This is a genomic window from Weizmannia sp. WK01 (genome assembly GCF_025905465.1).
Lineage (GTDB): Bacteria > Bacillota > Bacilli > Bacillales > Bacillaceae_C > Weizmannia > Weizmannia faecalis.
In genome coordinates, this window is the sequence record NZ_CP109616.1 from 3511878 (window position 1) to 3627220 (window position 115343).

95 protein-coding genes, 2 pseudogenes and 1 riboswitch (2 of these 98 cut by a window edge) are annotated in these 115343 nt (G+C 45.2%); of the genes and pseudogenes, 35 read left to right on the forward strand and 62 right to left on the reverse strand.

All coding sequences use genetic code 11. The annotated features are described in order from the left end of the window. The 10 genes from OF158_RS16725 to rpoE all read right to left on the reverse strand — a co-directional run. Positions 1-712, reverse strand: the 5' portion of a protein-coding gene (locus OF158_RS16725) for a UDP-N-acetylglucosamine 1-carboxyvinyltransferase (RefSeq protein WP_035183230.1). Its footprint begins 575 nt before the window's first position; 712 of the gene's 1287 nt are visible here — the first part of the coding sequence; its start codon is at positions 710-712; the stop codon falls past the left edge of the window. A gap of 179 nt (positions 713-891) precedes the next feature. Then, entirely contained in the window at positions 892-1539 is a 648-nt protein-coding gene (gene fsa, locus OF158_RS16730) for a fructose-6-phosphate aldolase (protein WP_014096742.1), read from the reverse strand. Positions 1540-1840: 301 nt separating this feature from the next. Beyond that, positions 1841-2698: a class II fructose-bisphosphate aldolase gene (locus OF158_RS16735; RefSeq protein WP_014096741.1), complete on the reverse strand. Its 858-nt coding sequence runs from the start codon at positions 2696-2698 to the stop codon at positions 1841-1843. Positions 2699-2909: 211 nt separating this feature from the next. Further along, a complete protein-coding gene (locus OF158_RS16740; protein ID WP_013860752.1) occupies positions 2910-3275 on the reverse strand; it encodes a response regulator in 366 nt (121 codons plus the stop codon). Positions 3276-3466: 191 nt separating this feature from the next. Beyond that, positions 3467-4615 carry a hypothetical protein gene (locus tag OF158_RS16745; RefSeq protein WP_035183228.1) on the reverse strand — a complete coding sequence of 383 codons (1149 nt, stop codon included), beginning with the start codon at positions 4613-4615 and terminating at the stop codon, positions 3467-3469. A 12-nt stretch (positions 4616-4627) separates the two neighbouring features. Next, positions 4628-5461, reverse strand: a complete 834-nt coding sequence (locus tag OF158_RS16750; protein ID WP_035183226.1) for a hypothetical protein — start codon at positions 5459-5461, stop codon at positions 4628-4630. Continuing rightward, on the reverse strand, positions 5458-6147 hold the full coding sequence (locus tag OF158_RS16755) for an ABC transporter ATP-binding protein (RefSeq protein WP_035183224.1): 690 nt from the start codon (positions 6145-6147) through the stop codon (positions 5458-5460). Before OF158_RS16755 ends, OF158_RS16750 begins: the two co-directional genes overlap by 4 nt. Beyond that, positions 6144-6545 (reverse strand): GntR family transcriptional regulator, encoded by a 402-nt coding sequence (locus OF158_RS16760; protein WP_035183223.1) that lies wholly within the window; start codon positions 6543-6545, stop codon positions 6144-6146. Before OF158_RS16760 ends, OF158_RS16755 begins: the two co-directional genes overlap by 4 nt. A 271-nt stretch (positions 6546-6816) precedes the next feature. Further along, positions 6817-8418, reverse strand: a complete 1602-nt coding sequence (locus OF158_RS16765; protein ID WP_026683935.1) for a CTP synthase — start codon at positions 8416-8418, stop codon at positions 6817-6819. Between the two features lie 233 nt (positions 8419-8651). Continuing rightward, a complete protein-coding gene (rpoE, locus tag OF158_RS16770; RefSeq protein WP_043052462.1) occupies positions 8652-9236 on the reverse strand; it encodes a DNA-directed RNA polymerase subunit delta in 585 nt (194 codons plus the stop codon). A gap of 1011 nt (positions 9237-10247) precedes the next feature. Here rpoE and OF158_RS16775 point away from each other — a divergent pair. Then, complete coding sequence (locus OF158_RS16775) at positions 10248-10928, forward strand: ABC transporter ATP-binding protein (RefSeq protein ID WP_035183217.1); 681 nt, start codon at positions 10248-10250, stop codon at positions 10926-10928. Beyond that, a complete protein-coding gene (locus OF158_RS16780) occupies positions 10921-13386 on the forward strand; it encodes an FtsX-like permease family protein (RefSeq protein WP_035183215.1) in 2466 nt (821 codons plus the stop codon). The genes OF158_RS16775 and OF158_RS16780 overlap by 8 nt, the downstream gene beginning before the upstream one ends. Before the next feature lie 258 nt (positions 13387-13644). On the opposite strand, the gene icmF is transcribed toward OF158_RS16780, so the two are convergent. The 6 genes from icmF to OF158_RS16810 all read right to left on the reverse strand — a co-directional run bounded on the left by icmF (position 13645) and on the right by OF158_RS16810 (position 23845). Beyond that, entirely contained in the window at positions 13645-16899 is a 3255-nt protein-coding gene (icmF, locus tag OF158_RS16785) for a fused isobutyryl-CoA mutase/GTPase IcmF (RefSeq protein WP_035183212.1), read from the reverse strand. Between the two features lie 83 nt (positions 16900-16982). Next, a complete protein-coding gene (locus OF158_RS16790; RefSeq protein ID WP_017550324.1) occupies positions 16983-17618 on the reverse strand; it encodes a TetR/AcrR family transcriptional regulator in 636 nt (211 codons plus the stop codon). Between the two features lie 19 nt (positions 17619-17637). Then, positions 17638-18780, reverse strand: coding sequence for an acyl-CoA dehydrogenase (locus OF158_RS16795; RefSeq protein ID WP_035183210.1), 1143 nt, complete (start codon positions 18778-18780; stop codon positions 17638-17640). Positions 18781-18813: 33 nt separating this feature from the next. Next, the gene (locus OF158_RS16800) at positions 18814-19950 is read right to left on the reverse strand and encodes an acyl-CoA dehydrogenase (RefSeq protein ID WP_013860764.1); all 1137 of its coding nucleotides are present in this window, start codon (positions 19948-19950) and stop codon (positions 18814-18816) included. Between the two features lie 41 nt (positions 19951-19991). Next, positions 19992-21170 carry an acetyl-CoA C-acetyltransferase gene (locus OF158_RS16805; RefSeq protein WP_035183208.1) on the reverse strand — a complete coding sequence of 393 codons (1179 nt, stop codon included), beginning with the start codon at positions 21168-21170 and terminating at the stop codon, positions 19992-19994. A gap of 557 nt (positions 21171-21727) precedes the next feature. Continuing rightward, the gene (locus OF158_RS16810) at positions 21728-23845 is read right to left on the reverse strand and encodes a (Fe-S)-binding protein (protein ID WP_172653404.1); all 2118 of its coding nucleotides are present in this window, start codon (positions 23843-23845) and stop codon (positions 21728-21730) included. 238 nt (positions 23846-24083) lie between these two features. On the opposite strand from OF158_RS16810, the gene cls reads away from it, so the two are divergent. Continuing rightward, a complete protein-coding gene (gene cls, locus OF158_RS16815) occupies positions 24084-25283 on the forward strand; it encodes a cardiolipin synthase (RefSeq protein WP_035183204.1) in 1200 nt (399 codons plus the stop codon). 278 nt (positions 25284-25561) lie between these two features. On the opposite strand, the gene argS is transcribed toward cls, so the two are convergent. The 3 genes from argS to speB all read right to left on the reverse strand — a co-directional run bounded on the left by argS (position 25562) and on the right by speB (position 28697). Beyond that, positions 25562-27232 (reverse strand): arginine--tRNA ligase, encoded by a 1671-nt coding sequence (argS, locus tag OF158_RS16820; RefSeq protein WP_035183201.1) that lies wholly within the window; start codon positions 27230-27232, stop codon positions 25562-25564. After that, on the reverse strand, positions 27229-27669 hold the full coding sequence (locus tag OF158_RS16825) for a YwiB family protein (protein ID WP_035183198.1): 441 nt from the start codon (positions 27667-27669) through the stop codon (positions 27229-27231). Before OF158_RS16825 ends, argS begins: the two co-directional genes overlap by 4 nt. A 155-nt stretch (positions 27670-27824) precedes the next feature. Continuing rightward, positions 27825-28697, reverse strand: coding sequence for an agmatinase (speB, locus tag OF158_RS16830; RefSeq protein WP_035183196.1), 873 nt, complete (start codon positions 28695-28697; stop codon positions 27825-27827). A 179-nt stretch (positions 28698-28876) separates the two neighbouring features. Here speB and OF158_RS16835 point away from each other — a divergent pair, with 179 nt between their 5' ends. Further along, on the forward strand, positions 28877-30928 hold the full coding sequence (locus OF158_RS16835; protein WP_035183221.1) for a transglycosylase domain-containing protein: 2052 nt from the start codon (positions 28877-28879) through the stop codon (positions 30926-30928). A gap of 106 nt (positions 30929-31034) precedes the next feature. On the opposite strand, the gene OF158_RS16840 is transcribed toward OF158_RS16835, so the two are convergent. Both OF158_RS16840 and OF158_RS16845 read right to left on the reverse strand, forming a co-directional pair. Further along, on the reverse strand, positions 31035-31547 hold the full coding sequence (locus OF158_RS16840; protein WP_035183194.1) for a YwhD family protein: 513 nt from the start codon (positions 31545-31547) through the stop codon (positions 31035-31037). A gap of 30 nt (positions 31548-31577) precedes the next feature. Then, positions 31578-32240: a site-2 protease family protein gene (locus tag OF158_RS16845; protein WP_026685123.1), complete on the reverse strand. Its 663-nt coding sequence runs from the start codon at positions 32238-32240 to the stop codon at positions 31578-31580. A gap of 145 nt (positions 32241-32385) precedes the next feature. On the opposite strand from OF158_RS16845, the gene OF158_RS16850 reads away from it, so the two are divergent. Further along, on the forward strand, positions 32386-32571 hold the full coding sequence (locus tag OF158_RS16850) for a 2-hydroxymuconate tautomerase (RefSeq protein ID WP_014096719.1): 186 nt from the start codon (positions 32386-32388) through the stop codon (positions 32569-32571). Positions 32572-32585: 14 nt separating this feature from the next. Here OF158_RS16850 and OF158_RS16855 read toward each other — a convergent pair whose 3' ends face one another. Then, positions 32586-33104 carry a YwgA family protein gene (locus OF158_RS16855; RefSeq protein ID WP_014096718.1) on the reverse strand — a complete coding sequence of 173 codons (519 nt, stop codon included), beginning with the start codon at positions 33102-33104 and terminating at the stop codon, positions 32586-32588. Positions 33105-33121: 17 nt separating this feature from the next. Then, positions 33122-34438: an HD domain-containing protein gene (locus OF158_RS16860; RefSeq protein ID WP_014096717.1), complete on the reverse strand. Its 1317-nt coding sequence runs from the start codon at positions 34436-34438 to the stop codon at positions 33122-33124. Between the two features lie 492 nt (positions 34439-34930). Here OF158_RS16860 and OF158_RS16865 point away from each other — a divergent pair, with 492 nt between their 5' ends. Further along, positions 34931-35641, forward strand: a complete 711-nt coding sequence (locus OF158_RS16865; RefSeq protein ID WP_014096716.1) for an RsfA family transcriptional regulator — start codon at positions 34931-34933, stop codon at positions 35639-35641. A 374-nt stretch (positions 35642-36015) separates the two neighbouring features. On the opposite strand, the pseudogene OF158_RS16870 reads toward OF158_RS16865, so the two are convergent. The 3 genes and pseudogenes from OF158_RS16870 to pta form a co-directional block, all read right to left on the reverse strand. Continuing rightward, positions 36016-37491: pseudogene (locus OF158_RS16870) on the reverse strand (IS1182 family transposase); the annotation flags it as partial. Positions 37492-38510: 1019 nt separating this feature from the next. Next, positions 38511-39344, reverse strand: coding sequence for an octanoyl-[GcvH]:protein N-octanoyltransferase (locus tag OF158_RS16875; RefSeq protein ID WP_035183189.1), 834 nt, complete (start codon positions 39342-39344; stop codon positions 38511-38513). A 790-nt stretch (positions 39345-40134) separates the two neighbouring features. Then, positions 40135-41106, reverse strand: coding sequence for a phosphate acetyltransferase (gene pta, locus OF158_RS16880; RefSeq protein ID WP_035183186.1), 972 nt, complete (start codon positions 41104-41106; stop codon positions 40135-40137). A 169-nt stretch (positions 41107-41275) separates the two neighbouring features. On the opposite strand from pta, the gene hemQ reads away from it, so the two are divergent. Beyond that, positions 41276-42031 carry a hydrogen peroxide-dependent heme synthase gene (hemQ, locus tag OF158_RS16885; protein WP_014096713.1) on the forward strand — a complete coding sequence of 252 codons (756 nt, stop codon included), beginning with the start codon at positions 41276-41278 and terminating at the stop codon, positions 42029-42031. A gap of 160 nt (positions 42032-42191) precedes the next feature. Further along, on the forward strand, positions 42192-42638 hold the full coding sequence (gene gerQ, locus OF158_RS16890) for a spore coat protein GerQ (protein ID WP_014096712.1): 447 nt from the start codon (positions 42192-42194) through the stop codon (positions 42636-42638). A 42-nt stretch (positions 42639-42680) separates the two neighbouring features. Here the strand turns inward: gerQ and OF158_RS16895 are convergent, their stop codons facing one another. From OF158_RS16895 to OF158_RS16905, 3 genes are all read right to left on the reverse strand, one after another. Further along, entirely contained in the window at positions 42681-43052 is a 372-nt protein-coding gene (locus OF158_RS16895) for a DUF423 domain-containing protein (RefSeq protein WP_014096711.1), read from the reverse strand. Between the two features lie 171 nt (positions 43053-43223). Beyond that, positions 43224-43481: a YwdI family protein gene (locus tag OF158_RS16900; protein ID WP_014096710.1), complete on the reverse strand. Its 258-nt coding sequence runs from the start codon at positions 43479-43481 to the stop codon at positions 43224-43226. A 449-nt stretch (positions 43482-43930) separates the two neighbouring features. Further along, on the reverse strand, positions 43931-44617 hold the full coding sequence (locus tag OF158_RS16905; protein ID WP_026684560.1) for a uracil-DNA glycosylase: 687 nt from the start codon (positions 44615-44617) through the stop codon (positions 43931-43933). Positions 44618-44766: 149 nt separating this feature from the next. Here OF158_RS16905 and OF158_RS16910 point away from each other — a divergent pair, with 149 nt between their 5' ends. After that, positions 44767-45114: a YflT domain-containing protein gene (locus OF158_RS16910; protein WP_026684561.1), complete on the forward strand. Its 348-nt coding sequence runs from the start codon at positions 44767-44769 to the stop codon at positions 45112-45114. Between the two features lie 124 nt (positions 45115-45238). Here OF158_RS16910 and OF158_RS16915 read toward each other — a convergent pair whose 3' ends face one another. Next, positions 45239-45511 carry a helix-turn-helix domain-containing protein gene (locus tag OF158_RS16915; RefSeq protein WP_017550349.1) on the reverse strand — a complete coding sequence of 91 codons (273 nt, stop codon included), beginning with the start codon at positions 45509-45511 and terminating at the stop codon, positions 45239-45241. 479 nt (positions 45512-45990) lie between these two features. On the opposite strand from OF158_RS16915, the gene OF158_RS16920 reads away from it, so the two are divergent. The 4 genes from OF158_RS16920 to OF158_RS16935 all read left to right on the forward strand — a co-directional run bounded on the left by OF158_RS16920 (position 45991) and on the right by OF158_RS16935 (position 49165). Then, positions 45991-46218 (forward strand): uberolysin/carnocyclin family circular bacteriocin, encoded by a 228-nt coding sequence (locus tag OF158_RS16920; protein WP_017550351.1) that lies wholly within the window; start codon positions 45991-45993, stop codon positions 46216-46218. 74 nt (positions 46219-46292) lie between these two features. After that, positions 46293-47918, forward strand: coding sequence for a hypothetical protein (locus OF158_RS16925; protein WP_013860791.1), 1626 nt, complete (start codon positions 46293-46295; stop codon positions 47916-47918). A gap of 45 nt (positions 47919-47963) precedes the next feature. After that, positions 47964-48395, forward strand: coding sequence for a stage II sporulation protein M (locus OF158_RS16930; RefSeq protein WP_225620929.1), 432 nt, complete (start codon positions 47964-47966; stop codon positions 48393-48395). A gap of 104 nt (positions 48396-48499) precedes the next feature. After that, positions 48500-49165 (forward strand): ATP-binding cassette domain-containing protein, encoded by a 666-nt coding sequence (locus OF158_RS16935; RefSeq protein ID WP_013860792.1) that lies wholly within the window; start codon positions 48500-48502, stop codon positions 49163-49165. Between the two features lie 555 nt (positions 49166-49720). Here the strand turns inward: OF158_RS16935 and OF158_RS16940 are convergent. The 3 genes from OF158_RS16940 to OF158_RS16950 form a co-directional block, all read right to left on the reverse strand. Continuing rightward, the gene (locus tag OF158_RS16940) at positions 49721-50365 is read right to left on the reverse strand and encodes an ABC-2 transporter permease (protein WP_035183181.1); all 645 of its coding nucleotides are present in this window, start codon (positions 50363-50365) and stop codon (positions 49721-49723) included. Positions 50366-50370: 5 nt separating this feature from the next. Next, on the reverse strand, positions 50371-51051 hold the full coding sequence (locus OF158_RS16945; RefSeq protein ID WP_052042136.1) for an ATP-binding cassette domain-containing protein: 681 nt from the start codon (positions 51049-51051) through the stop codon (positions 50371-50373). 345 nt (positions 51052-51396) lie between these two features. Further along, complete coding sequence (locus OF158_RS16950) at positions 51397-52590, reverse strand: MFS transporter (RefSeq protein WP_014096701.1); 1194 nt, start codon at positions 52588-52590, stop codon at positions 51397-51399. Between the two features lie 365 nt (positions 52591-52955). Here OF158_RS16950 and pdxK point away from each other — a divergent pair, with 365 nt between their 5' ends. From pdxK to bshB2, 3 genes are all read left to right on the forward strand, one after another. Further along, the gene (gene pdxK, locus OF158_RS16955) at positions 52956-53774 is read left to right on the forward strand and encodes a pyridoxine/pyridoxal/pyridoxamine kinase (RefSeq protein WP_014096700.1); all 819 of its coding nucleotides are present in this window, start codon (positions 52956-52958) and stop codon (positions 53772-53774) included. A gap of 119 nt (positions 53775-53893) precedes the next feature. Then, positions 53894-54241, forward strand: coding sequence for a YojF family protein (locus tag OF158_RS16960; protein WP_013860797.1), 348 nt, complete (start codon positions 53894-53896; stop codon positions 54239-54241). Positions 54242-54254: 13 nt separating this feature from the next. Continuing rightward, positions 54255-54938 carry a bacillithiol biosynthesis deacetylase BshB2 gene (gene bshB2, locus OF158_RS16965; RefSeq protein WP_014096699.1) on the forward strand — a complete coding sequence of 228 codons (684 nt, stop codon included), beginning with the start codon at positions 54255-54257 and terminating at the stop codon, positions 54936-54938. Between the two features lie 110 nt (positions 54939-55048). Here the strand turns inward: bshB2 and OF158_RS16970 are convergent, their stop codons facing one another. The 4 genes from OF158_RS16970 to OF158_RS16985 all read right to left on the reverse strand — a co-directional run bounded on the left by OF158_RS16970 (position 55049) and on the right by OF158_RS16985 (position 60443). Next, complete coding sequence (locus tag OF158_RS16970; RefSeq protein WP_035183175.1) at positions 55049-55915, reverse strand: Cof-type HAD-IIB family hydrolase; 867 nt, start codon at positions 55913-55915, stop codon at positions 55049-55051. Positions 55916-55919: 4 nt separating this feature from the next. Next, positions 55920-58094 carry a DNA helicase RecQ gene (recQ, locus tag OF158_RS16975; protein ID WP_035183173.1) on the reverse strand — a complete coding sequence of 725 codons (2175 nt, stop codon included), beginning with the start codon at positions 58092-58094 and terminating at the stop codon, positions 55920-55922. Between the two features lie 102 nt (positions 58095-58196). Further along, positions 58197-59468 carry an alkaline phosphatase gene (locus OF158_RS16980; RefSeq protein ID WP_035183171.1) on the reverse strand — a complete coding sequence of 424 codons (1272 nt, stop codon included), beginning with the start codon at positions 59466-59468 and terminating at the stop codon, positions 58197-58199. Between the two features lie 126 nt (positions 59469-59594). After that, positions 59595-60443, reverse strand: coding sequence for a MurR/RpiR family transcriptional regulator (locus OF158_RS16985; RefSeq protein ID WP_035183170.1), 849 nt, complete (start codon positions 60441-60443; stop codon positions 59595-59597). 255 nt (positions 60444-60698) lie between these two features. Here OF158_RS16985 and OF158_RS16990 point away from each other — a divergent pair, with 255 nt between their 5' ends. Then, positions 60699-61565 carry an alpha/beta hydrolase gene (locus tag OF158_RS16990; protein WP_035183167.1) on the forward strand — a complete coding sequence of 289 codons (867 nt, stop codon included), beginning with the start codon at positions 60699-60701 and terminating at the stop codon, positions 61563-61565. 871 nt (positions 61566-62436) lie between these two features. Here OF158_RS16990 and OF158_RS16995 read toward each other — a convergent pair. From OF158_RS16995 to OF158_RS17015, 5 genes are all read right to left on the reverse strand, one after another. Then, positions 62437-62613 (reverse strand): SE1832 family protein, encoded by a 177-nt coding sequence (locus OF158_RS16995; protein ID WP_164931355.1) that lies wholly within the window; start codon positions 62611-62613, stop codon positions 62437-62439. Positions 62614-62689: 76 nt separating this feature from the next. Further along, complete coding sequence (gene ybaK / locus OF158_RS17000; RefSeq protein ID WP_035183165.1) at positions 62690-63169, reverse strand: Cys-tRNA(Pro) deacylase; 480 nt, start codon at positions 63167-63169, stop codon at positions 62690-62692. 107 nt (positions 63170-63276) lie between these two features. Then, positions 63277-63423, reverse strand: a complete 147-nt coding sequence (locus OF158_RS17005; RefSeq protein ID WP_164931356.1) for a hypothetical protein — start codon at positions 63421-63423, stop codon at positions 63277-63279. A gap of 69 nt (positions 63424-63492) precedes the next feature. Then, positions 63493-64176 carry an LrgB family protein gene (locus OF158_RS17010; protein ID WP_026684575.1) on the reverse strand — a complete coding sequence of 228 codons (684 nt, stop codon included), beginning with the start codon at positions 64174-64176 and terminating at the stop codon, positions 63493-63495. Then, complete coding sequence (locus tag OF158_RS17015; protein ID WP_035183163.1) at positions 64166-64543, reverse strand: CidA/LrgA family protein; 378 nt, start codon at positions 64541-64543, stop codon at positions 64166-64168. Before OF158_RS17015 ends, OF158_RS17010 begins: the two co-directional genes overlap by 11 nt. 102 nt (positions 64544-64645) lie before the next feature. Between OF158_RS17015 and OF158_RS17020 the strand changes: the two genes are divergently transcribed. Continuing rightward, positions 64646-65587 carry a LysR family transcriptional regulator gene (locus OF158_RS17020; RefSeq protein WP_014096689.1) on the forward strand — a complete coding sequence of 314 codons (942 nt, stop codon included), beginning with the start codon at positions 64646-64648 and terminating at the stop codon, positions 65585-65587. 148 nt (positions 65588-65735) lie between these two features. Here OF158_RS17020 and asnB read toward each other — a convergent pair whose 3' ends face one another. After that, the gene (gene asnB / locus OF158_RS17025) at positions 65736-67583 is read right to left on the reverse strand and encodes an asparagine synthase (glutamine-hydrolyzing) (RefSeq protein ID WP_035183161.1); all 1848 of its coding nucleotides are present in this window, start codon (positions 67581-67583) and stop codon (positions 65736-65738) included. Between the two features lie 353 nt (positions 67584-67936). Between asnB and OF158_RS17030 the strand changes: the two genes are divergently transcribed. Beyond that, positions 67937-68950: a DUF1646 family protein gene (locus OF158_RS17030; protein WP_035183159.1), complete on the forward strand. Its 1014-nt coding sequence runs from the start codon at positions 67937-67939 to the stop codon at positions 68948-68950. An 850-nt stretch (positions 68951-69800) separates the two neighbouring features. Here OF158_RS17030 and OF158_RS17035 read toward each other — a convergent pair. The 13 genes and pseudogenes from OF158_RS17035 to OF158_RS17095 all read right to left on the reverse strand — a co-directional run bounded on the left by OF158_RS17035 (position 69801) and on the right by OF158_RS17095 (position 85176). Beyond that, positions 69801-71162, reverse strand: a pseudogene (locus OF158_RS17035) (transposase). 772 nt (positions 71163-71934) lie between these two features. Beyond that, positions 71935-72381: a threonine/serine exporter family protein gene (locus OF158_RS17040; RefSeq protein ID WP_014096684.1), complete on the reverse strand. Its 447-nt coding sequence runs from the start codon at positions 72379-72381 to the stop codon at positions 71935-71937. Between the two features lie 75 nt (positions 72382-72456). Continuing rightward, positions 72457-73206 (reverse strand): threonine/serine exporter family protein, encoded by a 750-nt coding sequence (locus OF158_RS17045; RefSeq protein WP_014096683.1) that lies wholly within the window; start codon positions 73204-73206, stop codon positions 72457-72459. Between the two features lie 453 nt (positions 73207-73659). Beyond that, a complete protein-coding gene (locus OF158_RS17050; RefSeq protein WP_014096682.1) occupies positions 73660-74733 on the reverse strand; it encodes a branched-chain amino acid aminotransferase in 1074 nt (357 codons plus the stop codon). A 339-nt stretch (positions 74734-75072) separates the two neighbouring features. Beyond that, complete coding sequence (cstA, locus tag OF158_RS17055) at positions 75073-76875, reverse strand: carbon starvation protein CstA (RefSeq protein WP_035183153.1); 1803 nt, start codon at positions 76873-76875, stop codon at positions 75073-75075. 130 nt (positions 76876-77005) lie between these two features. Then, complete coding sequence (locus tag OF158_RS17060) at positions 77006-77722, reverse strand: LytR/AlgR family response regulator transcription factor (protein WP_035183151.1); 717 nt, start codon at positions 77720-77722, stop codon at positions 77006-77008. After that, positions 77697-79478 (reverse strand): sensor histidine kinase, encoded by a 1782-nt coding sequence (locus OF158_RS17065; protein WP_035183149.1) that lies wholly within the window; start codon positions 79476-79478, stop codon positions 77697-77699. The genes OF158_RS17060 and OF158_RS17065 overlap by 26 nt, the downstream gene beginning before the upstream one ends. Before the next feature lie 235 nt (positions 79479-79713). Then, positions 79714-80556: a MetQ/NlpA family ABC transporter substrate-binding protein gene (locus OF158_RS17070; protein ID WP_014096678.1), complete on the reverse strand. Its 843-nt coding sequence runs from the start codon at positions 80554-80556 to the stop codon at positions 79714-79716. A 61-nt stretch (positions 80557-80617) separates the two neighbouring features. Then, positions 80618-81280: a methionine ABC transporter permease gene (locus OF158_RS17075; RefSeq protein ID WP_014096677.1), complete on the reverse strand. Its 663-nt coding sequence runs from the start codon at positions 81278-81280 to the stop codon at positions 80618-80620. Next, positions 81270-82310 (reverse strand): methionine ABC transporter ATP-binding protein, encoded by a 1041-nt coding sequence (locus OF158_RS17080; RefSeq protein WP_014096676.1) that lies wholly within the window; start codon positions 82308-82310, stop codon positions 81270-81272. The genes OF158_RS17075 and OF158_RS17080 overlap by 11 nt, the downstream gene beginning before the upstream one ends. A 72-nt stretch (positions 82311-82382) precedes the next feature. Further along, positions 82383-82491, reverse strand: a riboswitch (SAM riboswitch). Between the two features lie 81 nt (positions 82492-82572). After that, complete coding sequence (locus OF158_RS17085; RefSeq protein WP_035183148.1) at positions 82573-83352, reverse strand: ABC transporter ATP-binding protein; 780 nt, start codon at positions 83350-83352, stop codon at positions 82573-82575. A 61-nt stretch (positions 83353-83413) separates the two neighbouring features. Then, positions 83414-83986, reverse strand: a complete 573-nt coding sequence (locus OF158_RS17090) for a hypothetical protein (RefSeq protein WP_014096674.1) — start codon at positions 83984-83986, stop codon at positions 83414-83416. Positions 83987-83997: 11 nt separating this feature from the next. Beyond that, positions 83998-85176: a ParM/StbA family protein gene (locus OF158_RS17095; protein WP_035183146.1), complete on the reverse strand. Its 1179-nt coding sequence runs from the start codon at positions 85174-85176 to the stop codon at positions 83998-84000. A gap of 416 nt (positions 85177-85592) precedes the next feature. Between OF158_RS17095 and OF158_RS17100 the strand changes: the two genes are divergently transcribed. The 3 genes from OF158_RS17100 to pepT all read left to right on the forward strand — a co-directional run bounded on the left by OF158_RS17100 (position 85593) and on the right by pepT (position 89225). Then, entirely contained in the window at positions 85593-86942 is a 1350-nt protein-coding gene (locus tag OF158_RS17100; protein WP_035183145.1) for an MATE family efflux transporter, read from the forward strand. 193 nt (positions 86943-87135) lie between these two features. After that, positions 87136-87930, forward strand: a complete 795-nt coding sequence (locus OF158_RS17105) for a glycosyltransferase family 8 protein (RefSeq protein ID WP_035183143.1) — start codon at positions 87136-87138, stop codon at positions 87928-87930. A gap of 62 nt (positions 87931-87992) precedes the next feature. Next, on the forward strand, positions 87993-89225 hold the full coding sequence (gene pepT, locus OF158_RS17110) for a peptidase T (RefSeq protein ID WP_035183142.1): 1233 nt from the start codon (positions 87993-87995) through the stop codon (positions 89223-89225). A 520-nt stretch (positions 89226-89745) separates the two neighbouring features. Here the strand turns inward: pepT and OF158_RS17115 are convergent. Beyond that, positions 89746-91248 carry a DHA2 family efflux MFS transporter permease subunit gene (locus OF158_RS17115; RefSeq protein WP_014096667.1) on the reverse strand — a complete coding sequence of 501 codons (1503 nt, stop codon included), beginning with the start codon at positions 91246-91248 and terminating at the stop codon, positions 89746-89748. A gap of 1121 nt (positions 91249-92369) precedes the next feature. Between OF158_RS17115 and uraA the strand changes: the two genes are divergently transcribed. After that, positions 92370-93650 (forward strand): uracil permease, encoded by a 1281-nt coding sequence (gene uraA / locus OF158_RS17120; protein WP_014096666.1) that lies wholly within the window; start codon positions 92370-92372, stop codon positions 93648-93650. Positions 93651-93857: 207 nt separating this feature from the next. Here the strand turns inward: uraA and poxB are convergent, their stop codons facing one another. Then, complete coding sequence (gene poxB, locus OF158_RS17125) at positions 93858-95582, reverse strand: ubiquinone-dependent pyruvate dehydrogenase (protein WP_017552045.1); 1725 nt, start codon at positions 95580-95582, stop codon at positions 93858-93860. 426 nt (positions 95583-96008) lie between these two features. Between poxB and deoC the strand changes: the two genes are divergently transcribed. From deoC to OF158_RS17140, 3 genes are all read left to right on the forward strand, one after another. Next, on the forward strand, positions 96009-96713 hold the full coding sequence (gene deoC / locus OF158_RS17130; protein WP_172653422.1) for a deoxyribose-phosphate aldolase: 705 nt from the start codon (positions 96009-96011) through the stop codon (positions 96711-96713). Between the two features lie 144 nt (positions 96714-96857). Beyond that, the gene (locus OF158_RS17135; protein ID WP_043052461.1) at positions 96858-98378 is read left to right on the forward strand and encodes an IS5-like element ISBco3 family transposase; all 1521 of its coding nucleotides are present in this window, start codon (positions 96858-96860) and stop codon (positions 98376-98378) included. A 151-nt stretch (positions 98379-98529) separates the two neighbouring features. After that, complete coding sequence (locus tag OF158_RS17140; RefSeq protein WP_035183138.1) at positions 98530-100275, forward strand: ABC transporter ATP-binding protein; 1746 nt, start codon at positions 98530-98532, stop codon at positions 100273-100275. Positions 100276-100794: 519 nt separating this feature from the next. Here OF158_RS17140 and OF158_RS17145 read toward each other — a convergent pair. From OF158_RS17145 to OF158_RS17155, 3 genes are all read right to left on the reverse strand, one after another. Next, the gene (locus OF158_RS17145; protein ID WP_014096662.1) at positions 100795-101451 is read right to left on the reverse strand and encodes a queuosine precursor transporter; all 657 of its coding nucleotides are present in this window, start codon (positions 101449-101451) and stop codon (positions 100795-100797) included. Between the two features lie 11 nt (positions 101452-101462). Continuing rightward, positions 101463-101963, reverse strand: coding sequence for a preQ(1) synthase (gene queF, locus OF158_RS17150; protein ID WP_014096661.1), 501 nt, complete (start codon positions 101961-101963; stop codon positions 101463-101465). Between the two features lie 278 nt (positions 101964-102241). Next, on the reverse strand, positions 102242-104446 hold the full coding sequence (locus tag OF158_RS17155; RefSeq protein WP_035183137.1) for an MMPL family transporter: 2205 nt from the start codon (positions 104444-104446) through the stop codon (positions 102242-102244). Between the two features lie 288 nt (positions 104447-104734). On the opposite strand from OF158_RS17155, the gene OF158_RS17160 reads away from it, so the two are divergent. Next, positions 104735-106198: an alpha-amylase gene (locus OF158_RS17160; RefSeq protein ID WP_035183135.1), complete on the forward strand. Its 1464-nt coding sequence runs from the start codon at positions 104735-104737 to the stop codon at positions 106196-106198. A gap of 38 nt (positions 106199-106236) precedes the next feature. Here the strand turns inward: OF158_RS17160 and OF158_RS17165 are convergent, their stop codons facing one another. Continuing rightward, positions 106237-106497, reverse strand: a complete 261-nt coding sequence (locus OF158_RS17165) for a diguanylate cyclase domain-containing protein (RefSeq protein WP_014096658.1) — start codon at positions 106495-106497, stop codon at positions 106237-106239. Between the two features lie 26 nt (positions 106498-106523). Between OF158_RS17165 and OF158_RS17170 the strand changes: the two genes are divergently transcribed. From OF158_RS17170 to nspC, 8 genes are all read left to right on the forward strand, one after another. Continuing rightward, positions 106524-107249: a GntR family transcriptional regulator gene (locus tag OF158_RS17170; protein ID WP_035183131.1), complete on the forward strand. Its 726-nt coding sequence runs from the start codon at positions 106524-106526 to the stop codon at positions 107247-107249. A gap of 139 nt (positions 107250-107388) precedes the next feature. Next, on the forward strand, positions 107389-109773 hold the full coding sequence (locus OF158_RS17175; protein ID WP_088775931.1) for a phosphoketolase family protein: 2385 nt from the start codon (positions 107389-107391) through the stop codon (positions 109771-109773). A gap of 244 nt (positions 109774-110017) precedes the next feature. After that, positions 110018-110842: an STAS domain-containing protein gene (locus OF158_RS17180; protein ID WP_035183129.1), complete on the forward strand. Its 825-nt coding sequence runs from the start codon at positions 110018-110020 to the stop codon at positions 110840-110842. Between the two features lie 159 nt (positions 110843-111001). After that, positions 111002-111790 carry a transporter substrate-binding domain-containing protein gene (locus tag OF158_RS17185; RefSeq protein ID WP_035183127.1) on the forward strand — a complete coding sequence of 263 codons (789 nt, stop codon included), beginning with the start codon at positions 111002-111004 and terminating at the stop codon, positions 111788-111790. 24 nt (positions 111791-111814) lie between these two features. Further along, positions 111815-112477 (forward strand): amino acid ABC transporter permease, encoded by a 663-nt coding sequence (locus tag OF158_RS17190; RefSeq protein WP_035183125.1) that lies wholly within the window; start codon positions 111815-111817, stop codon positions 112475-112477. 16 nt (positions 112478-112493) lie between these two features. Continuing rightward, complete coding sequence (locus OF158_RS17195) at positions 112494-113231, forward strand: amino acid ABC transporter ATP-binding protein (protein ID WP_035183123.1); 738 nt, start codon at positions 112494-112496, stop codon at positions 113229-113231. Between the two features lie 500 nt (positions 113232-113731). Next, positions 113732-114931: a saccharopine dehydrogenase family protein gene (locus OF158_RS17200; protein WP_014096654.1), complete on the forward strand. Its 1200-nt coding sequence runs from the start codon at positions 113732-113734 to the stop codon at positions 114929-114931. Continuing rightward, positions 114931-115343, forward strand: the 5' end (the start) of a protein-coding gene (gene nspC / locus OF158_RS17205) for a carboxynorspermidine decarboxylase (protein ID WP_014096653.1). It continues 715 nt past the right edge of the window; only the first 413 of its 1128 coding nucleotides appear in the window; it begins with the start codon at positions 114931-114933; its stop codon lies beyond the right edge, outside the window. The genes OF158_RS17200 and nspC overlap by 1 nt, the downstream gene beginning before the upstream one ends.

A 115343-nucleotide genomic window follows, 5' to 3' on the forward strand; every position in this document is an offset into this window, starting at 1 on the left:
ACGTACCGGCTTCGATCCTGTCCGGAATAATCGTATGCCGGCAGCCGCTCAAATGGTCTACGCCTTCAATCCGGATGACATCTGTTCCGGCGCCTTTAATTTTTGCGCCCATATTTGTCAAAAGTGTGGCTACGTCAATGATTTCCGGCTCTTTTGCAGCGTTTTCAATGATTGTCCTTCCCTTTGCTTTAACGGCAGCCAGCATAATATTGATCGTTGCCCCGACACTGACAACGTCCAGATAAATACGGGCACCTTTCAATTCATCCGCCCTTAAATAGATGGCACCCTGCTCATTTGTCACTTTTGCGCCCAATGCTTCAAAGCCTTTAATATGCTGGTCGATCGGCCGCGGTCCGAGATGGCACCCGCCCGGCAGCCCGATGACAGCTTTTTTGAACCTGCCGAGCATCGCGCCCATTAAATAGTATGAGGCACGCAGTTTCTTCACCCTGCCATTGGGCAGCGGCATCGAGATCATATGGCGGGGATCGACCGTAATTTCCCCGTCCTCTGACGTAACCGTGGCCCCGATCTCTTCCAGCAGGCCGGTCAATGTCCGGACATCGGAAATTTCAGGCAAGCCTTCTATTGTTACAGGAGATTCCGAGAGGATGGTCGCAGGTATTAAAGCGACAGCGCTATTTTTTGCGCCGCTCACTTTAATGGTGCCTTTCAAAGGATATCCCCCGGCAATTTTTAGCTTTTCCATATTAAGCTCCCTTCTTTAGCGGGTATGGATGTACATTCCGGCTGTAAATGGCCGTTCGCAAACTGAGTCCGAAAGCTCCGAAAAACAATATGAATCCCAGCAACAGGATTGCCGAACAGGCGGAAAATCAAACTGTCCCGGAGAAAGCAAGAAATAAAGAGCAATTTTAAATATTTCCGTTATTTTGCTGTACGGCTGTTCCAGTCGCGTGTAAATTGTTCAATCCCTTTGTCTGTTAACGGATGCTTGAACAGCTGTGTGAGCACTTTAAACGGGACGGTTGCGATATGCGCCCCTGCGAGCGCCGCTTGTGTAATATGTTGCGGGTGGCGGATCGAAGCTGCGATAATTTCCGTATCAATTTGATGGATGGAAAAAATTTCGGCAATCTCGGAAATCAGGTGGATGCCGTCATGACCGATATCATCCAGCCTGCCAAGGAACGGCGAAACATACGTTGCACCCGCTCTTGCCGCCAAAAGCGCCTGATTGCTGCTGAAAACCAAGGTAACATTTGTGCGGATGCCTGCCTGTGCCAATTGATGAACGGCTTTCATTCCTTCCGGCGTCATCGGCACTTTGACTGTAATATTCGGAGCAATAGCCGCCAGTTCCTTTCCTTCTTTCACCATACCTTCCGCATCTTCGGAAACGACTTCAGCACTGACAGAACCAGGCACGAGCGCCGTAATTTCTTTTAACCGGTCATGGAATGAAACATTTTCCTTTGCCACAAGCGACGGATTTGTCGTTACACCGGACAAAATCCCCCATTCATTTGCGGTTTTGATTTCCTCGAAATTGGCAGTATCAATAAAAAATTTCATTCTGCTTCCATCTCCTTTTATGGTTCCTATGTATCCATTTCCACTATACCACGGAACGAAAAGAAAGTTCAGAAAAACAACCGTTTTTTTCACTGGCGCCTATCCAAAAAAACTATAAATCCTCTTGTTTCGCACCTTTGAACCTTGTTTCCCTAAAAAAGCCCAAATCTAAACGCCTGAAGCCATTCGCATTTTAAAACGCCATACCAAAAAAGCCCGGCACGCACGGGGCAGCGCCAGACCTTTTTTATCTTGAACACTCATCCTTAAGGCATGCGTGTTCTCGGCTAATCTAAAACGATCATGCTTTTTGGTTAGAACCGAACTCGCGGATTTTGCCGATAACGGTTTGTTTAATCGTTTCGCGTGCAGGCCCGAGGTATTTGCGCGGATCGTATACATCCGGATCAGCTGCCAATACTTCACGAACCGTTTTCGCGGAAGCAATTTGGTTTTCCGTATTCACGTTGATTTTCGCAGTACCTAAAGAAATAGCTTTTTTAATATCAGCTTCAGGGATGCCTGTCCCGCCGTGAAGTACAAGCGGCATGCCGGTAATTTTGCTGATTTCTTCCATTTCTTTGAAGCCAAGGTTTGGTTCGCCGTGGTAAGGGCCGTGAACCGAACCAAGAGCCGGTGCTAAAGCGTCGATTTTGGTCGCGTCAACCAGCTTTTTACATTCTTCAGGATCCGCATAAATGATGCCTTTTCCGACAACATCGTCTTCCTGGCCGCCGACAGTGCCGAGTTCTGCTTCCACAGATACGCCGTGGGCATGCGCATATTCCACCACTTTAGAAGTAATTTCCACGTTTTCATCAAACGGATGGTGGGAAGCGTCGATCATTACAGAAGTAAAGCCTGCATCAATGGCTTTCTTTGCATTTTCAAAGCTTGAACCGTGGTCAAGATGGATCGCGACCGGAACCGTAACATTCAAGTCTTCCATTAAACCTTCAACCATTTTTACAACGGTTTTAAAACCGCTCATGTAACGGCCTGCTCCTTCGGAAACACCGAGGATGACCGGGGATTTTTCTTCTTCTGCAGCCATCAGAATGGCCTGGGCGTATTCAAGGTTATTGACGTTGAATTGCCCTACCGCATATTTCCCTTCTTTTGCTTTATTCAGCATTTCAGTCATGGAAACTAAAGGCATGAATTTTCCTCCTTATCATTTGCGTTAAAAAGATTGCCCGAGGTTATCATTTTTATGATATACAATCTTCATAACATCATACTAGCCTATTGATCATTCCTTAACAATCATAACAAACAAAACCGGCATTTACCAATGAACTTTATTTGTCGGTAAAAAGAAATAAAATTATCAAAATTTTACGGTTTAGCACTTTTTTCACTTCATGCGCTTACATTGCCAAATATTTTTTCACTGCCTTGCGGATGTCGTCAATATCAAACGGCTTTGCAAAATGGGTCAGTGCCCCGAGCTCCTTCGCTTTCTCAATCAAGTCCAGTTCGCCGTAAGCGGTCATAATGATGGCCCGGATATCCGGTTTCATTTCTTTCAGCTTTTTTAAAATTTCAATGCCGTCCATGCCGGGGATTTTCATATCCAGCAAGACAAGGTCGATTTCATGGTTTGCAGCCAGCGAAAGTGCCTGGGGGCCGTTTGCCGCCTGAAAGGTTTCGTAGCCCTCTTTCTGCAGCACTTCCGTAAGCAAAACCCGGATGCCAAATTGGTCGTCAACAATTAAAATATTCGGCTCTCTCATTTTTCTCCTCCATCAGCTGATCAGTTTTAACAAAATTTGTATGTATTTTTGCCTAGCAATGCCCACTTGCTTTATGTATGTTAAACTATTTCTACTTCTCGTTCCTTTTTTCCTGCTTATACAAGTGGCAAATTAAATGATCATAGACGGAGGCGGAAAAGCAGCAAAAAAATAAAAGGGGAAGGCCCCTTTTATTCTATCGTCAACTCAACCCCTTCCACATACCGGGGGTTAATTCGTTTTCCTTTTTGAACCACTTTTCCACTGTACAGCTGCTTGCCGCTTGAAATGTCAAACACATACAGGAGACACGCTTTTTCCCGGGAATCGTTCGGGATAAGGAAGTACAACCTGCCGTTTTTGATTTCAGGGATGGGGTTGCCCGTACTCTGGTACTTGATAGCAAATGTCTTATCTGCTTTCAGCTTTCCATTCCCGTCAAAGGTTAAAAGGCGCGCGCCTCCGTTCTTTTTTTCGGTTGCCATATAAACTGCCTTTCCGTTGTAAACAGATTTCCAATCATCGCGGTTTCGTAGCGGAATGTTTATCGGTGGCTTGAGTTTTTTCGTTTCATTTGTGCAATATTTGTAAATAAAGGTATTCACTTCCTTTACTGAACCGTCACCGTCCACTTTCTCTTCTTGATATGCCAGTATATGGTTGGGCTTGTTCACGTCGGTTTCTGCGAGCTGGGTATATTGAGCCATTCTCCCCGTCTGTCCTCTTTGTGTAATCCATTTGCCTCCGGTTATTTTCTTGTCCGGCAGGCTGACACGATATACGCGGATATCTCCATCTGTGGCTGCCGCTACTTTCAGCTCATTTCCAGTTTTTTGCACATCCCAAACCGATGGAAAAGATTGTTTTGAAAAACCTTGCACCTTCCTCTTCATTGTTTCTGTTTTTCTTGTTTTCTTATCCAGCACCTCGACATACAGTTCTTTATCGAACCGGTGAAGCGGCTGCGGAATGATGTCCGCATAAGCAATCATTTGTCTATCCTCATAAAAGCCGCCATGATTGGTCTTTCCCCTCATAAATCGGGGATACTGCTTGACATACTGCTTGTACCAATCCGGGTCTTCATCTAGTAGCGAAAAAGAAGATTCCCTTCCTAAATAGCGGCTTCCAGATGAAGTAATCGAAAACATGCGATTCAAAAGGTTATCTTCCTGGTTATCCAGAGCAGTAATTTTAACATTCCGGATTTCTTTTTCATTTCCGCTTATCTTTTTCAGCACAAGCCCCGGATCCTTGTCAGCAGCCAATGCGGTATAAAAAAGGGGGATCGCTGCCACAACCGCAACCAAAATCACCAATAAATTTATATAACGTCTCATCGTATCTCTCCCTTACACCGTTACTTTGTATTTGATCAAGTATCCCCCCAGCAGGATAGAATACCCCGCAATGATGGCCGTCATGGCCACTTCCATCCATAATACTTCCGTTTCGTATAAAACACCGGGCAGCAATATATCAAAGAGCAATTCCGGCGTCCAAAATAAAACGAACGAGAGAAAACCGAAAAGCAGGCCGAGCAAGACCCCCTTCATGCGGAAACTTCTTTCCAATAAGATGGCCGTAAAGATCACAAGGACCACTGTAAACCCTAACCCGTAATGTAAGAGAAAGTCTATCACTGTACTAGGAAGCAACAGGTTAAACAAGGGAAAACTTAAGACAGCATCTATGACCGTCATATCCATCCTGTAAATGCCCGGTGTAATGGCATTAAAAAAGAAATGTTCAACCGGCAGCAAAACAATCTGAACAGCAACAAATCCAAACACCATCAGCAAAATGCTCGCCGCTTTCGCCAAATAGAGATTCCATCTTTCAACAGGAAGCATCAAAAGCCGGTATATAAACGTATGCTTACCGTACCAGTCCCTGTACCAAATCAGGAATATATAAAACATCATGGCCGCCGCACAAAGCGCAATCGGCCCCATGAACCAAACCGAACCAAAGCAGTCGATAAAGCCGATCGAACCATAATGCTTTACGTATGCCAGTTTTGGCAGTGACTGATGATACATGATCTCATTTGCTTGCGTGATGTAACGATGCACCGTCAAAAAAACGGACGTAAATTGTGAAAGGATGGTGATTGCAACCAAAGACCAGTAGATTTTCGCAAAACGGTTAATTTCGAAGTTGACGAGTTTTACAAAACTTTTCATTGCCGGTATACCTCCCTCATTATATCGACAACGGATTTCCCTTCGCTTTGGCGAATGTCTTCCGTGTAAAATTCCTTTAAAACCTTCCCGTCCCCGAGCAGCACCACTTTGTCCAATAGATGCTCAATATCATTGATTTCATGTGTGGTAATCAACACCCCGCGGTTTTCAACCAGGTCGCTCGCGAACACATTTGCAATTTGTTCCCGGCTGAAAATATCAATGCCCGAAAAAGGTTCATCCATCAGCACATAATCTACATCGAGCGATAGCCCGAGCAGCAAATTCACTTTTGCCATGTTTCCTTTTGAAAGGTCACCGATCCGGTCATTTTCATTCAGTTTGAAAAAATAAAGCAAGTCTTTTGCGCGCAATGTATTCCAGTCTGGATAATAATCCCGCATAAAAAGAATGGCATCTTTGATTTTCATCCGCGGCAGCATGATGGGCGCATCCGGAATGAATGCCAGCTTCTCGTAAATATGTTTGTTGTACGGTTCCCCATCGATCAGAATCTTTCCTTTGCTGACCGGGACAAGCCCTGCAATCGCTTTTAAAGTGGTTGTTTTGCCTGTCCCGTTCACCCCGATCAAACAGGTAATTTCCCCTTTTTCTGCTGTAAAAGAAAGCGAATCAAGCACTTTTTTTCGCCCGTATTTTTTCGTAACTTCCATAACTTCAATCATGCCCGGCCCCCCTTTTGCCCGCGGTATTGCCTTTTTACCAGCTCCAACAGCTCCTCCAGCGGAATGTCCATCGGGCGGATCGCATCCAGAAAATCAGCCAATGCTGACTGGATCAGTTCTTCCCGTACCCCGGCAAGCACTTCCCGGTCTGTTGTAATCCGGCTCGGAAGATTGCGTTCTGTGTGGATCAAACCTTGCTCCTCCATTTCTTTATACGCTCTTTGCGCGGTATTCGGATTTATTTTTAACATGGCTGCAAGTTCGCGCCGCGATGGAATTTCCTGTCCCGCCTCAAGGCTCCCTGACGCAATCCGGGTTTTAAAATAGTGGATAACCTGGATGTAGACAGGATCGCGGTTATTCCATTTAATCTCTGCGATGATCTGAATCGCCCCCATCCTTTTTCATCTCTCCATGTGTATGAAGGGCTTCATACACGAACGCCAAAATGATCGTATTAATACATTCATACATCTGATATGTGTATCATATCGTTCATACACTTCTCCGTCAATGGTTTTTTATAAAAAACCCGAAAAAATTTCCGGGCTTTTGTATGAAAAAAAACGAAATGCAAAAAAGCGGTGAGAAACCAAGCATAATGGTCTCTCACCGCTTTTTTCATTTAGGTGCCTTTGGAAAAATGGGGCACTATCCGAAGGGCCAGGTTTATTGTTTACCCTTGATCGACGCTTCGATAAACCCTTTAAACAAAGGCTGCGGGCGTGTCGGGCGCGAGGTAAATTCCGGGTGGAACTGGGAAGCAACGAACCACGGATGGTCCTTCAGCTCGACAATTTCAATGAGCCGGCCGTCCGGGCTTGTCCCTGAGAACGTGAATCCGGCATTTTCCATCTGTTCACGGAATTGATTGTTAAATTCATAACGGTGGCGGTGGCGCTCATAAATGACTTCATCCTGATAAGCATCATACGCTTTCGTACCTTTCACAAGCCGGCAAGGATAAAGCCCAAGGCGAAGCGTACCGCCGAGGTCTTCAATTTCTTTTTGCTCCGGCAAAAGGTCAATCACCGGATAAGGCGTATCCGGGTTGATCTCCGAGGAGTGTGCATCTTTCAATCCGAGGACATGACGGGCAAATTCGACCGATGCAAGCTGCATACCAAGGCAGATGCCGAGAAACGGAATCTTGTGTTCACGGGCATACTGGATGGCAAGAATTTTCCCTTCGATGCCGCGATCGCCGAAACCGCCCGGCACTAAAATGCCGTCTGCATCTTTCAGCAGATCTGCCACATTTTCCCCGTCCACCTCTTCGGCATTGATCATGTCAATATCAATATCTGCATCAAACTGATAGCCGGCATGTTTGAGCGCTTCTGCAACGGAAAGATAGGCATCCTGGAGTGCCACATATTTGCCGACAAGCGCAATTTTTACCGTCTTTTTCAGATTGCGCACCCGGTCAACAAGCCCTCTCCATTCGGCCATATCTGCTTCCGGGCACTGCAGTTTTAAATGGTCGCAAACAAGCTGGTCCAGTTTTTGCTCCTGCAGCATGAGCGGGATGGCATATAACGTATCGGCATCGATGCATTCGACTACTTCACGCGGCTGGATATCGCAGAACAATGCAATCTTGTCCTTCATATCCTGCGAGATTGGCATTTCCGTCCGGACGACAATGACATTTGGCTGGATTCCGAGGCCGCGCAATTCTTTTACGCTATGCTGCGTCGGCTTCGTCTTCATTTCGCCCGATGCTTTTAAATAAGGAATTAATGTACAATGGATGTACATGACATTGTCAATCCCCACGTCCGTTTTGATTTGCCGGATTGCTTCCAGGAACGGAAGCGATTCAATATCACCGACCGTCCCGCCGATTTCGGTGATGACGACATCTGCATTGGTTACTTTTCCGGCACGAAAGACGCGTTCTTTGATTTCATTGGTAATATGCGGGATGACCTGTACGGTGCCGCCGAGATATTCGCCGCGTCGTTCTTTCCGGATGACTTCGGAATAAACTTTACCGGTCGTGACGCTGCTGTATTTTGTTAAGTTAATATCAATAAAACGTTCATAATGGCCGAGGTCAAGGTCGGTTTCTGCGCCGTCGTCCGTTACAAACACTTCCCCGTGCTGGTACGGGCTCATCGTCCCCGGATCAACATTAATATACGGGTCAAATTTCTGGATCGTAATATTCAACCCGCGGTTTTTTAACAACCGCCCGAGCGATGCCGCAGTAATCCCTTTTCCCAGCGAGGAAACGACCCCGCCTGTTACAAAGATATATTTTGTCACGTGTTGTCCCCTCCTGTAATGTAACATTATTGTTCTTGCCCCAATACACGGCTTCATCCATTTTTAAGGGCTTGGGTCTGGTATAAATCGTTTTTTAAATCAGTCCTGTAAAAAACAAAAAGCCCCTCTTGCAATACGGGTTGCAAGGGGGAGCTTGATTTATTTTGCGATATTCCGTCCTTTTCAAAGGAGCCCAAAAATAATACTACCGTTGTCCTGGAAAGAAGTCAAGACTAATCTTTGTCGTTAGCGTCTTCCTCTTCTTCGTCTTCAGTAATGTCGAAATCATCCGTGAGCAGTTCATCGTCTTCGAAAGTTTCATCATCATCATCATCTTCATCGATATCAGAAAACTCATCGTCAGCCAAATCTTCGTCTTCGGCCAAATCTTCATCTTCCTCTTCTTCGTCGGCAAAATCCTCATCATCATCTTCGACGACATCATCGATATCCTCAAGATCGAGGTCCTCATCATCAATAATGTCCTCTTCTTCCTCGACAACTTTCGCTTTTTTCCGCTTCGTTTTTGTTTTCACGGTGTGGGTCACTTCTTCGTCAATCTGGTCAACCGGGTACCAGGCGCGGAGACCCCAAGTGTTGTCCCCCAGGCTGATAAATCTCCCGTCAATGTTTAAGTCCGTATAGAACTGGATCATTTTTCTTTCGGTCTCTTCTTCCGGCAATCCTAAAACCGCGCCGATTTCCGCAAGCAAGTCCTGGAAGGAAGTCACTTGTTTCTTTTCCTCCAATATTTGTTCCGCCAACTCGATAAAAGACATTTCCTTCAGTTCTTCTTTCGGCAACTGTCGCAAGCTCACGCGTCGCACACCCTTTCTCATTGATCAAAACTGCTATATGGCAGGCAAATGCTAATCTTTGCATGATTTAATAGAAAACATATTTACCATTATATACAAAAAGCAAACGTTTATGCTAGCCCCGCGGCCTTTTCCGGCTTTTTTTATCCCGGATTTTTAAGCGGCCCGGTGTCCTCATCAGCCGGTATGCAAGATAAAACAGAAAAAAAGAGAGGATTAAAAAAGGGATGGCACCAAGTTCTTTACTGTATAAATAATACCCAGCCAGCAAAAAAACGATCATACCGCTGCATGATAGTAAAATTTTGATGAAAGAAAACAAACAGTCCACATCCCTTGAAAAAATAAGCGATTGACGAGTCCTACTCCCACCTTCCGCCTATTCAAGCACATCTCCTATATCCTTGTCCATTTTACATCCATCTGGTAGAAAGAAACAACAGAATTCTATGTGGAAAGAAAATTTATTTTCGTACTTGCCATTGAGCGAAAGCAAAAAACCGGCATTCAGCTGCCGGTTTTTTGCTTTTGGAAGCACACGCTGCATTTTTGTCCAGCGGCAACTCCTAGCGGAAAATGCTATTTGGGTCGTTCAGCTTTGCTGGCACTGTAGTTTTAGCTGTATCAGTATCCAACTTATCCTTTGTTGGCCCGGTAACGTTTGCAACAATACTAAAAGAATGGCCAGAACGCTTGGCACCTGCTTCAGTCGGAATATATAATGCTAATATCAATATTGTCGGTATGAGTAAACTCACATTATAATTGGAATATTATGTTAAACAGATTCTTTTTTAAAAAGTTCCATCATTATCAATATACTGGAAACTTCAAAATTCAGAGAGTAGTTTTACTTCTCCCATTTTGCCAGCCATTCACAAAAAATGGCAACCACTATGCCGCGAGGAGATCTCTTCTATGAATAATGACTTACGATGCAGATCCATACCTAAAATGACCATATGAATACATAGCTCAAAAATATTATCGTTTTTATTGAAGGAGAATATTATGGAAGCATTAATAGAAGCTAATCGAATTTGTAAAAGATATAATCAAAAGAGCAGTAACATGGAATTGAAAGAAACATCCCTTACCATTCAAAAAGGAAAGATTTATGTCATTGAAGGGAAAAGTGGAGCAGGGAAATCAACCTTGTTAAATATTCTGGGAGGAATGGAGAAACCCACATCTGGAAAAGTATATTACAAAGGAAAATCCTTTTATGATCTAAAGGATTCAGAACAGGCTGCTATTAGAGGGGAACAATACGGATTTATATTCCAATCTTTTCAACTTATTCCGGAATTGACTGTAAAAGAAAATATAGAACTTCCACTCATGTTTATAAATAGGCATGAAAGAACAAATAAAGTGGAAGAATTAGCTGGATATTTAGGGATTGAAAATCAATTACATAAGCTTCCTGACTTTTTATCAGGAGGGGAACAACAAAGAGTAGCCATTGCTCGGGCACTTATTACTGATCCCAAAATTATATTTGCCGATGAGCCCACCGGTAATCTTGATGGAGAAACAACCAAAAAAATGATCCATTTATTTACAAGTCTGTGTAACAAAAAAAATATAACACTGATTGTTGTTACTCACGAAAAGAATTTATTCGAATTTCCAGACACTTTGTTTCTTATGAAAAACGGGAGATTGCAGGTGATACAAGAAAATGTTTAATTTAAGCATGAAAATTCTTTTATCGCGAAAAAAATGGTTATTTCTCATCGCTGGTTCAATTGCCATTGTTCTATCATCCGTAGCTTCTATATTTATTGCTTCTGAATCTGTAAGATCAGCAATTAAACAAAAGGCTCAGAATACTTACGGAGAACATACCGGTGTGTTAACAAATATTACAGAAACAAAAAAATCATTGTTGAAGAGAAATAAGGGGATATCGGTAGGAGTATATCAAATTATTGGTAAAACTAAAGTTAGTAGTGATAGATTTGCAACGGTGGGCTGGATGGATAAAAAATCAATATTATTGGGACATTTAAAATTAATAAGTGGGAGATTTCCGGAGAAGCCAAATGAGGTTGCGATAGAATCTGCGTATTTACAAGGCCCTTTAAAAAATTGGAGAATCGCGGAAAAAAGAACAATCAAAATTGGAAACAGCACGAAAAGCTTACGCCTTGTTGGAATAGTAAAAAATTATTCATCACAATGGTCAGTAGCCGAGGATTTTGAGAAGGGTGTCAATGACTTCCCGAATATATTTATATCTAAACAGTTAACTACCAATTATAAGAAAAATAATAGTTTCTTGTTCAAATATAACGGAAGCACAAAAGATTCGTTTGAAAAATCAATAGATCTTATTAATCACTATGACCGACAAGGCACTGTTAATAGTCGATTATTTAATAACGGACTAAATCAATGTGATACGATCAGGACCTTATCGATTACATTTCAATTATTAATTGTGATTCTTTCACTATTTTCTATAAACAGTCTCATTTTATATTTTACCCAAGATCAACATAAAAAATTGGGTATTATGAAATCCGTAGGTGCAAGTCAACGAGCTTTATACCGCATATACATTTACCAAGCTGTTATTATTTTTGTTTTAAGTGCCTTATTTTCATTTCCTATAGTATATTCTATTCAGTCACTAATCATTCATTTCTCATACAGAGAGTATTTTTCTAACTTTATGCTGATGATTGAAATGGTTGGAATGAGTATATTACTATACATTGGATTATTCTTTATGATCTTATTTTTATTCCTTAAAAATGTTAAGGAGTCCGGCACATTACATGTACAAGAACTATTGAACCAGCAAAATCGTGTAAGTTTCAGCGAACGATATAAAAGCGTTTTTAAAGGCTTTCATTCTAGCTATGGAAAATTATTAGTGAAAGAATTATTTTCAAATCCGAAGCAATTCTACCTTACTGTATTAATTTTATGCTTTTCATCTTTAACATTCACATTTACAAATTATATTCAAAAAGATAATTTGTATGGTTGGGAAGGGCTTAAATCCAAGTATTATTTAAACTCCCAAGAAGCTTTTAGCTTTAAAACACAACAAAATTTAAAAGTATTAAGTCACCAGGGATTAACCTTTACAGAAGCTGAAGTAAAAAAACTGGAAAAAACACCCGGGGTTTTATACATAGATAAAACTCCATTCATGGAAGATGTCGAAACGCTAATTGATCGGAAAATGATTACACCTTCCATTAACAATTGGATCTTTAATGAAAACTCTGCTTATAAAACTTATAATAATAAAATTATTATTCCGGATGTAAAATACGTTCTTCTCAATAAAGACGACTGGAAAAATATTGAGGCTCCAAAGAAATATAAAGATCTTGATGGCAAAGCATTCATTTATAATCCAGTTAACAAGAAAAACACAAACGAGGATAAAATCTTAGTTGGAAATACATTGACTTTAGTCAGATTGTATAAAACGCCAACCGGAATGAAAACCAGTCAAAAAAAGTTAAAAATTCTAGATGTTATTCATAAACCATTTAAATATAGAGTCAGCCCTTCTGTAGAAATAAAAAAAGATGACTTTATTATTTTGATGGACACTCAAACCGCAGTAAAATCCGGTTTGTTCCATGGGTTTAATGAACTTGAGATTTACACGAAAAAAGATATCTCTCATAAAGAAAAAATGAATCTTGATAAACAAGTAAAATCCTTATCGTCAACATTTCCTGGCAGCTTAGTGCAGAATACTTCTCAATTAATAAAAGACGATAATAAAATTTATAATTATCTCAAGGTGCTTGGCATGCTTTTGTTTTTTGTCTCTCTTATCCTCACTGCGATTTCCGTCACGATCATGATCTTTAGCAAATATCAAACTCAGAAGAGACAGTGGGGCATTTACTTATCTCTTGGGATGAGTAAAAGAAACATCATGCAACTCGTTTTTAGCGAAATATTCATTTATGTTTTTGTCTCTATGATTTTAAGTATGTTAATTTGTTGTATTGGATTGATAATGTTACCGCGTCAGTATCCCCTTGTTTTCTATTTTAAATATTTTCTGTTGTCTATTTTAATTGAAATCAGTTTTCTCATTATCGGGGGCTATATAATAAATCGTTCCTTACAACGTCAATCCATTGCTTCTTTCCTTAGAAGGGATGAGTAACACGCCTTGGACATAAATAAAGAAGCGAAAAGCTATCGTGATATGATGCAATAGCTTTTCGCTTCTCTTTCTTTTTTCTAATTCATTCGCAATATGAATAGAACGCGTGTATAATCGAAATTTTTGCCAGTTTTTTAAGAACAATACTTCTTGCAGCCGGCTCCTCGGATAGCATAACCTGCCCGTAATAAAGCCCTTAGCTTATTCCGGCCAGAACATTTGCCTGTCGGATACGGGCAAGGCGGCGGGACTTTCTGTTCACATATTCCTTCTGTATTGCCCGCCAATTTGGTAGAGGGTGTTGGTGATTTGGCCGAGACTTGCGACTTTGACGGTTTCCATAAGCTCGGCGAAAATATTGCCTCCTGAAACCGCGGTTTGCTTTAATTTTTCCAGTGCGGTTTCCGCTTCTGCTTTGTGGCGGGCCTGGAAATCACGCAAATTTTTGATCTGCAAATCTTTTTCTTCCTTTGTTGCCCGCGCAAGCTGCATATTGTTCAGCTCGTCCTCGCTTTTCGGGTTTGGATTCAGGAAGGTGTTGACGCCGATAATCGGAAGGGCGCCGGAATGCTTTCTGACCTCGTATTCCATGGACTCTTCCTGAATTTTCCCTCTCTGATACTGGGTCTCCATTGCGCCGAGTACCCCGCCGCGGTCATTGATACGCTCAAATTCCTCCAAAACGGCGGCTTCGACAAGGTCTGTCAGTTCTTCAATGATAAATGAACCTTGCAGCGGATTTTCATTTTTCGACAATCCGTGCTCTTTTGTAATAATCAGCTGAATCGCCATCGCGCGGCGCACCGATTCCTCGGTCGGTGTCGTAATCGCTTCATCATATGCATTGGTATGGAGCGAATTGCAATGATCCTGAAGGGCCATCAGCGCCTGCAGCGTCGTGCGGATATCATTGAAATCAATTTCCTGTGCATGGAGCGACCGGCCGGATGTCTGAATGTGGTACTTCAGCTTCTGGCTCCGCTCATTTGCCCCGTATAAATCGCGCATCACAACCGCCCAGATTCTTCTTGCAACACGCCCGATCACCGTGTACTCCGGATCAAGCCCGTTCGAGAAGAAGAATGAAAGGTTCGGGGCAAAATCATCCACCTTCATGCCCCTTCCTAAATAATACTCAACATAGGTGAAACCGTTTGCAAGTGTGAACGCAAGCTGGGAAATCGGATTGGCACCTGCTTCTGCGATATGGTATCCGGAAATCGAGACCGAATAATAATTGCGCACTTTATGGTCAATAAAATACTGTTGGATATCACCCATCATCCGGAGTGCAAATTCAGTTGAGAAAATGCATGTATTCTGGCCCTGGTCTTCTTTTAAAATATCTGCCTGCACGGTGCCCCTGACCGTCTGCAACGTTTTTTCGCGCACCTCCGTAAATTCCTCGACGGTTAAAACGCGCCCGAGCTCCGCTTCTTTCTTTTTCACCTGCTGGTCAATCGCCGTATTCATGAACATTGCCAGAATGACCGGCGCCGGGCCGTTAATCGTCATGGAAACAGAAGTCGAAGGCGCACAAAGGTCGAACCCTGCATACAGTTTTTTCATATCATCAAGCGTGCACACACTTACCCCTGACTCGCCGACTTTTCCGTAAATATCCGGGCGTTCGTCCGGATCTTCGCCGTACAGCGTTACCGAGTCAAAAGCCGTGCTCAGCCGTTTTGCCGGATCATCTTTTGATAAATAATGGAAGCGTCGGTTTGTCCGTTCCGGTGTCCCTTCCCCCGCAAACTGCCGCTTCGGATCTTCTTCCTGTCGCTTAAACGGGAAAACGCCGGCCGTAAAAGGAAATGCCCCTGGCACATTTTCTTTATACAACCATTTTAAAATCTCGCCCTTGTCTTCCCAATCCGGCAGCGCCACTTTCGGGATCGGGAGCCCGGACAAGCTTGTTGTTCTGATCCTCGTTGTGATCTCTTTATTGCGGATTTTGACAGTGACCGTCTCCCCGCTGTATTTTTGCTTTACATCCGGCCAGCTTCTCAAAAGGGTTTTCGATTCTTCTGTCAGCCCTTTTTCCGCTTCCGCACGAAGCGCTTCAAGCGATGCGATCACATCCTCTGCTGCCCCGGACTCCTTTGCAGCCGTAATGGCGCCTTCGAGTTGAAACATTCTCCGTGCGAGCATTGCCTGTGCCTCCGCCTTTTTATGGTACCGGCGGACGGTTTCTGCAATTTCCCGCAAGTAATGGCTGCGGCTTGCCGGGATGATGGTATGCCGGTTGCCCGCTTCCTGTTTTTTTGAAAAAGACGAGCGAAAAGCCGTTCCGCTCTTTTCATTGATTTTTTCCATCAGGGCGCCATATAAGGCGTTTGTGCCCGGATCATGAAACTGGCTGGCAATCGTACCGTATACCGGCATCTCATCCAGGCTTTGATCAAACAGCAGATGGCTCCGCTGGTACTGCTTTTGCACCTGCTTTTTCGCATCCTCTGAACCTTTCCGCTCGAATTTGTTGATCGCAATGAGGTCCGCGTAATCGATCATATCAATTTTTTCAAGCTGGGAAGGCGCTCCGAATTCGCTCGTCATCACATACATGGCAACATCGGAAACATTCGTAATTTCGGCGTCCCCCTGGCCGATCCCGCTTGTTTCGATCAAAATCAAATCAAAGCCGGCAGCCTTTACAATCCGGATGGCGTCATGGATGGCAAGGGAAAGTTCGGAACGGGATGCCCTCGTAGCCATGCTCCGCAAAAAAACGTTCGGATGGAAAATCGCGTTCATCCGGATCCGGTCGCCAAGCAATGCGCCCCCCGTTTTTTGCTTCGTCGGGTCGACCGAAAGAACGGCAATTTTACTTTCCGGATGGTCATGCAAAAAGCGGCGGATCAGTTCATCTGTCAAGGAACTCTTTCCCGCTCCCCCGGTACCGGTTATGCCCACGACCGGCGCTTTCTTCACGGCCGGAATGGCAGATTCAAGGGCAGCAAGCGCCTCCTGATGGTTCAAATGGTTCTCGGCATAAGAAATCAGCCTGGCAACAGAACTGATCCGCCCTTCGCTTAAGCGCCCGGCTTCTTTGGCAAAATCCGCTTCCGTTACCGTCGGGTGGTCGCACTCCCGGAGCATCATATTGATCATGCCCTGAAGGCCGAGCTTTCTGCCGTCCTCCGGTGAAAAAATACGCGCGATCCCGTAGTCATGCAGTTCTTTCATCTCACGCGGGATGATGACGCCCCCTCCCCCGCCGTAAATGCGGATCCCGGAGGCGCCGTTTTCCTGCAGCAAATCATACATATACTTGAAAAACTCAAGATGCCCTCCCTGATAGGAAGAAACGGCAATACCCTGGACATCTTCCTGAATCGCCGCCTGGACAATTTCTCGTGCCGAGCGGTTGTGGCCGAGATGGATGACTTCCGCGCCGCTTGCCTGCAAAATCCTCCGCATAATGTTGATGGAAGCATCGTGGCCGTCAAACAAACTGGACGCTGTGACAAAACGGACCGCATGTTTCGGGCGGTAAACCTCTGTTTCAGCCATCATATCCCCCTTGTCTTCATCAGGATTAAGTTAAAACGCATGAATGAACCCCGGGATGGAAAAACGGAAATGGCGCCAAAAATTTATGCCATCATACCCCTTGTCTCAAGGCCGGAAAACAGCAAATGGGTTTGCAGACGGATATAATCCTCAATTGTAAACTTCTTTTTAAATGCCCAGCGGCGGAAAGCCCACATTTCACCCTGGACAAAAATATTGTGGGCGAGCATCTCCATCTCTTTTTCATCCAGATCAAGTTCACCGTTTTCCGCGCATTTTCTGATCATTTTTTCAAATATGCCAACCATCTCCATTTCCTTTTTCAATACATATGGCAGTGCTTCTTTTGTCAGTGACTTTGCTTCCTGGTACATGACAAGCACTTCATCTTGCAGTTCGTCAACAATCCGGAAATAATGGGCAATCGCGAGTTTCAAACTTTCAAGCGTCCCCTGACCGGCATCAATGCGAATCAGCCTGTCGCGCACTTCATCATAAATCCGGTCGCACACCAAATAGAGGACATCCTCTTTTGCCCGGATATATTCATAAAGCGTCCCGATGCTAAAGCCGGATTTCTTGGCAATTTCCCTCGTTGTCGTCCGGTGGAACCCCTTTTCCTTAAAAAGCGCGACGGCGGCATTGATCATTTGGTTTCTGCGCTTTTCAATCAGCCTTTCATCCCTGACCGATGCCGGCACAAACTTTTTTTGGCTCACAAACGGCCTCCCCTCTCCGTCAGTCCTTTGTCAACATTCTTGAAATAACAAGCCGCTGGATTTCCTGCGTCCCTTCGTAAATTTGCGTAATTTTGGCATCGCGCATGAACCGCTCAACCGGATAATCTTTTGTATAGCCGTAGCCGCCAAAAATCTGCACGGCTTCCGTTGTGACTTTCATCGCCGTATCACCGGCAAACAGTTTGGACATGGCGGATTCTTTTCCGTACGGCAGCCCGTTTGATTCAAGCCAGGCCGCCTGGTACGTTAACAGCCTTGCCGCTTCGACTGCAGTGGCCATATCGGCAAGTTTGAAAGACACGCCCTGGTTCGCTGCGATCGGTTTGCCGAATTGTTTCCGCTCTTTCGCATAAGCTGTAGCCGCATCCAGTGCGCCTTGGGCAATGCCGACTGCCTGGGCCGCAATGCCGTTACGCCCGCCGTCCAGCGTCATCATCGCGATTTTAAATCCCTGTCCTTCTTCCCCGAGCCGGTTTTCTGCCGGGACCATGACATTGTCAAAAATGATTTCCGTTGTGGTAGAAGCCCGGATGCCCATTTTCTTTTCTTTTTTGCCGGTTGAAAACCCGGGAAAATCTTTTTCAATGATAAACGCGCTTGTACCATGGTGTTTGCTTTTCGGGTCGGTGAGGGCAAACACAATGTAAATATCCGCCACGCCGCCGTTTGTAATAAAAATTTTGGAGCCGTTTAAAACATAGTGGTCGCCTTCACGCCTGGCCGTTGTCACCATCGCGCCTGCATCGGAACCCGACCCCGGCTCCGTCAAGCCGTACGCACCGATTTTTTCCCCGCGGGCAAGCGGAACGAGATATTTCTGTTTTTGTTCTTCTGTGCCGAATTTAAACAGCGGCCAGCTGGCAAGGGAAGTATGTGCGGAAAGGGTCACGCCGGTTGAGGCGCACACACGCGACAGCTCTTCCACCGCAATGCAGTATGCCAGAAAATCGCTCCCGATCCCGCCGTACTGCTCCGGCCATGGAATCCCGGGCAGGCCGAGCGCCGCCATCCGGTCAAAGATGCTACGGTCAAACCGTTCGTTCTCATCGCGTTCCGCTGCTGTCGGTGCCACTTCCTTCACGGCAAAATCGCGTACCATTTTCCGGATCATTTCATGTTCTTCACTTAAACGAAAGTCCATTTTTCTGCCTCCAATTTTTTTATCCAAGACAACTTAAAGCCTTTTCTCCCGCAATAATTGATTGCTGATCACGATTCTTTGGATTTCACTTGTCCCTTCATAAATTTGCGTAATTTTCGCATCGCGCATGAACCGTTCAACCGGATAGTCTTTCGTGTATCCATATCCGCCGAAAATCTGAACGGCTTCAATCGCTGTATCAACAGCTGTTTGGGAAGCGAGCAGTTTGGCCATCGCCGCTTCTTTTTTGCAGCCCAGGCCGTTGCTCCGCAAAAAGGCTGACCGGTAGACAAGCAGTTTGCTGGCTTCGATGTTTGTTGCCATGTCGGCAAGTTTAAAACCGGTACCCTCAAATGCGTGGATGGGTTTTCCGAACTGGCGCCGGTTTTTTGCGTATTGAAGTGCCAGTTCATAGGCGCCTTCCGCAATCCCGAGGGCCTGTGCCGCGATCCCGATCCGGCCGGCATCCAGCACCGCCATTGCGATCTTAAACCCTTCCCCTTCTTCCCCCAGCCGGTTCTCAGCCGGAACCTGGAGATTTTCAAAGTGAAGCTGGACAGTTTTTGACCCGTGCAGCCCCATTTTTTTCTCATCCTTGCCGGTCCGGAAACCCGGCATGGTCTTTTCAATAATGAAAGCGGTGATGTTGCCGTCTTCCGTGCGGGCAAATACAATATACGTATCCGCCTCGCCGCCGTTTGTAATGAACATTTTTGAACCATTGAGCACATAATGCCCGCCCTGTTTTACCGCTTTTGTTTTTAAATTCTTCGCATCCGACCCCGCCTCGGCTTCCGTCAGGCAAAAAGCCCCCAGGTATTCCCCGCTTGCAAGCTTTGGCAAATATTTTTGTTTTTGCGCTTCACTTCCGAAATATAAAATCGGCGCGGTCCCGACGGATGAATGGACGGAAAGGATGACGCCAATGGTCGCGCTGGCTTTGGAAATTTCATGAACAGCTATAACGTATGCAGTAAAATCCAGCCCCGCACCGCCGTATGTTTCCGGAATGGTGATGCCCATCAGACCGAGGGTTGCCATTTTTCCAAGTATTTCACGCGGGAACATGCCGCGCTCCATGTCGCCCGTAGCCGGCAAAATTTCTTTTTCTGCAAAATCCCGTACGGTTTTTCTTAACAAAAGCTGTTCTTCCGTAAACTGAAAATCCATGATCAGGTCCCCTTTTTTGGGTGGTCATACACGTTGAAGTTTTATTGCACTTCAATCATGACGGCATCGCCCTGGCCGCCACCGGAGCAGATGGCTGCGATCCCGGTCCCGCCGCCGCGCCGTTTCAGTTCGTATGCAAGGGTTAAAATAATGCGCGTGCCGCTTGCACCGATCGGATGGCCTAACGCAACCGCGCCGCCGTTTACATTCACCTTATCCAAATCGAGCTGTGCGATTTTGCTGCTGGCAAGGGCCACAGCGGCAAATGCTTCATTGATTTCAAACAAATCAATGTCATCAAGCTTTCTTCCTGTTTTTTTCAGGATTTCGTTGATCACAAGCCCCGGCGTCTGCGGAAAATGCTGCGCTTCCACCGCCACTTCTGCATGCGCCACAATATTTGCGAGCGGTTTCAATCCTGCTTTTGCAGCCCGTTCAGCACTCATTAACACGAGTGCTGCTGCCCCGTCATTCACGCCTGGTGCATTGCCGGCCGTGATGGTCCCGTCTTTGTCAAAAGCAGGCGGCAGCTGGGACAGTTTTTCAAGCGTCGTATCCGCGCGCGGCGGCTCATCCTGTTCAACAAGCAGTGCAGGACCTTTTCTTTGCGGGATTTCTACCGGAACAATTTCTTCGGCAAACTTGCCGGAATGGATCGCTTCCAATGCTTTCTGGTGGCTTCTTAATGCCCAGCGGTCCTGAAAATCACGGGTCAGCCCAAACGTTTCTGCCGTACGGTTTCCGTATGTGCCCATATGGACGCCGGAAAATGCGCAGATGAGTCCGTCATGGGTCATCATGTCTTTCAGCTGGACATCGCCCATTTTCAATCCCCATCTCGCCTTAGGCAGGAAGTAAGGGGCGTTTGACATCGACTCCATCCCGCCGGCAACGATAACTTCCCCGTCTCCCGCGCGGATGATCTGGTCCGCCATGGTCACACTCCTCATACCGGAAGCACACACTTTGTTCACCGTTTCCGTTTTAACTTCCCACGGAATGCCAGCGTGCCTTGCCGCCTGCCGGGATGGGAGTTGCCCCTGGCCGCCCTGCAGGACATTCCCCATAATCACTTCATCTACTTCCCCGTTTTCAACGCCTGCTTTTTCCAATGCATGCCGGATCGCAATCCCGCCTAACGCGGACGCCGGAAGTGCAGCCAGTTTTCCCCCGAATTTCCCAAATGGCGTACGCGCCCCATCGATGATCACCGTGTTCAACCAACTTCTCCCCTTTTACAATGGATTTATGATAAGCGCCGGCCATTTGCGCGAACGCTAATCATCGTTCATTCATCGTTCCTTTGCCATTCGTTGCCAAACAGCAGTGAGCCTTGTCATGTTTTTGGTATGGGTAAAGAGCACCTCTGAATCGCGTAAATGCGCGATCACCGTTCATTCACTTATTCTTTTTCCATGTACTTCCAAATTTGCAACGAACCTCCCGATGCTTTTAGGATGGGTGAAAAGTGTCTCCCAATCGAGCGAACGCTCAATCATCGTTTAATCATGGCCCTTTTGCCATTCGCTACTAAAAACAGCAGTAAAGTCTTGTTATACTGCGTGATTTATTTAAAAGCGCCAAAAAACGTATGAACGCTTATATCTCCAAACCACTATCATTCTGTGTGATCTGCCGCAAAAAAGCGGCGGAGAACCTACCCAAACTTTTACATATCCCGTTCCCCGCCGTTTTTGCGCAGATGATTTGCCGGTTTAAAATCTACCATGATCTGCTTTTCCTGCCGAGCATCCCGTTTTGCGGCGGCATCACCCGCTTAAGAAACTGCAGCCGTCTGCCCCGGCGCCCCGCAGACCGAACGTTCCAGAATTTCGGCGACATCCAAGGTTTTTACAGTGTCTTCCACTTCTTTCGCTTTTGTGCCATCAGAAAGCATTGTCAAGCAGTACGGGCATTCCGTGCTGATAACGGTCGGATTCACAGCAAGTGCCTGTTCCGTCCGCGCCACATTAATCCGGTGCCCGGTATCTTCTTCCGTCCACATTAATCCGCCGCCAGCCCCGCAGCACATCGCTGTTTCACGGTTCCGCTCCATTTCCACAAGCTTTACGCCCGGGATCATTTTTAAAATGTCACGCGGCTGGTTATAAATATCATTGTACCTGCCGAGGTAGCAGGAATCATGGAAGGTAACCGTTTCATTGACTTCGTATTTCGGCTTTAAGCGCCCTTCTTTCAGCAGCTCGTAAAGCACTTCGGTATGATGGTACACTTCCCCTTCAAAGCCAAAATCTTTATATTCTTTCTTAAATGTATTGTATGCATGCGGATCGATCGTCACGATTTTTTTCACGCCGTTCTTTTCAAACTCGGCGATGTTCTGACCGGCCAGTTCTTGGAATAAAAACTCATTGCCAAGCCTGCGTGCCGTGTCACCGGAGTTTTTCTCCTTGTTGCCGAGAATGGCGAATTTCACGCCCGCTTCATTCAGCAGTTTCGCAAACGACTGCGCGATTTTCTGGCTGCGGCTGTCGTAAGACCCCATTGATCCGACCCAGAATAAATATTCGAATTCCTCATCTGCTTTCTTCATTTCTTTGACCGTCTTGACCTCGATATCTTCGCGCCCTTCACGCCACGTTTCGCGCTCTTTCCGGTTCAGCCCCCAAGGATTGCCCTGGCGTTCGATATTTTGAATCGCCCGCTGTGCATCCGGCTTCATTTTTCCTTCCGTCAAAACGAGATAGCGCCGCAAATCGATGATCTTATCGACATGTTCGTTCATAACCGGGCACTGGTCTTCGCAATTCCGGCAAGTCGTGCATGCCCAGATCTCTTCTTCTGTTATGACATCGCCGATCAGGCTCGGGTTATAATCGAGCGCTGCAGCTGCCTCTTCCGCCCCGCGACTTGCACTTTCCCGGGCGAGCCTATTTCCTGTCGTGTTGGCAAAAGCAAACGCCGGAACCCACGGTGCTTTAGACGTAACGGCCGCGCCGTAGTTGGTCAAATGGTCCCTTAATTTAATGATCAAGTCCATCGGTGAAAGCATTTTTCCTGTTCCGGTTGCCGGGCACATATTCGTGCAGCGGCCGCATTCCACACAGGCGTAAAGATCGACAAGCTGAAGCTGCGTGAAGTCCTCGATTTTGCCAACGCCAAAACTTTCCTGCGATTCGTCTTCAAAATCGATCGGCCGTAATTTCCCGGTATCCCCGAGCCGGTTCAGATACACATTCGCAGGCCCTGCAATCAAATGGGCATGCTTCGACTGCGGGATATAGACAAGGAAAGTAAGCAGCAGCAACAGATGGATCCACCATGCCACGTAAAACACAACGGCCGCTGCAGTTGGTCCAATCCAATGAAAGGCCGCTGCAATCCCGGCTGCCACCGGTTCCGTCCATGACGGCTCCTCAAAGTGCCAAATGATTTCCATGCCGCCCCCGACCAGGACAGAAACCATTAGCCCGCCGATAAAGATGAGCACAAGCCCCGCTTTAAAATCGCGTTTTAAGCGGACGAGCTTCTCAATGTAGCGGCGGTAAAACGCCCAGCCGACCGCAAATAAAATGACGAGCGTAACGATTTCCTGAAAGAAAGTAAATCCGGGGTAAAGCGGCCCGAGCGGCAAGTGCGAACCCGGTGCCAGCCCCTTCCATATGAAATCGATCGCGCCGAACTGAACGAGAATGAACCCGTAAAACATCATCACATGGATGGCACCGCTCTTTTTATCCTTAAGCAGTTTTTTCTGTCCGAAAACGTATACCCAAATTTTTTTGAGCCGCGCCTTGACATTGTTGTCGAATTCCTGTTTTTTCCCCAACTTGATATACTGGATCCTTGTCCTTACCAAATACACAAAAAGGCCGATTCCGTAAGCGGTTACAGACAGGAACAACAGCCAGTTCAACCATAATAAGATGTGCATTTTTCTCCCGACGCTCCCTTCATTCATTTATGCTCGCACAAAAAAGCAGGTAATTTTCCGAATCTTGCTTACCTATATTATATAATGAATGAGCATTCAGTCAATCCTTTTTTCTTTATTTTTTTGAATTTCTTTGTGCCTGTTTCCGGCTTTTGTAAGTAGAATCGGCCGCATTTGGGGAAGAATAAAGACATGGACTCGGCCACGGAAAAAATCGATTGAAGCGGGGAAAAAAGATATGATTTTGCTCTTATTCCTTTCTGCCGTCATAGTACTCATCATCTGGCTTTTCACCGATTACACGCTTGGAAAAAGGCATTTCCGCAAAACTCGCAAACAGCGCCAATATCCCGTACGGCACGGAGATTTTACTGTTTTTACATGCGGAGAAAATCTGTTTCCCCACTACTTTTCCGATATCCTGCATGCCAAAAAAAGCATATACGTCCTGTTTTATATTGTAAAAAATGATGAAATCAGCCGTGAATTTTTCAGCCTGCTCGCAAAAAAAGCGCGCGAAGGGAAAGAAGTAAAAGTATTGCTCGATTGGGCGGGCAGCCGGAAGGTCACAAAACAGATGATTGCACAGCTGAAAAACGCTGGCGCCTCGTTTGCCTTCAGCAACCGGCCGAAGTTCCCTTTTTTCTTTTACACGCTCCAGCAGCGGAACCACCGGAAAATAACCGTCATTGACGGGGAGACAGGCTATCTTGGCGGTTTCAATGTGGGGAAGGATTATATCAATGGCAACAAGTCGCTGTCTCCTTGGCGGGATTACCATTTCCGCTTAACCGGCGGAAGTATCCGCGACTTGCAGGAGGAATTTATCAGGAACTGGGAAACGGCTACAGGAGAAAATATGCCATTTGAAACACATCTCTCTCCCCATGAGGAGAAAAGCGGATGCCGCCACCGGATCATCCCGACTGCGGGCGATGAGCTTGAGCACCTGGTTTGCAGCCTGATTGATGAAGCCCGTGAATCGATTTTTATCGGTTCCCCGTACTTTATCCCGACTCCGGCCATCCACAAAAAACTGGTACAGGCTTTGGCACGGGGCGTAAAAGTCACAGTGCTCACCCCCGATAAGGCGGACCATCCGCTTGTCAAAGAGGCCGCAAGCCGCTATTTCCGGCAGCTGCTTGAAAATGGCGCAGACATTTATTTGTTCAAGCCCGGATTTTATCACGCGAAAATTATGATCATTGACCGGACCGTCTGCGATATCGGAACGGCTAATTTTGACCGGCGCAGTGTCCGTTTAAACTTTGAAGTCAACTGTCTTGTATACGACAATGCGTTTATCCAAAAAATGTGTGCGATTGTAAAAGAAGATATGCGCCACGCTGTCCCGCTTACAGCAGACGACCTGAACCGCCCCGGATTGGCAACGAGGCTGGCTGAATGGGGTGTGAGGGCAATTGAAGGATTTTTGTGATAAAAGACCGGCTCTGGGTCAGTCGGCGCGATCAAAAAAAATTGCTCCCTGAAGACTGGGGCACTGCCAGGCACATTAGGTGGTTAACAGCTAAACCATCGTTTGGGCTGTCCTTGAATACCATCGCCCCTTAAAAGCTGTCACGGAACCCCAGGCACGTAACTGCACGTCATCTTGCTATTTGCATTCCATTTTGCTTTTCTTAAACCCAATAAACCATTGCGCACCAAAAAAAGCCGCCCCCTGAACCTGTAAACGGATGGGGACGGCTTTTTTCTTTACATTTTTTCCGGTGCGGAAACGCCGATTAGCTGGAGCGCATTTTTCAGCGTTATTTGCACGGCCTTCACAAGGGCAAGGCGCGCTTTGGTGGCGTCCGCATGCGCCGGGTCAATCACTTTCACAGCATTGTAAAAGCTGTGGAAGTTGGCCGCAAGTTCGTTAATATAATTTGTGATGCGGTGCGGGATCCGCTTTTCGGCCGCTTCCGCAATCACCTGCGGGAATTCTCCAAGTTTTTTCAGGACATCCGTTTCCTTTTCAGACCGGATCACGGAAAAGTCGGCATCTGTATCCGGCGCAAACCCTTTTTCTTCCGCCTGGCGCAAAATGCTGCAAATACGGGCATGAGCATATTGCGCATAGTAAACCGGGTTTTCATTGGACTCTGAAACAGCAAGATCAAGGTCAAAGTCCAAATGCGTATCCGAACTTCTCATCGCAAAGAAATACCGGGTTGCATCGAGCCCGACTTCGTCAATGAGTTCCCGCATCGTAACCGCTTTTCCCGTCCGCTTGCTCATTTTCATTTTTTCGCCGTTTTTATACAAGTGAACAAGCTGGATGATCTCCACTTCAAGATTATCGCTGTTATAACCGAGCGCTTCCATGGCCGCTTTCATCCGCGGAATATAGCCGTGGTGGTCGGCGCCCCAAATATTGATCAACGTATCGAATCCGCGGTCAAATTTGTCTTTATGGTAAGCAATATCCGGGGTCAAATACGTGTAAGTCCCATCGTTTTTGATGAGCACGCGGTCTTTGTCATCGCCGAAAGCCGTTGAGCAGAACCATGTTGCCCCGTCCTTTTCATAAATATGGCCTTTTTCGCGCATCAGCTTCAGCATTTCGTCGATTTTCCCGCTCTTGTAAAGAGACGTTTCCGAATACCAGACATCAAAACGAACGCGGAAATCTTCAAGGTCTTTTTTCAGTTTGGCCATTTCGTAATCAAGGCCGTACTGGCGGAAAAATTCGTAACGCGTTTTTTCATCCGTGTCCACAAATTTCCGGCCGTATTCATCGGCAAGTTTCTTTCCAAGGTCAATAATATCCTGCCCGTAATAGCCATCTGCCGGCATTTCCTTTTCAATTCCGAGCGCCTGGAAGTAGCGCGCTTCGACTGACAGTGCCAAATTGTGGATCTGGTTGCCGGCATCGTTGATATAGTATTCACGGGTCACCTCATACCCTGCTTTTTCTAAAATATTGCACAGTGAATCCCCAACAGCGGCACCGCGCGCATGTCCGAGGTGGAGATCGCCGGTCGGGTTCGCCGATACGAATTCGACCTGGATTTTTTTACCTCCGCCGGCATCTGAACGGCCATAATCGGCGCCATCGTGAAGAATAGAAGGGATCAGCCGGGTCAAATACGTATTGTCCAAATAAAAATTGATAAAGCCGGGGCCTGCAATTTCCACTTTTTCAATCGAAGTTTTCGATTTGTCGATATGTTCGACAATCGCTTCCGCAATCTGGCGCGGTGCTTTTTTTGCCGCGCGCGCAAGCTGCATGGCAATGTTTGCGGCATAATCGCCGTGTGCTTTTTCTTTTGGCTTTTCCAGCACAATAGCCGGAATATCCGCTTCCGCAACCAAGCCGGTTTTCATCACCGCTTCTTTGATTTCCGTTTTCAGCGTTTCCTGCATTTGTTCCGCAATGTTCATTTTGCTGCTTGTACCTCCTCATAATGGATCTTCATTTTATATGTACCGACCGAATCCCCATGCATATAAAGCCTATATCCGAGGGAAAGCTGCCCGGAAAGCGAGCCTGTACGCGTGTGCACAATCTCATCTGCCGCCGCTTCAATCGGGAATTGGCCATAGCCGTTTTCGTAAGTCCCCGGGCGCCTGGAGCCTTCACGCAAATCAAGCCGCATGGAGACCGCACCGCTTCTCATTACAAGCGCCCTTCCGCTTGCCACTTTGACAACCGTATGAATTTTGCCGGCTTCCTGCATTTCCTCGTACTTTAAATAGGCCGAACCGCCTTTTTCATAATAATGGCCGAACAAAACCAGTTCGATCTTTTCCGTTTCTTCCTGGAAAATCTCCGTGGTCATATGTATTTTTACGGGGCAAGAAACGGTTTCCTCCGCCATTTTCCCACATCCTTTATTTCATCCATTATAACCTTTCCGGCGGAAAAATAATATGCATACTCTCCTTATTTTATCATATATAACGAAGCTGCCATCCCGCAAGCTAAACTTTAAAAACCCGGCACCGGCTGCAGGGGCAGGTGCCGGGTTTTCCGTTACTTCACCCAGCCAAGCATCATTTCGCGCACGAGCTTGCTAGCCGTATTGGCTGTTTGCTCAGAATGGTCGTATACAGGCGCCACTTCAACAAGATCACAACCGATGACATTCACGTTAGAACGGGCAATTGCATGAATCGATGCCAGCAGTTCTTTTGAGGTGATCCCGCCGGCATCAACCGTCCCTGTCCCCGGCGCAAAAGCCGGATCGAGCACATCAATATCGACCGTCACATACACATGGCGGCCGGAAAGCGACGGCAACACTTTTTTGAGCGGCTCAAGCACTTCAAATTTTGCGATCTGCATGCCGTTTTTTTCTGCCCATTCAAATTCCTCTTTCAAGCCGGATCGGATCCCGAATGAATACACATTCCGAGGTCCAATTAACTCCGCCGTTTTCCGGATCGGCGTTGCATGCGAAAGCGGCTCACCTTCATAATCCGTGCGCAAATCGGTATGGGCGTCAAAATGAATGGCAGCAAGATCCGGGTATTTTTTGTAAACGGCGCGGATTACCGGCCATGTCACCAAATGCTCGCCGCCAAGGCCGAACGGAAATTTCCCGTCGTCAAGCAATGTCCCGACATAATCCTCAATCATATCGAGGCTTTTTTGCGGATTGCCGAACGGCAGCGGCATATCGCCGGCATCAAAATAGCTGATTTCAGCAAGTTCCCGGTCAAGATACGGGCTGTATTCTTCAAGCCCGATAGAAACTTCCCGGATGCGCCCCGGACCGAATCTTGAACCCGGGCGGTAGCTGACGGTCCAGTCCATCGGCATGCCGTAAAGCACCACCCGGCTTTTTTCATAATCAGGGCTTGCCCCGATAAAAACATGGCCTGAATAAGCTTCATCAAATCTCATCTTTTTCTCCTCTTTTCACAATTTCGGACACATGGAAAAAGTATAGTGAAATTCCGAAAAAAAGCAAGAATCTTTTTACAGCGGGCCACCCTTCCCATAATCCTTTTTTCGGTTCCGGTGTTTAAAATTTCCTCTCTTACTAAATACTAAGGAAATAAGGAGAAAAAGAGGTGCGGATGATGGAGACACAGACAACACCAAAGATCCGGAAAGCCAAATGGGGCCTGCGCCTGATGCTGTTTGCCCTGATTACTTTCGCCATCCTGCTGTCCGTCTTAACGGCAGCTGTCTATCTGTATGCAAAAATTCTCGGTCCGCCGCCGCTGTCCGTGCCGCAATCAACGCTGTATTATGCACAAAACGGCAAACAAATCGGCGAGTCGAACAGCGGCCAGCAAAGATACTGGGTGCCGCTTGACGGCATCTCCGAAAACGCTATTGACGCGACCATTTCAATCGAAGACCGCAACTTTTACCATCACCACGGTTTTGATTACCGGCGCATGGCCGGGGCGGTCGCTGCCGATATGAAAGCAATGGGAAAGGTGCAGGGTGCAAGCACCATTACCCAGCAATACGCCCGCAACTTGTTTTTAACGCTCGATAAAACATGGGAAAGAAAATTAAAGGAAGCGTTCTACACGATCCGGCTCGAGTCCAGCTACAGTAAAGACCGGATTCTGGAAGGCTATTTAAATACGATCAATTACGGACATGGAAAATACGGGATTGAAGCCGCAAGCCGGTACTATTTCGGAAAAAGCGCCAAACAGCTGACGCTTGCCGAAGCCGCCATGCTTGCCGGGATTCCGAACGGCCCAGGAGTCTACTCCCCTGTTATTTCGCCGGAAAAAGCGAAAAAACGGCAGCTTGCTGTTTTGCAATCGATGGTGAAAAACGGCTATATTACAAAAAAACAAGCAACAGCGGCCGCCAATGAAACGATAAAAATCGTGCAAAAAGCGGATCCGGATACAAACCGGATTGCCCCTTATTTCCAGGACCTTGTAAAAAAGCAGCTGAAAACAAAACTCGGGTTTGATGACCGGACGATCGCGCTCGGGGGATTAAAAGTGTATACCACCCTTGATGTAAAGCAACAAGAAATTGCCGAAGAAACCGTGAAGGAAATCATTCCGGCATCTTCACACATCCAGATCGGTTTTGCGGCAATCAACCCGAAAAACGGCTTTGTGACGGCACTCACCGGGGGGCGTGACTATGCGGAAAGTTCCTTTAACCGCGCCACACAGGCAACGCGCCAGCCCGGTTCCACCATGAAGCCGCTCCTTTATTATGCTGCATTGAACCACGGATTCACGCCGGCAACGATGCTCAAAAGCGAACCGACCGTTTTCCGGCCGGGCGGATCTTCATACAGGCCGCATAATTTCAACAGCCAGTATGCCAATAGGGACATTACGATGATGCAGGCGCTCGCCGTTTCAGATAATATTTACGCCGTGAAAACCCATTTGCTGCTCGGGCAAGATGTGCTTGTCCAAACCGCAAAACAATTCGGCCTTACAACCCCGATGGAAAAAGTGCCGTCACTTGCGCTCGGCACATCCGGCGTGCACCTGCTCGATATGGTGAACGCCTACAGCCTGCTTGCAAACGGCGGCACTCAAAACGGGCCTGTTTTCATCACAAAAGTGGAAGATTATAAAGGCCGCGTCCTGTATGCATACGACAAACACGAGAAAGAACGGGTGTTGGACAAAGCGGCGGCGTTTGTCACCTCGCAAATGATGACCGGCATGTTTGACAAGCGCCTGAACGGCTATGCCCGTGTCACCGGCGCCTCCATTGTCAAAAACCTCACCCGCCCGTACGCCGGCAAATCCGGCTCCACCAACACGGACAGCTGGATGATCGGGTTTTCGCCCCAGCTTGTATCAGGCGTTTGGGTCGGATACGACAACGGGCAGGAAATCACGTTGGCCGCCGATAAAATGTACGCCAAAAAAATATGGGCCCGGTTTATGGAAAAGGCGCTTGACGGGCGCCCTGTAACGGAATTTAAGCCGCCCAAAGGCGTAACCGGTGTTGAAATCGATCCTGCCACCGGGAAAATCGCAACCGCTAACTGCCCGGTGGCAAGGCTGACATACTTTATATCCGGTACCGAACCGGCCGAGCCCTGCAGCAAACATCCCGCTGCAGGAGAAAATGAGTTGTACCCGAAAAAGCACCGGAACTGGCTTGAAAAACTGTTCCCGTTTTTTTAAAACAGCAAACAGAAAGGCCTGGCCGCTGTGCGGTCAGGCCTTTCCTGCTCCTTCAATGCATCGTGAAATTTCGGCCGGTTCCTTACGCAAAAATAAATGCGCAGGGTCAGGCCTTTAATGCTTCTTTCAATTCATCGCTGGATAAGTTCCACATCTCGCTGCTGTGGCCTTTTAAAAAGTCTGCCAGCACCTTCTTGGACCGGTCATCCATATGGTCTACAATGATATGGCCCTTCATCGACTTGTCGAGGCGGTTGACATGCTCTGGCAGCGATTTGTAGCCGCGACGTTTTTCCTTGTTGACCACCATTTCGCAGGCTGTCACCCCGTGATAATAAGGGCCGTTTTCGCCGCGTTCAATTGTCACCCACACAAGCCAGTACGGTTTTGCCCCCTCTTCCGGGACTTCCGAACGGTCGGGGGAAAATCTCACCCGCTTTTCCACGGCGCTCCTTGCATGCATCGCCCCAATATCGACAACCGCCGTACCTTCATTGACATCAATGATCACCGGCGAGACATTTTCAAGGTTTAGCGCCCCGGTGCCAAAACTTTTATGGCCGTCGGTCGGCGCATTTTTAATAATATTAAATTCCGCTTTTTTCTTTTTTTCAGCCATCTTGTACATCCCCTTTCTCTCAATGGCAGTCTATCCGAATACGGAAACAATCGACTGGAATCCCTTCATAATCGACGGGACCGCACTGTTAATCAGCGGCGAGATCGTATACCGGCCAAGCGGCGTGATAAGCAGGACCAGAAATACAACGATGCTGTACTGCTCGTACTGCGTCAGTTTTGCCCGTACCCCCGGCGAAACCAAATCTTCTATGATCCGGTACCCGTCCAGCGGCGGAAGCGGAATTAAATTGAAAATAAACAATACGAGATTCAGCCAGACAAAATAATTGAAAAAGGAAAGGACAAACCATGGCAGGCCTGCGCCAAGCCCGGTTGCCACGAGCACATAAAAAATGATTTCCCCGATAAACGCCATTAAAAAATTGCTGGCAGGGCCCGCAAAGGATACCGTCACCCCTGCCAGGCGCGGATTTTTGAAATGGTAGCGGTTTACCGGGACAGGGCGCGCCCAGCCGAAGCCGGCGACAAAAATAAGCAGCGCGCCGAGCGGGTCAATATGCTGCGCCGGGTTCAATGTCAGCCGTCCCTCGCGTTTGGCAGTCGGGTCGCCGCACAGATAAGCCGTATAAGCATGGGAAAATTCATGGACGGTAAAAGCAATGATCAACACCGCCGCGACAATCGGGATATCCCTCAACGGATATGCCAAAAACTGTTGTAATTGTTCCACGTACCGGTCTCCTTTAAAAACAATATATTGACTATAGTATACAAAATTTTCATTCGGTATTCACTTGTTTTAAAAGTGCCACTTGCAGGCGGGCAAAAAAGACTTTACAATTTTTATGAAATCATATAAAAGGAGATGCACCCGCATGCCATATGTAACCGTCAAAATGCTGGAAGGCCGTACAGACGAGCAAAAGAAAGCGCTGGTCGAAAAAGTAACGGCCGCAGTCAGCGAAACCGTAGACGCCCCGAAAGAAAACATTACCGTTTTCATTGAAGAAATGTCAAAAAACCATTATGCCATAGGCGGCGTCCGCAAAAGCGACGAATAGGGGATGAAAAATCGCTAAGCCTGCTGGACGGGCCTGGCGATTTTTTTCAATTTTTCTATGTAATCGTACGCCTCGTTGATTTCCTCCTCCGTATAACGCTGCTTCGCCTTTAATGTAAAGATTTTCTCCTTTACTTCCTCTTTCGGAAGCATATCAAAATACATGACGGTTGAAACGAGCTCAAGGAAACGCGCATTTTGCCCGTTCATTTCTGCCAGGCACGCATCCAGCCCTGGCAGATCCGGTTCGTACATTTCCAGAAATTCCCGGCCTTCGTCTGTTACCGTATACCGATATTGGACATATCCGCCTTTTTTCTCTTTTACTTCGTTTACAAACCCGAGGTTGGTCAGCTCCTCTACTTTGAGCGTCAACTCTTCAGAATACGGGCCGTAAAAATGAAACTCGAATTTTTCCTGAAACGGGAAAGATAATTTTTTTGCAATATAAATCATTTTTTGCAGCTTTTTACGCCCGACAATCTCTCCGCTTATGGCAAGCGCACCCATAATTTTTACATGATCTTCTAACACAAACCATTCACTCCTGACTAAATTTCCGAACTCCGGGGCAGTTTCAGCAAAGCAGCAATTTCCCTTTTCTTTTCCCCGTGTGTCGTTTCGTCTTCGATCAAATCAAGCGGAAAATACAATTTATGATCCGTCCTTCTTTTCCCCGAAATCGCGTCCACAATATCCGATTCCCTTGATAATTCTTTCAGGTCACCGTTTCGCATCAGCAAATTGATCGGCAGCCGCTCCCCTTCCTCGCCCGGCCGGTAAAAATCGTACGGAAGATCTGAAGACGAATCAATGACTAAATAATAGTTCGGGTCGATCCCGGCTTCTGCAAAAAGCTTTTCAAGCCGGCTGTGCACCTTAAATTCTTTTGCCGGGTCAAACTCAATGTATTTAAACAGATTCCGGTTTACAAAGCGGGCGCAAAGGTCCCGCAAAACCGGGTCATCTTCTTCCTGCCAAACTTCAATATAATACAGCATGACGTGCTCATCCAGCTTTAAATAATCATTCAGGCTGAGTCTACCTTCAAAAAGCGACTGGAAATGGCTGGGCCCGTGTTTGAACGGGTAACGGGCATCGTACAACGTTTTTGCGCGGTGCAAAATTTTTGTTAAAATCACTTCCGCGCTTCTTGTCACCGGGTGAAAATACACTTGCCAGTACATTTGGTAACGGCTTAAAATATAATCTTCGACCGCATGCATGCCGCTGTATTTAAAAACAGCCTGGTCTTCATGCGGTCGCATAACGCGGAGCAGCCTTTCAATGTCAAAATGGCCATAGCTGACCCCTGTATAATACGCATCGCGCAACAAATAATCCATCCGGTCCGCATCAAGCTGGCTTGAAATCAGGCTGACCACCAATTTGTTTTCTGAAGTTTTCGCAATCACTTCCGCCACTTTTTTCGGGAAATTTCTGCCGACCCGCCGCAATACTTCATTGACTTCCGTCTCCCCGAGGATGATTTGCCTTGTAAACTCCTCATGGTCCATGCCAAACACTTTTTCAAACGAATGGGAAAACGGGCCGTGGCCAAGATCGTGCAAAAGCGCAGCGCAAAGCGACAGCAGCCTGTCCTTTCCGTTCCAGTTCACCCGGTCTTTAAAAACATCATCTGTAATTCTCCTGACAATTTCATAGACGCCAAGTGAGTGGCTGAAACGGCTGTGTTCCGCCCCGTGGAAAGTCAGGTAAGTCGTGCCGAGCTGCCGGATCCGGCGCAATCGCTGGAACTCTTTTGTTCCGATCAAGTCCCAGATCACCCGGTCACGCACATGGACATAGCGGTGGACAGGGTCTTTAAACACTTTTTCCTCACTGAGCTTAAGTTTGGCGTATTCCATGCTTTACCCTCTTCCTGATGTCGTAATTCTATTATACCGGGACAAGCCGGAGAAAAAAAGCTTGTAATATGCGGATAGGCAGCCTTTAAAATGTGGAGGTCGATTGACAAGTTTATTTTTTCCGAAAAAAAAACCAATAAAAGGGCGCATCTGCGAAAATACGGGACTCCGCACGTTGAACCAGGTATCAACGGCTGCATTAAAAGGGCGTATCGATGAAAATGCGGGATGCTGCCCTTTCTATCTGCTGCATCAGGTTGCAATGGCTGCATTTTTTAAAACCTTTGCATTTAAAGCCACCAGAATCCTTGCCTAGGCAATCTTAATGGGCTTTTTGGCTTCCCGTGTGTGCCCCCCAACTGTGTTGCTACAAGCAAAAATCCGTTTGTGCGCTAAAATTCTATTATTTTTTTACCATATTGGTATAAATTGCGTGTTTTTTGTCCATTCTCTTAGTACAAACAAAAAATTTACATTTTGGGGGTAATGAGAATGAAATCACGTCAAGATGCGTGGAGCGAAGAAGATGATTTGTTGCTGGCGGAAACAGTGCTCCGCCACGTGCGCGAAGGAAGCACACAGCTGAATGCTTTTGAGGAAGTCGGCGATAAACTGAACCGTACATCCGCCGCCTGCGGTTTCCGCTGGAATGCGGTTGTCCGCCATAACTACGAACAGGCGCTGCAGCTTGCAAAAAAACAGCGCAAGCAACGCCAACGCCTGCTTGGAAAAGACCAGGGCGGGAAAAAGAAACTGCTGTACCAGCCGCCGGTTCCAACACTCGAGGAAATTGGCGAAATACCGCTTGCTGAATTTCCGGAACAACCGGCTCCGGACGGGGAAGAAGCTGAAAACAGCAGCCCTCAAGTTTCCCAGGCGGCCGAAAACAGCGGGGAAATGAGCCTTGTCAAGGTCATCAGCTATCTGCAATACTTGAACAATACGCAATTCCAAAGCACGATTTTAAAAAGTGAGAATGCAAGATTGAAGCACGAAAACCAGGAATTGAAAAAGGAAACGGAAGAATTGAAAAAACGCGTCGAAGAGCTCGAAGAAGGTTCGGTTACCATGCAGGAAGACTACGAAACCTTGATGAAAATCATGAACCGCGCGAGAAAATACGTCCTTTTCGAAGAAGACGAAACCGGGGCAACCAAATTTAAAATGGACCGCAACGGCAATCTCGAAAAGCTGGCAGAATAAGTTTCGGGCGAGTAAACACAAACACCCATTGGGCGATGCATGCTCAATGGGTGTTTGGCGTGCAAGCCGGCAATCTCCCAGCTTTTGTTGCATGAAAGGATAATTGGGACGTTCCCTAGGTGCCTTTTGGCTTTTAAGATGTTCTAAAGGACAGTTTGTTTGATTCACAGGCGCTTTTTGTCTTTTTGAGATGTTCTAAAAGACAATTTGGACGCTGTCAAGGTGTCTTTTGGCTTTTTGAGACGCTCGTGACCACTGAAAAAAGCCATTTTTTTATGTAAAATTTGCTGTGTAGTGTAAGAAATTTTCTGTAAATGGTACTCTTTACCATAGAAATTAGTAAAAATGACAAATGTTTGGCTATAATTCGCCTTTTTAGAGGATAGTATGGCGGCTATCCTCTTTAAATTTACTGCCAAGGCTGTTAGCTTGGCTTGTAAGCCCATGCTTTTTAGACCGTACCATTTGGCACGATCTAACCCGTGGAAATTCTTCATTTCGCCATTTTTCCCTTCTTGGCATGCTCTTTTTTTATACTTCTCTTTAAATCCCTCCGATTTCTGTTGTTGACTATACTCATAAAATTCTGGGGTGTTGATTCCGATCCCTAATACTTTTCCGACTGTTTTTCCGGTTATGCAAACTTCTCGCATTGGGCAATTTCTACATTGTTCTCTGTCAAAATAGTAATTATACGTTTCTTTTCCACATTTTCTTATATAGTGTTTCTTTTTGATTGTTTTGTTTCCTTGACTACAGAACCACTCGTCAGAATCTTTGTTATAACTGAATCTTTCTTCGTCTATGCGATATGCAGCTTCACTTACAGGGATGTATGCCTTTGCTTTAAGTTCAGAGATTTTGTCTAAGATTGGCTTTTTAAAATAGGCTTTATCACCATATACTTCTGGCATTTTTATTCTCGTTTTCTTGGTTAACTCTAATAATTCATCAAACTTCGTTCCATCCACATAAGCTCCATTACCAGTATGAACAGCTGTAATCATTCGATCTTCTGTTGTCATCATAAATTCCGTTTTATAACCAAAGAAAGGATCATTTTTGCTTTTATACCCTATTCTCGCTTCTTGGTCGACAATCGATCGTACCCCTTTTTGCTCCATAAACTTCGGGTCTGCTAAAATTTCTTTCGCATTATTAACGAGTGCTTTTGTTTCAGGTGCTTTCTCCAGTTCAACTAGTTCTTCTACCTTTGATACCGTTTCTTCAAGATAGGACTTCATTGTTTTTCTAGCTTCATCATGGTTTTCTATTTCTTTATAATCAGGGATTTCTTGGTTGATTTCACTTGGTATTTCTCCGTTTTCTTCTTTAACGGTTTTAAAGATTTTTTTCGCTAATTGTTTCATGACTCGTTCCGGTCTATATTTTTTGGTGTTGGCTTCTGTATGAGTGGAATCAATCGTTATACCAGAAACCTTTTGTAAAATTCCTTTTTCAATGCATTGGTTTATGATTTCAATAATAATTTCATCTATAGTGAGATTGCCTTCTAATCTACTTTTACGAAATTTTGCCAAAAGACTTGGGTGAGGGAGGTCGTCTTCCGGATTGATTCCTAAAAAATACATATATGCAAGGTTTAATGAGCAATTTTCTATAACTTTCTCATCAGATAAGTCATAGAGTTTTTGTAACACCAAGATTTTAACCATAAGTTCGGGCTCTTTTGCTGGCCTTCCATATTCTTTACAGTAAGTTTTTTCAAGCATTTTATTGATAAAACTAAAATCCACTTCATCTCTTAATAATTTAAGTGTATGATTTTCAGGAATTTTATCGTATAATATGGAATAGATGCTTAATTGATTATCTTTTTCTTTAAGCATGATAGATACCCCCAGTTTGGTTTTGGTTTGTAGTATAACTTTATTATACCAAATACTGGGGGCATTTTTTTTCAATTTATTGTACATATAATTATTTTGAATTTTCAGATTGACTTTTTCAGTGGTCCCGAGACGCTCTAAAGGACAATTGGCACGTTTCCCCAGCATCTTTTGGCTTTTTGAGACGCTCTAAAGGACAATTGGCACGTTTCCCCAGCATCTTTTGTCTTTTTGAAACGCTCCTAAAAGGAAAGTTTGGTCGCCGCCCAAGTGTCTTTTTGGAGCCACGTCTTAAAAATGTCTTTCATTCGTTTTATGAAAGACAAAACACAATCGCCTCAACCCCAAAATGTCCTTCATTCGTCCGATGAAAGACAAAAAATGATTGCCACCGCTTTAAAATGTCCTTCATCTTGTACATGAAAGACAATTGCCAACCAGCCGCGCTTCAAAATGTCTTTCATCCACTTTATGAAGGACAAAACAGAGACCATCTCCGACCCCAAATGTCTTTCATCCGCTCCATGAAGGACAAAACAAACTCGCCATAACCCTAAAATGTCCTTCATTCACCCGATGAAGGACAAATCAAAGACATTACAGACCCCAAATGTCTTTCATCTGCCCAATGAAGGACAAAACAAACTCACCATAACCCTAAAATGTCCTTCATTCACCCAATGAAGGACAAATCAAAGACATCACAGAGCCCAAATGTCTTTCATCTGCCCCATGAAGGACAAAATAAAGTCGCCACAACCCCAAATTGTCCTTCATGCGCCAGATGAAAGACAAAAACAGCCTACCATCACTTTAAAATGTCCTTCATCCACTTCATGAAGGACAAATCAAAGTCATTACCGGCTCCAAATGTCTTTCATCCACTCCATGAAAGACAAATCACAATCATCACGACCCCAAATTGTCCTTCATCTCGCACATGAAAGACAGCAGGCAACCGGCCACGTTTCAAAAATGTCTTTCCTCAGATCAGCAGGTGGCCCTTGATCGTTCATTCTTCACAAAAACCGTGCGTTTCTTTCCAGCATGCGTTCATAATATTTGCCGTACCATTCCGTTTCCTGTTCCGAAAGCGGACGGGACACAAGCCGGCCCCCCAACGTCTTCAGCGTTTGCAAAAGCCGCATGAACACATCCTGAACCGTGAGTGTTTCCTGTAAAAGCTCCGCCAAAGAAGCCATCACTTCAGGACGGACACATGGGTATTGCAACTTTGTCTCCGCACCCTGTTTTGCCCGCTCATAAAAATCCCGAACGAGTTCTGCCCTGTCGGCGCCGCTTCCCGTCACACACAAATAAATCTGGACGGCCACCCCTCTCCTGACCCGCCGCTGGGAGATGCCGGCGAATTTTTTCCCGCCAATGCTCAAATCATAGCTCCCCGGGCAGTACGAGCCTGCTATTTCCCCTGCTTCAATCACAACCGGAAAATCCGAAAACATCATTTGGACCAGCTTCCACATCGCTTCGTAACCACGGTTGATATCCATTCCCTTTTCCGTATCCGGGACCACAAGCGAAATGTTCAGCACGCCTGTATCCAATACAACGGCAAGCCCGCCCGAATTACGGACAATATACCGGAACCCTCTATTTTTAAGAACAGCAAGCCCCTCCTCAAAAAAGGGCAATTTTGTATCCTGAATGCCAAGGCTGACGGTGTCGTGATGCACCCATGTCCGGACAACAGCCGGGGATGCATTTGCCCCGACAGCGGTGCACAATGTGTCGTCCATCGCAAATGACTGGGCCGCTTCAAACTGCGGGCCCAACCCGGACTGGTCCATCACCCGCCACTCGGGCTGCTTCAGCAATTGCAGCGCTTCTTCCATGTCGATCCTTCCCCCATTTATTTTACTACTATCATATCATGCCGGATTGACTATCACATCAACCAAAAAGCTGCTGCCAAAACCCCTCTATTGGCAAGGATTCGAGAACAGTACTGAACCAATACGCACACAAATTTCCAATCGATCAAGTTCAGGCCAACATTTTTCCTTTTCTCCGCAAATTTTTCCATTATAAAAAGCCTTTCCTCCAGCCGTATAAAACACAAAAAAGGTTTGGCATCATCCAAAAGCCAAACCAAAAAAGGCGAGCATTCTAAGCCCTGGTGTGCAAGCTGGAAAAGAAGAGCCTCGGCCACATACCAAGGTCATTTTCCCCCGCAATGTCCCACAGCTTTACTTCCCTTTTCCGTTCGTACCCATTCTTTGCACATCGGTACACCCTTTTTTCGTTTTTGTTAAAAAAATCACAAAGCAGCCAGACGCAGACATTACCGGTAATTTGTCAGCCGGACACCTCCCAAAAAATCAACACGCCCTTCTACAAATGCTGTCCAACCAACCGACAAGACTGCTGTCACGGTTCAGATTCAGCCGGTTCAAACATATAAGGGATTCAGTATAGGGTTGAGATAAGAAGGCTGCTTTCCAGGAAAAAAACCTAAATAAAATGAACTTAAGTTTTTCGCGTCCAAAATTCATTACAATCAGGTTAGACATTGATTCTGGCAACACTGAAAAAATAATATTGGTTTGTTCAACTTATATAAGCCTCTTTTTTAGTTCTCCTCCCACCGCTGTCCATTCAACAGCCGGAAGCCTGGCAACTCCCTTACAAACTTTGTGCTGCGGAAATCAAAGCCAAATGATAAACATCTTCCGCATTGCAGCCGCGCGACAAATCGTTGACAGGCGCATTCAGCCCTTGCAAAATCGGACCGACTGCTTCAAAACCGCCAAGACGCTGGGCCATTTTATAACCGATATTCCCCGCATCCAGATTTGGAAAAATAAACACAGTTGCATTCCCCTGAATCACGGAATCCGGCGCTTTCTTTTGCGCCACAGCCGGCACATACGCGGCATCAAACTGCATCTCGCCGTCCATGACAAGCTCCGGATCGCGCTCTTTAGCCAATCGGACTGCCTGCGCCACTTTCTCCGTCTCATCGGAATGGGCGGAACCTTTTGTTGAAAAGCTCAACATCGCAATCCTCGGTTCAATATCAAATGTCCGGGCAGTTTTCGCGCTCTCCACGGCCGTTTCCGCCAAGTCTTGGCTGTCCGGTGAAATATTGATTGCACAATCGGCGAAAACAAATTTCTCTTCGCCCCTCACCATAATGAAAACGCCAGAAACTTTTTTCACGCCCGGTTTTGTTTTAATGATCTGCAATGCCGGCCGGACTGTATCTGCCGTTGAATGGATGGCACCGCTTACCAGACCGTCCGCTTTTTTCAAATAGACGAGCATGGTGCCGAAATAATTGACGTCTTTTAAAATTTGGCGCGCATCTTCCTCCGTCGCTTTGCCTTTTCTTCGTTCCACAAAAGCCTGCACCATTTCTTCAAAACCGGCATAGTCTTCCGGGTCATACACTGTAACGCCCTTGACAGAAACACCGATGGCCTGGGCTTTTGCCTGAATTTTATCCTTGTTCCCGATTAAAACCGGCCGGAGTACTTCATCGGCTGCAAACCGGGAGACGGCTGTTAAAACCCTTTCATCCGAACTTTCCGGAAAAACAATCGTTTTGTTATGTCCCCGCACTTTTTCTTTTATCCCGTCAAAAAATGTACTCACGCTCAACACTCCTCGTTTACGGTATCCATTTTAAGGATAATCCATTTTTCCGGAAAATCAAAGGCAAAAGAAGGCTTCTTTTAGACAATTTCGCGGTAGCCGTAATATTTTTTCCCTTTTCTAACCTGTGTTATAGTAAGGGAAGAGAAAAACATTTGGAGGGAAAAAAATGAGCGAAGCAGCAGAAACACTGGACGGCTGGTACTCACTGCATGATTTCCGTTCTCTCGACTGGGCGGGCTGGAAGGCGCTGCCTGCCGAGGAAAGGGATGCTACGGTGAAAGAATTCCGGCAATTTCTTCAGCAACTGGATGCCATCCAAAGCAAACACGAAGGGGCTTATGCTTTATATACCATCACCGGCCAGAAAGCCGACTTTGTTTTATGGACGATGCGGCCGGCCCTGGAAGACCTCGAAGAAATTGAAACAGCCTTTAATAAATTAAGGATTGCTGATTTTACCATTCCGGCATATTCGTACATCGGTGTAAATGAACTGAGCAACTATGTGCGCGGCGGGAAAGCGGACGAGTCTGCGTATGAAAATCCGCGTGTCCGCGAGCGCCTCTACCCGACATTGCCGAAATCCAAATACTTCTGTTTCTACCCGATGGATAAACGGCGCGAAGGCAATGACAACTGGTACATGCTGCCAATGGAGGAACGCAAGGAGTTAATGAAAAGCCACGGATTGATCGGCCGCAAATATGCCGGCAAGGTAAAACAATATATTCTCGGTTCCACCGGGCTTGACGACTACGAATGGGGTGTGGCTTTATTATCCGATGATGCCCTGCAGTTTAAAAAAATCGTCTATGAAATGCGGTTTGACGAAGCCAGCGCAAGGTACGGAGAATTCGGCCCGTTCTATGTCGGCAGCCTGCTTGACGAAGAACGGTTAACCTCCTATTTGCATATTGGTTAAGAAAAATCCTTCCAGCCTGCTGGAAGGATTTTTTCACGAGAGATCTTAAGCATAACCCGTTTCCGGCCGGCATACACATAAATGTAGTGAATGCCCTTGTTTTTTGTGCATTTTACAAAAACCAGGGCAGACCGATATGCAAAATGGAGGGGGAAATCAGTTGGAAAACGGCAATTACACACCGCCCGTATACGGATATCCTTATTATTACCGGCAGTCCGCACAGCCTTATTACGGAGGATATTATCCGCCGTACCAGGTTCCCGGGGGGCAGCAAGCGCAGGCACCCTCACAGAACCTGCCCGGCCAGCTTCCGCTTGAACAATCGTATATTGAAAATATTTTGCGGCTGAATAAAGGAAAACTGGTCACGCTGTACGCCACGTTTGAAAACAACCGGGAATGGAATGCTAAAGTGTTCAATGGCATTATTGAAGCTGCCGGACGGGACCATGTCATCCTTAGTGATCCGCAAACCGGGCAGCGTTATTTAATCCCGATGGTCTATGTTGATTACGTTGTCTTCTCTGAAGAAATCGAATATGAATACCCATATGGCAGCACAACGCAGGCCGGTCAGCCGCTGGCAACCTATCCGCCGCGGTGATCAGCGAAAGAAAAAACAGCTCCGAAACCGGGCTGTTTTTTCTTACATCCACTTTACCGCCGCTATAGCAAGCAGTATCCAGGAAGCAAGGAACGCGACGCCTCCGATTGGCGTAATCGCACCAAGCACACTGATTTTCGTTAAGCTTAAAACATAAAGGCTGCCGGAGAAAAGGACGATGCCAATCAGCATCAACCATCCTGACCAGCTGAGCAGTGCGGATGATTTGAGGATGCCGGAAAGAATGCCGATCGCAATCAACCCGAGCGCATGGTACATTTCATAACGGACGCCGGTCTCCCAAATATCCAGATACTTCTGATCCATGATCCCTTTCAACCCGTGGGCCCCAAAAGCCCCGAGCGCAACAGATATACACGCGTTCAGTGCTCCAAAAAAAACAAAAATATTCATGCGATGCACTCCCATTTTTTCATGTAAAACGCTGTAGAAGCTTAAAAACAAGTCAACATAAATGTTCATGATAAAAAGCTAGATACCCTGATAGGTATACAAACCGTATAAGAAACTGCAGAGAAGACAGGAACGCCTGCTTTGGTGGACGCTTGTTTCAATTGTTTGCGATTAAAAATCAAAAATAGAGTCTCCGTTTGCACCATCTTCCATTTTCAACGGCTCCGGTTTCAGCACCGTTTTCGGCACAGAAGGACTGGCAGGCAATGGCTCTTCTGGCTGTACCGCCTTTCCGCTTTCCAATAAAACTTCACACAAAGCTTTTACCGCATAGATATGCTCCCTGAATTGTTCCGCCGGCATTGCCTGTTTTGCCTTTGCCAATTCCTGCTCCATTTTTTCCAAAAGCATTTCCGTTGTAATGGCCATTTCCGCACCTCTGTTTAATTTCTATATAAAATAAATGAAATCTGTTGCCTACTGCAAAAAAGTATGAGCAATGAATATAAGTTTTTCCCCAAGCCCGCGTTCCATTTGCACGATGACATTTTTTCCGAAGGCAACAGAACTGCGATATTTTATTCATTTTATATAGCCTGAAAATTTGTTTTCATCCCGCTGCTGTGATGCGTTCCCTGTAGCATAGGCGTCCAACCTGAAATTTGTAATCGCTAGGTTCATGACTTCCGATCGCATCATGGCTGCAGGGTGCCGGTCCTGACAATGTTTCCTTCCTTTGCTGGCCCGCATTTGTCGTTTGCTTACATTTATTTTAACAGAGGCCAATTGTCCGAACAATGCGGAACGCTGTCATACCTTGCAAAAAAATCGCCATGTTTCACGTGGAACATTGTCGGATTTCCGCGATGGAATGCGTTTTATATCTTTTCCTGTTCCGGTAGCTGCCAGTCCACTTCTTTTTCTCCCAACTTGCGCAAAATATTATTGGTTTTTGAAAACGGGCGGCTCCCGAAAAAACCGCGATGGGCGGACAACGGGCTTGGATGGGCAGCGGTTAAAACGAAATGTTTGTTGGTGTCGATCAGCGCTTTTTTGCTCTGCGCAGGCCTTCCCCATAACAGAAAAATGACAGGTGTTTCTTTCGCATTGATTTTCCGGATCACTTCGTCTGTAAAAATTTCCCATCCCATTCCTTGGTGTGAATGGGCCTGCCCTTCCCTGACAGTCAACACGGTGTTTAACAGCATCACGCCCTGCTTCGCCCAGCTGACCAGGCACCCGTGCTGCGGAATCCTGCATCCAAGGTCGTCATGCAGCTCTTTGAAAATATTCCGGAGCGAAGGAGGAATATCCACCCCCGGCTTTACTGAAAAACTGAGCCCGTGTGCCTGGCCCGGTCCGTGATAAGGGTCCTGGCCAAGGAGGACAACCTTAATATCCCGGTAAGCCGTATAGTGGAAGGCATTAAAGATATCGTACATATCAGGATGGATCCGCTTTGTTGCATATTCTTTTTTGAGGAACTCCCTCAATTTTAAATAATATGGTTTTTGGAATTCCTCCTTTAAAAGCGGGCCCCAATCATTTTTAAAAATGTCCTTCATTCCATTTACAGCCCCTTTCTTTCTTATACTATAATTTTAACAGTTTCCCTGTCCGGCGGCTGTAAAACTTTTTTTGTTTAAGGACAGCAGGAAGCGGTTATATAAATGTCAAACAGAATCATCACCATTTTTCGGAAGGAGGAAAACAGATGCATAAAGTAGAAGTTGTCGAAAACGGGCTCGAAGCGACGAATAAGATAACAGAGTTTGAAAACGAAGGATTTTCGAAAGACAATATTTATATTTTCTCGCATGACAAAAACCGGTCAAAAGATTTAACCGATGCAACGGAAACGGGATCGGTCGGCATGGAAGAACAAGGGGTCATTGATTCGGTCGGCAATCTGTTCAGGGAGCGTGGGGATGAACTGCGTTCGAAAATGCAGTCGCTCGGACTGTCAGAGATGGAAGCCGTACAGTATGAAAAAGTACTCGACGAGGGGCGCGTTGTCGTCATCGCCACGGATAACCAGGAGGGGCCTGAACACCTGCTATAAAACCGGACCGGGCCGGCGTTCCTTAAGCCGGCTTTTTTCTGCTTTTATTAGGTTAAATGGCTCATATTCAGCCATCCTGGGACGTGTCTTTAAACCAGGCCAATTAAACTAACAGTTGCAAAAATTATAAAAACAGATCACTTAAGAGAGACAAAAAACTGTCAGCTGATAATTCTAGTCTGCTCAATATGTAAAAAAAGGTAAACAGACTGGGTAGTACTTGACCTTTTTCAATCCGATGAACCGTTTTTTCGGATAATATGTTGCCTGCAAGATCCTTTTGCGTCAAACCCTTTTCTAATCTGGCAGTTTTTACTGCTACCCCTACATTTTCGGCATTTATGATTTTTTGTAAAAACATTTCCTCTGATTGAAATTGTTTGTCTTGATATACCATCAGCTCCCACCCCATATGATTTGAGTATTCTATTTTTGATTTACAAGTTTTGATTTACAAGCTTATCATTTCAAATTAAAAAAACGAACAATTAAAAATTCAAATCAATCACAAAATCTTTCGATACTTTTTATTTTAATAAATTACTGACTGTTGTCAACGAAAAATTTTTCGGCATCACTAAAGATATATGCTGAAATCTATCAGACACTTTTTCCAAAAGCTTTACTTCATCACCCATCCTTCTGTTTTCAGGTATAACTGGACACATGTGTCTATTGTCAACAAACACACATTTTAATAACATACACTTGAACAAATTGATAATTTCCAAGCAATAAATGATATAAATGTGCATAACATTTATATAAAAGTTATTAAAATAGGCCCTTCGGGTTAAATTAAAATAATAAAAATATTAAATTTTAAAAATGCAACTAATCCCGAGGGTCTACTTTTAAAAGGGAGGTGAATATAATATGGGATTATTCCACGTTGCATCTAAGTTTCATGTTTCTGCAGGAATAGCATCTGGTGTTGTTACAGCTGTATTGCATGCTGGTACTATAGCATCTATAATAGGAGCCGTCACAGTAGTTATGTCAGGTGGCGTTGATGCAATCCTCGATATGGGATGGACAGCGTTTATTGCAGAAGTAAAACATTTAGCTAAGGAATATGGCAAAAAAAGAGCTATTGCTTGGTAAAAACTGGAACAGCCAGGATCTACAGTCCTGGCTGTTAAAAAACATTTATTGATTTTTATTGTGGAGTGATGTTTATGGGGATTTTTAGGCTTGTTATGCTATATATCATAAATACATACTCAACCCGAGGTTTTTTAATAAAAAAGGTACTGAAAATAAAGAGCACTAAAAAATACATTCTATTGAGTTTTTTGTTTGAAGTCTTTATATCTGTATTTTTAATTTCTATTTTTAACAGGATCTTTTTACCGGACCATAAAAATATTCTTATTGGAGTGGCTCTGATTCTGACTGTTGGCGACCAAGTGAAAGCTGTTATGACAACAAGAAAAATGTTAGATGAAAGGTACTTGGTCTATCATTTTAGCAGGTATCTCGGGAAGAATAACAATTTAATGAAAAAGGTTATACTGCTCGACTGGATGGTTAGCATGGTGCAAAGTTTAACCAAAATCGTGCCGTTTGGGGTGTTTTTTTATTTACACAGGATGGGAACGAAGTACATATTGATTGTGATTTTGTTCGAACTGCTCCTGTTTTGTATTCATTTACTTGGAAAATCGTTATCTTATCATAAAGGTTTCCGTATTGTACTAAACCTGACAACAAAAGCTTTGTTATGCTGCTTCGTTTATACCGTTGCTTCCATCTTCATGCAAATCATTTATGAATCAAGACGTAACATATCTACTTATGGATATAAATTAAAAGCCATCACAAATTTAAATAATCAAGCAAAAGAAATACTTCTAAGCTCAAATTTGTTTATCATTTTTAAAAATGCAGCCTTGTTTGTTAGCCATATGCATATTCTCACGGCTACTTTAACCGTGGTATTGCTATTCATCATTAGTATTATCATTTTTGCTTTCTCAAAAGATACGAAGGAAGTTTATTATCAAACGCCCTTCTTTGGTTTTTTATATAAAACATTGAATAAGGAGCACTATTATACCTATGCTGACTACTATTCTTTAAAAGCAAACTCAAAAGAATTACTGAACAATCCTTTTGACCTGTTTATCACGGGAGAACTTTCTGTCAGTACAGGAATTTCATTGGCCTCGGCACCTTATATTCATAATATCATCGTTACCCTTATTTTTATGTTTTTTCAGCTCCACATCATTCTGAAGGGAGCGATAAGCACTACAAGCTTTATCTACAAAAAAATTTTTAAGCTTGAACAAGAATGTTCTATGATGGAAATTTTTAAAATATATGAGTTAAAAAAGAATGGTATTCTATTCTCAAAATATGAATTATTAAAAAGAACGATCAATATATATTTATTTTGTCATTTGTTTTTGTTCTTTATTGCAACTTTGTTTATTTCGTTTCAACAAAGTCTATCTTTTTTGATTTTAATTCCATTTTTTTATGCAATAAAAAACGAATATGTTTTATACTCACTTAGAACCAATTATGACGTTTTTGTTTTATTACTTAGCAAAAGTAATCCTCCCAAAATTAACAGGCTGAATGAATTCGATGGATTCTCTTTAATTGCTACAGCGAATAATGTATTATCTAAGCTTGTAACCCAATTTACAATATTAGGGTTGATCATAATAGCGATGTTCAAATTTATCTCGGGGATTTATTGGCTCTGCCCCTTCTTGGCTATCGCCTTTACTCTTTTTGGACAAGTAGTTTACAGCAACAAGGATTACAAAAAAATCAAACAGTCCTGTCAATAGGTTTATTAAAACAAAAAATAACTAAACACGGGGATTTAAGAATTTATGAAAAATATAATTACCACATATAAAAAATACTTTTTTGTTTCTTTAGCCGTTTATTGTATTAGTTTTATAACCGGAGCATTCTTATCAAAATTTTTAAGTTTCAAGTATACCGAAAATGAGCAAAGATTTGTTGACCTGTTTCTTCATAATTATACATTGGGGCTTAAAATCATGGTATTAGGTTGGATTAGTTTGGGTGTAATTAGTATAATATATTTGGGGTATAATGGGGTTTTTTTAGGTGCTTTCTCATTTGCAATTATAAGAAACCATGGGCTCAAACCTGTATTAACCGGAATAATCCCACATGGGATTATAGAAGTAATTGCATTTTTGCTTTTTGCAACAATTGGCTTTGAAAGCCTGCGTTGCATTAACATTTTAAAATTGAATTCTAAAAGTGAACAAGAGTTAAGATATAAAGTTTAAATTATAAAGTTAGTATCGATTTTTCTTTTCGCAACCATTTTATTGGTAATTGCTGCATGGATTGAAGCGGACATATCACATGTATGAACGGAAGTGAAATAGATATGGAAAGGATATCAATAAAGCATTTAACTTATGGTTATGAAAATCAACCCAGGTTATTTAATAACGTAAATATCGAGATAGATCAAAACAGTATTGTAAGATTATATGGAAAAAACGGTTCAGGAAAGACTACTTTGCTGAAAATCATTGCAAATATTATAGACGATCCTCATCTGTCTTATGAGTTGCGGTTTTTTGGTGAAAAGCTAAGTTTTGCAGACATTCGCAAGCGTAGAGTATTTGTTGGAGACTCTCCTGTATTTTATGAAGAATTAACAATGGAACAAAATATTCAATTTTACAATTTGTTATTTCATTACGGCCCTGTATTCAGCAAACAAGTATATGAATACTGTAAAAAGTTTGATGTTGATGCCTATAAGAATGAGCAAGTGAAAAATTTGTCATTAGGGACCCGGCAAAAAATCTTTTTATCCATTAACTTATCGATCCCTTCAGAATTGGTCTTATTGGATGAGCCGTTTAATTCCTTGGACACTTCCAGTAGAAAAGTTTTATCTGACATCATCACACAAAGTAAGCAAAAAACGTTTGTTATTGTGTCACATGAAAAGGAAGCAAGCCTGTCTTTCACACATGAATTAAATAGCGAAAATTGGCAGTTAAAAAGTTTAAATAACACGGATGGGGGTGTGGGAGAATGAAATCCGCCATGTTCACGCTGGTACTAATCGCCATTTTTGTTTTTGTCTATATTAAAAAAACGGGGATTTCAAATATATCTATTCCAAAGTTATTGTTTATACCGGCGATTTTTATCGCAGCCTATTTTATAGACAAAAAGTTGCAACAGAAATTACGAAAATAAGCATTCATACCAGCAATTTCCTGGGCCAGTTGCCAGATTAAACATAGGTAAAACAACGATGGGAATGCACTTTTAGAAGAAGCTGGTCCGGAATTGCGCAAATTCATCGTTGCGGAACGCGACGTGAAGCAGGAGCAGTTTCCTCCCATAAACTAAAAACGCCGCACAAGATTGTTTCTTTTCACAAAGGGCATTGAAAAAAAACACCCATTTTGTAAAAGAAGGATACGTATGCCCTTTTTGAAGAAAAATGCCCTTTTTATTTTTATTGAATTTGAAAACCTGGAAGGAAAGCCAAAAATACGGGATCATTCATTTTCCAGCGCCTCGATTAAGGGTAATTTTTAATTCAAATAATAACATTTATGGAATCCTCATTTTTATCATTTTTTCAGTTATAAAAGCGCTTTTTGCATATAATGACGGAGACTATATAAGAAATACCAGCAGTTAATAAAACACAAAGCACAAAATAAAAACCTAATTTTAGGTTAGAAGATTGATGAAAAAAATTTGAAATCTTTAAGGCTGAATGATTAACTTTGGAGAGTATAAAAGCAATCAAAATTATCAATATGACAGCAATAGTTAATCCGTTTTGATTGAACAAGTATATAAATGGAATTAAAATAAGCATATACATTAAAGAAATACACAGGGTTAAAAGCCCTATAAATAAGTAAGATTTTAAAGGCAAATTTTTATAAAAGACATATATAATTAAATTAACTAAAAAAGAAAAAATGCTTGAGATAAGACATAACGAAACACCCGTTAAATAACGTGCAAATACTATCCTATTGAAAGATACACCTGTTGTATTTAGAAAGTCTAAAAAGCCGGATTTATTATCATCATTAAATAGTGACTGAATACTATTTAGAAAAAGCATAGTTATAAATATTGAAATTACAGCACTGTCTTGGCGTAGAAATATTATTGCCAAAATTAAGGCCGCTACAAATAATATTACGAACTTTAATTTAAACCAGTGTTTTCCCAATAATAATATATCTTTTAAATATCCCCCTATCATATTGATCACCTCCTTGCTATTATATTCTTCAATTCCGATTCCAACTCATTTGTATTACTTATATCGGAAACATCTTTTTCTAGTAGCATAGAACCTTTATGTAAAAATATAACCTTATCTGCAATTTTAATAATATCGTCAAGTAGGTGTGTGCTCATAATTGCAATAGATGAGGTTGTCTTTACATATTCCTTTATAATGGTTAACACAGTATCCCTCATTAAAGGGTCTAATCCACCAGTAACTTCATCAAGTAATAATAATTTTGGATGGTGGGATAGAGTAACAGCAATACCCATTTTGGTTTTCATTCCCTTCGAAAAATATTTAATGCTTTGAGTTTCGGGTATTTCAAATTTATCTAGATAATCCTTAAATTTTTTTGAATCCCATGATTTAAATATATATGGCATAAATAAATTAATATTTTTCGCAGATAATTCCTCGGGAAAATGATTAGTGTCAAATTGAAAACCAATTTCATTCTTGGGAGGAACCAAAAGTTCTCCTGAATCCAAAGAAATTGTTTGAGAAATAATCCTTAAAAGTGTTGTTTTCCCAGCTCCATTTTCACCAATAATTCCTACTATATTTTTAGGAAATGCTGAAAAACTAATATTATTTACATGAAATTTACCGATTTTTTTAGATACAGATTCTAACTTGATTGGATTTGTCATATTCATTTTTTTCACGCTTTCCCTATTTAATAAAATAAGTTAGTGATATTGCAATTAGTACATAGGAAAGAATGTGTGATGTATTACTATTCCCTGTAAAAATAAATGAGCATATAGTTGCAATGAAAACTAAAAAAACGATAACCCTTAAGATGATTGCCATATTGAAGTTGGACTCCTTTTTCTACAGTCTATTCGAAACAAGCAATGTAAGTGTTATAAGCTTAACGGCTGAAAAAGCGATGCCAAAGTACATTAACCCAACAAGTAAGCTTATTAAATTTAGACACAACTAATCCTAAAATATATCCATAGATGGATTCTTTTTTTCTTGTTAACGTACTTGGTGAATTATTTTGTTAAAGTATGATCGATCTCCTGTGACAATGCAATCCGCTTATTATATTTCGAATGAATAGAATATATGATTGTATAGCCAATGCCGATGATCAAATTTAAAATTGCAAAAACAATGAACAGCATAGATATGCTTAAATTATATAAATATCCCCCCACTGGACCTCCAACCGAGTCACCTACCAATACAGAAGATTGAACGATTCCCAAATAAAGGGTTAATTCTTCCGCAGGAAACATGGTATACTCCATTATTTCCCTCACTATTTGAAATCCTGTTATGAGGATCGCAAATAAAAAAACGGGAATGATGATCATATGACGCAAATCCATTACGCCAGTAAAAGTAAAGATAATAAAGATTACCAATTCTATTATTAAAAAGAAAATATTTGGCCGCTGATTCATTTTCTTATTGCGAAAGAACAAACTGCTAAGCATTTGAACAACAGAAACAATTGTCATCAGCGTACTGACAAATGATATATTAAATTGGCCTACTTCCTTTAATATTATGGGCAAATAAGGTTGCACTAAGCCAAGATTCATTCCGATAAGGATTCCTAAAGTATATACAAGAATTGCTATCTTTTTGTTTGATGGCAACACTGTTTTATTTCTTGTCTTTTTAATAATGTGATCATCCGGATAATCACGGATGAAAAAAACACCAAATAAAAGAATCGGAGCCATGATCAACAAACTAATATAAGATGCACTGCTCTCTCCTAAAAAATATAAGGCCTGCCCACTGAGAAATGTAGTGGAGATCATAGCAATTTGAGAAATAATGGCCTTTGATGATATTAATTTTGAACTTATTTCCGGATGATCAGCTATCAGTGCAGCGATCCAGGTTCGGGTAATTAATAAGACCGTTGCTGCCCCAATCCCTGATACGGCGCCGGAAATTATCGGAATAAAAAACGGCTGGGGAAAGATCCTGAGCAACATGCCTGCCATATAAAGCGGAATAAAAATAAATATCCCTTTTTTAATACTTAACTGATTTACTTTCTTTCCTAATAGAAAACTAAATGAACCTGCTACCGCCATGGCGGAATAAGATAAAGAAAAATTAAATACGCTATCGTTCTTTTCAAACCAAAGTATCTGGATATACTTGGATACCCCCATACTAAAGTAAAAAGTAAACAAGAAAATGGTTAACGTTTTAAATTTGTACATTACGAAACCTCTAATTTTTAAAGAATAAATAGAAGGCACGAACAATTTTGAAATTAATCAAATAAAATATTGTTTTCACAAGACATGGTTCTTTATCATGAAATTCTTATTTTTCTCAAGTTAAAATATAGTACAGATGATTAAATAAGTCAATATTTACTTTCTATTTTAAATATTACAATACCTTCTTTTGAAAGCCGGTCATTCTAAAGTTCGGTTCGCGGCCCTGCTGTGTGACTGGCAGATCATCCCCTGTTCATCAAGCATTCGGCCGCTTGATGCACGCCCCCGGGATTTGTATTTTTCATGGCAGTATTATATTCTAAAATAGTGTAAAGCTTATTTTTAAAGGAGATGGGTGCGTGATGGGTTTAAAGAAAACTTTTACGCTGGCTGGTTCTGATTCGAGCGGCGGCGCAGGCCTTCAGGCGGACTTGAAAACATTCCAGGAACTCGGGGTTTACGGCATGTCCGCGATTACTTCCATCGTTGCGATGGATCCAAAAAACGGTTGGCATCATAATGTTTTCCCGATTGATGTCAATATTGTCGAACCGCAGCTTGAGACCATCCTTTCTGTCGGAATTGACGCGATGAAAACCGGTATGCTCGGTTCAGTGGACATTATTGAACTGGCCGCCCGTAAAATAGATGAATACCATCTCGACAAAGTGGTCATTGACCCGGTTATGGTATGTAAAGGCGAAGATGAGGTATTGCAGCCGGAAAATACGGATGCAATGCGCGAGCTTTTGCTTCCGCGGGCAACGATTACAACGCCGAACTTGTTTGAAGCCTGGCAGCTGGCCCAAACCGGCCCGATTAAAACCGTTGAGGACATGAAAGAAGCAGCGGTCAAAATTCATGAACTGGGCGCGAAAAATGTTGTCATAAAAGGCGGCAGAGGGTTGGATACGGATCAGGCCATCGACTTGTTCTATGATGGGGAAGATTTTGAAATTCTCGAATCGAAGAAAATCAAAACAACGTATAACCACGGTGCAGGCTGCACATTTGCCGCTGCCATCACGGCCGAACTGGCAAAGGGCAACACCGTGTCTGGTGCAGTGAAAGTGGCAAAAGAATTTGTCCATATGGCGATTGAACACGGCTTTAAGCTGAACGAATATGTCGGCCCTGTGATGCACGGCGCATATACCCGTTTCTCGCATACCAACTCTTAAGTCAAACCGGGCCCTGCCGGAACATTCCGCCGGGGACCCGGTTTTTAATTTTTTCTTAAAGTGCTGCCGGTTGGTATAATGGAAAGAAACAGGAGCGGACGGCCAAAAGGAGGAAGAAAATGGAACCGATACAAAAACAAACAGCCCAAAAATGGCTGGACGAACTTGCCGGAAAACCGGTGTATATCCATTTGGAAACAACCAATGGCGCCTATGCCTCCCATGTCAATGAGTCATTTTTCTCTGCAGGCGCCTATATCCGCAATGCGCAAGTATCCTATGAACACGGAAAAATTGTTGGGGACGGCCCTTACCGGATCGGCTTGAAAATGAAAATTGGCTGGATTTATGCAGAAGGCCTGACCCACTTTGAAAAAGATGAATTCGACCGCTTGCTTTTTGCCGGCCATGGTTATGACGGGAAGTTGGCTGTTGCCCTCGAATTGAGCATGACACCATTTGAGTGAGGAGATGAGAAAAATGGAAAAAGAGCGCCATGTTCTGGTGATTTTCCCGCATCCCGATGACGAGGCTTTCGGTGTATCCGGCACGATCGCAACCCATGTGAAAAACGGCACGCCGGTCACTTATGCCTGCCTGACGCTTGGGGAAATGGCGCGAAATCTCGGCTATCCCCCTTTTGCCACAAGAGAATCGCTGCCGCATATCCGGAAAAAAGAACTGCAAAAGGCGGCCGAGATTATGGGGATTCAGGATTTACGCATGATGGGGTTGCGCGATAAAACTGTAGAATTTGAAGACGATGAGAAGATGGTCAAAATGGTACTTGACCTCGTCCATGAGCTGAATCCGTCACTTGTCATTACCTTTTACCCAGGCTACTCTGTCCATCCTGACCACGAAGCAACCGGAAGAGCCGTTGTCCGCGCGCTCCGCCGAATTCCTGAAAACAAACGCCCGAAACTCCACTGCGTTGCTTTTTCCAAAAACCATGAAGCGGAGATCGGAAAGCCGGATGTCCGCAATGATGTAAGCGGCGCAGCTGAGCAAAAAATCGGCGCAATGAAAGCCCACCTATCCCAGACCGGCTGGATGATGGCAGAGCGGGAAGAAAAACTGAAGCAAAAAGACCCAGAAACTCTGGAATGGCTCCATTATGAATACTTCTGGACGTATGACTGGGAAAACGACCGGGTCCGATAAGGGTAATTAACCCATAAAGGCGCCAATCGTTGAGTCGTGCAAGGAACTCTGCCTGCCAGACCCCCTGCCCTCGGTTTATCAAATATAAACCGGGGCGGGGGCAATGGGTTCTAACCCATTTCAAGCATTCTGTAAATCGCTTTTGCCACGCCGTCTTCATCATTTCTTTTCGTCCGGTAGCGGCAAATTTCCAATACTTCATTTTCGGCATTTCCCATCGCAAACGGATAGCCCACCCTTTCGAGCATGGAAATATCATTTAAGTTGTCCCCGATAGCCATCGTTTTCTCCATTGAGAGCCCGTGTTTTTCCGTGTATTCCTTGAGCGCAATCCCTTTTTGCGCCGACACATGGTTGATTTCAATATTACGGAATCCTGATGAAGTCACTTTAATATCGGGAAAATCTTTTTCAAGGTGCTTGCCGATTTGTCGGAGCCTTTGTTCATCTTCATTGAAGGCCAATATTTTGTAAAACAAAATGGACGGATCGTGAAAAATATCCTTTGTATCTCGAATATTATGGACGTATCTCCGGATGCCGCGCTGCTCAATATAGTTCCGCACTTCTTCCACCGGCACTTCGGGGTTTGCGGTATGGAACAAATTGACCAGCATATCCATGTTTTCCTCGTAATCTTCCGTATAGGTACCTTTATTGGTAAAAAATTCATAATAAATGCCGAGTTGGTCGAAAACATCGGCCACCTGGGAAGCTGTCAGGGGATCCAGCCCGCTTGTTTTGAGTAATTTTCCCTTTTCATCCCGCACTTCGGCCCCGTTCAGCCCGATTACCGTACAGTCAATGCCGACAGGATCGAGCACAAGCCGCGCTTCTTCATAAGACCGGCCTGTTGTCACGACAAAGTGAATCCCTTTTTTCTGCGCCAGTTTAATCGCTTCGGCATTTGCCGGGCTGACTTCCTGCCTTGAGTTGAGCAAAGTGCCATCCATATCGGATGCGATACATTCAATCATGATGTCAATCCCCTCCAGATATATATGATGCTGGTTTTTCTTGTTCCGCATGATGCTTCCTTTCCTGTAAGAAGGCCCGGATCATAAAATAACTGACCTCATCCGGCAACAATTCCTTTATCGGCGTTAGCCGCCCGGAACCTGCCCGGTTTATGGCATCCGCGATTCGCTCCCGGTACCTTTCGGGAATAAAGCGGCTCCATTCTACCGGAAATCCCTCGTCTGAACATTTGATCACATGCGTTTCAATCGTTCTTTCCGACATGCCGCGGATTTCCGCGATTTCACGGATCGTTTTTCCTTCTTGCAACAGGCGGTATGTCACATGATGGCTTTTTTCTTTCCCGTCTTCATGCACCTTTTTTGTATGCGGCAATGCTTTCGGCTGCGCTTGTGCTTGTATCCCTTCTTCTTCCATGTAAGTCCGGATCACGCGCATAAACAGCTCGGCGTACTGTTCCACCTTTCTTTCCCCAACCCCTTTCACCTGCAGGAACGCTTCCCTGGTTATAGGCATTCTGGCACTCATTTCCCTTAGCGACTGGTCGGAAAAGACAATATAAGGCGGTATTTTTTCACGGTCAGCAATCTCTTTGCGAAGTGTCCGCAGTTTTTCGAATAAAAGGTTATCGGATGCAATTTGCTGCGCCCTGACACTTTCTTTCCGGAAAACCTGTTTTTTTGAAAGCAGGACTTCCACTGCCTTTTTGGTCAGCATAAGCACCGGGTATGTACCGTCTTTGGCACGCAAAAAACCGTCAGCTGTCAGAAAATCAATCAGTTCTGCCACTTCTTTTTGCGTTTTGTCTTTCATAATGCCAAAAGTGGACAGCTTGTCAAAACCGAATTGCCTGATTTTCTGGTCGTTTGATCCGGCCAGTACTTTTGCAATCATCGTTTTGCCGAACCGTTCCTGCATCCTTTTGACACAGGAAAAAACCATTTGCGCTTCTTTTGTCACGTCTGTTTTTGCGCGGGTATCCAGGCAGTTGCCGCATTTACCACATGGCTGTGTCTCTTTCTCGCCGAAATAATGCAAAATGAACTGCTGAAAACAGCCTTCCGTATGGCAGTAGTCCAGCATTTTTCGTAACTTGGCATACTCGCCCGGTTTTCTGTCTTCATTTGCTGACTGCTCGATTAAAAAAGTTTGCGTATGGATATCTTGGGGGGCAAACAGCAAAATACAGTCGCTTTCCTCCCCGTCGCGCCCGGCCCGTCCTGCTTCCTGGTAATACGCCTCCATATTTTTCGGCAAATTATAATGGATGACAAACCGCACATTGCTTTTATCAATCCCCATTCCGAACGCGGAAGTGGCGACCATTACGGAAATATCATCGTATAAAAACCGGTCCTGAAAGCTGTCGCGCTCCGCTTCTTTCATCCCTGCATGATATTTTCCCGCACGAATGCCATTTTTAACAAGAAAATTGTAAATACGTTCGGTCTCTTTTCTCGTTGCCGTGTAAATAATCCCGGACTGGTTTGCATTTTTCAGGATGTAATCCAGCACAAAGGCATCGCGATCCTGGCCTTTCACCACCTGCAAATGCAGATTCTCACGGGCAAAACCTGTCGCCACTGTGTTTTCTTCCGGAATCTGGAGCAGCCGGCAGATGTCTTTCTTTACCTGCGGCGTCGCTGTAGCGGTTAAAGCAAGCGTCACCGGCTTTGGCTTAAATTGTGAAATCAATTTTTCGATTAAACGGTAGCTTGGGCGGAAGTCGTGGCCCCATTGTGAGATACAATGCGCTTCATCAACAGCAATAAGGGAGACATTGATGTTTTCGAGAAGATGTAAAAAAGGAGGAAATTCGAGCCGTTCCGGTGCGAGATAGATTAATTTGTATGCGCCTTTTGATGCAGCCGCAAGCCGCTCATCGATTTCTGCCGGGTTCAGGGAACTGTTCACATATGTTGCCGGTATCCCAATGTTTGCCAGTGTATCCACTTGGTCTTTCATCAAGGAAATCAGCGGCGAAATGACAAGCGTAACCCCTGATAAAAGCATGGCTGGCACCTGGTAGCAAACCGACTTTCCCCCGCCGGTCGGCATCATGCCCAATGTATCCTTGCCATCCATGATCTGGCTGATAATGGCTTCCTGCCCGCGGCGAAAATGATCATAGCCATAATATTGTTTTAAAACCTGTCTGGCTTTATCCATTGCTGCCACAAGGCTCCCATCCTTTCCGCAAAATTTGCCTCTATTATAACAGATTTTGCCGGGGCGGTATACGGAGAAAACCACCCCGGCAGTTGTCCGGCCCGGTATATATTATTTTTTCAGCCCCATCGCTCTCAGCAAAGCATCATGGATATATGTGTTTTCATAAGTGCCTTCAAACAACGATGCGCCGCTGCCTGTCGCCGTGAGCGGGATATCGGCTGCCGTATGGCCGGAAGTTGTCCAGTCCACGACAAATTGCGCGCTGGAACCCGCCACCTGGAACGGCCCGTCTTCTTTTGAAATGCCGTCCCCGGATTCATCGCTGTGCTCGACGTTTTCAACCGTCATGCCGCCGCAGTCATGGTCGGCCAGGACAAGCACAAGTGTATCCGGGTGCTTTTTCGCATAATCTTTTGCCGCTTTAACGGCATTATCCAGTTGCCGGCCCGCCTTGATCAGCTGGGAGGCATTATTTTCATGGGCCATTTCATCGATCGCTTCTTCTTCAACCATCAGGAAAAAGCCTTTTTTATTTTTTGACAGCGTGCTGATTGCTTTTTCCGTCATTTGCGGAAGCGAAACAACCGGGTCATACTGGTCGCCATGGCCCTCCTCTCGCTGTTCAAACATTTCTTCATTGGCAAAAAGGCCTAAAAGCTTATTCCCGCCTGCCTTTTTCAGCCCGGAAGCATTTGTAACATACTGGTAACCGAGCCGTTTCGCTTTGCCGACAAGATTTCCTTCCGTGCCTTTGCTTGCTTCGGAAGGATCTTTTGCCGGATGGTCTTCATAAGCGCCCTGTGAGCCTTGCGGGTACCAGTAATCTTCCCCGCCGCCGAGCAGCACGTCCACTTTGCTGTTTTCCAAGTATTGCTTTGCAATTTTGCTCTGTTCGGAACGGTTTTTGACATGGGCACCGAAAGCGGCAGGCGTTGCATCTGTGATTTGGCTTGTCGTGACCAATCCTGTTGACTTGCCGGCTTGCTTCGCTTCTTCAAGAACGGTCTTTTTGCTTACTTTATTGGCATCGACACCGATTGCCCCGTTATTCGTTTTGACGCCTGACGCCATAGCGGTCGCAGCTGCAGCCGAATCAGTCACCACGGAGGTGGAGCTTGTATGTACGACCCCCGCATACGGCATTTTGTTCATTTCAAGGTCCCCGCTCAGGCCGGTTGAAGCAAGGCGGATCGCATCCCGCTGCGCAGCCCCCATACCATCCCCGACAAACAGAATCACATTCTTCGCCTTCGCGGAAGCTGCATGACCGGTGTGTTTTGAAGGCTTGTAAGCTTTTGCATCTGCAATGCCGTATACCCCCAAAGCCGCCACTGCAGACAAGGCAATTGCCGCTTTCATCATACGGTTCTTTTTACCCAATGTTCTTCCTCCCCTTTTTCGTTTTGTGCTTACGCCTCTTATTGTAAAAAAGGATTTTGAAGGAAGTATGTTGGATTTGTAAAAGAAAGATATAAATCTTGTGTAGGGGCTTTTACAAAATTCCCGTTATCTTCGCAGCCTGAGGTATTCGTTTCTCGTTTCATTGTAATACTTCAAAATGTCTTCCCCCTTGCGCTGAAAAACACTTAAATAGAGCGCGTCAATGATATTCAGCTGCGCCATTCTCGAAGACGTTGTTCCGATCCGGAAATCTTCCTCGGATATCGGCGTACAAAGCCTGATATCCGCTTGTTTATACAATGGAGATTTCTCCATATTCGTGATGGCAATCACTTTTGCCCCTTTCCTTTTCGCAAAATCAGCGAGTTCGAGCACATCCTTCGTCCGCCCGGAAACGCTGAGCGCCACAAACACATCCATCTTATTCATGTAAGGGATTAGGGAGATTAGATAATGATAATCTTGGGAAAAAATGGACTGGCACCCCAGCCTTGTAAATTTATAGCATGCATCGACAGCGGCAGTTACCGACCCGCCGACACCAAAAAACACCACTTTTCTAGCATTTTCAAGCACGTTGGCGGCTTTTTCCAGTTCTCTCCTGTCAAGGGAAGAAACACACGATTCTATCGCCTTCTTATTCCCATACGTAACTTTTTGGAATAAATCATAAGGAGAATCTTTTTGTTGCAAAATTGAAAAGTCTGTCATATGACTTTCGGTTAAAGTTAAATTTTTCACAAGCTCCAGCTTAAACGTCTTAAAGCTCGCAATGCCGATCGTTTTGCAAAACCGGACAACGCTCGACTCGCTTACACCGGTTTTTTCCGATAAATCCTTTGTGGTCATTGTCGGAACCATTTCGGGATGTTCCAAAATATATGTGCCAATTTTCTTCTCTGTGCCCGTAAAGTGATGCATTTCCTTTTGAATTCGTTCAAGTATTGAATCCACAACTTTTCCTCCATTTATAACCATCATTGGTATACGCGAGGCAACAGGCGTTTTCCCGCCTTTACGCCTGCCTATTCACCAGTAAAGAAAACAGCGCTTTCCAACATCATAGAATGAAACTTTTTCTCCGTCAATGGCATCGGAAAAATTCTGTTACAACCGCTTTCTCCCTATTCCCTTTCGCTACTTTGTATGATAAAATAAACATCATTTCGCAGGAAAGTTACACCATGACTTCCATCAAGGGGTGTTAGCATGCCATATATCCAGCGTCGGAATGCGATTCTGGCCATGATTTGTTTGTTTCTTATGCTCAGCCTTTCAACTGTATGGTTTTCCTATCGTACGGACAAAAGCAATGCCGCTGCGGCCCCGCCGGCACAAAAACCCGTTCCGACTGTGTTCGTACACGGCTATAAAGGAACGGCCCGATCGTTTAATGGGATGCTCGGCCGGCTGGAAAAAAGCGGAACCGCTGAAAAAGCAATGGTGATTCGCGTTACAAAAGACGGGATGATTGTGGTCAATGGGGAAATTTCCAACCGGGCCCGGCATCCGATGATCCAGGTCATTTTTTCCGATAACCGTGCAAGTTTCCGGCAAACGGCCGGCTGGCTTGAAAAAACCATGCACATTCTTTATACGAAATACGATGTGAAAGAAGCCAATCTCGTCGGGCATTCGATGGGCGGTTTGATTTGCACAAAATATATTGAAGACACTTCCGGCAGGCGGCAATATCCGGACATTCAAAAGCTTGTCACGATTGGCAGCCCTTATGAAGGCGTGCTGACTCGTGTTTTTAAGCAAAATCCGAATAATACCGGCGATGCGGCGCGCGACCTGCTTCCGGGTTCCGTTGCGCTCAAAGCTTTGTATGCCAACAAAAGCCGGTTCAACCCGCATATTCAGGTGCTTGCCATTGCAGGCGTTGTGAATAAGCCGGCATCGGGGGATTCCCTTGTATCCCTGGACAGCGCGCTCTTCAGCAGGTTCATCGTGCCGAAAAAGCAGTACACGTCTAAAATTGTTTACGGCAAAAACGCGCAACACAGCAGCCTTCATGAGAATAAGCGCGTGGACCGGCTTGTCGCGGACTTTCTTTGGCATGCAAAAAAATAGAAAAAACGGCGAAACCTGCGTAAAAGCAGCAACCGCCGCTTTTTTATTTAGTCCGAAGAAACCGCTTTCTATTTGCTGCCGGAACTGGTTCTTCAAGTTTGATTAGGGCTTGCTGAATAAGCAAAATTTCTAGATTTGGCAAGGATGTTCACGGCTTTTGCTTAAATTGAATGCAAGGGTTTATAAAAAATACAGGGAAAAGCTTGCACTTGAAACGCACCCTATGTGAAGGAAGACCTTCATTTTTCCGTGCTTCCTAACGTAGACAGCCTCTATGTGAAGAAAGGCCGTCAATTTTTTGTTCTTCCTTAACATAGACACGCCCTAGGTTAAGGAAGGCCTTCATTTTTCTGCGCTTCCTTAACGTAGACGCCCTCTATGTGAAGAAAGGCCTTCGTTTTTTCGTGTTTCCTTAACGTAGACAGCCTCTATGTAAAGGAACAACGTCATTTTTTCACGCTTCCTTAACTTAGACGCGACCTATGTGAAGAAAAGCCTTCAATTTTCCGCGCTTCCTTAACGTAGACGGGCTCTATGTGAAGGAAGACCTTCATTTTTTCGTGCTTCCTTAGCGTAGACGCGCCCTATGTGAAGAAAGACCGTCCATTTTCCTCGCTTCCTTCACATAGGGATTGCTGAGAATAAGCAAAATTCCTAGACTTGGCAAAAATTTAAGCTTGCACTTGAAAGCTGACTCAAAGTATAGAGCAGACATAATCGCATTTCCAAAGATGGATTCTTCTATATTTTTAGACAAATCTTGTTGACAAATTGGGTACAAACTCAGAGTCGGATTCGTTCAGCAAGTCCTTATTAAAGTTGAAGCGATCCGGTGAAAAAGCAATCTGCCCCGTCTTTGCAAGCAAAAGAATTAAAAGCGGTCCAATTGCTGGTACAGTTTCTTTAATGCCTGTTCAATCTCCGCGAGCTGCTTTTCAAGCGGGTGAAGGTTGCCCTTTACATACTCCAATTTCTCCAAATCTTGCTGTAGGCGAACATAATCCGCTTTCAAATCGGCAATTTGGTACTCTACATCCCGTTTATCCATGTTCCTCACCCCCTTAAAGAAAATGATGGAACACGTCACACATTTGAAAAGTCTCATGTCCCTGGCATGCATCCTTTTAATGCGTTAAATCAGCATAGTTTGCGTCGGCGGCTTTTAAAAGATCACCAGGCGCCAAAACAATTTGCGTGCCGATCCGCCCGGCGCTTACGATCACCTCATCAAGCGTTGCTGCGCTCTCATCGACAAATGTCACATAGTGCTTCTTCATGCCGATCGGGGAACAGCCGCCGCGAATATAGCCGGTATATTTTTGGATATCTTTCACATGGACCATTTCGATCTTTTTCTCGCCCGCTGCTTTTGCGGCTTTTTTCAGGTCGAGTTCTGCCGCAACCGGGATGACAAACACATAAAGTTCGCCGCTGTGCCCCTGCGTGACCAGCGTTTTATAAACAGCTTCGGGCGGTTTTCCAATTTTTTCCGCAACGGAGATGCCGTCGATTTTCCCGTCCTTCACCTCATACGACAGCATGCCGTACGGGATTTGCTGCGCATCAAGCAGCCGCATCGCGTTTGTTTTTGTTGTTTTTGCCAAATTCACCACTTCCTCCAGAGGCCTGTTACTATAAGTGTACCGGTTTCGAGGCGGATTTTCCATCAAAACAAAAAAGCCGGCCTGCATGGGGCGAGGCCAGCTTTCCTTTATTTACGCACACCTTTTTTCTTTTTCTGGTCGATTTCATCTTTTCTGCCCGTGGAGAATTCCACGAGTTCTTCTGCAATCTCATTTCCAAGCTTGGCATTTTTATTCCGCTCAGCATTCTGGTTTCCGTATTTCTGCCTGCCCATTTGCACGCTCCTTTCCTTTTTTACAGCTATATTTTGCATTGAAAAAGGAAGAATATGCGGCGTTTTAGATTAATGAATGATATGGGATACCATCCACGGCGTAACAAAAATGGAAATAGCCGCAACGATAATCATGCTGACGCTGGAAATGGCGCCTGACCGGGCACTGAGTTCGAATGCTTTAGAAGTGCCGATCCCGTTCGCATGCGTTCCAAGCAGGATGCCGTGGGCAATTTCGTTTTTAATGCGCAAATGCTTGATCAGCCACGGCGCCATCACAGAGCCGATAATGGCGTTCAAAATCACAAAGACAGCCGTAACAGACGGCACGCCGCCGATTTTTTCAGATACGCCCATTGCAATCGGGGTTGTGATCGTAAACGGGATGATACTGTGCTCCAGGCTTTTGCTGAAATGAAAAAGCGTAGCGATGGCCGAGGAAAGGAATACTGCCATCAGCCATCCCGCCCCGATGCCGATTAAAATTTCAACCGCATATTGGCGGACGATTTTAAAATGGCGGTAAAGCGGCACAGCAAAAGCAACAATGGCCGGCTGCAGCAAATCCGTTAAAACAGAGGTGCCTTTCTGGTAGTCCCGGTACGGTATATCTTCCCCGAGTAAAAAGGCGCCTAATAATACCGGCGTGACAAGTAGCGGGGAAACAAAGATTTTTTTGTATTTCCCGTACAGTTTTTTGAAAATCCAGTAACTTCCAACCGTTAACAGCAGGCACACGATTTTAACGATCACGCATTCTCACGCTCCTTCGATTTGCAATTTTGTCCGCAAGCCATCCCGAACAGGCCATCGCGGCAATCAGGCTTATCAGGATCACAACCAAGATTTCCGGGCCGTTATGGACAAGCAGGTTTCTATACTTCACCATGCCGACTGCTGACGGGATAAAAAACAACAGCAGCTCCGCCATCAGGAAATTGGCCCCGATTTCAATCCAGCCCATTTTGACGATGCCGAATTGCAGCAGGAGAAAGAGGGCAATCATTGCCAGCATGCTGCCCGGCAGCGGGATGTGCAACAGTTTTGCAGCTGCGCCCATGACTTCAGCGAACAGATACAAACCGACAATCTGTAACATTCCGATCAGGACTTTTTTCAATATTTTCACCTTCTAAAACTAGTTTACCGCGCCGGCGATAATAGGTAAAATGAATATATAGAATGGTAAAAATGCCTTTTATCTATACAAGGAGGGTTCCAGTTGGATATCCAGCATCTCCAGTACTTTGTTTCCGTTGCCACTCACGGCAGCTTCACGAAAGCCGCCCGGGAATGTTATGTATCGCAGCCGACAATCAGCAAAATGATAAAAAGCTTTGAAGAAGAACTCGGCGTCCCCTTGTTTAACCGCGCCGGGAAAAAAATCGTCCTCACCGATGCCGGACAGGCCGTTTTTCAGCAGGCGCAAAAAACGCTGAAAGCTTTTCGGCAGCTGACAGATGCGATCAATGATGTGGCCGGCCTGAAAAAAGGAAAAATCCGGATCGGGCTGCCGCCAATGATCGGGTCGCGCTATTTTCCCCGGGTCATTGATGAATTTCATCATGCCTACCCGGATATTAAAATCCAGCTCGTGGAAGATGTTACAAGAAAAGTGGTCCGTGATGTGGAAAATGGGACATTGGATCTCGGCGCCGTCGTGATGCCGGTTGATGATGAGGTGTTCGGGCATTTTTCGTTTGTCCATGACCGGCTTGTGCTGCTTGTGCACCCGTCCCACCGGTTTGCAGGCTGCTCAAGCGTCCGGCTGAAACAGCTGAAAGAGGAGGAATTCATTTTTTTCCATAGAGATTTTGCCCTTCACGACCAGATTATAAAGGAATGTTTGAAGCTTGGGTTTATGCCGAACATTATATACGAAAGCACCCAGTGGGACCTCATCTGTGAATTGGTAGCGTCCAATCTCGGCGTTGCCCTGCTGCCAAGTACAATATGCCATGCGTTTAACCCGGAACGCGTCAAAATCATTCATCTGGAAGAACCTGTCCTCCCGTGGAATCTGGCAATCATCTGGCCGAAACACCAATACCTTTCTTTTGCGGTAAAAGAGTGGATCCGGTTTACAAAGCATTTATTCGGCCGCGGGATCCCGCCTGCCGTGCCGCAACCGGAAGAAGCCATGAAAAAAGAAAGTGAAAAATAGGGGCGCGGGTTCAAAAAAGGGGCGAGTTTTGAGGCACTGCGAAATGCTTCTGAAATGCAGGTAAAAGGTGTCTCCATAATAGCCGTAGTGATGTTTGAGACAATGCGAATGCGTCTGAAATCCAAAAAAACCGGCTTGAGGCAGCCGGCTAAGCTTTAATGTCAATCCTGTATATTTCAAACCAGTAATGGATCTGGGCGAGGTAGGCAAGCAGCTGCGGGCCCGTCATCAGCTGTCCGAACCACGGTGTCCGGAATGCTTTCCCGTCTGTCTCCATCAACTCCATTAATTGATCGCGATGCAAAAATTCATACAAAATGGAATCTTTCTGTTCCAAAACTTCACCGAGCCACCGCTTCACTGCTGCCGTGTAAGCCGGATGGTGCGTCTTCGGATACGGGCTTTTTTTCCGGTATAAAATCTCTTCCGGCAAAATGCCTTCCAGCGCTTTCCGCAAAATGCCCTTTTCCCTGCCGCCGTACATCTTCATCTCCCACGGTATATTCCAGACGTACTCCACAATCCGGTGATCGGCAAACGGTACGCGCACCTCGAGGCTCGCCCCCATGCTCATCCGGTCTTTCCGGTCAAGGAGCGTTGTCATAAACCAAAGCATATTGATGTAAAACAGCTGGCGACGCTTTTTTTCCAAATCGGTTTCGCCATCTAAAAGCGGCGTTTCCGCAACAGACGCTTCATATTTCGACATCACGTAATCTTTTAACTGCAATTTTTCCTGCCAGCCTTCTTTTAACAGGCCGATCCGTTCATCGAGGGACCGCATCCATGGGAAGCCTTCTCGGTTCAAATCATCTTCGCGCCGGAACCACGGATACCCGCCGAAAATTTCATCCGCGCACTCACCCGAAAGGCTGACGGTAAAATCCTTTTTGATCTCGCGGCAAAACCAGAGCAGCGATGAGTCAACATCCGCCATTCCCGGCACATCCCGGGCGAGAACAGCCGCTTTTAAAGATTCGGCCAGTTCTTCCTGCGTGATCACGCAATGATGGTGGACTGTATCAAATGCTTCTGACATCTTGCGGATAAATACCCCGTCAGCATCCGGCTGAAAATCATTCGCTTTGAAATAGCGGTCGTTCCCTTCGTAATCAATGGAAAAAGTATGCAGCCGCCCTTTTCCTTCCCTTTGAAAATGGCCTGCAGCAATGGCGGTAATGGCGCTTGAATCGACGCCGCCGGATAAAAACGTGCAAACCGGGACATCCGAGACAAGCTGACGGACAATCGCATCCTGAATGAGCAAACGGATCGTTTCCGCCGTTTCCTCTGCTGCCTCCGTATGCGGCGCGCTTTTCACGTTCCAGTACCGCCACACTTTTAATCCGTTACGATCCATCTTCAGCGCATGTGCCGGGCGCAGTTCCGCCATGCCGCGAAATATTCCCGTCCCCGGTGTTCTCGACGGCCCGAGCCCCCATATTTCGGCAAGCCCTGCCTCATCCACTTCCGCTTTCACATCCGGGTGGGCGAGCATCGCTTTTACTTCCGAGCCGAACAAAAGCCCGCTTCCGTGTGCTTTGTAAAAAAACGGTTTTACCCCGAGGCGGTCGCGTGCCGCAAATACCTGTTCCTTGTTCCCGTCCCAGACCACAAACGCAAAAATGCCGTTCAGGCGGTCCACACATGCCTCTTTCCACTCGATATAAGCGGTTAAAAGCACTTCCGTATCCGAGTGGCCCTGATAAGTATAGCCTTTTTTCAAAAGCTCCGCGCGCAAATCTTCCGTATTGTACAATTCGCCGTTATAGCAAATTGTATACATCTTTCCGTCCTTTTGCCGCGTCATCGGCTGCACACCGCATAAAGGGTCAACAACGACGAGCCGTTTATGGCCGAATGCCGCATGTGGCGAAAGCCAGTAATTCGTATCATCCGGTCCCCGTTTGGTCAACGTCTCTGTCATTTTTTTGACTGTTTCCAGTTCACTCCGCAAGTCTTTTTGAAAATCGACCCATCCGGTTATTCCGCACATTCCGGCTCACCCCTCCTGAATTTCTCTACTTCCTGCAGCCCATAAAAGCCGCTTTGCCGTGCCATTTTTCTTACCGGCTGTATTAGTATATAGGCGTATGCCCGGAAATGTGCATGGCCCGTATGTGTAAAATTTTACGCGAAGGCGTAGCGGGGTGGAAAAAACAGGAGACCATGGTGTGAAACGAAGTGAAAATGTCTTTTATGGTAAAATAAAACTATATAAAATGGACAAAATATTGCCGCTCTATTGCCTGCCGCAAAAAAGTAGTTCTCATGCAAATGGATGCTTGGGCTTGATGTAAAAACTTAAGTTCATTTTATATAAGTTTTTTTACAGAAAGGGTTGGGCCGATGATTTCTGCTTTGATCATCATCCTGGCGCTCGTCTTGTTATTGCCTTTTTTTGTGCCGTTTGTCGAGCGCAATTTGGAAATATTTTTGTTTATCATGGGATGGGCTGCGGCCATTGCCGGAGGTGTCCTGGACAAGCCTCTGTTGAGAAAGGCTTTGGAAGATCCGGTTAACATCACCATTGCCGTATTTGTAGCCGGCCTGTTGTTCCGCTGGCTGGAGCGGCCGCTTGAAAAAGTGATTTCCGCCATTAACCGGGGGATACCGTTTCCGCTTCTGGCTGCCTTGACGGTAATCCTTCTCGGGTTGCTTTCGAGTGTCATCACGGCTATTATTGCCGCTTTAATTTTAGTCGTGATTGTCAGCGTGCTGCGGCTTGACCGGAAATCGGAAACACAGCTCGTCGTCTACTCCTGCTTTTCCATCGGGCTCGGCGCCGCACTGACGCCGATCGGCGAACCGCTCTCCACCCTTGCGATCAGCAAGCTGGGGGAGGACTTTTTCTATTTGCTCCGCCTGATCGGGCCGGAAGTCATTTCCGCAGTTGTGATTTTCGGCATTCTGGCTGCCATTGTGATCAAACCCGAACAGTCGGCGATCGGGCTGAAAACGGCGCATACACGAGAGTCTTATGTGGAAATTGCGGGACGGACAGTGAAAATTTACTTGTTTGTGATGGGGCTGACCTTGCTCGGCGCTGGGTTTGAACCGCTCATTAACCGCTTCCTGCTCGATTTGAGCCCGTTTATTTTGTACTGGATCAATATGATTTCAGCCGTGCTGGACAATGCGACACTGGCAGCAGCAGAAATCAGCCCGAAAATGGCGGACAAAACGGTACAGGCCATTTTGCTCGGACTGCTGATCAGCGGAGGCATGCTTGTACCCGGCAATATCCCGAATATAATCTCCGCCGGAAAACTCCGCATCACAAGCCGGGAATGGGCCCGGTTCGGCCTCCCAATCGGTCTCGCCGCCATGGCCGTTTATTTTGTCGTGATTTTGTTTGTATAAGAGGGTTGAAGACAGGTTTACAAAAGTATAGGGATGGCTCCCGCTTTGTTCTTTTTCTGTTATGGAAGACAAATTGCGCGGCGGGCTATCCCTTTTTTCTTTATCTCTGTTGTGAAAGACATTTCGGGAGACGGGGATTCTCTTTTTGTCTTTCATCCCCGTTATGAAGGACATTTGGGGCGCCGGCGATTCTCCTTTTGTCCTTCATCCCCGTTATAAGGACATTTGGCTTGGCGGAGCTTTTCCGTGTGTCCTTCATTCCCGTAGTGAAAGATATTTTCCGCAGCGGGATTCTTCTCTGTGTCCTTCGCCCCTATTGTGAAAGACAGGTTGCATGGCGGTATCCTCATCGCCATTGTGAAGGACAATGCTGGTTCCCTCCACAAATTCTATACAAAATGAAAGCTCCAGTACAGAAGACATATTACTATAATAACTCCGAAAATAAGAGCGCCAATATAAGGAATCATTTTTAACTTTCCAGGCTCTTTTCTAATAAAAGAAACAATACTTGCTAAGAAGCTAATACCCCAAGCAAACCAACCCCAATGGTGAAAACGAGTATAATATTTTATATCTTGGCCTGTTAAAAATAGGGTAATAGCAATTATAAAAAGAATAAGCCCAAGGATAAACATAAAAAAGGAAACTTTAACCTGAATTATTCACATAAATTCAGAAACTTATTATAACTTATGGATTACCAAGTCTTTTCGGCTTTATTGTAATTCATTAAAAAAATGAAAAAAGAATCCATTTCTGTTAAAGTTAAAGTAACCAAAACAAAAACCAAACAGAAAGGATTCTTTATATGGTTACTTTAACGCAAAAAACACTTGATTTCAATCACTCAACTTTCGCAGACTGAAACAGGTAGGTATACCTTGATATAATTCGGCAGACCCGCAATCCATTGTTGTAGTTGACTTTTGATCAGTTGTTGAATTTTCTTATTACTTTTATCCAGAGTATCTTCAAGAATCTCGACTAACTGCTGCAATGCAACAGCCCAATCAAGGTCATCTATTTCATCACATAATTCATAAAACATGCCACCTAATGTTCTGTCATCTACACTGCAACGGTTTTGCCATGACAAGACAATATACCTTGCAAACACAATGGTCGTGTGGCTGATAAGCGCGTCATATGAACGACTCTGGAATTCCTTTTGTAGTTTTAATAGGGACTTTGTTGTTTTGAAGAAAACCTCAATATCCCAACGCATCCCGTAAATACGGATGATTTCCTGGTCACTCAGTGTACAGTCTGTACTCAAAATCGCCAACCAGTCGCTTTTCTTGTTGCGGTTGCGAACAAAGACAACTTTAATTGGCACGCCATTGGCCTGCGTTGTATGGATGGAACGCAAGATTCCTTTCTTTCCACTAGTCGGTTTAGCTAGACGATACAATTCATCTAGGCTAACACGCTTACCATCGACAAAATAGCGTTGTTTTAATTTTTTGACCATACCAATTACGTCAAGACCTTGTTCTGTAATCTCCTTGATGAGAGGTTGTTGGGTGAACCACGAATCCATTAGAACATAGGAAGCATCGATACCAGAATTCATCGCCCGGGCAATCATGCCGGGAATCTGTTCTGGTGCCGTTTGTAATGCTTCTTTTCGGCGCTTATAACCGGAGCTGCGTTTATCGATATTTTCGGATATGCCGTTGATCTGGCTCTTTTTCGAACTCAATAATGAGAAGTCAACGGGTAAGAATGTTGCGCCATCAGACCATCCTAATGTCAACATGCGGAATCCTTTGTAAAAACGCATTTTTTGAGATGCATGATCAAAGCAGCGAGCCAGGAGCTCAACGTGTTTGCTTCAGTTCCGGTCATAAGATGAATCATCTAAAATCAATACTTTCGGACGGTCATGACGTGTCAATTTCGAAACTTTTCCAATCACTGAGGCAACCAGTGAAAGGAGGAAACGACGCCAGTTGAACGTTGATTGGTTGAGAAACCGATAAACGGTATCTTTGGCTGGAATGTCTGTAGCTTTCTTACTTTCCAACATCCTGAACCAGTTTTTGTTTTCAAAGATCATACAAAAAATCAATTGAAAAATGTAGGCACAAGAAAAACCAAAGGACTTCGTAATACCAGCGATTCGCAAGTGTTTCAACACATTCAACTCTTTAAATGTTGATTTTATTTCATTTGGTAGTTGATTATTCAGGCTGTTTTTCGCTATCATAGTAGGAGACACCTCTTCTATTTGGTAGTGATTGTCGATAAATCAACTATACAAAAGTAGAGGTGTTTTTTCATATATTAATTTTACTGTCAAGTGCTGTATCTGAGACGTAATAGACATTAGCCAGCACTGAATTTATTATGATTTTCTAGGTGCGAAAGTTGAGTACTTAACTAAACTATTTAAAAAAGCACTTTGCTTCCATATTTTCAACTGCTGTTTGGATTAAATACCAGCAAGCTGCACCAGCGGCAAGCGCTACCGAAATACATGCTATATAACTGAAAAAAATACAAGCCCATTTAAATGCTGCCTTATTAATACCTGACGCGCTAAGGTGTACGGCATGCTGGTCATTATATACCTTTTCACTAACAAGATTCCCCTGTTGATCAACTTCTGGAACTCTTCAGGATTTTGGGAATTTGCCAAGCGTTTTGATTAATATTTGAAGGGGCTGTTTGCAGATAGCTTTTTTTAAAAGTTTTCCTCAAAGTAAAGAGTTATCTGTAGTGTGGATTTCTTGAAGTGCTCTCACTAAATTTTTAAAACGTTATCTAAACGTTTTAAAGTTATCTTTTTAAAGATACTGTTTTCTAATTTTATCTCGCAAAAAAACTGGCTGCAATCGGGAAATCATGCTGCCTGCCGCCGATTTTGCAAATATACGGGATATCCCTAATACTCTTACCGTCAATATTCGACATCGTTCGCAGAAAAACGAGCAGAATAACAAGCGTTAGCCGGGCTGTCAGGCAAACCCGGCTTAAGGCTACTTCATTCTTTTTGGCCGTCTATCCGGTAGTTTTTTGATAAACTGGTTCGCCACTTCCGAAGCCACCAGCCCGATCGCAATTGCAATAGATAGAAGCAGCACTTTAGCGGCAAGCGATACGGCGCCGTTATAATCGTTTTGGACAAAGTGCCGCATGGCGTCATACGCAAGGCCGCCTGGCACAAGCGGAATAATCCCGCCGACCGTAAAAATCAAGATCGGCGTCTTATAAAAACGGGCAAACACCTGGCTGATCACCCCGACGAAAAAAGCTGCAATAAACGTGCCATACACGACGTTCTGCTCATACATGTAAAATAGAAAATAAATACCCCACCCGATCATGCCGGTAATCCCGCACTGGATCAACAATTTTCTCGGTGCATTGAAAAGAATGCCAAATCCCGCCGAAGCAAAAAAGCTGGTTAATAGCTGTTGGAACAACTTCCGTCACCCTTTTAAAAAACTGTAATCTTTGATGTGTAAAAAACGCAGGGGCCTTAAAAAGCAGGCGGCCTTTTAAAAAATCGTGAGTATAATCGCGATCCCGGAACCGATGGCAAATGAGGTTAAAAAAGCTTCTGCGCCTTTTGTGACACCGGAAAAAAGATGTCCCGCCATCAGATCGCGCAGTGCGTTGGTAATCGCCAGCCCCGGAACAAGCGGCATGACAGAACCGATAATGATTTTATCCAGTTCCCGGCCGATGCCTGCATGGACAAGGATGTAAGCTGTAATCCCGATCACAAGCGAAGCGACAAATTCAGCAAAGAAACGCACCTTTACGAACCGGTGAATGTAATGCGTGCTGAGGAAGCCAAGGCCGCCTGCAATACATGCGGGCAGAAAGTCAATCCAGCCGCCTAAAAAAATGATGACAAAACAGCCACTTGAAATCGCCGCAGCCACAAATTGTAGCCAGAGAGGGTAAGCTTCCTCTTCCGTTTCAATTTTTTTCAACTGTCCATACGCTTCCTTAAGGGTAATGCCCCGGTTGCTGATTTGCCGCGAGATGCTGTTGACCTGGTCGACTTTTCTCAAATCCGTTGAACGTTCGGAGATGCGGATCAGCTTTGTCAGCTCCGCCCCGTCCAGTGAAAAAATAATGGCAGTCGGGGTGACAAAGCTGTGTGACCCACTGATCCCGGCAGCCGCAGCAATTCTCGACATCGTATCTTCCACACGGTACGTTTCCGCGCCGCTCATCAGCATGATTTTTCCGGCTAATAAGCAAACCCTCATGACCTGCTGGGCTTCATTCTGATACATGCTCATTTCTCCCTATCGATTCACCTGCAATTATTTAACCACAGTTTGCCGGTCAATAAAATAGCCGGGCCATTTTTCAGGGCCGGCTTCTTAAATCATTTCCTTTAACGCAGCGAATTTCGAGGTCACCCGCTTATGCTGAACAAACGAATTTTCAAACGGTCTATATTTATGTTAAGGAAGAACTTCGGTTTCATTCGCTTTCTTAACGTAGACGGCCTCTAGGTTAAGGAAGAACCTCATTTCCCACCGCTTCCTCAACGTAGACGCGCTCTAGGTCAAGAAAGTGACCCCATTTCCTCCGCTTTCTTAATGTAAAGTCCATACAGCTTAAACTTGCGGCATGGACGTTTCATTGCGCTGAAAATAAATGGGCGTGATGCCCTTGTATTTGATATAAGAATTCCATTTCCGATGAAAAGCTGGCTAAATGCGCCATCTTTACGATCATCATTATTTTATTTCGACCGTCCAATTGAGCGGGTCTTCCGTTTTTCCGAGCTGGATGCCGGTTAAAGCATCATAAAGCCGGTTTGCAATCGAATCCGGCGCTTCAGCATGTGGAAGCTGCATCGCAACATCCTTCCAGCCGAGTTCGCCAACAGGAGAAATTACAGCTGCCGTTCCTGTGCCGAACACTTCTTCCAGCTGTCCATTTTTATAAGCATTATAAATTTCGTCTATGGAAATTTTCGTTTCCTTTACAGGGACGTTCCAGTATTTCAGCAACTCGATAACGGAGTCTCTTGTGACACCACCGAGAATACTGCCGTTCAGTTTCGGGGTGACGACTTCTCCGTTGATTTTAAAGAAGATGTTCATGCTGCCGACTTCTTCAATATATTTTCTTTCAACACCGTCCAGCCAAAGCACCTGGTCGTAGCCCAACTCCTCTGCTTTTTCCTGTGCTTTCAAGCTTGCTGCATAATTGCCGCCTGTTTTTGTAAATCCGACGCCCCCTGGGACAGCTCGGACATATTCATCTTCCACATAAATGCGGACAGGTTTCAGCTGGTCGCCGTAATACGAACCAACAGGAGAAAGGATGATCATAAATTTATATTCATGTGCCGGATGTACGCCAAGGCTAGGCTCTGTCGCAATAATGAACGGGCGAATGTAAAGCGATGTCCCTTCCCCGTCCGGAATCCAGTCTTTTTCAAGTTCAACAAGCTGCTTAATGGCATCAAGCACAATGGTCTCGTCTATTTGCGGGATGCTTAATCTCGCGCAAGACACATTCATCCGGGCAACATTTTTTTCAGGCCTGAACAACAGAACCCTGCCGTCCTTTGCGCGATAGGCTTTTAATCCTTCGAATACAGACTGGCTGTAATGGAATACCATTGCCGCCGGTTCCAATACAAGCGGTGCATACGGTGTTATTCTTGGTTGGTGCCAGCCTTCTTCCTCATTATAGTCCATGACAAACATATAGTCCGTAAAATGTTTGCCAAACCCCAATGATTCAACAGCCGGTTTTTCTTTTTTCACATCTGCTTTAACGAATTCGATAACCTGATTCAAACCGATAGCATCCCTTTCCAATACGTGAAATTATTATTTTCGATCTATTATAACAACTTTATGAAGAAAAGACCAGAGGCTTTATAAAATTTTTAAAATTTTTTGAGTGAAGCACTTTCCGAATCAATAGCAGATGCAACCTTAGCCCCCTTGTAAAATAGACTGCAGCAAAGGGCTGTATACATTAAAAGCGGAGAGACCACGGAAAATCGTGTCTCGCCGCTTTTTTCTAATATTCTTCCTTGCGCTGAGCAAATTTGCCAGATTATACAAGAATGCATGTAGAAAAAGGGCTCCATTACTAGCTGGTGCATGCAAAGTTTTCCCTTTAAAATGGCATCAAGCTTTCCTTGCCGATACCTCCAAATCCGGCATGGCAGGCGTTCTCAGCAGGTCGTACCAGTTCTTTAAAGCGGAGATCATAATGACGATCCCGAGAATGAGCATAATGATCGACAAAATGCCGTTCAGTACATTGTATCCCGCTGCGGCATGGTTCAAGTAAACATTTTTTACCATCCAATAACCGGCATAGTTCACCGTAACATACAAATACGCAAGCGGAATCAGGCAAGTGAACATATACCGCTTTTTATCGGCAATTTTCAAAATGACAGTTGCCCCGACAATCAGCCCAATCGAGGCCATCAGCTGGTTCGATACGCCAAACAACGCCCAGACGGAACCGATATCGCCGGAGTAGAGCAAATAGCCCCACATAAAGCAAGCCGCAGCACTTGTGAGAATCGATCCTGGCAGCCAGTCGGTCTTTTTGAGTGGTTTATACAATTCTCCTAAAAAGTCCTGCAGCAGGTAGCGTGCCACCCGTGTCCCCGAATCGATCGCCGTCAAAATAAACACGGCCTCAAACAAGATAACAAATTGATAGAAATAGGGTGCAAGATTGCTAAACCAGTGGATTTTTGTAAAAATATACGTCATGCCGACTGCAAGCGTTACTGCTCCCCCAGTTCTGCCGGCCAGGTCCATTCCGATTTCACTGCTTAAATGCGGAAGGTTGACAACATGCATGCCGAGCGTCTTAAAGACTTCCGGCGTGGAGTTGATGGCAAAATAGTCGGCAGGCTGCAGGGCGGTCGCAGCGACAAGTGCCATCACGCCGACAAGCGATTCGACAAGCATGGCACCAAATGCAACCGGCTTGATATCCGTCCATTTATCGAGCATTTTCGGCGTTGTGCCGGAGCCGATAAAGGCATGGAAGCCGGAAATCGCACCGCAGGCAATCGTGATCGAAATAAACGGCCAAACCGGTCCTGTCATTGTCGGGCCGCCGCCGTGGATAAATTGCGATAACGCCGGCATATGAATCGGCGGATTAATGATAAATACACCAATAATGAGGGCAATAAACACGCCGATTTTCATAAAGCTGCTCAAATAATCACGCGGTGCCAACAGCAGCCATACCGGAAGCGCCGCGGCAAAAAATGCATAAGCTGGAAGAATAATGGCCAATGTTTTCGGATCAAACGTAAGCCATTCGCCAATCACAGTATGCCGGATCCACGGCCCGGCAAAAACGCCCGCTACGATTAGGAGGAAACCGATCGTTGTCGTCAACTTCAAATTGCCGGTTTTTTTGTAAAACAAGCCAACGCCCATTGCAACCGGAATGGTGATCCCCACGGAAAAGGTGCCCCATGGGTTATTTTGCAGGGCATTTACGACAACCATGGAAAGACCGGCCATTGTAATTACAATAATAAACAGCATGGAAAGGCCTGTACAGAACCCGGCAACCGGTCCCATTTCCTCTTTTGCCACTTCGGAAAGCGATTTCCCTTTCCGGCGCATGGAGGCAAAGAGCACGACAGCATCGTGGACGGCACCGCCGATAACAGCGCCGATCAAAAGCCATAAGAGGCCCGGCAAATAGCCGAACTGCGCTGCCAAAATCGGTCCGACAAGCGGGCCTGCAGCCGCAATCGCCGCAAAATGGTGGCCGAACGTCACCCATTTATTGGTCGGCACATAATCTTTCCCGTCGTTAAACTCATGTGCCGGCGTCGGCGTATCATTATTCAGCTTTAAAACCTTTACGGCCATAAACGTGCCATATAAACGATAAGCAATCATTAAGATACAGATGGAGCCGATTACAATTGTAATCGCATTCATTTGGTGAAAGCCTCCTTTTTGTCATTCTCATCGCTTATATTTTATAAGTTTTGCACGCTGTAAAAGCTGTTTTCCGGCAAAATGCAAATATCCTAGGATAAGAGAGCGAATCCAGAGGATGAAATGCATTTTAAATTCGAATAAACTGTTTTAACACATGCTTGTAAGTTCGGCTGACCGGAATTTTCGCCCCGTCCCGCATGATTAGATTATAAGTGGAATGGAACCATGGCCGGATCTCGACAATGCCATCGAGATTGACGAGATAAGCGCGGTGGACGCGGGCAATCGACGTAGATGGCAGTTTCTTTTCTACATTTACCAGTGATTCTGTTATGGTATATTTTTTATCATCTGTCGCAATGACTGTCCGCCCGTCAACCGACTCCGCGTACAACAGTTTTTCAACCGGGATGATGACAATGCGCTCATCTGTTGTGACCGCCAGTTTGCCGGGATTTTTCGGAACAGCAGGACGGTCCCCTTCCAACATTTTTTTCACCTTTGCGACTGTCTGTGCTACCCTTTTTTCTTCAAACGGTTTTAAAATGTAGTCTGCAGCATTCAGTTCAAACGCTTTTACGGCATATTCATCATAAGCGGTCGCAAATACAACGGCCGGATGCTGCGGATAGCGGCTGATTTCCTTCACGAGATCTATGCCATGCTCGTTTGTCAGCATCATATCGGCAAACACAATATCCGCCTCGGTTTCTTTCAGCTTCGCAAGCGCTTCCTTTACGGATCCGGCTTCGCCCGCCAATTCCACCTGCCCCGTTTTTTTCAGCAAGTAAATCAATTCATCTCGGGCCGGGGCTTCATCATCCACTACAAATGCCTTCAGCATATTCTCCCCCCCATATTTCCTCTAATGGTATCGAAATGGCCACTTTGGTTCCGCCGGTTTTTCTGTTTTCAATCCGGAATACAGCACTATGCCCGTAGATTTCCTCAATTCTTTTCCGGATGTTCCACAAGGCTGTCCCAGTCCCCTCGGCCGAGTCGACAGCCACATTGCCAAGCGACTGCACCTGTTCTTTAGAAATGCCTTTTCCGTTGTCCTCCGTTTCCATGATGAATTTTCCGTTTTTCACACGTGCGCGGACAACAATAAACGGATTTTTCGTAAATTGTTGTGTGAAAGCATGGTGGACGGCGTTTTCCACCAAGGGCTGCAGTGTAAATGGCGGCACCATCGCTGTGTGTAAAAGCGGATCAATATCAAAATGAACATGATACCACCCCGGAAACCGTGCCTGTTCAATGGCCAAATAAGCTTTCACATGTTCCAGTTCTTTTTCAAGGGGGATCAGCATTTTTCCCGCCCCCTGCAGGTTGCTGCGGAAAAAGGCCGCGAGCTGCACGAGCAGTTCCCTTGCTTTATCCGCATCTGTCCGGACAAGGCATGTAATCGTGTTAATCGCATTAAAGAAAAAATGTGGGTGAACCTGGGCCTGGAGCGCTTTAATCTCGGCATCTTTCAAAAGTTTTCTTTGCAGTTCCGCCTCCGCCAGTTCAAGCTGGTTGGAAAACAACTTGCTCAAACCTTCCGCCAGTTCCTGTTCGACCGCGCTTAATTGTGATGCTGATGTAAAGTAAAGCTTTAACGTGCCCGCAACTTGTTCGCGGACAAACAGCGGCAGCACGATCGCCGCCTGGAGCGGGCAGCCTTCATGGTTGCACTGGATTTCCTTAGCCGTTCTGGCGACCATGATTTTCCCGTGCAAAAGCACCCTTTCCGTCAGCTTTGTCGACATGCTCTCAAGCGGAATATGATGGTCCGATGCTACCCCTGCATGCGCCAGCACTTTTTCCCGGTCCGTAATAGCGACGGCATCAGCTGCTGTATGCTTCAAAATTATTTCTGCCGCTTCTTTGCATGATTGCATGTTCAGCCCTTTCCGGAAATGGGCTAGCGTTTCCTGTGCAATCTGCAGCGCTTTATGGGTCTGCACCGCCCTTGTCCGTTCTTCTTCCAGTAAAATCGTCTGGATAATCAAGATAAAAATAAACGTACCAAAGCCGTTAATCGAAATCATCGGTACCGCGATGAGGCGGACGAGCGCCACTGCTTCTTCAAAAGGTTTTGCTACTGCCAGGATGATGCCCATCTGTAGCATTTCCATTAAAACCCCAGCAGCGACCGCTTCAAGCGCAGCATACTTCCCGCGCACGTTAAAGCGTCTGCCAATAAAGCCCATGATAATGCCGGCAATCATCGTCGACAGGCTGCAGGCAATATCCGTATAGCCGCCGAGAGAGAGGCGGTGGATGCTGGCAAGCAGGCCTGCGCCGATGCCGACAACCGGCCCGCCCAAAAGGCCTGCAATCCCGACGCCCATGATTCGGGTATTGGCAATCGCACTTTCAACCGATAAATGCCCCTGCCCGAAAGCATGCGAGACTTTCCCATGCTCAATAACGATGCCGGTATAGTTACTAATGATACCAAAAATTCCAAAAACAATAATCAGCACCACTTTTTCTTTCCGTCCGTATTCCTGATGGATAATTTGCCGGAATGTCTTCAGCCGCGAGAGTAAAAAAGCAGCAATGACAAGAATCCCGGCCCGCTCAAGCATTACCGGCAAAAGTGTTGCCATAAAGGATCCCCCTTTGTTTTCCACCCGTCCGTATTGAAAACCCTTTCTTTTATTATAAAAGACTTCACCGGTTTTAGGAAAGCAAAAAAGCAGTGTTTCAAAAAGCCCAGCCAATAGAAAAACGGCGGGATACCGTTCGAACTGTATCCCGCCGTTTTTTTCTGCTATGGGGCGGATAAACCGCCTGTCTCTATGCCCGCTGTTTTTTAGGGGGCTGCTATGAAACTATTTGCCATCATTGTGTTTGCTTATAATCTTTTAAATACGATACCGGTTTATTGACCGGGACGGCTGCACCTTTATAATGCTTTTTGATAAAGTCAGAGACTTCTTTTGAATGATAAATGTTTACGATTTCTTTCAACGTTTTGTCATTCTTGTCTTTTGTCCGGGCTGCAATAATATTGATATACGCTTTGTTGCCCGCATCTTCACGGAAGATGGAGTCATTCGTCGGGTTTAAGCCGGCATTAATGGCCATATCGCAATTGATCACAGCGAGTGCCGAATCATCCAGGCCGCGCGGTGTTTGGGCGGCATCCACGGCAGTAATTTTCAAATGTTTCGGGTTTGAAGCGACATTTTCAAGCCCGCCTTTGCCTGTGAAACCTTTTTTCGTCGTAATCAATCCGGCTTTTTGCAGCAAAAGCAAAGCCCTGCCGAGGTTTGTCGGGTCTTTCGGAATCACAACTTGGTCGCCATCTTTCACTTCGCTGACCTTTTTATATCTTTTCGAGTAGATCCCCATCGGCCAAATATTCGTTGTGCCGATCGCCGAAAGCTTCAGATTGCGTTGTTTGATAAAATCATCGAAATAAACAACCGTCTGGAACGCGTTAATATCAATTTCCCCGTCGCTTAATGCGAGGTTCGGCTGAACATAGTCGTCAAAGCGGACAATCTTAATATTAATATTTTTCTTTTTCGCGAGTTTCTGGATTAAATTCCATGTCGGCACTTCAGAAGTGGTTGTCCCGACTTTGATTGTTTTTGTGCTTGTACTGCTCGAATTGTTTTTGGCCCCGCATCCTGCCAAAACCAGGATCAGTCCCAATAATAGAATCGCAAATTTTTTCATCGCTGCTAAGTCCCCCTGAATTGAATTTTTTATAAAAAAGGTGTAACCCTTTTTCCCAATATTATTTTCTCCGGATTTTTTTGGAGAGAAAGTTGCCCAATGTCTGGACAAGCTGGGTGAAAATGACCAGCGTGATAACGGTAACGATCATGACGCCTGTCTGAAACTGGTTGTACCCGTACGTGATCGCCAAATCCCCGATCCCGCCGGCACCGACCGCGCCCGCCATCGCGGAAGCCCCAATCAGCCCGATGGTGGCAATCGTTAAATTGAGCACCATGGATGCCTTTGCTTCCGGAAGCAAAAACCGCCAAATAATCTGCCAGTTCGTCGCCCCCATTGACTGCGCAAGTTCGATTGTCCCTTTGTCGACTTCAAGCAGTGAACTTTCAATGAGCCTCCCGATGTAAAAAGCAGTGTACAACACAAGCGGCACAATCGCTGCGGTTGTTCCGATCGCTGTCCCGACAACCCAGCGCGTAAACGGAATGATCGCGACAACGAGAATAATAAACGGGATCGACCGAAAAATATTGATAATCACATTTAAAATATTAAAAATCCATTTGTTTTCCCATATGCCGTTTTCCCGGGTAATAACGAGAATGACGCCAACCGGGATGCCGATGATGATGGAAATGAGTAATGATACAGCCACCATATACAGCGTCTGGCCCATTGCCGTGAAAAATTGCGGCCAAAACCATGACCAATCAAATGCCATTTTTCTCCACCTCCCGAATGATCGCTTCGTGATCGTTGATGTACTGAATGGCCCGCTTCATTTCTTCCGGGTCGCCTTTCAATTCGACAAGCAGGTTGCCAAAAGGGATTCCCTGAAGTTCGGTGATCATGCCATGAAGCACATTCAGGTCGATTGAAAATTGTTTTGCTGTATTGGATAACAGCGGCATATTGGTGGAAGCTCCCTTAAACAGAATCCGGTAAATGCCGTGCGGGTTGTCTTTGCTGCTTTCATCGATCAGTTTTTGCACCGATGGCGGAATCGAATCATTCAGCACAGTTTTCACAAAGCTTCTCGCAATTTGCGTTTTCGGTTCTGTGAAAAGGTCGATTACAGGGCCCTGCTCCACAATTTTTCCGCCGTCCAGCACCGCCACTTTATCACAAATATCACGAATGACATTCATTTCGTGGGTAATCATCAGGATCGTAATGCCCAGCTCGTCCCGGACTTTCCGCAAAAGGTCCAACACGGCTTCGGTCGTATTCGGGTCAAGGGCAGACGTTGCCTCGTCACAAAGCAAGATGTCCGGATCTGTCGCAAGGGCTCTTGCAATACCGACCCTTTGTTTCTGGCCGCCTGACAACTGGTCAGGGTAGTGATGCATTCTCTCTTCCAGCCCGACAAAAGACAATAATTCTGCCACTTTTGCCTTTATTTCTTCCTTCGGGCGATGTTCCAGCACAAGCGGCATGGCCACATTTTGAAAAATCGTCTTTGACTGAAGCAGATTGAACTGCTGGAAAATCATGCCGATTTTTTTTCGCTCTTGACGTAGCTTGGCAGGCGGCAGGCGCACAAGGTCGACCCCGTTAACGAGCACTTTCCCGGAAGTCGGCCGCTCGAGCAGATTGACGCACCGAATCAGTGTGCTTTTCCCGGCACCACTGTAACCAACCACCCCGAAGATTTCCCCTTTTTCAACACGCAGGTTGATGCCTTTTAACGCTTCAACCTTTTTGTCCTTCCCTTTTCCGTATACCTTATGAATATCTTCTAATACCAGCATGTTGAAAACTCCTTCTGTTCCTTTTGGCAAAAAAAAAACTTCTTTCATTCGAAAGAGGTTTGCCGGTCAAGTGACTTATCTCTCAGAATGAACCATTCTGCAGGAATTAGCACCTTTCAAAAAAAGATTTGAAGGTTGCTGGACGTCATCGGGCCTGTCCCTCAGTCTCTCTGGATAAGTTATTCATTTGTTATATTTAAATATTAGTGGACGGCTCGGGATTTGTCAATTCATTATTTTATATTTTTTTGTTTTTCAATCGTCAGACAACTTGAAACAATGCCCGGTTTCCGCGCCACTCCACGTGAATTTCATGCTCAAAAAAGCGGGAAAGCACTTGTTTTTCAATCATCTCGGAAGTCCGGCCCTGCCGGAAAACTTCCCCGTTTCTGATCAGCAATGTTTTTTGGAAAGCGGGAGAAATTTCTTCCGGATGGTGCGTGACATATACAAGCGTCGGTCCGTTCTTATCTTTCGCCAGCTCTTCCACACTTTCTAGCAAAATTTCCCGGGCAAACAAATCCAGCCCGTTGCAAGGCTCGTCCAAAATTAAGATGCGCGGTTCCGCCATTAACGCGCGCGCAATTAAAAGCTTCTGCCGCTCTCCTTGCGAACAATGTTCATAAGCACGGCTAAAAAGGGAAGCACAATGTAATTGTTCCATCAAGCGCAGGGCTTTCTCTTCGTCTTGTGCATCCACCGCTTCATACAGCCCGATGGATGCATATTTGCCGCTGATGACCACATCGCGTGCAAGTTGGGTGCGCGGTATCCTTTCCTGGATGGAGGAGCTGACCCAGCCGATTGATTTCCGCAGTTCCGGCAGGCTTGTTTTTCCGAACGCTTTCCCGAGCACCTTGATGCTCCCCTTTGTCGGCCAAATATACCCGTTGATCATATTGAGCAAAGTGGTTTTGCCGGAACCGTTTAAGCCGAGGACAGCCCAATGCTCCCCTTTTTTGACCGTCCAGTGAATGTCCGAGAGCAGTTTTTTGCCGTCGCGCATCAGGCTCACACCGGCAACTTCGATTATATTTTCCATCTGTGCCATCCCCTTACATTTCGTACAAGTTTTAGACACACAGGGGTTCACCCTGCGCACTTCATTTATTCATGCTGGCGAGAAAATCCCCGAGCAGGTCTTCCGCATCTTCTTCTTTTTCCGGCGCTCCCGTTTCGGGCGGTGCCGGTTCGGCGGCGGCAGTTCTCCAGTCGAATGCATCAAGATCATCCGATCCAGGCGGCTCACCACCGGATCGAACCGGTTTCCCGTCCGCTTCTTCGCTGGTTTGCGGCAATTCGTCTTCCTGTAAAAAAAGCGTCTCATCCATAGATACAGGTTGTTTCGAAAGGGCCGCAAAGAGCGAAGTCGCCCGGAGTGGATCCTGAATCAGTTCGTAAACAATGCTGCCGAGCATCGCTTCCGAATGTTCATGCTTCAGCCAGTCATGTTGCACTTTTGTCAGTTTGCGCGGCAGCGGGATTGTAATGGTTTCTTTGTCCTTTACGAGCGACTGGTTAACACCTTGTATCACATATCCGGCTATTTTGGCGGAGAAGTTCCGTTTCTCTTTTTCTTTTAACTTTGACAGTTCTTTTAAAATATGATCGGGCGTATCCTGGGGGATCCGGAACGCAATCGTCTGGCCCCGCTTCATCCCGCTTTGTTTTTCCATATTTTTTCACCTTATTTGGATTCGACCGGTTTCTTTCCTTTGTCTTCCGGTTTATTGTTTTTCCTCACATAATCCGAAATTAATTTGTAGTAAGCATTGGCCATCATCCAGATGCTCTCTTTTTCATCTTCAAAGAAATCAATATTGTAGCCGTCAAGGCTGTTGTTCAGCGTTTTTAAGTAATCTTTCAGGACAACAGAACCGCCGCCGACAAAATAGCAAATCTCTGTTTGTGAGTTTTTCTGCCACACGTTCCGGAGCAGGCGGTATTGTTTCTTTGCAAGGTCAAACAGAATCCGGTCTGTAATGTCGTGCACGCTTGTCCGGCTGCCTTTTACCATAATATGGTTGCGGTCATGCTTTTTCGTGATAATATCGATCACATCACGGCGGCTGTCCAATTCGACCCCGTATTTGACGCGGATTTCTTCACGGATCTGTTCAAGCGCTTCTGATACGCCGAGATTAAATCCCTGCGCCCGGTCATCATCGACTGTCCTGTTTTTGATCACGGCGATATCCGTTGAGAGGCCGCCGATATCCTGGATTAAAATGCGTTTGTCAATCAATTCGCGGTTAATAATGTTTAAATCGTTATCCATGACAAGATTGATAAAAGCGGCAAAGCCTTCCGGATACACTTTGATTTCGTCAAATTTCAGATTGACTTTCAACCCCTGATATTTCGGTGTGACAAGAAATTCCACCTGGTGGACGGATCCAAGCAGCTGCGAGCGGTAGCCCGCATCTTTTCCCTCTTTTACTTCGCGGAGCGGCAGGCCTGTCCCAAGCGTGTAATTGGCATCAATGACATTCTGGTTGCGGGTAAAAACTTTGGCGTTTTCCTCCCTTACTGCGTCAAGCGCAAGGCTTGTAAAAAGCAGGACGAGGGTCTGATCCTCTTCCGACTTGCTGCTTCCCGGGTCAAGTTCGGTTGCATTATCGCTTTTGGTTGCGAGATCCCCGACACGGTAAATCACGTTATTTTCCTTTAAAGCAGGGGAGTGGACTTTTACATGGATGCCTTCAAGCGGATCTTTGCTGTCCAGTTCCTCAATGCCAATTACCGGCCGGTCTTCAATATCCCGTGCAATGACGTTCGGGATATTGAGTTCATACTCCATTTTTCCAAAAATGCCTTTTAAAGAATCGTTGCCTACATCGACTGCGGCAATCCGGGTCTTCCCCATTCACTTTTCCTCCCTGTATCGCTTTCTTTGGCTTACTCTAAGAATATCTGAGTCTATAAAAATAATCAATACTCTGAACTTTTTTAACGAAAATGTAAACTTGTTTGCGGCTTGTAAACTTTTGAAAAGTGTTGTTATAAAGCCATGCTTACAGGTTTGCAAACATGTTTGCGTTTTTGTTTACAAATGTTTGCGTTTGTGTAAACATGCAAACAGCTTTGAAAACATGTAAACAAATACGCAAACACAGCCAATATCCCTCATCCATAAAAAATTCACGGGTTTTTTTAAGATTCCAATTGACAGCACGACAATAAAGACTACAATGTTTCATAGTATTGAAGAATGAACATCCGCCAGACCCGGCAATATAACCGGTTTAAAAGGCTGGGGTATCAGATAAAGGGGGAAAAGTGTTGACAGCACAACAGCAATATTACAAAGACCAGACCCTGTTTCAAATTTCTTGGCCGCTCTTTATTGAGCTTTCTTTGCATATGGGAATCGGGATCATCGCAACCCTTATGCTCGGCCACTACGCCGATGATGCGGCTGCCGGGGTGGGCGTGGCCAACCAGCTGTTGAATATGTTTATACTCATTTTTAATGTCACATCCGTCGGCGCGATTATCCTGATCGGGCAAAATCTTGGCGCAGGGAAAATGAAAGAGGCGCGCCAGGTCGCCCATTCCGCTTTCGGTCTCAATTGTTGGTTCGGCCTTGCCGTCGGGCTTTTTGTTTTTCTGTTCGGGCAACTGCTTCTCGGGTTTTTCGACATTCACGGCAAGGTTTATCAATACGCGCTGACATTTGTCAAAATTTGCGGGGCTTCCCTTTTTCTCGAGTCCATCTCCCTCGCTTTAAGCGCAGTACTGAGGAGCCACGGTTTTACAAAAGAATCGATGCTTGTCACCGTTTTAATGGATTTAATTAGCATCTTTGGGAACATTTTGGCCATTACGGGGATTTTCGGGCTCCCGGTTACCGGCGTCATCGGGGTATCGTGGGCCATTGTTGTTGCACGCGTTTTTGCGGTATCGGCGCTTCTTTTCCTTGTCTACCGCAGGCTTGCAATGAAAATGGGCATTCGCGATATCATCACCATAAAGAAAGAAGATATCCGTGCATTGCTTGAAATCGGCATTCCCTCAGCCGGCGAAAATTTTTCCTACCAGTTTTCCCAACTGGTGATTACCGGGTTTATTGCCTTACTCGGGGAAGCATCCCTGGCTGCACGCGTTTATTTAAATAATATTTCGATGATCTGTTATTTGTTCACCCTCGCCATTGCATCCGGCACCCAGCTGCTTATCGCCCGGTATGTCGGTGCAAAAACGTATGAACGTGCTCTGAAACGCGGGATGAAAACTTTAAAGATTGCCATGATGGCTTCTTTCTTTACTTCACTGGTGATTGCGCTCATCGGCTCACCTGTTTTGCACATATTTACGAAAAGCGAAGACATTCTCGCCGTCAGCATCCCGATTCTTTGGGCCATTGTTTTTACAGAACCAGGGAGAGCGATGAATATCGTGCTGATGAGTTCGCTGAAATCAGCAGGCGATGTCCGCTTCCCGGTCATGATTGGCATTTTTTCCATGTGGGTATTTGCAGCCAGCTTAAGCTATGTCCTTGGAGTGCATTTCGGGCTTGGGCTGCTCGGTATTTGGATTGCCCAGGGCATTGATGAATGGTTCCGAGGCATCTTTGCCACTCGGCGCTGGCTTTCAAAGCCTTGGGAAAGACTGTCGCTTCTCAGAGCCTGACCATTTTTATGGCAGGCTTTTTTCTGTGGAAACGCCAGAGGGTGCAATGTTTTCTCACCTATAAGGGCACAAGCAAGCAGCCATGATTGTACGATGAAAAAGGCCCATACCCGGAACCCAAAAGGATTGTTAGCGGAAAAAGAAACCTGTATCATGGAAGTAGTTGAAACTACAGCCAAAAGGTGGAAAAGCCATGAATATCCTTGTTACATTAAATGAAAATTACCTTCCTCCCCTAAAAGTGTTAATAAACTCTCTTGTCCAAAACAATCCTGAAGAAGCGTTTTCGATCTACCTGCTGCATTCCACCATTTCTGAAGAAAAGCTTTCCGAGTTACATCACTATGTTGAAGAGAAAGGACACCATTTTTTCCCGATCCGGATTCCGCCGGATCTGTTTAAAGATGCGCCTGTCCTCAGGCATTACACTTCAGAAATGTACTACCGGCTTACTGCCCACTTGTTTTTGCCGGCGCATCTTGACAGAATTCTTTACCTCGATCCTGACATTGTCTGTATCAACCCTGCCGCCGCATTTTATTATACAGATTTTGAAGGGCATTTTTTTATTGCATGCGAACATGAACACTCGGCAAAAAAGGCCCGCCTGATCAATAAAATGCGCCTGCGGACACCGAATGCAAAAGGATATTTTAACACCGGCGTTCTTCTCATGAATTTGGAACTGATCCGGCAGCATGTTAAAGTGGAGGAGATCTTTCAATTCATTGAAGAAAATAAACTGAAACTGCTCCTACCCGATCAGGACGTATTCAATGCCTTGTTCTGGAACAAAATAAAACCTGCCGAAAGCTACCGGTATAACTATGATGCCCGGTTTTTTGAACGTGCCGCGCTAATCAAAAAACAAGATTTAGAGTCGATCAAAAAACACACCGTATTTATCCATTATTGCGGAAAAGACAAACCGTGGCACCCGAATTATAAATACGCGCTCGGCACTTTTTACCAAAAATATTGCGAATAAATACAAGCTTTTGGGCTGGGTTTGGTAAAATATAGACATACTAAAAATGAGGAGTGAAGATGATGAAAGAATCGTTAATGAAAAGATTTACTACATACGTGAAAGTGGACACCCAGTCTAACGAAGACAGTGAAACCTGTCCTTCTACTGACGGGCAATGGACACTCCTCCGCATGCTTCGCGATGAGCTGGAATCAATCGGCATGGAAGAAGTCCATCTGGATGAAAACGGCTATCTTTTTGCCACTTTGCCAAGCAATACCGATAAAGAAGTCCCGGTAATTGGATTTTTGGCACATGTCGACACGGCGACAGATTTTACAGGGAAAAACGTCAATCCGCAGATTGTCGAAAACTATGACGGGAAAGCCATCGTTTTGAACAAAGAACAAGGGGTTGTCCTGTCTCCGGATGAATACCCGAACTTAAAAAATTATATCGGCCAAACTTTGATTACAACGGACGGCACGACCCTGCTCGGCGCCGATGACAAAGCCGGCGTGGCGGAGATTGTGACGGCCATGGACTATTTGCTTAAGCACCCTGAAATCAAACACGGCAAAATCAGAGTCGCTTTTACCCCGGATGAAGAGATCGGCAGAGGGCCGCATAAATTTGATGTGAAAGCGTTCGGTGCCGATTTTGCCTATACGATGGATGGCGGCCCGCTCGGTGAACTCGAATACGAAACGTTTAACGCCGCTTCCGCCAAAATTACGGTACGCGGCAATAATATCCACCCGGGGAGTGCAAAGGGGAAAATGGTCCATTCGGCAAAAATTGCGATGGAACTGCACAGCCTCCTGCCCGAGGATGAGGTACCGGAACGGACGGAAGGTTATGAAGGATTTTATCATCTCCTGTCCATCCACGGAGATGTCGAGCAAACAAAACTGTATTACATTATCCGCGACCACGACCGCGAAAAATTTGAGGCAAAAAAGGCAAACCTCCAGTCGATTGTCAACCGCTTAAAAGAAAAATACGGTGAAGAAAATATTACGCTGGAGTTGGCCGACCAATATTACAACATGAAAGAAAAAATTGAACCGGTGAAAGAAATTGTCGATATTGCGCATGATGCCATGAAGAGCCTTGGCATTGAACCGGTTATCTCTCCTGTCCGCGGCGGCACGGACGGATCACAGCTGTCTTACATGGGGCTACCGACACCAAACATTTTTGCCGGCGGGGAAAACATGCACGGCAAATACGAATACGTTTCAGTGGAAACAATGGAAAAAGCCGTCCAGGTCATTGTCGAAATTGCAAAACGTTTTGAAGCAAGAACGTAAACAAAACAGCGGCCGATATTTCGACTGCTAGGGCTTTTAAAAAAGCCAAAAACGAATAAAACCGTTGGAATAGGTGAATTTCCAACGGTTTTTTTGTATTTAGGGCTTGCTGAATAAGCGAAATTCCTAGATTTGGAAAGGATGCTGACAGCTTTGGCGATCATTTAAATGCAAGGGGTTTACAACAAATCCAGGGAAATGCCTGCACGCGAAAGCCGATTCAACGTCCGGAGAAGATCAAATCACCCCTTTTCGCAAATGGATTCTTCTATATTTTGAGACAGAGGTTGCAGATAAATTGGGCACAAACTCAGCGTCGGATTCGTTCAGCAAGCCCTATTTATATTTTTCCACCAAAACCAAACAGGCATTTGCAGAGATTTTAAAATCATTTCAGAGAGGGCTAGTTTGAACACCCCGCTGCACCAGAATAAAAAGGCAGGCCTCTTTCATGCCGTTGGACAAGATAAAAAGGTGTCCTTTCGCCAGCTACTGCCGGCTTTAGGACACCGCATTTTGATTATGATTCCGTTATCGGTTTTACCTGCTGGGCTGTATTTTCCGGAAGGCTGTCGCGCGGGATGGTTTTCCGGATAAAGAAAGCAAGAATAAAGGCAATCACAGCCAGGTAGGTGGCAACCATAAAGGCATCATTGATCCCCATCACCGTTCCCTGCCTTGCAGCAAGCGCCGCATGAATTTTATCCGCAGGGGAAATTTGACTGGAGACCATAATATCCTTCGTATGCGCAATCCCTTTATTCGTCATGACCGAGACAAAAAAGGCCGTCCCGACAGCGCCTGCTACCATCCTGAAGGTGTTCACCATCGCAGTGCCGTATTTATTCATCGCAAGCGGCAGGTCATTCAACCCGGCCGTAAAGATTGGCATCATCAAAATAGAAATCCCGAAACTACGGATCGTATAAATAGTGACGACATAAGTAAAAGAGGTATCCAATTTCAGACGGGTCAATGCAACAGTAGTCACAATGGTAATGGCAAGCCCGATTAAAGCAAGCCATTTTGCACCATAGCGGTCAAACAGCCGACCTGTAATCGGCGACATAATTCCCATGATGACCCCGCCCGGCAAAAGCATCAGCCCGGACATAAGCGGCGAGAAACCGCGCACGTTTTGCATATAAATCGGCATTAAAATCATACCCGAAAACAATGCCATCGTCACAATAATATTAATCACCATCGTTAACGTAAACACCGGATAACGAAAAATGCGGAATTCCAAAATAGGATGGTCTATGACCCACTGGCGCCAGACAAACAAGCCGAAAGCAATCACCCCGACTGCCAGCGTCGTCATTACTTCCACACTGTCCCAGCCTTTCGTGCCGCCGGTTGAAAATCCGTATAAAATACCGCCGAAACCGAGCGAAGACAAAATAACACCGATTTTATCAAGTTTCGGCCGGCTCGTTTCCGTCACATTTTTTACAAAAACAAAAGCGAAGATCAAGTCAATGATTGCGATCGGCAAAATAATGAAAAACAGTGTCCGCCACGAGTGGTTTTCCACAATCCACCCGGAAAGCGTCGGCCCGATTGCCGGTGCAAAGTTCATGGCGACACCGAAAATCCCCATTACAAAACCGCGCCGGTCAGGTGGAAATAGCACGAAAATGACGTTTGTCACCAGCGGAAAAATAATCCCCGCTCCGGCCGCCTGGACCACCCGGCCAATGAGCAGCACAGAAAACCCTGGTGCGACTGCACAAATCAGCGTCCCCACCGCAAACAGCCCAATGGAAAACAAAAACAGCTGTCTTGTTGTAAATCGGCTCATAAGGTACGCCGTGACCGGAATGACAATCCCGTTTGTGAGCATGTAAATCGTAGAAAGCCAGTTTGCCGTAGAAGCGGAAATGTGTAAATGATTCATAATTTGCGGGAGGGCAACATTAATCAGCGTCTGGTTTAAAAACGCCACCAGTGCGCCAGCCATCATCACCGCAAAAAAAGGGACAATCCTGATAGAACTATTTTTTGTATTCATTGTTTCCATTCCAATCCCCCATTCATGATGTTAGTGTAAACGTTGTATACCGGAACTATGCCGGAAATGCAGATGGTTTTCTTTTGGCAGAAGTTTTGAAGAAAACTCCCGCCACTCAAGCGGGAGAAAGAAAGCGTTTCGATTATTTAGAGAGGGTAAACTTTCGGTACTCTAACTATTTTATTCATTTTAAGCCTGAAGTCAAGAGAAAAGTTTACTTAATTAGGGCAAAGTGCGATTGCGGAAAAAGCGCTGCCCATCAAAATTTTACCGGGTAGAATTACCGTTACATTCGGTAATCAATCTTTTTTGCAATCAAAGACAAGCAAAAGCGGGGGAGCATTTTAACAGGGCTGGTTTCGCGATTAACAGATGTAATATCAATGATGGAAATCAAAATGCGATCACAGTATGTTAAGATTTTAAAGGAGCGTGGAAAGTTGAAGGCCTTCCTTCACATAGAGCCCGGCTATGTTAAGGAAACACGAAAAAAAGATGGTCTTTCTTAACATAGAATGCGTCTACGTTAAGGAAGCAAGCAAAAACGAAAGCCTTCCTTTACATGGAACCCGGCTATGTTAAGGAAGCGTGGAAAATTGACGGCCTTCCTTCACATAGAGCCCGTCTATGTTAGGGCTTGCTGAACGAATCCGATTCTGAGTTTGTACTCGATTTGTCAGCAAGATTTGTCTTAAAATATAGAAGAATTCCTCTCCGAAAATGCGTGATTCTGTCTTCTCTATACATTGAATCAGCTTTCAAATGCAAACTTAAATTTTTGCCAAAGCTAGGAATTTTTCTTATTCAGCAAGCCCTAAATAACCAGAACCAGACCCGATAAAGCATCTGGAAAGAGGGGCGCGGTGGTGACAATACTTGGCGCACCCGCGGTCCCAAAGCTGGCAAATGCAAAATAAGAATTGACAAACCCGGTTGGAACTGCCATAATAGCAAGGACAAAAGATGAATGAATGCCTTTAAAACAGTCCCGTGAGGCTGGCAAGGTTCCGGATAAATGTGCACTTCCATGCACCTTGCTTTCATTCGGGCAAGGTGCTTTTTTTTGCCAAAAGGGCACTTCCTGGAAAACCCCTGCCTCGCATTTTACCAATCCATTGAGGGGGAGAAATATGGAACAGCATGAAATTCAAGTTAACCAAAAACTACCTTTTCTCAAAAGCCTGCCGCTAAGTTTTCAGCATTTGTTTGCCATGTTCGGTTCAACCGTTCTCGTTCCTGTCCTGTTTAAAATTGATCCTGCGACCATTTTATTCATGAACGGGATCGGGACGCTACTTTATATCCTGATCACAAAAGGAAAAATCCCGGCCTATCTCGGGTCCAGCTTTGCTTTTATCTCGCCGGTATTTGCCGTTCTTGCAAAACATGCGGGCCTTACCGGATACAGTTACGCATTGGGCGGATTCCTTGCAGTCGGCATTATTCTTGTCATCATTGCACTTATCGTTAAAATTGCCGGCACGGGCTGGATTGAGGTTGTCTTTCCGCCTGCTGCAATGGGCGCGATCGTGGCCGTGATCGGGCTCCAGCTTGTCCCGACTGCGGCACAGATGGCAGGCCTTGTCCAGACGGATGCTTCCGTAAAACACTGGAGCCCGGACCCTGATACCATCACGGTTTCCTTATTAACACTTGCAATCACTGTGGTCTGCTGGGTTACCCTGCGCGGCTTTCTTAAAATTATTCCGATCTTAATCGGGATCATTTGCGGCTACCTGATTTCCCTGGCATTCGGGATTGTCGACCTCAAACCTGTCCAAGAAGCAGCCTGGATTTCATTGCCGACGTACTATCCGATCAAACTGAACTGGTCCGATATCATGATGATCGTGCCGGCAGCGCTCGTCATCATTCCGGAACATATCGGCCACTTAATCGTCACGGGCAATATTGTCAAAAAAGATTTAACCAAGGACCCCGGGCTTGACCGGTCTTTGCTCGGAAACGGCATTTCCACGATTCTATCCAGTTTTGTCGGTGCCACGCCAAATACAACGTACGGTGAAAATATCGGTGTGCTCGCGATTACGCGTGTCTACTCCACGTGGGTAATCGGCGGCGCTGCGGTCCTCGCCATTATCCTTTCCTTCTGCGGAAAATTGGCGGCGCTCATATCATCGATTCCGCAGCCGGTTATGGGCGGCATCTCTCTCCTCTTGTTCGGCGTCATTGCGGCAAGCGGGCTCAGGATGCTGGTCGAACAAAAAGTGGATTACGGAAAATCGCAAAATTTGATTCTCACCTGCCTTGTTCTCGCTGTTGGCTTAAGCGGCGCAACGATCAATATCGGCACCGCCTCATTAAGCGGGATGGGGCTTGCAACAGTCGTTGCCATTATCGTAAGCCTGTTCTTTAAACTGCTGAACGTGCTCCATTTGGAAAACGAATAAATAAGGGGCGCCCCAAAAGCCGGAAACTGGCGGATGGGACGCCCCTTCTGTAATATTGGACGGGGTGCGCGAGAGCCCGCATACCATTTGCCCGGCCCGCTTTTCCGATAGCTTATAGCAGCCACAAACACCACTCCAAAATATGAAAAAACCTTTGTTTAAAAGAAAAAGCCCGGTTTCCCATACGGATACCGGGCTTACTTTTGATTATCGAATCAAGTTTGTTTTAGCCAAATCAATTAATTCATTGGCACGGCCGTTTAATACGGCTTTCAGCATCCACAGCGTAAAGCCGTGTGCTTGTTCATACGTAATTTTAGGCGGCAAGGACAATTCCTGGCGGTTTACAGCAACGTCAATAACGGCCGGTCCGTCATGTTCGAATGATTCACGGAGTGCCCCTTCCAGATCAGCTGGGTCTTCCACACGGATCCCTTTCATGCCCATCGCTTCGGCAATCGCTGCATAGTTCGGGCTGTCAAGGCCTGTTCCGGTTTCCGGATAACCGGCTGCTTTCATTTCCAGTTCAACAAAGCTTAATGCCGTGTTGTTAAAGACAACGACTTTAACTGGCAGCTTATGCTGGCGGAGCGTTAACATGTCACCCATCAGCATTGACAGGCCGCCGTCCCCGCTGAGCGAAACAACTTGCTTGCCAGGTTGTGCAACAGCCGCGCCGATCGCTTGTGGAAGCGCATTGGCCATCGTACCGTGGTTGAATGAACCGAGCAGGCGCCGTTTGCCGTTCATTTGCACATAACGTGCCGCCCACAATGTTGGTGTACCCACATCGCAAGTGAAAATGGCATCTTCATCTGCCAGATCACTGACCAGTTTTGTCAAATATTGCGGGTGGATCGGTTTGCGTCCAGGTTTGCCAACAGCCAATTCATCGAGATCTTCTCTTACTTTTTGATAAGCTTTGACATGTTTTTCAAGATGCTTGCTATTGTCTTTTTCCTGAATCATTGGCAGCAAAGCTTCAACTGTATCTTTTACATCTCCGACAACGCCGAGTGTCAGCGGTGTCCGGCGTCCCAAATGTTCGGAACGGATGTCAACCTGCAATACTTTTGCGTTTTTCGGATAGAATTGGCGGTACGGGAAGTCTGTGCCGAGCATCAGCAGCGTATCGCATTCCATCATGGCGTCATAGCCGGAAGAATATCCGATCAAGCCTGTCAACCCTGCAAAGTAAGGATTATCGTATTCCAAAAACTCCTTACCGCGCAGTGCAACGACCATTGGCGATTTCAGTTTGTTGCACAGTTCCATAATTTCGTCATGGGCACCCTGGCAACCCGCACCGCAAAGCAGCGTTACTTTTTTCCCGTCGTTTAAGTAAGAAGCAAGCTGTGTTAAATCTTCTTCTGACGGTTTCACGACCGGTTTGGCAAAATGGACCGGTACTTGCGGCACTGCTACGTTGTCATCCAGGCCTGCAACATCACCAGGCAAAACAAGAACGGAAACGCCTTGGTTTGCGACCGCCTGTTGCATCGCCATATTTACCATTAAAGGCATTTGTTCCGGGCGTTGTACTGTTTCAATAAAATGCGCACAGTCTTTGAAAATCAATTCAGGCCGTGTTTGTTGGAAATACTCGCTTCCGATTTCACTGCTCGGAATATGGGCGGCAATCGCCAATACCGGCACACGCGAACGGTTGCAGTCATACAGCCCATTGATAAGGTGCAAGTTTCCAGGGCCGCTGCTGCCTGCGCAAACCGCAATGCTGTTATTTAAGGTAGCCTCTGCGCCGGCTGCAAAAGCGGCCACTTCTTCATGGCGCACGCCGACCCATTCAATCCGCCCGGAACGCCGGATGGAGTCGAGCACTGCATTTAAAGAGTCCCCGACGATCCCATAAATTCTTTTTACACCTGCATTTAATAATGAATCAATCAGCAAATCCGCTATCGTTTTTGCCATTTGTCAATCCCCTTCTTTTCCATTTATTTTTCGTTAGTATCCCCTAAATGCCGGCTTTCAATCTCCTAATTCCTTTATCCGCATTGCGGCAAACCTGGCCAATGATCCCTTCTTTCTCCGCTGTTCTTGCACCCTTCGGCATTTGGCATACAAACTGTTATAGTAAAAAATGAATCTGTACTATATTTGTTCATAAAAAGTTCACATTTATATATTAAACCTATATATGCGGTGAAAACAAGGTTTTTGCATGAAAAAATTTATAAAATGCTTGTTTTGCACAAAACTGTATTAGTCCATATGCAAAAGATATTAATACACATTTTTAAAGCGGTTGCATTTTTTCGCGTCCGCAAAACAGACAAACCCTTTTTCATGCAATTTGCGTTATGATGGTATTGATGGATGATGAAAGGAATGAAGAATATGAAACGTTATACAATTGACCAGCTGGCACAAATGATTGACCATACCAATTTAAAACCGTTTGCGGATCAAGCGGCAATGGAATCACTTTGCAGGGAGGCGCAGCAGTTCCATTTTAAAATGGTGGCAATTAACTCCGTCCAAACTGCCCTTTGCAAACACTTGCTGGAGGGTACAGATATCCATGTCGGCGCAGCCATTTCTTTTCCGCTCGGGCAGACCACGCTTGAAACCAAAGTGTTCGAAACACAAGATGCGATCGAAGACGGGGCAGACGAAATTGACTATGTCGTGAATCTGTCCGAAGTAAAAAATAAGAACTACCGTTATATCGAAAAAGAGATGGAAACCATTACGGACATTTGCAGGGAAGAAGGTGTCATTTCAAAAGTGATCTTTGAAAACTGCTATTTGGAAAAAGATGAAATCGAAGCGCTGGCCCGGATTGCCAGAAAGGTGAAGCCCGATTTTATTAAGACTTCTACCGGGTTCGGAACAGGCGGAGCCACAATAGAAGATGTCCGGTTTATGAAAGAAATTGTCGGGGACGATGTAAAAGTGAAAGCTGCAGGCGGTATACGCGACGCTGAAACGTTCCTGGCAATGATTGAAGCAGGCGCCGAACGGATCGGCACAAGTTCAGGCGTACAAATCATGGCCAGTCTCCAGACAAAAGAAACAGATGGCGTGATGACGATCGAATAATGGTAAATCTAGAGCCTTAGTTAGGGCTTGCTGAATAAACAAAAATTCCAGATTTGACAAGGATTTTGGCCACTTTTGTCGAATATAAAGTGTAAGGATTTTATAGGAAACGTGTAAAAAACCTTGCACTTGGAGGCCGTTACGATGTACAAAAAGACTGAACATCAATTAACTTTTGTAGAAGATTTTTTTCTACCATTCGGTGGAAAATTAAATAAAGAAAATCGCTGGGTCCGTCTTGCTGAATTAATCCCTTGGTGGAAGGCTGAAGAAAAGTATGCCAAGTCCTTCAAGAAAAAGTTCAAAGGTGAAAAGGCTTATTCTGTCAGAGTTGCTCTTGGGGCTCTCTATATCAAAGAACGGCTTGGGCTATCTGACCGGGAAACAGTCGAACAGATCACGGAAAACCCGTATCTTCAGTATTTTATCGGGTTGCCTGAATTCCAGGAAAAAGCCCCATTCGATCATTCTCTGATGACTCGTTTTAGAAAACGTTTGGGTGCAAACATCATCAATGAACTGAATGAATGGATTGTTCTGGAAGAACAAGAACGCCAATCGGAAGAAGCATCTAAGGAAAATGACAACGATGATGATCACCATGATGATGACGATCATAGTAGTGGTGATCATCAACCTTCCGGTCCTGCTTCGGAAGAGAATTCAACTGGATCGGCTTCTCCTAAAACGAAGAACAAAGGAAAGCTCATTCTGGACGCAACCTGTGCACCGGCTGATATTGCTTACCCTACTGATCTGGGGCTTTTGAACGAAGCCCGTGAGAAACTGGAACATATCATTGATGTACTGCATGAACCGCACAAAGGAAAATTACCAAAGCCACGGACCTACAGAAAAAGAGCCCGCAGGGACTATCTTTCTGTCGCTAAGCAACGCAAAGCTGGAGCCCGGAAAATCCGGAAAGCTGTCGGCAAACAACTTGGATATGTGAAACGGAATCTGGAGATCATTGGAAATCTCATTTCCCAAAGCTCCCTGTCTCTTTTGAGCAAAGATGAATACCGACAACTCCTCGTGATTCATGAACTTTACCGCCAACAGGCAGAAATGTACAAAAAGAAAACACATCGGATTGACCACCGGATTGTGAGCATTTCCCAGCCGCATGTCCGTCCAATTGTGCGTGGCAAGGCAAAAGCGAACGTGGAATTCGGCTCAAAAGTCGCCATTAGCGTTGTAGATGGCTATGCCTTGATTGAGCAACTCGACTGGGAAAATTACAATGAAGGGATCACCCTTAGAGAATCTATTGAGAACTACTACAACCGGTTCGGATTTTATCCAGAAGCGATTTTAGCAGATAAAATCTACCGAAACCGTGACAACCTAGCATACTGTAAATCTCTTGGCATTCGTCTGAGTGGGCCAAGGTTGGGACGCCCATCCAAAACGGAAGACAAAACCTTAGAACGCGTGGCAAGGCAGGATGCCTCCGAACGTAATGCCGTTGAAAGCAAATTTGGCGAAGGCAAGCGCAAGTATGGGCTAGGCCTTATTCGAGCACGCCTTCAGGAGACCAGTGAAACAGTAGTAGCCCTTCAATTCCTTATAATGAATCTGGAGCGGAAGCTCAGGGTTCTTTTTTTGAAATTTTTGTACAACACTATTTTATATTTTAATAACCGTAATTTGGCTTGTATCTGACAGAATCTGATTCGTTCAGCAAGCCCTAGTTATAGATTCATTTCGCATATCTTTTTTAAAGCCATCCTTTAAAAAAGATATGCTCCTTTTAGTTCATTAGAGATTTATTTCTAAACTATCCGTATATTTAAAAAGGAGACAATTTAAATATATGAATGATAATAGCAACGGAAGCAGCCTTTCGTTCGTAGATATAATTAAGACAACTAAACCATCTAAGATTCTCTTTTTTTCAGCATCTGTTCTTTCCCTTTTGGGATGTGTGATCAGTCTTACTGTCCCTCTGCTTATTGAAAGATTAATTGATCAGTTAAAATCAAATATAGACATCAAACTGATCGTTTGGATTATTGCCTTTTCATTATTAGAGAGTGTGGCATCTTCAATTTCACAATTTTTACTTTCCGTATCTGCAGAAAAAGTAATATTTAATCTACGGGAAGCACTGTGGAATAAAACATTACAATTGCCCATGAAATACTACCAGAAAAATAAATCTGAAGAGCTTGTGAGTAGATTAACAAATGATACAACTACTGTAGCGTCGATTGTAACGGATGAGATGGTTGATCTAATATCCTCATTTTTTACGCTCTGTGTTTCTATCGTCATTTTGTTGTTTTTAGATATTCCAATGACGCTTGCTCTCATTATTGTTGTCCCGCTATCCCTTTTTATTATTATTCCATTTGGTAAACGTTTTGGGGAGATTGCCTACAAATCACAAGACAGAATATCTGAACTTACAATGTTCTCTTCACAAATATTGAGGAATATTAAAATAGTAAAGTCATTTGGAGCCGAAACAAAAGAGTTGCAAAGTGGGAAAGATAAATTTTATTCACTTTACAAACTGGGAGTTAAAAGTTCGATTCTTAATGCTGTTATTGGTCCATTTCTGGGTACATTTGGTTTCTTATTACTCATTTCAGTTGTCGGATTAGGGGCCTTGCGGGTCAGCAACGGGGATATTTCAATTGGAAAATTAGTAGCATTTATTATTTACTTATTCCAAGTGATTGCCCCATTTATAAATATCAATATGTTTTTTACATCTTATCAGGAAGCAAAAGGCTCTCTAAAAAGGATTTTTGAAATCCTAAATGAGGATGTTGAACCTGATCACTTCTTAACAAATTCCGTTAAGAATAAAAATTCATTTAACACCTTAATATTGTCTCATATTACATTCTCTTATCATGAGGAGCAAGTTTTAAAAGATATCTCTTTTCATGTCAATAAAGGAGAGATCGTTGCATTAATCGGAGAAAGTGGGGCTGGAAAATCAACAATCTTTAATCTTATTGAACGCTTTTATGAACCGCAATCAGGAGAAATGTACTTAGATCATGTTTCTTTTAGAGAAGTGGAGCCGGGATTATGGAGACAGTCCTTTAGTTATGTACCACAGGATTCACAACTTTTTGACGGCACGGTAAAAGATAATATCACTTATGGTTTATCATCAGTAACGGAAGAAGAAATTGTTCATGCAGCAAAACTTGCCAATGCACATGATTTTATATTAGCACTTCCTGATGGATATGGAAGCGAGATAGGGGAGTACGGGAATCGTCTATCAAGCGGGCAAAAACAAAGAATTGCAATTGCCAGGGCTTTTCTAAGAAAACCTGATTTTATACTAATGGATGAATCAACCGCCAATTTAGATTCAGAATCTGAATATTTATTACAAGATTCTTTGAAACATTTATCTGAACATGTGGGCGTCATTTTAATTGCCCATCGTTTATCAACCATCATGAATACAGACCGGATTTTGGTATTGGAAAATGGTAAAATTACTGGAGATGGCAAGCATGAGACTCTATACCAAACCAACGCTTATTATAGAAATTTGATTCAACATCAAGGAATGAATAAGAATCAATCCTGAATTTCGAAAGAAAAATAGAAGTTTAAAATGAAAAAGTTCCCAAACCTGCCTTATTCCCAAAAATGTTAGGATCTGCTTCTCTCCTAAGCCAAATATAATCCTCAGCTGCCTCTGTGTAGGCAGCTGGAGCTAAATGGTGAGCTAAAATGATTTTTTAACCAATTTTATATAAAGCATACTTGTTTCCTCATTTTCCAACTATAATACCACGTTTATGGACAAATTGTTGCCCTTATCATAGTAGTGTTCGTTTGGTTCCGCAGTCCGTTTTCGTCATATTCATACTGGGCAATAGTTGTCCCGCTGATTGTCGTGACTTTTCCTCATTCTGGTAATTAGCAAGATTGCTATGTGCTGCTTTTTATGCTGCAATATTTCATTTCCGGTTGGTGCTGGGAATGATTTTTTTATCGGTAAATCGGCATTCGCAACCCGTTAATTTCGCCGGAAACAGTTGCGGCTTCTTTCATACCCGACCAGGCCGGGCACAAAAGAAGCCACTTCCGTTCGTGTAAAGTTTTATGCGTTTCCTTTTTCCACTGCTTCCGGGACGGTTTGCAACCCATTTTCGCTCCGGGTTTTGCGGATCAGGCCGACAAGCAAATAGACAACCGGGGTCATGATGATCGAAGCTGCAAATTTAAAAATATACTGGGTGAGAATCAGCGTTCCAATCATCCCAGGCGGCACCGTTCCGTAAAAAGCAATCACGATAAAAATAGACGTATCGATCAACTGGCTGAACATCGTGGAAGCATTGTTGCGCAGCCACAGTTTTTTTCTGCCGTGCCTTGTTTTCAGCTTATGAAATACAAAAACATCGAGATTTTGGCTGACCCAATACGAAATCAGGCTGGCCAACACGACGCGGAAACTGCCGCTTAAAATCGTTTTAAAGGCATCTTGGTGCTGAAAAGAAGGGGCAGCCGGGAGATGGATGGCGGCCACGATAAAAACCAGGGCAAGGATTTGGGTGAGAAAACCTGCCTGGACCGTTGCCCGGCCCGCCTTTTTCCCGTAAACTTCCACTGTAACATCAACAAGGGGATACGTAAAAATGTAAATGATGGCGGCAGCGGGCAGCACAATCGCATCGCCAATATGAAACAGCTTCACAGAAATGATATTCGATAAAATCAGCAGCCCGACAAACATGCCATTTAAGTATGCATTCATCTGTATCCCCCTCACCGGTTATCCACTTTTTCAGGATACAGATCGTGATGCATCAGGCGAAAATGGGCCATGTCTTCATATTTGGTGCCCGGCTTCCCGTAATTGCACCACGGATCGATGGAAATACCCCCGCGCGGCGTAAATTTTCCCCACACTTCAATGTAGCGGAGATCAAGCAGCTTGATGAGATCGTCCATGATGATATTGACGCAGTCTTCATGAAAATCGCCATGGTTGCGGAAACTGAAAAGATACAGTTTCAGAGATTTGCTTTCGACAATTTTTTTGTCCGGTATATAAGAAATATACATGGTTGCAAAATCCGGTTGTCCGGTAAGCGGGCACAGACTTGTAAATTCCGGACAATTGAATTTTACAAAATAGTCACGGTCCGCATGCAGATTGTCAACCGCCTCCAATACCCCGGGATCGTAATCCGCCGGGTATCTTGTTTTTTGGTTGCCGAGCAACGTTAAGTCCTGCAATCCTTCTTCTTGTTTTCTTCCAGCCATAAAAAAACCTCCTGTCAAAAATGTTCCCCTCATTTTTTCCAAGAGAGGCGCAGACCCGTGCCAGAATAAGATGAAAAAAGCCACATCCCGTATGGACATGGCTTTTTGATCCATTTATCCATAGTTTTTTATAGAGGGTTTGCTATGAACCTCATGCTTATGCAACTGTTCAATACCTCTCCCGGTCGGGTAGGTGTTCCTTACCATTTTAGAAAATGGTGCGGCGCCTGTAAACCCTTTGAACGAGAGAATCTTTCATTCATTCGAAATAAAAGCGATCAGTCTTCACTTTTTACAGGTTCCGCTTTCGCAAATAATTTTCCCGGCCAGAAAGCATAGCGGCCGAGCACGGTGGTAATCGCCGGCACGAGCAGCGGGCGGACGACAAAGGTATCCAGCAGAACGCCAATCGCGGTTACAATGCCGAACTGGACCAATATTTGGATCGGGAGCACCGTTAAAACCGCAAACGTTCCGGCTAAAATCAGCCCGGCTGAGGTAATGACGGCACCTGTTTCTGTGACGCCAAGGGCAATCGCGCGCCTGTGCGGCAAATGCTGTTTGTTTTTCCAAATGCCCGAGATCATGAAAATATTGTAGTCTTCCCCAAGAGCGACAAGAAATACAAATGCATAGAGCGGAATAAGGTCCTGGATGGCAGAAATGCCCAACCCATAATGGATCAGCAGCCAGCCTGCGCCCAATGCCGCCACATAGGAAAGCAGAACTGTCACAATCAAGTAAACCATGGCAACGAGTGACCGCAAATACAGCAGCAACAAAATGGCAATGATGAAAATGACAGACGGGACAATGACCTTCATATCCCTTTCAGTCACCTTTGCCGTATCATAAAGGGAAGAGGTAACGCCGCCGATCCAGATTTGGTTTTTGGACAGGCCGGCCTTTTGCAATTGCTTTTGTATCACCGGGTTGGATTGAATTGCTTTTTCACTGTACGGGTTATCTTTTAATCTTACATTGTAAGATTCATATTGTTTATTTTTTTTCCCGTATTGCGGCCCGGTTACGGTGTCAACAAACGGCAGTTTTTCAAGCGCTGCCTTTACATTCGCGCCTTTTCCTTCCGTATTTGCGATTACCTGGACAGGCGCCAGCTCGCCCGGCGAAAAATGGTCTGCGATGATTTCATAGCCTTCACGTGACGGCATATCTTTCGGGAACGACTCGATCAAGTTCTGCGTATACGCGATTTTCGGTACGAAGGAAGCGAGCCCGCCGAGAATGATGACGCTCAGCACAATGATCAGCCAAGGCTTTCTTGTGACCGCTTCTCCCACTTTCCGGCTCCATTTCCCATGCGCAGCATGACGGCGGATCTTTTTCCCTTTTTTCGCTTCCAGGGCGCTGGCCATTTGTTCTGTTCTCGGAATAAACGGAAAGAAAGAAGCCCGGCCTAAAATGGAAAGCAGCGCCGGCAGCAGTGTCAATGCAGCAATGCCCATGATAAAGATGGCAAGGCTGAACGGAACAGCAAACCGCTGATACGTCCCGTAGTGCGCAAAAAGCAATGTGAACAGGCTGAGCACGACCGTAATCGCGCTGACCATGATCGCGCCGCCCGAATGCCGGATGGCCGTGTGCAGCGCTTTTATCTTATCTTCTTCTTCCAGCAAACATTCACGGTATTTCGAAACAAGAAATAAACAGTAATCCGTGCCGGCTCCGAATAAAAGGACAGTCATGATCGAAGTGGCCTGGGAATCCACTGTAATGATGCCTTCTTTTGCAAGAAAACCCAAAACCGGCCCGATTGCCCCGTAAGCAAATACGACACCGATAAGCGGAACAAGCGCCAAAATCGGCGACCGGTACAGTACAATCAAGAGCACCAGCACAAGCAGCACGGTAGAAATCAACAGGGTGATATCCGCTTTGCTAAATAGGGACACCGCATCCGTGGATATGCCCGCAGGCCCTGTGAAGCGGACATGCAGGCCGGTATCCGCCAGTTTCTTATTCAAAACGGCTTTCGATTCGAGGGATGTCACTCTCTTTTTCAATTCTTTCAAGTTATCAGCGAGTTCATCCGTTCCTGCACTTTTTTCCATAAATACCGGCGTAACCATCGTAGTGCCGTCTTTTGAAGCCTGCCCGCCTAGTGCCTGCGGCGGCATTTTTTCGTACGGTGGGATAAAACTTTGTGCGGGAAGCGGGTTTTTCTTTAAATCCCCGTACAATTTAGCAATCGTTCCGTAATCCTGCTGCGTGAGGCCGCCTTCACGGTACCAGGCGATAAGAAGCGGCGTGCCCGCATTCGGGAACTGTTTTTCAGCCACCTTTTCAGCCCGGACGGACATGGCTGAATCCGGCAGATTTGCTGCGCTGTTATCCGTGACTTTATTCACATTCGGAAAAACAGCAGACAAAACGGACACGACCAGGATCCATGCGGCAAGCGTTACCCATCTCCCTCTCCTTCCTGCACATGCTCCCGTGAACTTTACCAGTAAATTTTTCATTGGTTCCCCACCTTTTTTACAGACTTATCACTATATTATTATAGATAAACCGGCCAAACAACCAAATCGGGGCGCAAAGGAGAGCCGGGGGCTGGATTTAAACCATTTTTGGAAAAACAAAAGGAAAACCTGCTTGTAAAAAGATGTTTTCGCGAAACGAAAGCGGGAATAGTACCTTTGTTCTCTTCGCCTTTTGTCATGCTTAAAATCATAATTGATTGAAAATTTTTTCATGTTCACTTATACTAAACGCATCAACTATTACTTCTTTTGGAAGGGGCAGTTTTCTTGGAACGGAATCATACAATCATGCAGTTTTTTGAATGGAATACGCCAGCAGACGGCAGCCATTGGAACCGGCTGAAAGAAATGGCGCCTGAATTAAAGAAAAGCGGGATTGATGCCGTCTGGCTTCCGCCGGTGACAAAAGGACAGTCAGACATGGACAATGGTTACGGGGTGTACGACCATTACGACCTCGGGGAGTTTGACCAGAAAGGCACCGTCAGGACAAAGTACGGGACAAAACAGCAATTACATGAAGCGATCAACGCCTGCCACGAGCACGATATCCAGGTCTATATCGATGTCGTCATGAACCATAAAGCGGGCGCGGATGAAACCGAATCTTTCCAAGTGGTGGAGGTCGACCCGATGGACCGCAACAAAGAAATTTCCGAACCGTTTGAAATAGAAGGCTGGACAAAGTTCAATTTTACAAACCGGAAAGGCAAGTATTCTGATTTTACGTGGAATCATACCCATTTCAGTGGCGTCGATTACGACAACCGGACAGGGCGGAACGGCATTTTCCGTATTGTCGGGGAAAATAAGCATTGGAGTGAGCATGTCGACAACGAATTTGGAAACTTCGATTATTTGATGTACGCGGACATTGATTACAACCATCCGGATGTAAAAAAAGAAATGATCGAATGGGGAAAATGGCTGGCCGATACGACCGGTTGCGACGGCTACCGGCTCGATGCCATTAAGCATATCAACCATGACTTTATCCGCGACTTTGCCGCTGCCTTAATGGAACACCGCGGAGACCATTTTTATTTTGTCGGCGAGTTCTGGAATCCGCAGCTGGAAGCGTGCCAAAAATACCTCGACCATGTACAGTTTAAAATCGATTTGTTCGATGTTGCACTCCATTATAAATTGCATGAAGCATCTAAAAAAGGGCGCGCGTTTGACCTCCCGACGATTTTTCATGATACACTCGTTCAAACGCACCCGCTGAATGCTGTTACGTTTGTCGATAACCATGATTCACAGCCGAACGAATCGCTGGAATCATGGGTGGACGACTGGTTTAAGCAGAGCGCCTATGCCTTGATTCTGCTGCGGAAAGACGGTTATCCGTGCGTCTTTTACGGGGATATGTACGGCATCGGCGGCGACAATCCGATTCCCGGAAAAAAAGACGCCCTTTCCCCGCTTTTATCTGTCCGGCGGGAAAAAGCGTATGGCGAGCAAGATGATTATTTCGACCATCCGAACACAATCGGCTGGGTGCGCCGCGGCGTTCCGGAGATCCCGCATTCCGGCTGTGCCGTCGTTATCTCAAACGGCGAGAACGGCGAAAAAAGAATGCTTGTCGGAAAAGAGCGCGCTGGCGAGGTTTGGGTGGACGCTACCGGCAACCGGCAGGAAAAAGTTACAATTGGCGAAGACGGCTATGCAGGATTTCCGGTTAACGGCGGCAGCGTTTCTGTCTGGGTACAGGAAACGGATGAAAACTAAGGAGGGGCACTGTTCCATCTTCCGGAACGGTGCTTATTTCATTCTTTCAGCTTATAGCTGTTTTTGCCGCGTTTTTTAATTTCGTACATCGTTTCATCCGCTTTTGCAATCAAGGTTTCTTCATCGCTGCAATGGTCCGGATACAAACTGATCCCGATGCTGCCTGTTGCTTCTATTGAGTGGGGGCCGATTTGGAACGGGCGGCTGAACGCTTCCACCATCCGGTTTTGCAACGCGGTCAAAACTTGGCGCCTGTTGTGATTCATTGAACCAAAAAGAATCTGTGGTAAACTGTTCATACAGAAACCTTTAGAAGGGATACGCCATGGCACAATTCGTATACAAGCAAATTATCGATGATTTGAAACAAAAAATTTTTGCCGGACAGTTCCCCGATATGAAACTGCCGGATGAACGAAGCCTGAGTGAAGCCTATCAGGTCAGCCGCAGTTCCATTAAGCGGGCGCTCTCGAAAATGGCCAACGACGGCATTATTTTTAAAAAACGCGGTTCCGGAACATTCATCAATCCTTTGTATATAAAAAACGCGTCCATTTTTAATTACGAAGGCACAAACCTCGGTGTCACCGACAATTTTCACATGTATGGCCAAAAGCCGGCCACAAAAGTGCTCTGTTTTGAGGTCATTCCGCCGACAGAAGAATTGCAGCGGAATTTGTTTTTGAACCCCCATGATTTTGTTTATAAAATACGCCGGCTCCGCTTGTTTGATGAGGATCCGTTTATGATCGAGACCGGTTATATTCCGATAAAAATCGTCCAAAATTTATCGCCCGAAATCATTGAAGGCTCCATTTTCAACTATCTGGAAGATGTCCACAATATGGCCGTAACGAAATCTTTTTTATCTATTTTTGCAGAACCGTCCAACGCGAAGGACCGTGAACTTTTGCGTTTAAAAGAACATGAACCGGTCGGTATTATGGAAGGCATCTTTTTTCTCGACAACGGCACGCCGTTTGAGTTTTCCCATATGCGGCTCCACTATAAATATTTAAAATTCAACACATTTGTATCGGTGTCAGAGTAGGCTGAATGGATTTCAGCTTTTTTGACATGATATGTTCATAATTTCACGAGATTGGACCGTATTAATTTATAAAAAGGTTGATTTTCCAGAGAGAAGCGGTATGATGAACGTAGATGAAAAATGAAAGGAAGCGGTTGAAATGGCAATGGCAGCTTCGCAAGTCGCTTATTCCTCCCCTGCCTATCTGAAAAATTTAGATGCATACTGGCGTGCAGCCAACTATATTTCGGTTGGCCAGCTTTATTTAAAAGACAATCCGTTATTAAAAGAACCCGTAAAGCCCTCTGATCTGAAAGCAAAACCGATCGGGCACTGGGGGACGATTTCAGGGCAGAACTTTATTTACGCCCATCTGAACCGAGTGATCAACAAATACGATTTAAATATGTTTTATATTGAAGGGCCGGGGCACGGCGGCCAGGTGATGGTATCCAATTCTTATCTTGACGGCAGTTATACTGAAATTTACCCGGATGTGACACAGGACATAGAAGGGATGAAGAGACTGTTTAAACAGTTTTCATTCCCGGGCGGCGTTGCTTCCCACGCAGCACCGGAAACGCCGGGATCGATCCATGAAGGCGGCGAACTGGGCTATTCCCTTTCACACGGCACCGGCGCCATTTTGGACCAGCCCGATTTAATGGCCGCTGTTGTCGTCGGCGACGGGGAAGCGGAAACCGGGCCGCTTGCCACTTCCTGGTTGTCCAACCGGTTCATCAACCCGGTAACGGACGGCGCCGTTCTGCCGATTTTACTTTTAAACGGTTTTAAAATCAGCAATCCGACCATGCTCTCCCGTATGTCTGATGAACAACTGGCGCTTTATTTTGAAGGGCTCGGCTGGCGGCCGTATTTCGTTGAAGGGGAAGACCCGGAAGAAATGCACCGCGATATGGCGTATGTAATGGACCAAATGATCGAACAGATCCAAGCCATCCAGTCACATGCCCGGAAAACCGGTGACACCGCCCGCCCAGCCTGGCCAATGCTTGTTTTCCGTGCGCCAAAAGGGTGGACCGGCCCTAAGGAATGGGACGAGAAGCCGGTTGAACATTCATTCCGCGCCCACCAGATTCCGGTTCCGATCGACCAGGACCATATGGAACATCTCGATGTTTTAATCAACTGGATGAAGAGTTACAGGCCGGAAGAATTATTCGATGAAAACGGGCGGCTGAAACCGGAAATTGCCAGGATCACCCCGAAAGGCAACAAACGGATGGCGATGAACCCTGCCACCAATGCCGGCTTCCATATCAAAGACCTTGATTTGCCTGATTTCCGCGATTATGCGCTGGACAACAAAGAACATGGAAAACAGATGGCGCAGGATATGACCGTTTTAGGGACATATTTAAAAGACGTGATTTTAAAAAATGAAACAAAACGCAACTTCCGGATTTTCGGTCCGGATGAAACGATGTCGAACCGTTTGGCGCCGGTATTCGAGGCTACAAAGCGGCAATGGGTGGAAAAAATCAAAGAACCGAATGATGAATTTTTGGCACCGGACGGCCGTGTTATTGACTCGCAACTGTCTGAGCACCAGGCGGAAGGATTTTTGGAAGGCTATGTTTTAACCGGCCGCCACGGTTTCTTTGCAAGTTACGAAGCGTTCCTGCGTGTCGTCGATTCGATGATCACCCAGCATTTCAAATGGCTGCGAAAAGCAGCAGAACAAAAGTGGCGTGCGGATATCCCGTCATTGAATGTGGTCGCCACTTCCACTGTATTCCAACAAGATCATAACGGCTATACCCATCAGGATCCGGGTATTCTTGGCCACCTGGCTGATAAAAAACCGGAATTTATCCGGGAATATTTGCCGGCCGATGCCAATACGCTGCTCGCTGTATTTGACAAAATCCTGAACGACCGTGGGAAAATCAATCTGATTGTTTCGTCCAAACACCCACGCCCGCAATGGTTTACCGTTGAAGAAGCGGAAGAGCTGGCAGACCGCGGACTGAAAATCATTGACTGGGCAAGCACGGACGAAGACGGTGATCCGGATATTGTCATTGCCGCATGCGGGACAGAACCGTTGCTTGAAAGCCTCGCTGCTGTTTCGATTTTGCACGAAAAACTGCCGAAATTGAAGATTCGTATGATCAATGTGCTCGATATTTTGAAATTAAGAAGTCCGGCATTGGATCCGCGCGGGCTTTCGGATGAAGCGTTCGACGCCTATTTTACAAAGGACAAACCGGTTGTTTTTGCCTTCCACGGTTACGAAGGCCTGATCAAAGACTTGTTTTTTGACCGTGCAAACCACAATCTGCATGTGCACGGCTACCGTGAAAACGGGGATATCACAACGCCGTTTGACATGCGCGTGATGAACCAGATGGATCGGTTTGACCTTGTAAAAGAAGTGGTGTCAAGCCTGCCTGATACAGCCCGGCACGCAGCCCTCATCAGCGAAATGGACAGCATGCTGCAAAAACATCATGCGTACATCCGCGAAGAAGGCACAGATCTGCCGGAAATCGAAAACTGGCAGTGGCAAGCGATAAAATAACAGCAAGAAAAACCGGGCGGACGTATCGAAATCGCTGAAAAAACCAATGAAATATAAAACGGCGGGACACCATCATGAATCGTGTCCCACCGTTTTTTTCATTCTATAGAGAAAACGGGTTTTTTCTTTTCCAAATCCAACATTTCTATTTCAATAAATAGAATTTTATTTTAAAATAGAAAGACAAGAAATGGCGAAAATGATCATGATTATCAATTAAATCTTACATCATGCGGGTGATAAAATGGAGCTAAGACAGGCATTGCATCATTTTTTCCTTGAAAAAACATGGCAATTGACGGAAGACTGGTACGCATCTCTCGACAAAAACAGCGTGCAGGGGGTTTATGCGTCCACCGACCCCGAAGTGGTTGCAAGACTGAAAGAGCAGAACCACGAGTTCCACGTCCAGTTTTGTGAAGTGTTTTTAAAAGATGAAGATACCTTTTTACACCATTTTGAAAAGTGGGTAATGAGCGTTGCACAAGATGAAGAGCATCTTGCCACACCGAACCACTTCATTTTGCGCGAGTTCTTCCACACGCAGGAACAGTATCTCGACCTGTTCGATTCATTTGTTGCAGCTCACGAAGGAGAGTATACATATGAGGAATTGAATTTTTGGCGCAGGGCGATCATCCGTACATTCGAACATGTCATGATCTGGTTTATGAAAGAAAACCACCACTATTCCTTAAAGCGGCTGGAGTCCCAGCAAGAAACGATTAAAGAGCTAAGTTCCCCTGTCATTATGGTCGGCAAAAATACCGCGCTGCTGCCGCTTGTCGGGGAAATTGATTCCAACCGTGCGAAAATCATTCTGGAAAAAACCCTTGAACAATGCGCAGAAAAAAGCGTTCTCCTTCTGTACATTGATTTATCCGGCGTGGTCGTCATCGATACGATGGTCGCCCAGCAAATTTTCCGGCTGATTGAGACGCTGCGGTTAATCGGGGTAAAATGCATTCTTTCGGGCATCCGTCCGGAAGTGGCGCAAACTGCCATTCAATTGGGCATTGATTTTAATGACATAACGATCCACTCAAAACTGGAACTCATGCCGGAATGATGAAAAATCTATCAATCTACTACATAAAGGATGCAACAGGGTGTTGCATCCTTTTTGCTGTCTCCCTAAACCGCCCGCTTATGATTATTTTTATATGAACAAGGTAAAAAAACGATGAGCAAGTTAGCAAATCGGACAAACTTTGGGAAGGAGAAAGCCATGGGGCAGCATGTTAAAAAAGGGGCATTTCTATTCTTATCTGCAATGCTAGTCGTCCTTTTATCGGCATGTGCGAAAAAGGATGAACTGCCGGACGGGGCAAAACTGATCCATAAAGATACATTTACATTTGTGGCTTCCGGCGAATTCAAACCATTCAGCTATGTGAAAGACGATTTGACCATGACTGGATTTGATATTGAAGTAGGAAATGCGATTGCAAAAGAACTTGGGCTAAAGCCTGTCCAAAAACGGATGAAATTCAAAGGGCTTGTGGAAGGCATCAATACCGGCCGGGCAGATGCAGCGGTTGCGAGCCATACCGTGACCCCGCAGCGCAGCAAACATGTCATCTTTACAACCCCTTACTACTATTCCGGGCCGCAAATTTTTACAAGGCCGGACAGCGCGATAAAAACCGTTAAAGATCTTTCCGGCAAGGAAGTAGCCGCCGCAAAAGGATCCACCTATGCGGACATTGCTTCCAAATATACGAAAAATGTAAAAGTGTATGACAGTGACATCACTGCTCTGAAAGCACTTTCGGAAGGCCGCCACGATGCCGTCATTACCGACTTTGTGACGGGAAAGACCGCGATCAAAGAAGGGTACAAAATTACCGGCCGGCAGCTGATCGAGCGGAGCGAGCAGGCCATTGTCGTGGCAAAAGACAATCCGAAGCTTGCAAAAGACATTAACCGGGCGCTTGAAAAACTTAGAAAAGACGGAACGCTTGCACGCATCAGCAAAAAATACTTTGGCGAAGACATTACAAAAAAACCGAACTAGACCGGCAGAAAGGAATGTTGTACATTGCCTAGTTTTTCTCATTTTTTCCATGTGCTCGCCAGTACGAAGCACGTTTTCCTCGAAGCAATGGTTTTGACGCTTGAACTAACCATTGTCTCCATTTTAATCGGCGTTGCCATCGGGCTACTATTTGCCTTGTTAAAGATTTCCCGGTTCAAAATATTCAAGCTGATTTCCGATCTTTATATTTACCTTATCCGCGGCACGCCGCTCATCGTGCAAATCTTTATTCTTTATTTCGGGCTTAGCGGACTCTTTCTGCTCCCTGACTTCTGGGCGGCTTCCCTTGCACTCGCGCTGCATAACGGCGCCTATATCGCTGAAATCTTGCGCGGCACGATCCAGTCGATCGACAAAGGACAGATGGAAGCCGGACGTTCTCTTGGTATGACAAAATCGCTTGCACTGCGCAGAATCATTTTGCCGCAGGCATTCCGGAGGGCGCTGCCGCCGCTCGGCAACCAATTCATCATTTGCTTAAAAGATTCATCGCTGGCCGCATTTATTTCCATGGACGAGCTGTTCAATATCGCCACGACCCTCGGCGCCAACAATTTTGACGAAATGACGTATTTATTGATCGTCGCAGTCTATTACTTAATCCTTGTCGCCCTGCTGACGTTTATTGTCAGCCGCGCGGAAAAATATTTAGCTGTCAGTGATTAAAGGAGGCTCCGTTCCTATGAAGGAAATGATTACGGTCGAAAACTTAAATAAATCGTTTGGCGATCTCCACGTTTTAAAAAATATTAATCTCGCAGTACACGAAAGCGATGTGATCTGCCTGATTGGCTCAAGCGGTTCAGGCAAAAGCACCCTGCTCCGCTGCCTCAATTTTTTGGAGAAAAAAGACAGCGGCACAATTAAAATTGAAGGGGAGGAAATCACACCAAAAACCCATAATATCAATGAAGTGCGGCAAAAGGTCGGCATGGTTTTCCAGCACTTCAACCTGTTTCCGCATAAAACCGTCTTGGAAAACGTGATCGAAGCGCCGGTGATGGTAAAAAAAATCCCCAAAAAACAGGCGGTGGAAGAAGCCCGTGCCCTGCTCGATAAAGTTGGCATTTCCGACAAAGCGGATGTGTATCCGGGCAAACTTTCCGGCGGGCAGAAACAGCGGGTCGCCATTGCGCGTTCGCTCGCTATGCACCCTGATATCATGCTGTTTGACGAGCCGACTTCCGCCCTTGATCCGGAGCTTGTCGGCGAAGTGCTGGCCACGATGAAAGAACTGGCGGAAGAAGGCATGACCATGGTGATCGTCACACATGAAATGGGTTTTGCCCGCGAAGTCGCAGACCGGATTGTTTATATGAATGAAGGCAGGATTATTGAAAAAGGCACCCCTGAACAAATTTTTGAAAACCCGCAGGAGGAAAGGACAAAAGAATTTTTGAAAACGACCGTATTGAAATGATGAAGGTTTTAACCAAGGCGTCATGAAAAATTTTCTTCTTGCTATTTTAAGTTCGTGCTGATACGATAGAAGAGCATGATTTGGAAAGCATATATAGAGCATCAGGAGTCTTTCCAAGCAGATAATTTTGGCCAGTGGAGTAAAGGCATCGGTGTGCCGGGCCAAATGCCGAATCGGCAACTTTTGGTTGCCTTATTGATTGAGTGGGAAACTCAAATTTTATAAGTTGGTTACTTTACAACCGGTGCTTGTGCACATCAACTTGTGAAACGATCAATAAGAGTGGTAAAAGTAATTATTTGCTATATAGACTCTGATCCTATAGGAATATAAAGCTTTCTTCCATATTGTCCACGGACTTTTATGGCAGGCGTATATCCGTTTTTTTGCAGATATGCATGCTTTTTTAGGATGATGATTTCAAGCAAGTGTTGTGCGCACGTATGCGGATTGCACTTGCTTTTTATTATGCAAAAATTCTTTTTGAAGGAGACAGAAGAATGGGAAAAGCGTTGATTATCGGGGCCGGCGGCGTAGCATCGGTCGCTGCGCATAAATGTGTCCAAAACAGCGAAGTCTTTGAAGAAATCTGCATCGCAAGCCGTACGAAATCAAAATGCGATGCGTTAAAAGCAAAGCTTGACGGCGGCAAAACGAAAGTGACGACTGCACAGGTCGATGCCAATCATGTCGATGAACTGGTTGCTTTAATTGAAAAAGTGAAACCGGATGTCGTCATGAACCTGGCGCTGCCTTACCAGGATTTAACCATCATGGAAGCCTGCCTTCAAACAAAAACAAACTATCTCGACACCGCGAACTATGAGCCGAAAGACACGGCAAAATTTGAATACAAATGGCAATGGGCGTACCGCGAACGTTTTGAAGAAGCCGGCATTACCGCCCTTCTCGGCAGCGGCTTTGACCCGGGCGTAACAGGCGTATTTTCCGCTTATGCCCTGAAACACCATTTTGATGAAATCAATTATATTGATATTTTGGACTGCAATGCCGGCGACCATGGCTATCCGTTCGCAACAAACTTCAACCCGGAAATCAACATCCGTGAAGTTTCCGCCAATGGCAGCTACTGGGAAAACGGCAAATGGGTCGAAACAAAGCCGATGGAGATCAAACGCGTATATGATTTTCCTGAAATCGGCGAACGCGATATGTACTTATTGCACCATGAAGAGCTGGAGTCGCTTGCTGTAAACATCCCTGGCATTAAACGGATCCGTTTCTTCATGACGTTTGGCGAAAGTTACCTGACCCATTTGAAATGCCTGGAAAACGTCGGCATGACTTCGATTGAGCCGATTGAATTTGAAGGCAAGCAAATCGTGCCGCTGCAGTTTTTGAAAGCTGTGCTGCCGGACCCGGCTTCCCTCGGCCCGCGCACAAAAGGGAAAACGAATATCGGCTGCATTTTTCACGGCAAAAAAGACGGCAAGGACAAAACCTATTACCTTTACAATGTGTGCGATCATGAAGCCTGCTATAAAGAAGTCGGCTCGCAGGCGGTATCGTACACAACCGGCGTGCCGGCAATGATCGGCGCGATGATGCTGATCCAGGGTAAATGGGACAGAAAAGGCGTTTATAATGTGGAAGAATTTGATCCCGATCCGTTCATGGAAGCCCTGAACAAATGGGGCCTGCCGTGGAAAGAAAGCTTTAATCCGGAGCTTGTCGACTGATGAGATTTGAAGAACTGCCGACGCCTTGCTATGTGATTGATGAACAAAAGCTCGAAGACAATTTGAAAGTTTTAAACGGCGTGATGAAACGGACCGGATGTAAAATTGTTTTAGCGCAAAAAGCTTTTTCGATGTTTGCTTTGTACCCGCTCATCGGCAAATACTTGAGCGGGACAACAGCAAGCGGCTTGTATGAAGCACGCCTCGGGCATGAGGAAATGGGAAAAGAAAACCATATTTTTTCCGCCGCTTACCGTGAAGGTGAAATCGATGAGATCGTCTCGATTTGCGACCATATTATTTTTAATTCATTTTCACAGCTTGAGAAATTCAAAGGCCGTGTGCTTGCAGGCGGAAAAAAGGTGGGCCTGCGCATCAATCCGGAATGCTCGACACAGACCGGGCATGCGAT

Excerpts from the sequence above, each read along its gene's own strand:
- OF158_RS16940 (WP_035183181.1), bottom strand. The coding sequence starts at position 50,365 with ATGATAGGGGGATATTTAAAAGATATATTATTATTGGGAAAACACTGG.
- OF158_RS17185 (WP_035183127.1), top strand. The coding sequence starts at position 111,002 with ATGGGGCAGCATGTTAAAAAAGGGGCATTTCTATTCTTATCTGCAATG.
- OF158_RS16960 (WP_013860797.1), top strand. The coding sequence starts at position 53,894 with ATGGAACCGATACAAAAACAAACAGCCCAAAAATGGCTGGACGAACTT.
- OF158_RS17070 (WP_014096678.1), bottom strand. The coding sequence starts at position 80,556 with ATGAAAAAATTTGCGATTCTATTATTGGGACTGATCCTGGTTTTGGCA.
- OF158_RS16950 (WP_014096701.1), bottom strand. The coding sequence starts at position 52,590 with ATGTACAAATTTAAAACGTTAACCATTTTCTTGTTTACTTTTTACTTT.
- OF158_RS16810 (WP_172653404.1), bottom strand. The coding sequence starts at position 23,845 with ATGCACATCTTATTATGGTTGAACTGGCTGTTGTTCCTGTCTGTAACC.
- speB (WP_035183196.1), bottom strand. The coding sequence starts at position 28,697 with ATGAGATTTGATGAAGCTTATTCAGGCCATGTTTTTATCGGGGCAAGC.
- poxB (WP_017552045.1), bottom strand. The coding sequence starts at position 95,582 with ATGGCAAAAACGATAGCGGATTTGCTGATTGATTCATTATTAAATGCA.
- icmF (WP_035183212.1), bottom strand. The coding sequence starts at position 16,899 with ATGGCTGAAACAGAGGTTTACCGCCCGAAACATGCGGTCCGTTTTGTC.
- OF158_RS17085 (WP_035183148.1), bottom strand. The coding sequence starts at position 83,352 with ATGGAAAATATAATCGAAGTTGCCGGTGTGAGCCTGATGCGCGACGGC.
- OF158_RS17060 (WP_035183151.1), bottom strand. The coding sequence starts at position 77,722 with ATGCTGAAGGCATTTGTAGTGGATGATGAAGCCCCGGCCCGAGATGAA.
- OF158_RS17195 (WP_035183123.1), top strand. The coding sequence starts at position 112,494 with ATGAAGGAAATGATTACGGTCGAAAACTTAAATAAATCGTTTGGCGAT.
- OF158_RS16745 (WP_035183228.1), bottom strand. The coding sequence starts at position 4,615 with ATGAGACGTTATATAAATTTATTGGTGATTTTGGTTGCGGTTGTGGCA.
- OF158_RS17165 (WP_014096658.1), bottom strand. The coding sequence starts at position 106,497 with ATGAACAGTTTACCACAGATTCTTTTTGGTTCAATGAATCACAACAGG.
- OF158_RS16865 (WP_014096716.1), top strand. The coding sequence starts at position 34,931 with ATGAAATCACGTCAAGATGCGTGGAGCGAAGAAGATGATTTGTTGCTG.
- OF158_RS16930 (WP_225620929.1), top strand. The coding sequence starts at position 47,964 with ATGAAAAATATAATTACCACATATAAAAAATACTTTTTTGTTTCTTTA.
- OF158_RS16800 (WP_013860764.1), bottom strand. The coding sequence starts at position 19,950 with ATGGATTTTCAGTTTACGGAAGAACAGCTTTTGTTAAGAAAAACCGTA.
- OF158_RS17095 (WP_035183146.1), bottom strand. The coding sequence starts at position 85,176 with ATGGGGAAGACCCGGATTGCCGCAGTCGATGTAGGCAACGATTCTTTA.
- fsa (WP_014096742.1), bottom strand. The coding sequence starts at position 1,539 with ATGAAATTTTTTATTGATACTGCCAATTTCGAGGAAATCAAAACCGCA.
- OF158_RS16995 (WP_164931355.1), bottom strand. The coding sequence starts at position 62,613 with ATGGATAAACGGGATGTAGAGTACCAAATTGCCGATTTGAAAGCGGAT.
- pepT (WP_035183142.1), top strand. The coding sequence starts at position 87,993 with ATGAAAGAATCGTTAATGAAAAGATTTACTACATACGTGAAAGTGGAC.
- OF158_RS16740 (WP_013860752.1), bottom strand. The coding sequence starts at position 3,275 with ATGAGAGAGCCGAATATTTTAATTGTTGACGACCAATTTGGCATCCGG.
- cstA (WP_035183153.1), bottom strand. The coding sequence starts at position 76,875 with ATGAATGCGATTACAATTGTAATCGGCTCCATCTGTATCTTAATGATT.
- OF158_RS16860 (WP_014096717.1), bottom strand. The coding sequence starts at position 34,438 with ATGGAATACGCCAAACTTAAGCTCAGTGAGGAAAAAGTGTTTAAAGAC.
- OF158_RS17135 (WP_043052461.1), top strand. The coding sequence starts at position 96,858 with ATGTACAAAAAGACTGAACATCAATTAACTTTTGTAGAAGATTTTTTT.
- OF158_RS17140 (WP_035183138.1), top strand. The coding sequence starts at position 98,530 with ATGAATGATAATAGCAACGGAAGCAGCCTTTCGTTCGTAGATATAATT.
- OF158_RS17105 (WP_035183143.1), top strand. The coding sequence starts at position 87,136 with ATGAATATCCTTGTTACATTAAATGAAAATTACCTTCCTCCCCTAAAA.
- OF158_RS16925 (WP_013860791.1), top strand. The coding sequence starts at position 46,293 with ATGGGGATTTTTAGGCTTGTTATGCTATATATCATAAATACATACTCA.
- OF158_RS16850 (WP_014096719.1), top strand. The coding sequence starts at position 32,386 with ATGCCATATGTAACCGTCAAAATGCTGGAAGGCCGTACAGACGAGCAA.
- OF158_RS16780 (WP_035183215.1), top strand. The coding sequence starts at position 10,921 with ATGTTTAATTTAAGCATGAAAATTCTTTTATCGCGAAAAAAATGGTTA.
- OF158_RS16900 (WP_014096710.1), bottom strand. The coding sequence starts at position 43,481 with ATGGCCATTACAACGGAAATGCTTTTGGAAAAAATGGAGCAGGAATTG.
- pdxK (WP_014096700.1), top strand. The coding sequence starts at position 52,956 with ATGGGTTTAAAGAAAACTTTTACGCTGGCTGGTTCTGATTCGAGCGGC.
- OF158_RS16935 (WP_013860792.1), top strand. The coding sequence starts at position 48,500 with ATGGAAAGGATATCAATAAAGCATTTAACTTATGGTTATGAAAATCAA.
- queF (WP_014096661.1), bottom strand. The coding sequence starts at position 101,963 with ATGGCTGGAAGAAAACAAGAAGAAGGATTGCAGGACTTAACGTTGCTC.
- OF158_RS16775 (WP_035183217.1), top strand. The coding sequence starts at position 10,248 with ATGGAAGCATTAATAGAAGCTAATCGAATTTGTAAAAGATATAATCAA.
- OF158_RS16755 (WP_035183224.1), bottom strand. The coding sequence starts at position 6,147 with ATGATTGAAGTTATGGAAGTTACGAAAAAATACGGGCGAAAAAAAGTG.
- hemQ (WP_014096713.1), top strand. The coding sequence starts at position 41,276 with ATGAGCGAAGCAGCAGAAACACTGGACGGCTGGTACTCACTGCATGAT.
- OF158_RS16905 (WP_026684560.1), bottom strand. The coding sequence starts at position 44,617 with ATGAAGGACATTTTTAAAAATGATTGGGGCCCGCTTTTAAAGGAGGAA.
- OF158_RS17080 (WP_014096676.1), bottom strand. The coding sequence starts at position 82,310 with ATGCTGGTATTAGAAGATATTCATAAGGTATACGGAAAAGGGAAGGAC.
- asnB (WP_035183161.1), bottom strand. The coding sequence starts at position 67,583 with ATGTGCGGAATAACCGGATGGGTCGATTTTCAAAAAGACTTGCGGAGT.
- OF158_RS16840 (WP_035183194.1), bottom strand. The coding sequence starts at position 31,547 with ATGGCTGAAAAAAAGAAAAAAGCGGAATTTAATATTATTAAAAATGCG.
- OF158_RS16895 (WP_014096711.1), bottom strand. The coding sequence starts at position 43,052 with ATGAATATTTTTGTTTTTTTTGGAGCACTGAACGCGTGTATATCTGTT.
- OF158_RS17045 (WP_014096683.1), bottom strand. The coding sequence starts at position 73,206 with ATGTATCAGAATGAAGCCCAGCAGGTCATGAGGGTTTGCTTATTAGCC.
- OF158_RS17030 (WP_035183159.1), top strand. The coding sequence starts at position 67,937 with ATGATTTCTGCTTTGATCATCATCCTGGCGCTCGTCTTGTTATTGCCT.
- OF158_RS16990 (WP_035183167.1), top strand. The coding sequence starts at position 60,699 with ATGCCATATATCCAGCGTCGGAATGCGATTCTGGCCATGATTTGTTTG.
- bshB2 (WP_014096699.1), top strand. The coding sequence starts at position 54,255 with ATGGAAAAAGAGCGCCATGTTCTGGTGATTTTCCCGCATCCCGATGAC.
- OF158_RS16795 (WP_035183210.1), bottom strand. The coding sequence starts at position 18,780 with ATGGACTTTCGTTTAAGTGAAGAACATGAAATGATCCGGAAAATGGTA.
- OF158_RS17115 (WP_014096667.1), bottom strand. The coding sequence starts at position 91,248 with ATGGAAACAATGAATACAAAAAATAGTTCTATCAGGATTGTCCCTTTT.
- OF158_RS17090 (WP_014096674.1), bottom strand. The coding sequence starts at position 83,986 with ATGGAAAAACAAAGCGGGATGAAGCGGGGCCAGACGATTGCGTTCCGG.
- OF158_RS16735 (WP_014096741.1), bottom strand. The coding sequence starts at position 2,698 with ATGCCTTTAGTTTCCATGACTGAAATGCTGAATAAAGCAAAAGAAGGG.
- OF158_RS17170 (WP_035183131.1), top strand. The coding sequence starts at position 106,524 with ATGGCACAATTCGTATACAAGCAAATTATCGATGATTTGAAACAAAAA.
- deoC (WP_172653422.1), top strand. The coding sequence starts at position 96,009 with ATGAAACGTTATACAATTGACCAGCTGGCACAAATGATTGACCATACC.
- OF158_RS16835 (WP_035183221.1), top strand. The coding sequence starts at position 28,877 with ATGGAGACACAGACAACACCAAAGATCCGGAAAGCCAAATGGGGCCTG.
- OF158_RS16750 (WP_035183226.1), bottom strand. The coding sequence starts at position 5,461 with ATGAAAAGTTTTGTAAAACTCGTCAACTTCGAAATTAACCGTTTTGCG.
- cls (WP_035183204.1), top strand. The coding sequence starts at position 24,084 with ATGATTTTGCTCTTATTCCTTTCTGCCGTCATAGTACTCATCATCTGG.
- OF158_RS16910 (WP_026684561.1), top strand. The coding sequence starts at position 44,767 with ATGCATAAAGTAGAAGTTGTCGAAAACGGGCTCGAAGCGACGAATAAG.
- OF158_RS17005 (WP_164931356.1), bottom strand. The coding sequence starts at position 63,423 with ATGGGCAGGCAGAAATACGGAAACCAGAATGCTGAGCGGAATAAAAAT.
- OF158_RS16825 (WP_035183198.1), bottom strand. The coding sequence starts at position 27,669 with ATGGCGGAGGAAACCGTTTCTTGCCCCGTAAAAATACATATGACCACG.
- OF158_RS16970 (WP_035183175.1), bottom strand. The coding sequence starts at position 55,915 with ATGATTGAATGTATCGCATCCGATATGGATGGCACTTTGCTCAACTCA.
- uraA (WP_014096666.1), top strand. The coding sequence starts at position 92,370 with ATGGAACAGCATGAAATTCAAGTTAACCAAAAACTACCTTTTCTCAAA.
- OF158_RS16945 (WP_052042136.1), bottom strand. The coding sequence starts at position 51,051 with ATGAATATGACAAATCCAATCAAGTTAGAATCTGTATCTAAAAAAATC.
- OF158_RS16875 (WP_035183189.1), bottom strand. The coding sequence starts at position 39,344 with ATGGAAGAAGCGCTGCAATTGCTGAAGCAGCCCGAGTGGCGGGTGATG.
- OF158_RS17065 (WP_035183149.1), bottom strand. The coding sequence starts at position 79,478 with ATGGCAACACTTTTGCCGGTAATGCTTGAGCGGGCCGGGATTCTTGTC.
- OF158_RS16760 (WP_035183223.1), bottom strand. The coding sequence starts at position 6,545 with ATGGGGGCGATTCAGATCATCGCAGAGATTAAATGGAATAACCGCGAT.
- argS (WP_035183201.1), bottom strand. The coding sequence starts at position 27,232 with ATGAACATTGCGGAACAAATGCAGGAAACGCTGAAAACGGAAATCAAA.
- OF158_RS17200 (WP_014096654.1), top strand. The coding sequence starts at position 113,732 with ATGGGAAAAGCGTTGATTATCGGGGCCGGCGGCGTAGCATCGGTCGCT.
- OF158_RS16915 (WP_017550349.1), bottom strand. The coding sequence starts at position 45,511 with ATGGTATATCAAGACAAACAATTTCAATCAGAGGAAATGTTTTTACAA.
- OF158_RS17180 (WP_035183129.1), top strand. The coding sequence starts at position 110,018 with ATGGAGCTAAGACAGGCATTGCATCATTTTTTCCTTGAAAAAACATGG.
- OF158_RS17155 (WP_035183137.1), bottom strand. The coding sequence starts at position 104,446 with ATGAAAAATTTACTGGTAAAGTTCACGGGAGCATGTGCAGGAAGGAGA.
- OF158_RS16920 (WP_017550351.1), top strand. The coding sequence starts at position 45,991 with ATGGGATTATTCCACGTTGCATCTAAGTTTCATGTTTCTGCAGGAATA.
- OF158_RS17145 (WP_014096662.1), bottom strand. The coding sequence starts at position 101,451 with ATGAATGCATACTTAAATGGCATGTTTGTCGGGCTGCTGATTTTATCG.
- OF158_RS17075 (WP_014096677.1), bottom strand. The coding sequence starts at position 81,280 with ATGGCATTTGATTGGTCATGGTTTTGGCCGCAATTTTTCACGGCAATG.
- OF158_RS17175 (WP_088775931.1), top strand. The coding sequence starts at position 107,389 with ATGGCAATGGCAGCTTCGCAAGTCGCTTATTCCTCCCCTGCCTATCTG.